Origin of the sequence: Nonomuraea antimicrobica (assembly GCF_039536965.1) — a bacterium.
In the GTDB taxonomy this organism is placed as follows: domain Bacteria; phylum Actinomycetota; class Actinomycetes; order Streptosporangiales; family Streptosporangiaceae; genus Nonomuraea; species Nonomuraea antimicrobica.
Map to the genome: position 1 here is coordinate 68356 of NZ_BAAAZP010000099.1, position 90557 is coordinate 158912.

Genomic DNA, 90557 nt, shown 5'->3' on the forward strand with positions numbered 1-90557 from the left:
GAAGGCCGCGGCCTCCATGGCCAGGTCTTCCGCCCGGCTCAGGTGGCGGCCGAGCGACTCGTCGGTGTGCCGCCACTCGACGATCTCGCCGGTGGGCAGGTGGTGCAGCTCGACCGTACGGCAGGGGGTGCGCATCATGGTCGAGGCCGAGACGGCGTAGACGGCCAGGGCCAGTGAGGAACGGGCGTCGTCCTGGGTGAGCGGGCGGCGGCCGGTCTTGTAGTCGACCACGACCAGCTCGTCGCCGCGCCGGTCGAGCCGGTCGATGCGGCCGGACACGGCGATGACCTTGGTACGCGTGGCGACCGTGCGCTCGACGCCGACCGGGTCGTCGGACGGATCGAGGGTCGAGACATAGCCCGACACGAGGTCACGGGCGCGGCCCAGCCACTGCCCCGACTGGTCGGCGTCCCTGAACCCCTCGGTGATCCACCCGTTCGTCAGCAGGATGGCCGCCGTCAGCGGGGTGCGGCGTTCGTACGGCTCCCGCCACCACCCCGCCAGCGCGTTGTGCACGCTCGCGCCCACGCTGTTGTGCGCCCAGGCGGGCCCCTTGGCGGGCTGCGGCCGGTCGAGGTAGGTGAACCGGTAGCGGCGACGGCAGTCGAGCCAGGTGTTCAACCGCGACGGCGTGCACGGATAGAGCCGCCGCGGCATCCCTTCCAGCGGGAGCTGGCCCGGCACCGCGCTCATCCGGCCTCGCCCCGTGCGCGGGCGACCCGCCGGGCGCGCGGGACCGGCTGGACATGCGGGACCGGCCGGGCCGTCAGGTGCCGCCGGCGCCGCCTCACTCGTCGTCCGGGCCGAGCTTGATCCCGGAGATCCTGGTGCCGTCGGTCAGCGGGGTGTTGTCGTCGTCGCCGTCGGTGTCGACACGGGTCAGCGAACCGGACACCCAGGCGTCGAAGTGCGGCTCCAGGTCGCCGACCGTGACCTCGTCACCGTGCGCGGCCAGCACCCGCGTGTCGCCGGGGAGCGTGAACAGCCGCCCGCCGATGGAGGTGAGCTGGTCGGCCAGGGCCGGGTATTCGCCGGCCAGCTTGCCGGGGCCGTCGGCCTGCAGGGCCTTGCCGGTGAACACAGCCGAGAGCGCCTCGCAGTAGAGCGAGACGCCGCCGGGCGTGACCCCGGGGGTCTCCATGACATCGAGCTGGACCTCGGCCACCTCGAAGATGCCGTCGTCCTCCATGTCGATGTCGGGCCAGGTCTCCCGCCAGGTCTCCCGCCACAGGGGCTTGTCCTTCGGGTGCAGGGCCACCACGGCCTCGTCGCGGCTGGCCACCTCGATGGCCGCGGCGACGTGGTCGGGCAGGCCCGCCGTGCAGATGACGGCCAGCACCTCCCGCTCGCCCACCTGCTCCAGGATCTTTTCGGCGTCACGCGCCGGGTCGACGACGATGACTTCCTCGTCGTCGCCCACGATCCACGTGTTGTTCTCGACCTTCTGCTCGGTGCCGTCGATGGTCACGACACCCTCGGTCACCACTCGCTCGATACGCGCTGTCACGTCTCCGAACTCTAGCCCGTCCGCAGGACAGAGCGAATCGCGTTCGCCCGTCCTAATCCTCGAGTCTGGGGGAGAACGCCCCGAACGGTACATCCAGGTCATGATCACGGACGTCCAGCAGCGACAACTCGGCCAGCGCGATCACGCAGCCCGCGTCGGCCGGCCAGGCGATCGCCCACAGCCAGTTGCCCATCGCCTCGCCCGCGTAGACCGCCCGGTCGTCCTGGCCGTCCACGCACCACAGCGCGGTGGGGTGGCCGAGCACCGCGATCTTGGCGTTCGGCGGGCCCGCGTCGAAACCCTCGCCGGGGTCGGGGCCGTCGAGCCCCGCGAAGGCCGCGCCCAGCCCGATTCCCGGCTCCTCGGCGATGATGACCAGATCTGCCGGCCCCTCCATCAGCGACGGCCCCGTCAGCGCCACCAGGCTGGCGCGGGCGCCCGTACGCTGGTCGCCCACCTCGCCGAAGCCGGTCACCAGCCAGCCGGCGGGCAGCGGCCACGGCAGCCACACGGGCACGACGGAGTTCTTGCGTATCGCCTCCAGCGCGGTGCCGGTCGGCGGCCACGGAGGCTGGTACGGCAGGACGTCACCGTGCGCAGCACATCGAAACGCGCTTGACCAGGCGCTCGGCCCGTGCAGCGGGCCAAAACACCGCGGGCAGGTTGGAGCCGCTCTCACAACTACCCACGGTGCTTTCTCCGGGACTGCCCCGTCAAGGCCGGTGCTCGTTATCCCGTCGTAATCTTGGTCATGTGCGCGTAAATTGTGTGGGCGCGATCATTTTCGACGCCGCTGACCGGCTCCTGCTCGTCAAACGCGGACGTCCACCAGGGATGGGGCTGTGGTCCATCCCCGGCGGACGCCTGGAGCCCGGCGAGACGGACGAGGCCGGGGTGCGCCGCGAGGTGCTGGAGGAGACCGGGCTGCGCGTGGCGGTGGGACGCCTGGCCGGCACGGTGGACCGGCCGGGGCCGGGCGGGGTCACGTACGTGATCCGCGACTACCTCGCCACCGTGACGGACGGGGTGCCCGCGCCCGGCGACGACGCCGCCGACGTGCGCTGGTGCGGCCGGGCCGAACTGGCCCGGCTGCCGCTGTCCGACGGCCTGCTGGCGGCGCTGGCCGAATGGGAGCTGCTCCCGCCGGGCTGATCCCGCCGGTCACCTGCTGGACGTCAGGCTGGAGGTCCACAGGATCAGATGATCGGCGTTGTACGTCGTGGACCGGCCGAGCGCCACCACCTCCGCCCCCGCCACGGCCACGGCCGACAACCACTGCGTCCCCTGGCCCGCCAGGCGGTCCTTGGTGAGCTCCATGCGGTTCCACGACAACCCGTCCTGCGAGGTCCAGGCCGCGCTGTCGCCCTCGCCCGGCTCGCCGTGCCAACCGACCGCGACCAGCCCCTCGCCGGCCGCCGCCAGGTCGTACACCGCCGCCGCCCGGTCCGCCGGCAGCCAGGCCGTCTCCCAGGACTCGCCCTCGTCGTCGGAGACGGCCGCGAACGCGCGCCGCGCCCCGTCCGCCAGCGCCGTGCCGATGGCCACGAGCTTGCCCTGGTAGGAGGTGATCCGGCGGAGCCCGGCCGCGGTGGCGCCGGGAGGTGTCACGGGCTCGCGGGCGCTCCAGTTCACGCCGTCCTCGGAGTGCCACACCACGGTCTTCTCCCGGTCGGCGTCGCCCGCGCCGCCCACGGCCACGTAACCGTCACCGGCGGCGATCGCGTCGTGGACGCGTACGCCTGAGCCGCCCTGGGGCAGCCGCTCCGACCTGGTGTACTTGCGCGTGTCGGGGGTGAACCACAGGGCGGCGCCGGCCGTGCCCGCCTGGTCACGCCACTCGCCGGCCACCACATAGCCCTCCTTGCCCGCCGTCACCACGTGGGCCCGCAGGTACGGACGGTCCGCGGGGCGGGTCAGGTCGCCCGTGGCGTTCACGCGTTTCCAGGTCTCGCCGTCCTGGGAGGTGACGAGGAGGGGGTCGGTGACGGAGACGTTCGTCTCGGTGCCGCCGACGGCCAGCCAGCCGCGGGCGCCGTGGGCCACGTCCTCCAGGGACTGCTTGCCGGGGCCGCCCAGGCTCATGGACTTCCAGCTCTGCCAGTTCTTGATCGTCCACAGGCCGGCGTCGCCGGAGGCCGAGCCGACGGCCACGTACCGGCCGCCGGAGGCCGCCAGCGCGTTCGTCTCGCGGGCCATCCTGGTCAGGCCCTCGACCTCGCCGAGTTGCACGCGCGAGGCGTCGCCGCGCGGGGGCGCGGCCATGAGCACGAGCTGGTTGTCGACGTCGGAGGCCGCCTGGTCGCCACCGGCGAACAGGGTGCCGCTCGCGGAGATCGTGAACCCGCGCAGCGTCGCGCCGGTCAGGTCGCCGAGGTCGGCCCGCTTGTCCCAGCCGCGCCCGTCGGTGCTGGTCAGCACGGAGTATTTGCCGAAGCCGGCCTGCGTGATCGCGGCGATGCCCGAGGAGTAGGAGATCAGCGACTCGACGCCGCGGCTCCCGGCGTCGAGTCCGCCGATCGAGCCGCACTGCGACCACTGCGCGCCAGTCGGCGAGCAGTAGACGCGTACGTCCCCTTCCGGCGTGCGCTGCCGCGCCGGCACCAGCACGAACTGCTTGGGCAGCACGGCCACCGTCCCGGCCCGCGGGTCGATCGCCTCGGGGAGCTGGAAGCCGGTCGCCCGCCAGGCACGGCCGCCGTTGGCCGAACGCAGCACCCGCGATCCCTCGCCGATCGCGGGTACTCCGATGGCCACGACCGTGTCGCCCTTCGCGACCACGGCCCTGAGCTCCCGTACTTCCAGTCCCCTGGTCTCCACGCGCTGCCAGGTCCGGCCGTCGGCCGAATGCCAGGCCGCCGGGCCGGTGCCGCCGTCGGCCCCCGTCGTACGGCCGACCGCGACGAACCCCGAGCCCGTCCGAGCGATGTCCTCGATGTGGTCACCGGCACGGAACGCGGCCAGCCCCGACTCCGGCACGACCGTCCAGGTGAACCCGTCGGTGCTGGTCCACAGGCCGCGCTCGCCGGACACCTCGTCGCCGCCGCTGGCCAGCCACCGGCCGTCGCCGCCGACCACGCGCCGGACGGTGGGCGTGGACGCGCCGTTGACCTGGCCGAGCCGCCAGTTCTCGCCCCCGTCGGGCGAGAACAGGAAGAGCGGGCGCGGGGTCGGGCTCGTCGTGTCGCTCCCGACCGCCACCACCGCCTTGCCCACCGACGTCATGTCGTTGAGCTTCTGGTCGACGCCCTCGCCGGCCGCGGGGACGGTGAACAACTCGTCCCCGGAACGGCCGGTGCCCGCCGCCAGGCTCAGGCCGGGCGTCTCCGCGGCGTTCCACTGCCAGACGAGCACGCCGGTGGCCACCAGGAGGGCCGCCGCCACGGTCAGCACCATCGGGGCGGGCCTGCTGCCCCCGCGCACGGGGCTGGACCTGCGTACGGCGGCGGGGGCCGGACCCCTGTGGTGGCGTCCGCCCGAGCCCTGCGGACCCGGCGGACCGGTGGCGACCAGCAGGTCGGGCCTGGTGGGGCGGCCCGCAGGGGGACGTCCGACGCGGCGCACCTCTGGCTCGCCGTCCAGGTCGTCCTCGTCGCCGGGCTCGGTCTCGCTGTCAGGGAGGGGATAGACCAGCCGGTACGGCGGCAGCCGCCGCTCCTCGTCACCGTCGGACGGCTCGGGAGCGCGGGGCTCGGGGACCTGGGGCTCCGCCTCCTCGGGGTCCAGGGGTTCGGGCGCCTGAGGCTCGGGGGGCCGGGGCTCGGGGACCTGCTCGGCGACCTGTTCCGGGGCCCATGGGGCGGCGGCCTGCTCAGGGGCCTGCTCCCTGGCCTGCTCCCTGGCCTGCTCACCGGCCTGTTCACTGGTCTGGGGTGCGGCGTCGAGCGGGCCTCCGGCGACGAGCTTGTCGGGCCGGTTGACCACGCGGCGGGGCCGCCGTCGCGGTTCGGCCTCGGGCTCGGCTGTCGGCGAGCTGTACGGCCTGCGCCCCTTGGGCGGTTCCTGCGGCGTGTCGTCCAGGATGGGGGCGGCGAACGGCGGCATGCCCCACGGAGAGCTCAGCGGTAACCCCCTGGCCCGGTCGTCGGTGGGGCCAGGTGGCGAATGGCTGATCCTGGGCTCTTCGACGGGGGCCCTGGGGTCGGTGGGGGGATGGTGTCCTGACGTGCCCTCGGCACGCGGGTCGTCGTCTTCCGGCGGTCGCCGTGGCGGTTCGCTGGGGCCGGAGGCCACGCGCCGTACCTCCTAGTCGAGCTCGTCCTACAGGTAGATCTCGCGGGGAGATCTCGGCCGCGTTCGCGGAGCGTTCCAGGAAGGTCCGGGCAGAGCCCTCGCCGTCCCTGACAGCATCCAGACCAGCATGATTGAGCCGGAATAGCGAGACCTCTCTAGCGAGATTCCCCGCACCTCCTGCCTGATTTATTGCGAAGTGGTGCTAATTGACTGCTTTTTAGCTAGATACATCACACCAAACGCATACACCCCGAGCTGCACCACGGTTCCCGTCAACGCCTGCCACGGCACCGGCACCTTCCCCTGATCCAGCGCGTCCTGCAGGTTCCCCGCGGCGGCGCTGATCCCGAAGGCCACCACGTTGTTGACGACGTGCAGCGCGATCGCCGCCTCCAGCCCTCCGGTACGCACCGACAGCCACGCCATCACCGCCCCGAACGCGAACACGTCGAGCAGCCCCGCCCACGAGTACCCGTGCAGCGACGCGAACAACGCAGACCCGATGACGATGCCCCAGATCGGACTGCGTACGTGCGCCCCGAGGGCCTGCATGAACCAGCCGCGGAAGACGTACTCCTCGGCCGCCGCCTGGAACGGCACCAGCAGCAGGATCACCACGATCAGGGGCAGGAACGCCTGCCACCCGGCCCAGCCGAGCATCTGCGCGTCCAGCCCGGCGGACGTCAGTGCCAGCCACTGGGCGCCCTGCCCGAGTGCCAGCGCCAGCACGGCCAGCAGGGCGCAGGGCGCCAGCCACGACCAGCGCAGCCGCCCGGCCACCGACGAGAGCGTCCCCGGCCTGCGCCGCTGGAGCAGCGCCGCCGTGCCGAGCACGAGCAGGAGCACGGGCGCGATGGACAACAACGTCATGGCCAGGCCGAAAGGCGTGCCCAACGGCAGCCCGGTGAAGCGGTCGACCGGCCACGGGAGGCCGAAGATCTCCGCCAGGGTGACGGACCCGAACACGACCACGATGCCGATCGCCACGAACCCGACGGCGATGACGAGCGTGCCGACGATCGACCGCCACACCCGGGCGGCGGCGTTCCTGGCGAGGTGGTCGAAACGGGCCCCATGCGGAGCGGGCAGGAACCAGGACGGCGGCTGCGGCGGATACGGGTACCCGGGCGGCGAAGCACCGTACGGAAATTGAGGTCCTGGATTCTCCTGCATCTCTCCATTCTGTCCATCCGATGCGCAATAGTTCACAGACGGCCCGCCGTTTGAGGCGGATGCTCGGTGTCGAAGGCATTTCGCCGGCATTCGACCCTGGGAGCAGTCCATGTCAACGCTGGGACCTTTCCTCACCCTCGCGGCGGGCGCGGTGCTCGCCGTGGGGCTGGGCGTGGCCAGCATCACCGCGACACCGCCGGCCGGGAACACGGCCGCCGACACCCCCACAGAGGCGCCCGCCGCCGGGCAGACCGCCGCTGAGCCGAGTTCCCCCACCCCCTCCCCGTCCGCTACATCACCGGAGGAGATCGTCAAGGCCGACTACGGCGGCCGGGTGAAGGGCAGCGGCGCCCTGATCGCCGTCTCCGTCAGGAACGGCAAGGCCGTCGGCTACTTCTGCGACGGCCGCAGCGAGGTCTGGTTCAAGGGCTCAGGAACGGCCGGCGAGCTGCGGCTCACGGGCGCGGCCGACACGGGCTCGAAGATCACGGCCGAGCTGGACGACGGCCGGGCCGAGGGCTCGGTCTCCATCGGCGGCAGGAAGTGGAGGTTCGTCGCGCCCACGGTGGTCAAGCCGTCGGGCCTGTACCGGGCCACCGCCGTCGTCAGAGGCGCCAGGCTCCGCGCCGGGTGGATCGTGATCAGGAACCAGGACGGCGGTTACGACCAGGTCGGCGCCGCCTTCGCCGGGGAGGAGCAGTTCGGCGTCCCGCGGCTCGACAGCGGGCGGCCCACCGCCCCCGTCACCGTCGCCGGCACCACCGTCCAGCCCAAGGACGTGGACGGCTTCATCGAGGAGATGCGATGACCGCCGTGCCCCGGCGGCCCGCCCGCGGCCTGTCCCCGTTGCTCGTGCCGCTGCTGGTCGGCGGCCTCGTGATGCTCGCGCTCGGCGTGTACGGACGGGCGCACACCCCGACCGGGTTCGCCGTCGGCGTGGCCGGGTTCTCGGCGGCGCTGCCCATGAAGGCGTGGCTGACGACGGGCGCGTTCGTTCTCGCGATCGTGCAGGTGCTCTCGGCCCTGTCGATGTGGGGCCGGCTCGGGATCGCCGTCCCGCCCGCCGTGCACCGCTGGTCGGGACGGTTGGCGTTCCTGCTCACGATCCCGGTCGCTTTCCACTGCCTGTACGCCCTGGGCCTGCAGTACGACGTGCCCCGCGTGCTCGTCCACTCCCTGCTCGGCTGCTTCTTCTACGGGGTGTTCACCGCCAAGCTGCTGGCCCTGCCCAGGCGCGACGCGCCCGGCTGGACGCTGCCGGTGCTCGGCGGGCTGGCGTTCACGGTGCTCGTCGGGCTCTGGCTGACCTCGTCGTTCTGGTTCTTCACCGCCGTCGGCTTCAGGGTGTGAAGCTCTGTGGGACTCAGGGGGTGAAGCTCTGTGGGGCTCAGGGTGTGAAGCTCTTCGTACGGCTCAGCCCGGCCGCCCGCCCCTTGGCCGCCACGACGAGCGCCATCTTGCGGGACGCCTCGTCGATCATCTCGTCGCCCAGCATGACCGCGCCGCGCTTCTCCACGGTGGTGTAGTAGTCGTACGCCTCCAGGATCAGCTCGGCGTGGTCATAGTCCTCCTGCGACGGGGAGAACACCTCGTTGGCCGCGTCCACCTGCGCCGGGTGCAGCACCCATTTGCCGTCGAACCCCAGCGCCGCGGCCCGCCGGGCGACCCTGCGAAAGCCCTCGACGTCCTTGATCTGCAGGTAGGGCCCGTCGATGACCTGTAGGTCGTGCATCCTGGCCGCCATCAGCAGGCGCATGAGAATGTAGTGGTAGGCGTCGCCCTCGACGTAGCCGGGCGGCTGCTCGCCGACGACGAGCGTACGCATGTTGATGGAGGCCATGAAGTCGGCGGGGCCGAACACCAGCGTCTCCAGCCGCCCGGACGACCCGGCGATGGCGTCGGCGTTGACCAGGCCGCGGGCGTTCTCGATCTGCGCCTCGATGCCGATGCGGCCCACCTCGTAGCCCATGGTCTTCTCGATCTGGGTGAGCAGCGTGTCGAGCCAGACGACCTCGGTCGGGTCCTGCACCTTGGGCAGCATGAGGCAGTCGAGGAACTCCCCGGCCCCCTCCACGATCTCGATCACGTCCCGGTACGTCCACTGCGTGGTCAGGTCGTTCACCCTGACCACGCGGGTCTTGCCGGACCAGTCGCCCTCGCGCAGGGCGGCCACGATGTTCGCCCGCGCCTCCTCCTTGGCCAGCGGCGCGACGGAGTCCTCGAGGTCGAGGAAGACCTCGTCCACGGGCAGGGTCTGGGCCTTCTCCAGGAAGCGGGGGTTGCTGCCGGGCACGGCGAGCACCGAACGTCGTGAGCGCATGCGCACACGCTACTCGGACACCGGCCGGCGAGATCGCGCCCCTCCGTCCCGGCGCTCCCGGCCGCCGTACGGCGCCGCGTACAGTCGGATCTGTGAGCGACGACACCGCGACCAGCGCTGCCACCAACGTCATGGCCATCGAGGAGGGCGCCAAGAAGTCCGGCGTCCTCTGGCTCACCCTCGACCGTCCCCGCCTGGCCTGGCACGCCTGGCACGACGGCGCGATCTACCTGGTGACGGGCGGCGAGGAGCAGCGACTGCCGGGGCTCGACGCCCTCGACCGGGTCCGCGTCACGCTGCGCAGCAAGGACAACGGCGCCAGGCTGGTGGAGTTCGAGGCGGCGGTCTCGGCGGTCGACCAGGCCGCGGCGGCCGACGTGGTGGCGGTGCTGGCCAAAGAGCGGCTCAACGCCCGCGACAGCGAGCACCTGCCCGAGCGCTGGGCCCGCGAGTCGACCGTCTGGCGGCTCACCCCCGAGCGCTGACGGTCCCCGCCCCCGGATCCGGCACGACTTCCAGACCCGGCTCCAGACCTGGCTCCTGATCCGGCCCCAGGTCCGATGCCGCCTCGGGTCGCGTGCCCGCGGCGGCGGTCGTCCTGCCCTCGGTGACGGTCCTGCTCGCGGTGGCGGTCTGGGCGAGCAGCGCACCCAAGAGCACGATCAGCCCGCCCACGACCTGGAAGACCCCGAGCTGCTCACCGAGCAGCGCCCAGGCCACGATCGCGCCGCCGATGACCTCCAGGGACGCCACGGTGGCGCCCACCGCGGCCGACAGCCGCCGCACGGCGTTGACCCCCAGGATGTACGCCACCACGGTCGCGACCAGCACCATCCACAGGTAGGCGGCCAGCACCGGCAGCCCCGGCCCGTCCCCCGGCGTCGCGGACACCGTGAACGCCTCCCACGGGATGTCCCACGGCCGGGCCAGCGGCACCAGCACCACGGCCGCCCCCGTCATGCCCCAGGCGATCAGGCCCAGCGGGTCGATCTCGTCGCCGAAACTGTCGTTCATCAGGAAATATCCGGCGCAGCACGCCCCGGCCAGCAGGCCGAGCAGCAGGCCGAGCGCGTCCAGGCGCAGCCCCTGCCACGCCTCCACCACGATCCCCAGGCCCACGACGGCCACGACCGCGCCGACGTACGCGGCCCGCGCGAGCCGTATGCGGCGGACGACCCGTACCCAGGCCACCACCATCACCGGCGCCATGAACTCCAGCAGCAGCGCGATCCCCACCGGCAGCCGGGTGATGGCCGCGAAGTACAGCGCCTGTACGCCCGCCACCGCCATGATCGCGTACAGTCCGACGAACGGCAGCCGCGACCTCGGGATGCGCAGCGCCCGCGGCCTGACCACGGCCAGCACCGCCACCAGCAGCAGCCCCGCGCCGGCCATCCGCGTCCACACCGCCTCGATCGGCGCCAGCCCGGCGGCGATGAGATATTTCGCCATGGGCCCGGAGAACGCGAAACAACACGACGACACGAAGGCCAGCGCGAGCCCCGCATGCCTCATTCGCACACCACCTGACGCGTAATGACTGTTAAGCGGGTTTGATACTGACATGTACGGCGTCCCAGGCGCAATGGGACGGCGCTGTTAGCCTGACCAGGTGAAGATCTTCGTGGCCCGGCTGCAGGGGACCCCGGTCTTCGACCCGGCGGGCGACCAGATCGGCCGCATCCGCGACGTGGTGGTCGGGCTGCGCCTCGGGCACCGGCCCAACGTGCACGGCTTCGTGGTGGAGGTGCAGCCGCGCCGCCGCGTGTTCCTGCCCATCACCCGCGTACGCCGCATCGAGGCGGGCGCCGTGATCTTCACCGGACGGATCAACATGCGCAGGTTCGAGCAGCGCACCACCGAGACCCTGGCCATCGGCGAGATCCTCGACCTGACCGTGCGCTTCGACGACCAGCCCATGACCGTCTACGACGTGGCCATGGAGGAGACCAGGCCGTCCACCTGGGAGATCACCAGCGTCGCCCTCTACAAGGGCAGGCGGCGCGAGCCCCGGATCGTCGACTGGGGCGAGGTGTCGGGGTTCGACACGCTGCAGAAGGATCAGGGCGCGGCCGGGCTGATCGCCGCGTTCGAGTCGTTGCGGGCCGCCGACATGGCCAGCGCGCTGCACGACCTGCCGAGCAAGCGGCGCATCGAGATCGCCCGCGCACTGAACGACACCCGGCTGGCCGACGTGCTGGAGGAGCTGCCGCCCGACGACCAGATCGGCATCCTGGGCACGCTCGAACCCGAGCGGGCCGCCGACGTCCTGGAGGAGATGGGTCCCGACGACGCCGCCGACCTGCTGCACGACCTGCCGGAGGAGCAGGCGTCCGAGTTGCTGGCGCTGATGGAGCCGGGCGAGGCGGCGCCGGTGCGGCGGCTGCTGACGTACCCGGAGGACAGCGCGGGCGGCGTCATGACCAGCGAGCCGGTGATCCTGCCGCCCAGCGCCACGGTGGCCGAGGCGCTGGCGCACATCAGGCAGCAGGACCTCACGCCGTCCGTGGCCGCGCAGGTCTACGTGAGCAGGCCGCCGACCGAGACGCCGACGGGCACGTACCTGGGGGTCTCGCACTTCCAGCGGCTGCTGCGCGAGCCGCCGTCCACGCAGCTCGGCACCGTGCTCGACCCCTCGATCGATCCCATCAGGCCGCAGTTCACGCTGCTCCAGGTGGCCTACTACCTGGCCAACTACAACCTCGTCGCGGCCCCGGTGGTCGACGAGCTGGGCCGGCTGGTCGGCGCGGTGACCGTGGACGACGTACTGGATCACATGTTGCCCGAGGACTGGCGGGAAAGGGCCGACTACCGTGACGAGTGAACGACTCGACCAGCCCCGCGAGCTGCGCCGCTCGCTGCGCCCCCACTACGACCCAGAGGCATTCGGCCGCCTTTCCGAGCAGATCGCCCGGTTCCTGGGCACGGCGCGCTTCCTCGTGTACATGACCGTTTTCGTGGCGGTCTGGGTGATCTGGAACGCGGTGGCGCCGGAGAGCCTGCGGTTCGACCCCTACCCGTTCATCTTCCTCACGCTGATGCTGTCGCTGCAGGCCAGCTATGCCGCGCCGCTGATCCTGCTGGCCCAGAACCGCCAGGGCGACCGCGACCGCATCCAGTACGAGCAGGACCGCGAGACCGCCGAGCGCAACCAGGCCGAGATCGAGTATCTGACCCGGGAGATCGCCGGCCTGCGACTGGCGCTGAACGAGGTGACCACCCGCGACTACCTGCGCACCGAACTGACCCGGCTGGTGGAGGAGCTCAAGGGCGACGCAGAGGCGCCGCGCTGAGGGCTCGTGCCGCGGGCTCGCGCTGAGAGATCGCGCTGAGAGATCGCGCTGAGGCTACGCGTGCTGCGAGGCCGCTTCGGGGTCGAGACTGGCCAGCATCGTCCGCGCCTGCGCGATCTCCGCCGCGCCCAGCAGGTCGAGGAACTGGGTCCTGATGCCGCGCAGGTAGGTCGGCGTCGCCTCGGCCAGCCTGGCCGCGCCGCTGTCGCTCAGCACCGCGTACAGGCCGCGGGCGTCGTCGGCACATGCCTCCCTGGTCACCAGGCCGTCGCGCTGGAGCCGGTCGATGAGCCTGGTCAGGCCACTGCGGGAGAGCAGCACGCGGTCGGCGAGGTCGTTCATGCGCAGCCGCCGCCCGGACGCCTCCGCCAGTCGCGCGAGCACCTCGTACGAGGCCAGCGGCAGATCGTGGGCGTCGAGCAACTCCCCTTCGAGATGGCGGGTGATGCGCACCTGGGCACGCTGCAACGTCCGCCACAGCGCCAGTTCGCCGGCGGTCAGCCCCTCGTCGCGCAGAAGCGTCACGGAGTAACCTTAAGACGTTGTTGCACAGACATCTAACAGCGCGGATTAACCCGGCGGAGGCTCTCGTTCATACCATGGAGGGGCATCCTCACCCGGCGTCCAGCGCCTGCCACGCATATACCGACGAAGGAGGGACGGCACTCCCTCGTGCCGAGACTTCGATGGCACCAACCCAGGAACTCGTGACGGCAGCACTCTCCACCGTCATCGACCCCGAGATCCGTCGCCCGATCACGGACCTCGACATGGTCAAGAGCATCGAGATCGCTCCCGACGGCGCGGTGCGCGTCGGTGTCTACCTGACCGTGGCCGGCTGTCCGATGAAGGACACCATCACCCGCGACGTCACCAACGCCGTCGCCAAGGTCGATGGGGTCACGGGCGTCCAGATCGAGCTCGACGTCATGAGCACCGAGCAGCGCAAGACCCTCCAGACCAAGCTGAGGGGCGACCGCGGGCCGGAGAAGGAGATCCCGTTCAACCAGCCGGGCTCGCTCACCCGCGTGCTCGCGGTGGCCAGCGGCAAGGGCGGCGTCGGCAAGTCGTCCGTCACGGTCAACCTGGCCGCCGCCATGACCGCGAACGGGCTCAAGGTCGGCATCGTCGACGCCGACATCTACGGCCACAGCGTCCCGCGCATGCTGGGCGCGTCCGAGCGGCCCACCAAGGTCGAAGACATGATCATGCCGCCGGTGGCCCACGACATCAAGGTCATCTCGGTCGGCATGTTCAAGCCGCCGGGCAACTCCGCGGTGGTCTGGCGCGGGCCCATGCTCGACCGGGCGCTGCACCAGTTCCTGGCCGACGTCTACTGGGGCGACCTCGACGTGCTCCTGCTCGACCTGCCCCCGGGCACCGGCGACATCGCCATCTCGGTGGCCCAGCGGCTGCCGACGGCGGAGATCCTCGTCGTGACGACCCCGCAGATGGCCGCCGCCGAGGTGGCCGAGCGGGCCGGGTCGATCGCGGCGCAGACCCACCAGCAGATCGCCGGCGTCATCGAGAACATGGCGTGGTTGCCCTGCCCCCACTGCGACGAGCGCATCGCGGTCTTCGGCGAGGGCGGCGGCCAGACCGTGGCCGACGCGCTGAGCCGGACGCTGGGGGCGCGGGTGCCGCTGCTCGGCCAGGTGCCGATCGACCTGCGGCTGCGTGAGGGCGGCGACGAAGGCAAGCCGCTGGTGCTGACCGACCCCGACTCGCCGGCCGCCGAGGAGCTGCGCAAGATCGCGGGCGGGCTGAGCAAGCGCTCCTCCAGCCTGAAGGGCCTCCATCTCGGCCTGTCGCCGCGCGGCTGACCGCGCTGCCGCTTCCCGCCTCGCCGGGCCCGCTCAGACCCCTGGGCGGGCCCGTCTCGCGTCGTGGGGGCTCGTCAGGTGGCTTCGGAGTCGTACGGGGGGATCTCGCCGAAGCCCAGCTCGTCGACCGGCTCGGACGTGTAGGGGGCCATGGTGGCCGGCTCCAGGTCGCGCGACTTGTTGTTGTTCCAGTCGTCCTCGAGGTCGTCGAGGAGGTGCTTGCGGACGAAGTTGCGCGGGTTGAGGTCTGCCGGGTCGAAGTCGCGGAACTCCGGGCCCAGACCGGCGCGCAGGTCGTCGCGCGCGTTGTTCGCCATCCGGCGCAGGTTGCGCAGCGTCTTGCCCGCCTGCGCGGCGGCCTGCGGCAGTTTTTCCGGACCGAAGACGAGCAGCGCGATCACGATCAGCGCTCCGACCTCCAGCCATCCGAGTCCGAACACCGTGAGCTCCTACCGCAGTCCAATCTCTCCGAGGACAACCCCGGCCTATCCACAGACTAAGGGCTCCCGTAGGTAGGTCGGGCGTCCCCCCTCACCCAGTTCCCCGCCATGACACCGCGGAGCGCGGAGAACGGCACCCCGGCACCATGAACGGCACTCCCCACCGGCACGGGAGGGCTCTCCCGAAGGCCGCAGACGCACCTGCACGGTCGCCCACACTCCTACAGAGCCGCGCGTACCCGGAGCCGCACGCGCAGACAAGGTCGCGCGCAGACAGCGCCGTAGGCACCCACAACGCCGCACGCCCGCGCAGGCGGCGCATGCGGCCTCAGGCGGGCGTGTGTGACCACGGAGGGCCGTGCGGTCCCTGGGGGCCCTGGGAGTCGCGAAGGTGCCGCAGGAGGCCGGTGGGGACTCCTGCGGCACCGCGATGCGACACAAGGGCCGGGTCGGCCACTCAGGACCGAGCCGGCCACTCAGGGCCGGGACGGCCGCTCAGGACCGGGCCGGGCGCTCAGGGCCAGGTCGGGCGCTCGGGGCCAGGTCGGACGCTCAGGACCGAGGCCGGGCGAGGTCGGGAGGGGTGGGGTCGGGGGTCAGGAGGGTGACGGGGTGGGTTCGTCTTCGGCGACGACCGTGAGGGTCGCCGTGCGCTCCTCACCGGCGCGCTGGAACTTGATATTGATCTTGGAGCCGGGCGTCTTGCTGCGGATGAGGGCGATCAGCTCGTTCCCGTCCTGCAGGGCCAGCCCGTCGATCTCGAGGATCACGTCGCCCGCCCGCAGCCCCGCCTTGTCGGCGGGCCCGCCCTTGGTGACCGCGGGCTGGCCACCGACCGACTCCGAGGCGATGCGTACGCCCTCACCCCGGTAGTCCTTGTCCAGCACGATGCCGATCTTGGGCCGCTTGGCCCGGCCGGTCGTGATCAGTTCCTCGGCCACCCGCCGCGTCTGGTTGACCGGGATCGCGAAGCCCAGGCCGATGCTGCCGCCCTGGCTGCTCATCGAACGCCCCAGCGTCGCGATCGCCGAGTTCACCCCGACGACCTCGCCCCTGCCGTTGACCAGCGGCCCACCCGAGTTGCCCGGGTTGATGGCGGCGTCGGTCTGGATGGCGCTGATGTACGCGGGTTCCTCGCTGCTGGTGCCGGTGTCGTCACCGGCGATGACCGGACGGTTGAGCGAGCTGACGATGCCGGTCGTCACCGTGCCGGTCAGGCCCAGCGGGGAGCCGATGGCGATGACCGGGTCGCCGACGACCACCTGGTCGGAGTTGCCGAGCGTGATCTCCGGCGTCCCGAACGTCTCCTCCGGCTTGACCACGGCCAAGTCGGAGCCCGGGTCACGGCCGACGATGCGGCCCGTGGTGGTCTTGCGGTTGTTGAACACGATCTGGATCTCGCCGCCCTGCGCGGCCAGCGCGACGACGTGGTTGTTGGTGACCACGTAGCCGTTCTTGATCAGGAAGCCGGAGCCGGACGCGCCCTCGGTGTTGGTGCCGTTGCCGACCTCCAGAGAGACCACGCTGGGCAGCACCCGGGCCGCCACGCCCGCCACCGAGTCGGGCGCGCGGTTGGTGGCGCCGGTCGGCAGCGGGCCGAGGCTGAAGGAGGGGTCGTTGCTCTCGTCCGGCCTGGTCAGCAGGTACGTGCCGACGCTCCCGAGCACCGAGGCGACCAGCGCGATGACCACGGCCGCGGCGATGAGGACACCAGCGCCGGGCCCACGGCGGGCGGCATGGGCTCCCTGCCCGCCCGGCGGTGGCGGCGCCCAGCCCGGCCCCATACCGAGGGGCTGGCGCGGCGGTGGCGGGGCTGCCCCAGTGCCGCCGTACCCGTCGGTTCCGACGCCGTACCCGTCGGTGCCGGCGCCGTACCCGTCGGTGCTGGCGCCGTACCCGTAGGCGCCGACGCCGTACGACGGCCCTTCGCCAGACGAGCCGAACGGCGGGCCCTCGTAGGAGCGGGCACCCCCGTCAGGAGGACCGAAGAAGGGGCTGTCGTAGGAGCGGGTGGTGTTGTCGGGGGGCCCGAAGGAAGGGGCCGAGGCGGCGTCAGGCGAGCCGTAGGAGGGGGCGGAGGCGCTGTCTGGGGGCCCGAAGGAGGGGGCCGAGGTGCCGTAGGTGGGGGTGACGGGCTGCGGGCCGGTCTGCGAGCCGTACGGCGAGCCTGTCTGAGGGCCGATCTGGGGGCCGGATTGAGGGCCGGTCTGGGTGGTGTCCGGGCCCGAGGAGTCGTATGGCGGCCCGTGCGGCGGCGAGGCGTCGTAGGGGCGCGGCTCGTACGGGCGCGGCTCGTACGGCGGCGAGCCCGAGACCCCGGAGCGGCCCGACGGGTCGCCCCACGGTGTGCCGAACGAGACGGGCGGCTCGGGCCACCCGCCGTGTTGATCCGTTCTGGGCTGATCAGGTCTGGGCTGATCAGCATGGGGCTGACCTGGTCTGGGCTGGTCCGGCCGGTGCTGTTCCGGTCTGTTGTCCGCGGGCAGGAACTCCGGCCGCCCATGTGGCTCGGGGGAGTCCGACGGCGTGCGTCCTTCGGTGGGGCGCGTCTCGTCGGTCATCTAAGTCTCACCACTCCTTGGCTCGGCCGCCGCAATCCTCGCTCTTGCGGCATACGAGGGTTATAAAGCTTCAATCAGGACTTGCCCATGACAATTCCCGAACCCAGATCGTATGCCCCGCGCACCTCCGACTACGCCAACCGAGTCTTCCCCGGCATATCGGTCAAGGTGTGGCGGTTGACGGCGTGTTCGTACGAGCCTGCTGCTGGAAGAGCTCGACCGGCGGGGCCGGACTCTCCTGACCGATCCCCGTGGCGGCGAAGAAGGTGCCGAGCGCCACGGCCGCGGAGACCACCCCGACCGCCACGTACGCCGAGCGCCTCCTACCACCGCGACCAGGGCCAGTGGCCCCACCGATGGCGTCCCTGCGCGGGCGGTTGTCCAGCGGAGTGATGCTGTGCGGCCCAGGTATGGGCACCCCGCCGAACGTGCGGGACGGGAAAGGGCGCTCCCTCGGCGGCAACGGCCCGCCCGGCTCCGCCATCCGGAGCAGGGACATCGTCAGGTCGGCCGGCAGCGCCGGCGACTCGAGCGAGCGCAGGCGCGACTTCAGCGCCCGCACCGACTCGACCTCGCGCCTGCAGTCAGCGCAGAAAGTCAGATGCGCGAGCGCACGCTCGCGCTCGGTGTGGTTCAGCTCTCCGTCGACGAGCGCGGAGACGCGTTCTCCCAGATGAGCCATGTCAGACTTCCTCCCCACGGATCACGGTCGGGGGGAGTTGAGAATTACGGGGGGCCCGGTGATCGAGCGCCTCCCGCAACTGCGCCCGGCCACGGTGAATACGGCTTCGGACCGTACCCAGCTTGACGCCGAGCGTGGCCGCGATCTCCTCGTAAGACAGGCCCTCGATGTCACACAGCACGATCGCGGCCCGGAACTCGGGTGCGAGCGCGTCGAGGGCGGCTTGGATGTCGGGCTCCAGATGGGCGTCGTCGAACGCCTGCGCCGGGGACGGCTCGCGACCGCGCAGGCGCTCGGCGGCGTCGTCGGCCAGCCCCTCGAACCTGATGCGCTGCTTGCGCCGCGCCATGTCGAGGAACAGGTTGGTCGTGATCCGGTGCAGCCAGCCCTCGAAGGTGCCGGGGGTGTAGCTCGACAGCGACCTGAAAACCCGGACGAAGACCTCTTGGGTCAGGTCTTCCGCATCGTGGACGTTGCCGGTCAGCCGGTATGCCAGCCGATACACGCGTGCGGAGTGGGTCCGCACCACTTCCTCCCAGGTGGGAGGTGTCCAGTCAGACGACACGGGAGTATCGGTCTGGTGGTCGCTTTCGTCCACCAGAACTCCTCTCTCTGGGACCACCGCTACCGCCATAGTGCCTGGTTTCGTCCCTTCGTGCGCACTGCCTGCCCTCCGGACCGGCAAAGCCCGTTTAAACCTGCAACGCCGTGGGACCCTCCTGAGTTCCCGTCATGGCGTGTCTCCCCTAGGCTGCGATCGGTGCCAATCTCGCGGACCAATCGCACGAAAGTGGGGGGAGGAGGCCGATGACCACTCCGGTGGAGGCCACTCTGGCCTATGCGGAGCAGTTCCATCACGAGGATGAGATCCTGCACGCGGCGCGGCAGCGCGGGCTGGAGATGGGTGCCGTACCCCTCCTTCCCGGCGGCGGTGCGGCTCTGTGTTTCCTGGCCACCGTCGTCAACGCCAAGGCCGTGGTCGAGATCGGCACGGGCTGCGGCGTCTCGGGGCTGTGGCTGCTGCGCGGCATGCGTTCCGACGGCACGCTGACGAGCGTCGACGTCGAGCCCGAGCACCAGAGGCTGGCCAGACAGGCGTTCGCGGAGGCCGGGTTCTCCGGCGGGCGGGTGCGGCTCATCTCGGGCCGGGCGCTCGACGTGCTGCCGCGGCTGTCCGACGGCGGCTACGACATGGTGTTCGCCGACGGCGCCAAGCATGAATACGCCGACTATCTGGCCGAGGCCGTCCGCCTGCTGCGCGTGGGCGGCATCGTGGCCTTCGACAACATGCTCTGGCACAACCGCGTGGCCGACCCCGCGCAACGCGACACCGACACGGTGGCGCTGCGCGAGGTGGGCAAGCTGGTGCAGTCGGACGAACGGCTGCGCTCGGTGCTCATGCCGCTGGGCGACGGCCTGCTCGCCGCCGTCAAGATCAGCTCTTAGTGAGCCACTCCAGCAGCACGCGTACGCCGAAGCCCGTGGCGCCCTTACTCAGGGTGCCCTCGTCGAGGGTGCTGCGCCCGACCCCGGCGATGTCGAGGTGCGCCCACGGCCGCTTGCCCGCGAACTCCCGCAGGAACAACGCCGCCGTGATCGACCCCGCCCCGAACGTGGACCCGGCCTCGACATTGGCCAGGTCGGCGATCGGCGACTCCAGCGCGGGCGCGTAGTCGTCGATCAGCGGCATCCGCCACAGCCGGTCGCCGGCGGACTCACCCGCCTCGACGAGCTGCCCGGCCAGCGCGTCGTCGGAGGAGTAGACGGCGCCGACGCTGCGGCCGAGCGCGACCGTGATCGCCCCGGTGAGCGTGGCGACGTCGACGACCGCGTCGGGGTCGAGGACGGCGTCGGCGTAGGCCAGCGCGTCGGCCAGCACGAGCCGCCCCTCGGCGTCGGTGTTGAGCACCTCGACCGTGCGCCCGCCGTAGTGCCTGATGACGTCGCTGGGCCGCTGGGCCGTGCCCGAGGGCATGTTCTCGGCGGAGGCCACCAGCCCGGTCACGCGTACGGGGGCCTTCAGCGCGGCCAGCGCCCCCAGCACGGCGATCACGACCGCGCCGCCCGCCATGTCGGTCTTCTGGAACTTCATGTTGTCGGTCGGCTTGAGCGACAACCCGCCCGAGTCGAACGTGATGCCCTTGCCCACCAGCACCACGTGCCGCTCGACCGGCTCGGCGGGCGTGTAGGAGAGCTTGATGAGCCTGGGCGGGCTGGCCGAGCCCTGCCCGACGGCGAGGATGCCGCCGAAGCCGTCGGCCTGCAGCCGCTCCTCGTCCCAGACCTCGACCGGCACGCCGACCTCGGCGGCCCGCTCGGCCAGCCAGGCCGGGTCCTTGACCGAGGAGGGCGTGTTGGACAGGTCGCGGGCGAGCGCCACCGCCTGCGCCACGGTCTGCGCCCGTCGCACCCGCTCCGCGTCGCCCCCGGCGAAGGCCAGGGACCGCACCGGCTTCCGCCCCGCATCGCCGATCCTGAACGTGTACGCCGCCAGCAGCGCCGCCTCGGCGAACGCCTCCAGGTCGCCCTCGGGCGGCACCACGGTCAGCGTCTCCTGGCCCTTGGCCCTCCGGGTGAGCGCGGCCCCGGCCGTGCGCAGCGCGCGGGGCGAGCCGTCGCCCACCCCGTACAGCAGGACCCGGCCCACCCCGCCGGCCCGTGCCACCGCGACCTCGACGATCTCCCCGGCCGCGCCCTTGGCCTCGTAGTGTGCCAGCAGGTCGGACACCGGCAGGTGCAGCTCGACCGCGGGGTTGAGGTCGGAGCCGTAGGGGACGGCCAGCAGCGTGGCATCGTCGGGAACCTCGGCGACCACCGACGCAGTGGTCTCAATGGGCACGGGACATCTCCTCAAACATCAGCGACCCTGGCGCCGGACTTACGCCAGGGTCGTGGAACCAAGCTCGTCTCGGGAACGCTCAGCCGACGACGTTCTTCAACGCCTCGCCGAGCGCCTTTGCCTCGTCGGCGGAGATCTCCACGACGAGCCGGCCGCCACCCTCGAGGGGAACCCGCATGACAATGCCGCGCCCTTCCTTGGTGACCTCCAGCGGACCATCGCCGGTCCGCGGCTTCATCGCCGCCATGCGTGCATCCCTTCCTGCCTTGGGCTCCCGCGGCCCGCGATTTCCGACCTCCCGAGGGGGTGGTCGGCGCATTCACGTCTTCTGTGATGTCCTATTCTCCCGCATCGAGAGCCCTCATGGGTAACGATCTCCTCCCAGAATGCGTTGTAGCGGCGTGCGATGACGTCCAAACTGGACTCCGTGCACGCTCGCGCCGCTCTGTTCGATCTCTACGGAGACCACCTGCGTTCGCGGGGTGGCCAGGCGTCCGTCGCCGCGCTCGTCCGGCTGATGAAACCCCTGGAAATCGCCGCTCCGGCAGTCCGTACGGCGGTGTCCCGCATGGTGCGGCAGGGATGGCTGCATCCGCTGAGGCTGCCCCAGGGAGCCGGCTACGGACTGACCGCGAAATGCGTCAGGCGGCTGGACGAGGCGGCCTTGAGAATTTACCGAGCCGGGACGCTGACCTGGCACGGCCGCTGGCACCTGATCGTCTTCGAGCCCGTCAGAGATCGGCCGCGCCGCGAGCGGCTGCGGGCCGACCTGACGTTCCTCGGCTACGCGTCGCTGTCGGAGAGCACCTGGATCGGCCCCCGCTCGTCCATCGAGCTGGACAACCTGCTCGAAAGCGAGGAGGTGCGGGCCGACCGGTTCGACGCGGCGCTGGAGGGCGACCCGCGCGAGCTGGTCGCCAGGGCCTGGGATCTGGCCGCCATCGGCGAGGCGTACGCGCTCTGGCACGCCGAGGCTGTCACGCTGATCAGCACGCTGCCCGAGGGGGCCCCGCCCGACCAGGTGTTCGCCACGCGGAGCCGGCTCGTGCACGGCTGGCGCAACTTCCTGTTCCGCGACCCCGGCCTGCCGCCCGAGCTGCTGCCGGCGGGCTGGCCGGGCGAGCAGGCCAGAGCCTATTTCGAGCAGGAGGCCGCCCGGTTGCTCCCCGCAGCCGCGGCATTTGTCGACAGGGAGTTGATTTGATTCGCTATGACGTGGCCGACGCCGTCGCCACCATCACGCTCGACCGTCCCGACGCGATGAACTCGCTGACCGCCGAGGTCAAGGAGGCCCTGCTCGGCGCGCTGCGCCGGGCGGCGAGCGACCGCGCGGTCAGGGCGGTGCTGCTCACCGGCTCGGGCCGGGCCTTCAGCGCGGGCCAGGACCTGCGCGAGCACGCCGACAACCTGGAGGCGGGCCGCGGGCTGGCCAACACCGTGCGCGAGCACTACAACCCCATCGTGGAGCTGATCTCCACCATGGCCAAGCCGGTGGTTGCCGCGGTCAACGGCGTGGCCGCGGGCGCGGGAGCGTCGCTGGCCTTCGCCTGCGACCTGCGGGTGGCCTCGGAGCGGGCCAAGTTCGCGCTGGCGTTCGCGGGCATCGGCCTGGCGCCCGACTCCGGCGCGTCGTGGACGCTGCAGCGGCTGGTGGGCCGGGGCCGCGCCGCCGAGCTGATGCTGCTCGGCGAGCCGCTCGACGCGGCCCGCGCGCTGGAGCTGGGCCTGGTCACCCGCGTGGTGCCCGCCGACGACCTGCTGAAGACCGCCCACGAGCTGACCGTACGCCTGGCGCAGGGCCCCACCCTGGCCTACGCCGCCACGAAGCGGGCGCTGGCCTACGCCGCGACCCACTCGCTGCCCGACGCGCTGGCCCTGGAGGCCGACCTTCAGGACGAATGCGCCGCAACCCAAGACCACCAGAACGCGACCCGAGCCTTCCTCGCGAAAGAACCTCCGACATTCAACGCGGAGTAACCGATCCACCACGCGCGGATGCGCAAAGCTAGCGCCATGCGCTCATCCGACGCGACGCGTCCCCCCGCCCCGCACGACTTCGAGTCCCTGCGTGCGACGGCCCTCACCCTCCTGACCGGCGGCGAACTCGACGCCTCCGATCCGGTCTGCGCCCGGCCGCTGGCCACGCTGAGCGAGCGGGCCGGCGGTCGGCTGGCCCAGATGGTCCCCGGGCTGATCTGGCCGGATCTCCCGCTCGAAGGGCGCCCCGGCCACGTCACGAGCAGCTACGGCCGCCTGCGGATGATCGCCACCGCCTGGGCCACGCCGGGCACGGCCCAGCACGGTGACGACGCCGTGGCGGCGAAGGTGATCGACGCGCTCGACCTGCTCCACGAGCGGCACTACAACGAGCGGCTGAACGAGAGCGGCAACTGGTGGTTCTGGGAGATCGGCACGCCCGCCGAGCTGTCCCGCGCGTGCGTGCTGCTCGGCGACCGGCTCGACGTGGGCAGGCTGAAGGCGTACCTGGCGGCGATCGACCGGTTCTGCCCCGACGCCGACCGTCGCGCGTGGCGGCCCGAGGCCAGCGAGAGCGGGGCCAACCGGGCCGACAAGGCCGCCATCCTGGCCTTCCGCGGTGTGGCCGGGCGTGACGCCGACAAGCTCGTCCTGGCGCGTGACGGGCTGTCCGACGTACGCGACGGCGGGCGCAACAGCGTGTTCGGCTACGCCGAGTCGGGCGACGGTTTCTACCGCGACGGCTCGTTCATCCAGCACGGCACCGTCGCCTACACGGGCTCCTACGGCCTGTCCCTGCTCATCGCGGTGGCCGAGACCCTGGCGCTGCTGCACGGCTCGCCGTGGGAGATCACCGACCCGGGGCGGCGGGTGGTGCTGGACGCGGTCGAGCGCTCGTTCGCACCGTTCGTCCACGACGGGCTGCTGATGGACACCGTCAGGGGGCGGGCGGTCAGCCGGCAGGAGTTCTCCGACGGCGTGGCCGGGCACGGCCTGACCGGGGCGGTGCTGCTGCTGGCGCAGAGCGCGCCCGAGCCGTACCGGAGCAGGTTCAGAGAGCTGGCCAAGGGGTGGATCGAGCGCGGCGCGGCCCGGCCCTACCTGGAGCACGCGGACGTGCCGGAGACCCGGCGGGCGGTCGAGGTGCTGGACGACAAGACCGTCGAGGCGGCCCTCGGGCCCGTCGGGCACTTCGTGTTCCCCTCGATGGACCGGGTGGTGCACCGGCGGCCCGGCTGGTCGGTGGCGATCAGCATGTCGTCGCAGCGGGTCTCGGCGTACGAGGCGATCAACGGGGAGAACCGGCACGGCTGGTACACCGGTGACGGCATGACCTACGTCTACTCCGGCGACCCCGACCACTACGGACACGACTTCTGGCCGACGGTCGATCCGTACCGGCTGCCCGGCACCACCGTGGACACCCGCAGACGCGAGGATCTCGACTTCTCCGCCTACCGTCCGGCCAACGCGTGGGCGGGCGGGGTCGCGCTCGAAGGCCGCTACGGCGTGGCCGCAATGGAGCTGCGGGGCGACGGGGTGAGCCTGCGGGCCCGCAAGTCGTGGATGTGCCTCGACAACGCCGTGGTGGCGCTGGGCAGCGGCATCACGAGCCACGACGGCCGGACGGTCGAGACCGTGGTGGACAACCGGGCCACGGAGGCGCAGCCGTACGTGGGAGACGGGTGGGCGCACCTGCCCGGGGTGGGCGGCTACGTGTTCGAGGGGATCAGGATGCTCACGGACACGCGTACGGGCCGCTGGCGGGACATCAACACCGGGGACGACACCCAGGCCGCCTTCGAGCCCGTCTCGCGGCGTTACGTGACGTTCTGGCTCGACCACGGCACCGACCCCGCCGAGGACGCCTACACCTATGTGCTGCTGCCTGGCGCCTCGCGGGCGGGGACCCGGTCGTTCCGGGGGCGGCGTCCCGTACGGGTGCTGTCCAACACCGACCGGCTGCAGGCCGTGGAGGTGCGCCGGCTGTTCGGGGCCACGTTCTGGGCGGCGGGCAGCGCCGGGATCGTCAGCGCGGACGCGCCGTGCGTGGTCATGCTGCGCCGGGCCAGCGAGCGGGTCGTCCTGGCCGTGGCCGACCCGAGCAGGACCGTGGACGTCGTACGACTCACCCTCGACCGGGCCGCGCGCGGGGTGCGCAACGCCGACGACACGGTCTCGGTGCAGCTCGGCAAGAGGCCCGTCGTCACCGTCGCGCTCGGCGGGTCGCTGGGCCGCAGCCACAGCGTCGAGCTCACCGCGTACGAGCCGGACAACCCTCGATATGATCGTTGACCAGGCCGATCGCCTGCATCAGCGCGTAGACCGTGGTCGGGCCGACGAATCGGAAGCCGTGCTTCTTCAGCTCCTTGGCCAGCGCCTTCGAGCCGGGGGTCGTGGCGGGCACGTCGGCCATGGTCCTCGGCGCGGGCGCGTCGGGGTCGGCGTACCGCCACACCAGCTCTGAGAGGCCGCCGGGCAGGTCGAGCGCGGCCCTGGCGTTGGCCACGGCCGCCTCGATCTTGGCCCGGTTGCGGACGATGCCCGCGTCGCCGAGCAGCCGCTCGACGTCCTGCTCCGTGTACGCGGCCACCTTGGGGATGGAGAAGCCGTCGAAGGCGGCGCGGAAGTTCTCCCGCTTGCGCAGGATCGTCAGCCACGACAGACCCGACTGGAACGCCTCCAGCGACACGCGTTCGAAGACCTCGTCGTCGCCCTTGAGCGGGCGGCCCCACTCCTCGTCGTGGTAGGCGAGGTACATCGGGTCGGCCAGGCCCGCCCAGGCACACCGGGTCGGTTCGGTCGTGCGCGGCTCGGGCGGGGGCAGCACGGTCGGGATCGGGGCAGTCGGGGTGGGCTCGGTCACCGGCGCTCATCACCGTCCTTGCCCAGCGAGGCGCGCGCGCCCTCGTCGTCGGCCTCGCCCGTCCGGCGCGACTCACCGGTCTCGTGTGACTTGCCGGTCTCGTGCGGCCGATCCTCGGACGTGAACTCGTCCTCGGGTTTCGCCTCGGCGTCCTCGGGTTTCGCCTCGGTGGACGGCTCGCCGTCGCCCGGCTTCTCCTGGTCTTCCTCCGCCTTTTCCGCTGCTTCCGCTGCATCCTCCGCGGCGGGTGCGTCGTCGGCCGGGGAGACGCGCCACTCCGGCTCCTCCGGCACGCGCTGGAGCCCGGCGCCGTCACCCCAGGACACCGAGGCCCCGCTCGCCGACACCGGATCGCCGGACTCGGGCAGCTCGCGCGGCGCGGTCGGGGCCTGCGGCTCGTGCTCGGTGCGCGGCCCGGCCCCGGGCGCGGCGTAGACCTCCTGGCGCGCGTGCAGGCGGCTCGACAGCAGCTCGGAGACCCGCTGCTCCAGCACCGCGATGCGGGTGTCGCGGGCACTGATCGCACCGGCCGCGCGCCGCAGCGTCTCGTCGACGCTCTGCGTGTGGTAGCCCACCAGGCTGACCGGCAGTTGGAGCGCCATGAAGTCGACCGCCGTGAGCTGGGCCGCCTCTGGCAGGTCGAGCGGGGGCACGTCGGGCGGGAACTCGGTCAGCTCTCCGCCCCTGCCCAGGGAGACCAGGACCACGCAGGCCAGGATGGCGATGGCGGCGATGGCGAGTATGACCAGCACATTGGCATCGTACTCACACGGTGGACCTCATTTAGCGGTCCACCGCAAGTCGTGCATTTCGCGCTTACCCCCACACGACGCCCCTCGCGCAGGTCAGCCGGCGGCCTCGCCCAGCTCGGCCACGCTGGGGCGGACCGGCTGCGCCCGAGCTTCGAGATGGGCGAACGCCTCGTCCACGGTCGTGGTCCAGGAGATCGCGTCGAAGACGTCGGGACGGGTGAAGCCCTCGTCGTACATTCCCTCGACCAGCTTCTTCAGCGGCTCGTACAGGCCGAAGGGGTCGAGCAGCACCAGAGGGCGATCGTGGATGCCGAGCACTCGGGCCGTCCAGATCTCGAACAGCTCCTCCAGCGTGCCGATGCCGCCGGGCAGCACGAGGAACGCGTCGGAGCGGGCGTCCATGACGGCCTTGCGCTCGCGCATGCCGGCCGTGACGATCAGCTCGTCGGACTCCTCGTCGGCCACCTCCATGTCCACGAGCACCTGCGGGATCACGCCCACCGTACGACCGCCCGCGGCCCGCGCGGCCGAGGTGACGGCGCCCATGCACGAGACGGAGCCGCCGCCGCTCACCAGGGTGTGACCCCGCTTGGCCAGCTCGGCGCCCACGTGCTCGGCCAGCTCGATGTACTTGTGGTCGATGGTGAGGCTGGAGGCGCAGAAGACGCAGATGTTCACGTCGGACAAGCCTATTGGGGCTCGGCGGTCTGGACGGCGGCGGCCTCCAGCTCCTGCTGCTGGCGCCCCTTGGAGCGGGCCAGGTCGGCGTCGACGATGATGCGCACGGCCTCGTCGACGTCGTCGGTGATGGTGATCAGGTCGAGGTCCTGCGACGCGATCTTCCCGGTGCCCAGCAGCGTGCCCTTGATCCACTCCGTCAGCCCGCCCCAGAACTCCGAGCCCATCAGCACCACGGGGAAGGAGGTGACCTTGTGGGTCTGCACCAGCGTGAGCGCCTCGAACAGCTCGTCGAGCGTGCCGAAGCCGCCGGGCAGGGCGATGAAGCCGCAGGAGTACTTGACGAACATCGTCTTGCGCACGAAGAAGTAGCGGAACTCGATGCCGAGGTCCACGTACTCGTTCATGCTCTGCTCGAACGGCAGCTCGATGCCGAGCCCGACCGACACCGCGCCGTCGACCTCGGTCGCGCCCTTGTTGGCCGACTCCATGACGCCGGGCCCGCCGCCCGTGATCACGGCGTAGCCGGACTCGGCCAGCTTCCTGCCGAGCGCCTCGCCCATCGTGTAGTCGGAGGAGCCCGGCTTGGTGCGGGCCGAGCCGAAGACGGTGACCGCCGGCGGCAGCTCGGCGAGCTGGCCGAAGCCCTCCACGAACTCCGCCTGGATGCGCAGCACCCGCCACGGGTCCATGTGCACCCAGTCGGAGGGCCCCTGACGGGCCAGGAGGCGCTGGTCGTGGGTGGAGCTGGGGACGAGGTTGCCGCGGACGAACGCCTGGCCCTGGCGGCGTTCCCGACGATTTTGTGCCATGGGGATCACGCTAGTCCTTCTCATTAGCGACCGGGCCCGCGTCCGCGGCCCTGCTCGAAAGGGGCCCGTAGGGGATCCAGACTGCCCGCTGGGAGCGAAACCGCAGGTAGCGAGGACGGAACACCGGTCTTAAAAATCTTGGAAGAAGCAGGGAACCGAATTTCGACCCCCTCACGTCTAACCGACGAGGGTGCTGCTCGGGACTGAAAGTGGTCTTCCCCGCCAAATGGCCGGCGAGGAAGGCCACTTTCATATTGTGAGCCACTCCAGCATGGCCCGCTCACTCTCGACGATCTTCGAGCGCGACACGTACTCGCCCTGCTGGTGCGCGAGGTTCGGATCTCCCGGGCCGTAGTTGACGGCGGGGACGCCCAGCTCGGCGAAGCGGGCGACGTCGGTCCAGCCTAGTTTGGCGCGCGGGGTGCCGCCGACGGCCGCGGCGAAGGCCGCCGCCACCGGATGCGTCAGCCCCGGCCTGGCCGCCGGCGCGAGGTCCACGAAGCCGACCGCGAATCCGTCGAACACCTCGCGTACGTGCTCCTGCGCCGCCTCGACCGACAGATCGGGCGCGAAACGGTAGTTGACGGTCACCACGCACTCGTCGGGGATCACGTTGCCCGCCACGCCGCCCCGGACGCCGACCGCGTTCAGCCCTTCGTGGTATTCGAGCCCGTCGACCACCGGCCGGCGCGCCTCGTAGACGTTCAGCCGGGCCAGCACCGGCTCGATCCCGTGAATGGCGTTGACCCCGAACCACGACCTGGCGCTGTGCGCCCGCTTGCCGGTCACCGTGACCTCGGCGCGCAGCGTGCCCTGACAGCCGCCCTCGATCACGCCGTCGGTGGGCTCCATGAGCACCGCGAAGTCGGCCGCCAGCCAGCCGGGGTGGTCGCGGGCGACCCTGGTGAGGCCGTTGCGCTCGGCCTCGACCTCCTCGCAGTCGTAGAAGACGTACGTGACGTCTCTGCCGGGGGCGGGCACGGTGGCCGCCAGTTTGAGCGCGACCGCGACGCCGGCCTTCATGTCGGAGGTGCCGCAGCCGTACAGCAGGTCGCCCTCGACACGGCTGGGCAGGTTGGCGGCCACGGGGACGGTGTCGAGGTGCCCGGCGATCAGCACGCGCTCGGAGCGCCCCTGCTCGGTGCGGGCCACGACCGTCTCGCCCGACCGGGCCACCCGCAGGTGGGGCAGCGCCGTCAGCGCCCGCTCTACCTCGTCGGCCAGCGCCTTCTCCGCGCCGCTCACCGACTCGATGTCCACGATCGCGGCGGTCAGGTCGCGTACGTCCTGGGTCAGGTCGAGCATCAGGTGTTCACTCCGTGTTCGCGCAGCACGTCGTTGAGCGCCGCCTTGTCGTGTCGCCGCCCCGGCTCCAGCCGCTTGATCACCAGCACGCACGGCAGGCCGAACGTGCCGCCGGGGAACTCCTTCTGCCTGGTGCCGCTGACGGCCACGCACCAGGCGGGGACCCTGCCGCGGTCGAGTTCTTCGCCGGTCTCGGCGTCGATCACCGGGATCGACGCCGACAGGATCGTGCCCGCCCCGACGACCGCGCCCTCGCCGACCCGGGCGCCCTCGACGATCATGGCCCGGCTGCCGATCAGCGCGTCGTCCTCGATGACGACCGGTACGGCGGTGGGCGGCTCCAGCACCCCGCCGATGCCCACCCCGCCCGACAGGTGCACGTTCTTCCCGATCTGTGCGCAGGAACCGACCGTCGCCCAGGTGTCGACCATCGTGCCGGAGTCCACGTACGCGCCGATGTTCGTGAACGACGGCATCAGCACCACGCCGGGCGCCAGGTAGGAGCCCCAGCGCGCGATCGCCCCCGGCACCACCCGCACGCCCTCGAACGTGCTCTTCAGCGGATGCCTGTCGTGGTGGTGGAAGTCGCCCACCTGTGAGCGGGCCATGCCGAGCACCTTGAAGCTGAGCATGATGGCCCGCTTGGCGCGCTCGTCGACGACGACCTCGTCGCCCACCAGCCGCGCGGCTCGGGCCTCGCCCCTGTCGAGCAGATCGACCGCGCCGACCACGAGGTGACGTGCCTCCACGTCGGCCGGCGACAGCTCCGCGCGGCGCTCCCACAGCTCGTCCACCACGGTGGGTATCGGTGACGAGGTGCTCACGTGACTCATGGCCACGGAGCCTATCCGGCCCGGGTAGGTTCTTCAGGGTGCGCCTGCGCTTCTCACGTGGAGTCATCGCCATCGCGATCATCGTCGTCGTGCTCGCCGTGGGCGTCTCCTTCGGCCTTTACCAACTGCTGAAAAGGACGCCGCGGCTGGCCGGGGAGCCCGAGCCCTACTGCGTCGTCAACACGCCGGAGGGCGTGATCAACCTCATCCCCGAGCAGGCCCAGATCTCGGCCACCATCGCCGCCGTCGCGGCCCGCCGCAAGCTGCCCGAGCGGGCCGTGGTGATCGCGTACGCGACCGCGTTGCAGGAGTCGAAGATCCAGAACCTCGACTACGGCGACCGCGACTCCGTGGGCGTCTTCCAGCAGCGCGAGTCGCAGGGCTGGGGCACCAAGAAGCAGCTCATGGACCCCGTCTACGCCACCAACAAGTTCTTCGCCGCGCTGGTCAAGGTCAAGAACTACCGGAAGATCCCGCTGGCCGAGGCGGCGCAGGAGGTGCAGCGGTCGGCGGGCGGGTACGCGTACGCGCCGCACGAGACGCAGGCCAAGATCCTCGCGGCCGCCTTCACCGGGCGGGTGCCGCAGGCCGTCCAGTGCTGGTACCCCTCGGACAAGACCCCGGCGCCGCAGCCCCGCACCGCCGAGGCCCGCAAGCAGCTCGCGCGGGCGCTGGGCAGCGCGGCCATCACGACGAAGCGGCGGGGGTGGCTGGTGGCCGCCTGGTCGGTGGCCCACGCCGAGAAGTACGCCCTCACGCGGGTGGGCTACAGCGGGGCCACCTGGAGCAACGATCCGGAGGCCGACGGCTGGCAGGCGGGCGGCCAGGCCGGCGACCGCCAGGTCGAGCTCTCCTGACACGACGCCACGGCTGTCGGGCCGCGCCTTCAGGAGACGGGCTTCAGAAGGCGGGCGTCAGGCGGCGCGGCTTCAGGAGGCGCGGCGGACGATGGTGATGGAGCCGGGCGGCAGGGGCTGGGCGTAGGCGGCTGTCCATGAGCGGCCCTGGATGCGTTCGAAGGAGAGCAGGCGGCCGTCGGAGGCGCTGTAGTCGGCGAAGTCCAGCAGCCCCCGCTCGGGCAGGCCCGTGTCGCCCTCGCTGCGGAAGGCGGCGGTGCCCCGTTCGACGGGGAAGAACTCCATGCCCTCCATGATCAACATGCTCTTGGCCGGAACCATGCCCTCGGTGGGCACGTCCGTCCAGAGCCGGACCTCCAGGTGCGGCGGATCACCGGCCAGCACCTCGATCGAGAGCCACTGGTGCCGCCGCGAGCCGTCGCGCAGCAGGAACTCCGTCCACTGCCGCCCCTGCCACGAGACGTGCGTGGCGCCGAGCACGCGTGCGGGTGACCCGTGCACCTCGATCCGGTCGCCGACCTGGATCGTGCGCGGGTCGGCGTAGTCGGTGCCGACATCGCCGGGGACGCTCACCGGTGCCGCCAGCGGGGGCTCGACGGGAGCGACCTCAGCGGGCGGCGCGCTCGCGCGGCCCTTCCTGTCTTGCCGCATGGTGGCCCAGAAGGCCCCCAGCAGCAGCAGGACGGTGGCGATGCTCAGCCCGAGTACGACCATGGAGGTCATGCTCATCGATCAGCTCGCTCCACTCGCGGTCTGCCTCGGCAAAAGCACTTGTCAATTTGTCCGCGCCAAGCCGGTACGCCCGGCCACGTCGGGGGGATCCTACTGGAGCCGGAGCACCGCCGCACCGATCCGCTCGTCCGTGGCCGTGACGGCGACGCGGATGTGCTGCCCACCTGCCGATCCGTAGAATTCGCCGGGCGCGACCAAAATGCCGATTTCGGAGAGCTTGCTTACCTGATCCCAGGCGCTCTGCCCGTTGGAGGCCCAGAAGTACAGGCCGGCCGTCGAGTGGTCGATGCTCCACCCGGCCTTCTCCAGGGCGGGGCGCAGCGCGGCGCGGCGGGCGGCGTACCGCTCGCGCTGCCGGTCGGCGTGCTCGTCGTCGGAGAACGCGGCGGTCATCGCCGCCTGTACGGGCTGGGGCATGAGCATGCCCGCGTGCTTGCGGGTCTCCAGCAGCCGCTTGACCAGGACGGGATCTCCCGTCACGAACCCGGCGCGGTATCCGGCCAGGTTGGAGCGCTTGGAGAGCGAGTGGACGGCGAGCAGCCCCTCATGGGAGCCGCCGCAGACGTCGGGGTGCAGGATCGAGACCGGCCGCTCCTCCCAGCCGAGCTCGATATAGCACTCGTCGGAGGCCACCACCGCGCCGCGTTCGCGCGCCCAGGCCACAATCTTGCGCAGGTGTTCGGCGGGCAGCACGCGGCCCGTGGGGTTGCCCGGGGAGTTGACCCAGATGAGGTCGACGGGCTCGGGACCGAGCGCGAGCGTGCTGTCGGAGGCCGTGCCCGCCGCGCCGGCCAGCCGGGCGCCCACGTCGTACGTGGGGTAGGCCAGTTCGGGGAAGACCACGTGCCGCGCGCCCAGATAGGTGGGCAGCCAGGCGACGAACTCCTTGGAGCCGAGCAGCGGGAGCACCTGCTCCTGGTCGACCGTGACGCCGTGCCGCCGCCGCAGCCACCCGGCCGCGGCCTCGCGCAGCGGCCTGGTGCCATGGGTGAAGGGATAGCCGGGGCTGTCGGCCGCGCGTACGAGCGCGTCCTGGACGATCTGCGGCACGGGGTCGACGGGCGTGCCGATCGAGAGGTCGACGATCCCGTCGGGATGCGCGAGCGCACGCTCCTTGTACGGCTCCAGCCGATCCCAGGGGAAGTCAGGTAGCTTGTTCACGATTCTCCAGGGTGTTCGGCAGGGTGCGGGCGCACCGGGACACGGGAGCGCAGCGCGAACGGGGCGCATCCACCCGGATGCCCCCGCGCACGACGTGGACGAGACCCGTCAGTGGTCCTCTCCCTGCGGCGGCAGGGCGGCCACCACCGGGTGGTCCTTCTCTATCTTGCCGACCTTCGAGGCGCCCCCTGGCGAGCCGAGGTCTTCGAAGAAGTCCACGTTCGCCTTGTAGAAGTCCTTCCACTGCTCGGGAAGGTCGTCCTCGTAGAAGATCGCCTCGACGGGGCACACAGGCTCGCACGCGCCGCAGTCCACACACTCGTCGGGGTGGATGTAAAGCATGCGCTCGCCCTCGTAGATGCAATCGACGGGGCACTCCTCGATGCACGCCTTGTCCAGGACGTCCACGCAAGGCTGCGCGATGACGTAGGTCACCTCGAGCTCCTTCTTCTCCGCACCATGACATGACTCTGACCGCGGTTTGCTACGCCCTAGTATTGCCGTGCTTGCCTACTGGCCGAAACGGAGGGTGGCAAACTCGTGGCCGCACGCCTCGTCATCGCCATCACAAGTCAGGACATAGGCGCACGGATCACTACCCGTAGGCGTGTCCCTGGCGGATTTCGCGATGTGGTGGGTGTGCTCGTGTCGTGGGCGGACGGCGTACTCGAAGTCCGCAAAAAGGATGGCACGGTGGTGGAAATTCCCGAAGAGACGCTGGTGGCCGCCAAGGTCGTTCCGGCCGCGCCTCCTCGACCTGGGCGAATGTAACGGTAAGTATTCACTGTGTGACTGTACGTACCTGCGCCGCCGCAGCAGCCATCCTCGCCAGCGCCGGATGCGGCGCGTCGTCCACCGACTCCAGCAACCCGCAGGCCAAGAACCTGCCGCCGGTGAACGTCCAGGGCGCCTCGATGAAGGCCGGTTTCGGCACCATGGAGCGCCTCGTCGACGCCGCCAAGCGCGAGGGCGAGCTCAACGTGATCGCCCTGCCCCGCGACTGGGTCAACTACGGCGAGATCATCGACACCTTCGCCGACAAGTACGACCTCAAGATCAACGAGCTGGAGCCCGGAGCGAGCAGCCGCCGGGAACTCGACGTCGCCGCGCAACTCAAGCCCGACGTCTTCGACCTGACCATGGACCAGGCCGTCTACGGGGCAGACCGCTTCGCCCCGTACAAGGTGCAGGGCTGGCAGGACCTGCCCGACCACGTCAAGGACCCGGCGGGCGCCTGGTACGCCGCCTACGGCGGCTACATGTCCATCGGGTACGACCCGCGCGAGGTCAAACCGCCCGCCTCCGTCGCCGACCTGCTCAATCCCGGCTACCGCGTCGCGCTCGACGGCGACCCGCTGCGCTCGGACTCGGCGTTCGGCGGCGTCATGGCGGCCTCCATGCACGCGGGAGTGCCGAAGCCTGAGCAGGGCGTGGCCCTGTTCGCCAAGCTCAAGCAGGCCGGGCGGCTCACCGTGCCGGCCAAGGCCAACGTGGTCGTGGCCTGGGACCACCTCAACGCCACCCGCAGCGCGAACCACTCCGACGCCTGGAAGGTGACGATCCCCCGCGACTCGGCGCTCGGCAGCTTCCACGTGCAGGCGATCAACAAGGCCGCCCCGCACCCGGCCGCGGCCCGGCTGTGGCAGGAGTTCCTGTTCTCCGACGAGGGCCAGAACCTGCTCCAGAAGGGGTTCGCCCGGCCGGCCCGCGGCGAGGCGATGCTCATGAAGGGCACGCTCGACGCCGAGCAGGCGGCGAAACTTCCGAAGGCGCCCGGTCCGCCGGTTCTGATGACGATTCCGCAGGCAGATGCGGCAAAGGCGTACTTGAAGAGCGAATGGATGAAGAGTGTGGGCTGAGCTAGATGTGACTTGATATGTCGTAGGGACGTTCAGGCTCTAAAGTGAACAGACAGCACGGCCACGGGGGCCCGATGTCTGATCGAATGTGAGCTGATCGTCTTGCGATATGACACGCCGAGTTTGGAGCGGTGGGACAGTCGCGCCTACGACAGCAGCTTCGGCTACGTCTCCACACAGGGCGCGCCACTGGTCGACCTGCTCGACCCGCGGCCGGGCGAGCGCGTCCTCGACCTCGGGTGCGGCACCGGGGTGCTGACCGCCCAGATCGCCTTCCACGGCGCGGACGTCCTCGGCATCGACGGCTCCGCCGCGATGATCGAGAAGGCGCTCGCCCAGTACCCGGGCGTCAACTTCATCATCGGCGACGGACACGACTTCACGGTGGTGGACCCGTACGACGCGGTCTTCTCCAACGCCGCGCTGCACTGGATGAGCCGCGACCCCGGCGCCGTGATCGCCAGCGTCCACGAGGCCCTCACGCCTGGCGGACGCTTCGTCGCGGAGATGGGCGGCGCGGGCAACTGCGCCGAGCTGACCGCCGCGATGCTGACCGCCTGGCGCGAGTACGGCCTGCGCGAGCCCGACCTGCCCTGGTACTTCCCGACGCCCGCCGAGTACGCCCGCCGCCTCGAGCAGGAGGGGTTCGTGGTCAGGCTGCTCGAATACTTCGACCGGCCGACGCCCCTTGACGAGTGCCCCGGCGGGGCCGCCGACTGGGTGCGCATGTTCGCCGCGCCGGTGCTCGAAGGGCTCCCGCCGGACATCGTCGAACCCCTGCTCAGGCGCGTCAACGAGCTGGCCGCGCCGGCGCTTCGCAGGGAGACTGTCTGGATGGCGGACTACGTGCGTCTACGCTTTGCCGCTGTTCGGCGTTGATGCGTCGTGCATGATGCGTAGGGCTATTTTGCCGGACTATGGTCTGTTCCGTGGGCGGCGAGATTATGGCTGCACCGCTGCGGCGGCGTGAGGGGCTGGTGAACGGAACGGGATGAACTTCTGCCTGAGCGACCTCGTACCACCGTTGAGGTGGAGCGACACGTCGACGATCACGCTACTCACCGGGCAGCCGGACCTGCCGGATGCGTGGTGGCGCAGTTTGCCCATGCCGCGGGTGCTGGCAGCGATCGGGCCCGAGTCACTGGGCGAGCTGCTGACGGAGATCGCCTTAGAGCACTGGCCCGCGGCGGCGGTGGGCGACGTCCTGCCGGCGCTGCACGTCCTGGACCCGGACGACGCCGACGAGCCCGCGGTCGCGATCGCGCTCGACCGGGCCGGATCGTGGGCCGGGCTGCTGGCGCTGACCAGCCGTGAGCTGATGGACCAGCCGTTCATCCAGGCTCGGCCGGTGCTCGGCACGCTGTTCTCGGCCGTCCTCGTCCGTCTCGACCGCCAGGGCGCGCAGAAGCCCGTCGTACGGGAGCCCGCCGCCGACGTCCAGGAAGGGCGCGCCGCCGCGGAGACCGGCGAGGAGCGCGAGGTCATCGCGGCCGGGGACGCTCCCGTGGTCGCGCCTGCCCCGGCTGACGAGGCCGCCGCGCATCGGGAGAGCGCCCCTCCGGTCGACGACCGCGGGGCGTCCGGTGAGGCCGCCGAGCTTGCCGAACTCGTCGAGGACGCCTCCGAGGCCGTCGCCGAGGCCGCCGAGGTCGCTGCCGAGGTCCGCGAGGGTGCGCCGGAGACCGCCGAGCGGGTCGCGGACGCCGACGCCGACGCCGGGCAGGTGCCCGAGGAGCGCGGCGAGACGCCAGAGTCGGAGCCCCAGCCCGTGCCTGAACCTCAGCCTGTGCTGGAACCTCAGCCCGTGCGTGAACCTCAGCCCGTGCCTGAAGCCCGGTCCGCGCTGCAGCACGAGTCCGCCGCCTCCGGCCCCGAGCAGGCGCGAGAGCCCGAGCACCCTCAAGAACCTGAGCATCCCCAGGAGCCGGAGCGGGCCCAGGAACCCGGCCAGGTTCCTGAGCCCGAGCACGTTCCTGAGCCGGAGGGCGTTCCCGAGGCTGAGGGTGTCGTGGAGGCTGAGGGAGTCGCGGACGGCGGCGAGGGTGAGCCTGCCCCCGAGCACGGCCCCCGGCCCGCCGACGAACCCACTGACGAACCCGCCGATGAGCCCGCGCCCGAGCCCGTCGCGGCGTCGGTCGACGAGTCCGCCTCCGAGGAGGACTCCGAGCCCGCTCCCCAGCCGTCGGCTCAGGAGCAGCCGCTCCCCGCGCTCATCGAGGCCGCGTTCGCCGGGCTCGACGACAAGAGCTGGGCCGTGGCGCAGAACCGGGTGTTCACCGACGAGCCCTCGGCGGTCGACCAGCTCGCCAAGCTGTTCGCCGTCCCCCCGGCCGAGATCGCGGCGACCGAGCACGCGTTGCGCTCCCGCCTGGACCAGTGGCTGGCCAGCGACGAGGCGGCCCCGTACCGGGCGCACCTGGACGAGCTGGTCAGGACGCTCGGCTCGGCCGCTCCCAAGGAGCAGCTCATCGGCGCGGCCGACTGGCACCAGGTGGAGATCCGCGCGCTGGAGGTCCCGGCCTGGCAGTTCGTGCTGACGACCCTGGCACCGCCGTCGCCGTCCTCAGGGCCCGCGATCTCGCCGCAGCCGGAGGCGCCGCCGCCGCCCCTGCCGAAGCGCAAGCCGCACCAGGAGCAGCCTCTCGCGGAGGCGGCGCAGCAGTCGGCGTTCGGCCCCGTCCAACTGCCGCCGCCCCCGGCGCCGGTGCCGCAGTTCCAGGCGTTCACGCCGACCGTCTCGCCCGAGGTGAACGGCGAGGAGCCCGAGGAGGCGGAGCAGGACAAGCCGTACCAGCCGCTGAAGGACGTCTCCCAGACCAAGCGCTGCTTCAGGCAGCCCGACGGCCGGTGGTGGCTGCGCATCGACGTGACGGCCGAGCAGCTCGCCGGGTCCGAGTGCGCGCTGCCGACGGGGTTCGCGACGTACCTGGGCCTGTCGCCGGGCGAGACCAGGACGGTCAGGAGCGCCGCGGGCGAGCTGAGCATGACCTGGCACGGCCGTCCGGTGCTCGAGTCGATCGAGCGCCTCCTCGTGGACGTGGGGGCCAGGGAGGGCGGCCACCTGTTCCTGACACTGTCGGACGAGGGCGTGCTGCGGGCCAGGCACCTCCCGGTCGCCGCGCAGGGAGCGGAGCAGATCACCAAGGCCCTGCGCCTGGTCGGGTACACGGCTCCGGGAGGCACCCGCGACCAGGCGGCCAGGGTGATCGCCACCAGGATCGGGATGCCGAGCCCCGTGGCCCTGCCGGACCTGCTCAACAGGCTCCGCGAACGCGGTGACCGCGATCTGCTCGAACTATTGGACTGAGCGCCGGTGCCGCGGCTCGCGATCGGCCCCGAGTTCCCGGGGGAGCTCAACGCACTGGCCCAGCCGGTGCGCAGGGACGCCGTGGTCGCGCTGCGCCGGTTCCTGCTGAACGTGGCCGGCGCCCCGCATCCCGAACGGGTCAGGGGCGCCAGGGACCCGCGGGTGGCGACCCTGCGCCTGGCCGACGGGCACCGCGGGGTGGTGGTGCGGCAGCGGGACGTGTACTGGCTGCGAAGGGTGCTGCCCGATCCCGAGGCGTGGTCGTACGCCCGCCGCCACCGCTACGGCGTCAACTCCGTGATCGGCGTGGTCGAGGAGTGGGACGCCGAGGCCCTGGAACGGGTGGAGCCCGCGTTGCGCAGGTCGGCCAGGGCGACGCGGCTGTTCGACGCGATCTGCGACGGCGACCTGCTCGGCCTGGGCCTGGACGTCCAGGCACTGCCGCTGTTCCGGCTGGTCACGACCGAGGCGGACGTGGCCGCGCTGGAACCGCTGCTGCCGCCCACCCAGTACGTCCCGCTGGCGGTGCTGGCCCGCGGCGGCTCGCTGTCGGAGGCGTGGCGGGAACTGGACGCCTGGCGGGCCTCCGACGGGGAGAGCGGTCCGATCGACCCCGAGAACCTGTACGCGGCGCTGCGGCGCAGCCCCGACCGTGCCGTGTTCGTGCCGGACAAGGTGACGCTGGACCGGGTGCTGAACGCGCCGGTCTGGTGCACGTTCCTGCACCCGCCGCAGCACCGGCTGGCCAGGGCCACGAGGTACGAGCACCCGGTGCTGGTCGTGGGCGGCGCGGGCACCGGCAAGACCGTGCTGGCCCTGCACAGGGCCGCCCACCTGGCGACCCGGGGCGCCGGGCCGGTGCTGCTGGTGACGTTCTCGCAGAGCCTGGTCGAGGAACTGTCGGCGAAGCTGGACCTGCTGATCGAGGACGGGGTGGCGCGCAAGCGGGTCGAGGTGGACAACGCCGAGCGCCTGGCCGTCCGGATCGTGGCCGGCGCGGAGGGCCGCCGTCCCGCGCTGGTGGGCCCGGGGGCGCGCTCGCTGGCCGAGCTGACGGACGACGCGCTCAGGCTGTTGTCGCTGGCGACCGGCGGCCTGCTCGACGACGTGGATCCGGGGCACAAGCCGTACCGTCACATGGTCGTGGACGAGGCGCAGGACGTCAGCCCGGCGCAGTGGCGGCTGCTGCGCGCGACGGTGCCGCGGGCGCGGGACGACCTGTTCATCGTCGGCGACCCGCACCAGCGCGTCACCGACACGCGGGTGACGCTCAGGTCGGTCGGCATTCCCGCCGCGCAGTACACGCTGAACCTGTCCCATCGGCTGCCGCAGGAGATGCTGTCGTTCGCCGTACGGCTGCGCGGCGGCGGCCCCTCCCTCGGCCTGGTCAAGGGCGTGACCGAGATGTACGACTTCACCGCGACGCACAACGGCCGACGCCCGATCGTCAAGGCGTACGACTCGCCGGAGGCGGAGCTGGCCGGGCTGCGCGGCACCGTGGACGCCTGGCTGGCCGACGGCGTCCCGCCGGGCGAGATCGCGGTCGGGGCCCGCAACCAGCGGCTGGTCCGCGACGCCAAGCGGGTGCTCGACGGCCTGGACGTGCGGGCGTCGACCTTTCAGCACCTCAAGGGGCACGAGTTCGAGCGGGTCGCGCTGATCGGCGTGGCCGAGGGCGTGGTGCCCGCGCCGCCGCCGGAGGATCAGCCCGGGGATCCCCCCGAAGATCCGTCCGAAGATCCGTACGCCAGGGCTCGTGCGCTGCAGCGCGAACGGAGCATACTGTTCGTCGCCTGCACCCGTGCCCGATCGATGCTCTATATCTCCCATTCCGGAAGAGGGAGCCCGTTTCTTCCCCTCTGATCACATAGTCTGAACTGCGGATATCTTCCCATTGCCGGTTGGACCTCAATGAACCTCAGCCTGAGTGACCTCGCGCCACCCCTGCGCTGGACCTCCCCTGGTCAGATCGCGCCGATCGTGGAGGAGCCCCAGTTGCCCGAGGCCTGGTGGCAAGCGATCCCCCTCGACCGCGCGTGTGCCGTCGTCGGCACGCAGACCGTGGCGGGCCGCCTGGCCGACCTGGCCGTGGCCTGCTGGGGGCACCTGATGCTCGGCGACATCCTGCCGCTGCTGCGCTTCTCCGACCCCGCCGAGGCCGAGCGCTCGCCGGAGACGCTGGGCAAGGACGTGGTGCAGAAGCTGTTCACCGGCGTGTTCGAACGGCTCCTTGAGCCCACGCCCGAGGCCATGCCCGCGCCGTCCAGGCCGGACAAGCCGCTGCCCGACCTGATCGACGAGCTGTTCGCGGCGCTGGACGACCGGCAGCGCGCCATCGCCCGCGACCGCCTCTACGCCACGCAGCGGGCCACGCTGGACGAGCTGGCGCAGCGCTTCTCCGTGACGCGGGAGCGCATCCGGCAGATCGAGCGCGACCTGCGCGAACAGGTGGAGGCGTGGCTCGGCAAGCCCGGCGCCGCCGCACTGGTGGCGCACGTGTCGTGGCTGCGCGGCCGGCTGGGCTCCGCCGTGCCGGCCGACGACCTGCAGACCGCCGTGCCGTGGCACCAGGCCGAGCTACGGTCGCTGGGGATCCCCGTCTGGCGGTTCGTGCGTACGCTGCTGACCGGGTACGAGCAGTCAGACGGCTGGCTCGTGGCGGGCGGGGCCGACGACCTGAGGGAGAAGACCCGCCAGCTCTTCACCGACGGCCCGCACCCGCTCGGCGAGGCCGTGACCATGGTGGCGCAGCTCGGCGTGCGCGAGGACGTGGCCGAGCGGTGGATCCTGGCCGTGCCCCAACTGCGCGTGCTGGGCCAGCACGTGGTGCCCTGGCCGCGCAGCGTCAACGAGAAGGCCGAGGCGGTGCTGGCCGTGGCCGGCGCCCCGCTGTCGCCCGAGGAGATCCAGGAGCGCATCGGCGAGGACTACAGCCTGGTCGGCATCCGCAACCAGCTCACCGCCGACGACCGCTTCCGCCGGGTCGACCGCAACAAGTACGGCCTGACCAGGTGGGGCGGCGACGAGTACCTCGGGATCAGGGAGATGATCGCCAGGGAGATCGAGCGGGCCGGCGGCGAGGCGTCGGTGAGCACCATCGTGGCGAACCTGACCTCCCGCTACGAGGTGAGCGAGAGCTCGGTGCGCGCCTACTCGGGCGGGCCCGGGTTCGAGCGGACGCAGCGGGGCTGGATCAGGGTGGCGGGCACGTCGCCGAGCGGGGAGGTGGAGCCGTACCAGCCGCGCAAGGACGTCTCGGAGACCCGGCGCAGCTTCCGCTCCCGCGACGGCCGCTGGTGGCACCGCGTGGACGTCAACGCCGAGCACCTGCGCGGCTCCGGCTCGCCGCTGCCGACGGGGTTCGCGGCGTACCTGGGGATGGCGCCGGGCGGGCAGCTCACCGCCTCCGCGCCGTCCGGCGACGTGGTGATCAGTTGGCACAACCAGCCCACCATGGGGTCGATCCGCAACGTGCTGGCCGAGTACAAGGCGAACGAGGGCGACCACATCTTCCTGACCGTGTCCGACGGCGGCGAGTTGCTGACCCGCCACCTGCCGGCCGCGCCGGTCGCGATGCCGCCGGTGAACCGGGCGCTCTACCTGCTCGGCTACACCGCCCCCGTCGGCTCGGAGATAGAGGGCCTGCGGCTGATCGGGGCCAGGATCGGCGTATCCGACATAGCCACCCGCGAGGAGATCCTCGGCAGGCTGCGCGAGCGCGGCGACCGCGACATCCTCGGTTTCCTGGGCGGATGACGCCGGGCTAAGCTCGGCAGATGGTGCGGATCCACGACACGCGGGCCCGGCAGGTCGAGGAGCTCGCCGCCGGACGGGCCGTGCGGATGTCCACGTGCGGGCCCGCGGTCCATCGCCGCGCGCACGTGGGCGACCTGCGCGACCACCTGTTGCCCGACCTGATCAGGCGGGTGCTGGAGAGCCGGCGGACGCGGGTCGTGGTCTGCCGGAACATCACCGACGTCGGCCGCCCTTCCGGCGCGGGCGAGATCCCGCCGAAGCTCGCGCGCCTTCACGAAGACGCGTTCAGCAGCGACGCCGCCGCGCTCAACCTGCGCCCGCCGGAGCACACGCCCCGGGCCAGTGAGACCGTCGACCTGACGATCGAGCTGATCGCCAAGCTGGTCGAGCGGGGGCACGCGTACGCGGTGCCCGACGGGCCGGTGTACTTCGACGCGCGCACGTTCCCGTCGTACGGCGAGATCTCCGGCGACCCCCACCCTGGCGAGGCGGCAGAGCCCGGCAGGCGCGGCCAGGCCGACTGGGCCCTGTGGCGGCCCGGCGCGGGCGAGCTGACCTGGGAGTCTCCGTGGGGGCGCGGCTCCCCCGGGTGGCACGCGCAGTGCTCGGCCATGTCGCTGCGCTTCCTCGGCCCGCGCTTCGAGCTGCACACCGGCGGGGTCGGCCTGCGCTTCCCGCACCACGAGGCCGAGCGGGCCCAGTCCGACGCGGTGGCCGGGCACGAGGTGGCGCGCCACTGGGTGCACGGTGAGCAGGTGCTGTTCGACGAGCGCGACTCGGGCGGCGTGGTGCCGCCGCTGTCCGACGTGGTGTCGGCCGGGCTCGACCCGCTGGCCGTGCGCCTGGCGTTCCTGGAGCACCGCTACCGGCAGCGGATGGACCTGACGTGGGACACCTTGCGGGCCGCCGACCGCACGCTGTGGCGGTGGCGTTCCCGGGTGGCCGAATGGGCCGAGTCGGTCAGCGCGCCGCTGTCGCAGGCCCACGTCGACCGGGTGGAGTCCGCCTTCGACGACGACCTCGACACCCCGGCGGCGCTGGCGATCCTGCGGGAGCTGGAGGACGACGGGTCGGTGGCGCCGGGGGCCAAGTTCGAGACGTTCCTGCACGTGGACCAGGTGCTGGCGCTCGACCTGTCCATCGAGATCGGGAAGGCGCGGGTGCTGCCTCCCGGGGCGTCGGAGCTGCTGGAGGCGCGGGCCCGGGCGCGGTCGGCCGAAGACTGGGCGGAGTCCGAGCGGTTGCGGGGCGAGCTGGCCGAGTTGGGGGTGCGGGTGTCCGACACCCCGGGCGGTCAGAGCTGGGCCTGACCCCGAGCGGGCGGGCGTCCGGAGGAGTGATCGTGAACTGCCAGACTTGATGTCCTGTTCGGCATGAAGGAGGTGGCGGTGAGGCCCTATGCGTGGATGCCGTGGCCGTTGCGGTGGTTCGCTCGGGTGTTGACCGTTCTTCTCGCACTGGTGCTGGTGCTGGCTGGGGTCCTCGTCTACACGGTGCGGCAGTCGTTCCCGCAGATGGACGGTTCGGTGCGGCTCCCCGGTTTGACCGGAAGTGTGGAGATTTATCGCGATAAATCAGGAATTCCGCACATCTACGCTGACAGCTCCGCGGACCTGTTCATGGCGCAGGGCTTCGTCCACGCCCAGGACCGCTTCTACGAGATGGACTTCCGCCGCCACATGACCGCCGGGCGCCTCTCGGAACTCTTCGGCGCCTCCACGCTCGACACCGACAAGGCCCTGCGGACCATGGGCTGGCGCAGGGTGGCCGAACAGGAGCTGCCCGAGCTGTCCCAGCAGACACAGGGCTACCTGGCCGCGTACGCCAAGGGCGTCAACGCCTGGCTCGACGCCAACCCGAACGCGTCCGACCGCAGCCTCGAATACTCCGTGCTGAAGCTCCAGGGCGGCGGCGGCCGGCCGGAGAAGTGGACCCCCATCGACTCCCTGGCCTGGCTGAAGGCCATGGCGTGGGACCTGCGCTCCAACGTCGAGGACGAGATCGACCGCGCACTCGCGCTGACCAAGCTGCCCAAGGAACGGGTCGATCAGCTCTACCCCGGCTACCCGTACGACCGGCACCTGCCGATCGTCAACGAGGGCACCGTCGGCCAGGGCGGTTTCGACCAGCGGGCCGAGCCGCGGACGCGCACCGGCCAGGCGCTCACCCAGGCCGCCAAGACGCTGGAGGCGGTGCCGAGCACGATGAGCACCGCCGACCGCGACGGCGTCGGGTCGAACTCGTGGGTGGTCTCCGGCGAGTACACCGCCAGCGGCAAGCCGCTGCTCGCCAACGACCCGCACCTGTCGGCGCAGATGCCGTCGGTCTGGTACCAGGCGGGGCTGCACTGCCGCGAGCTCACCCAGGAGTGCCCGTACGACGTGACCGGGTACACCTTCTCCGGCGTGCCCGGCGTGGTCATCGGGCACACGGACCGGATCTCGTGGGGCTTCACGAACCTGGCGCCCGACGTGGCCGACCTCTTCCTGGAGCAGGTGGACGACGACACGTACTTGTACAAGGGCGTGCGGATGCCGCTGGTGACCCGCAGGGAGCAGATCAAGGTCGCCGGGCGCGACCCGGTCACCATCACCGTCAAGAGCACCATCCACGGCCCGCTGATCAACGACGTGATCACGGACGCGCGGGCGAGCGGCGAGGCCAACGCCGTGGCGCTGCAGTGGACGGCGCTGACCCCCGGGCACACGGCCGACGCGATCTTCGCGTTGAACCGGGCGCGCGACTGGGGGGAGTTCAAGGCGGCCGCGGCGCTGTTCGAGGTGCCGTCCCAGAACCTCGTCTACGCCGACACGACCGGCAAGATCGCCTACCAGGCGCCGGGACGCGTACCCGTGCGGAAGAAGGGCGACGGCACCTGGCCCGTCCCCGGCTGGACCGGCGAGTACGACTGGAACACCGCCCCCATCCCGTACGACCGCCTCCCCTCGGTCGAGGACCCGGCCGACGGCTTCATCGTCACGGCCAACAACTCCGTCATCGACCCCAACCGCTACCAGCCCCTGCTGACCAAGGACTGGTCGTACGGCTACCGCTCCGAACGCATCAGAACCCTCATCCAAGAGGCGATCAAGAAGGGGCCCATCGACGCGCAGACCATGGCGCGCATCCAGCAGGACTCCTCCGACGGCTTCGCGGACACGCTGGTGCCGGCCCTGATGCGGGTCGACCTGGCGGGCCCCGCCGTGCAGGCCAGGGAGCTGCTCAAGTCGTGGGACCGTTCCCAGAGCCTCGACTCGGCCGCCGCGGCGTACTACAACGCGGTCTGGCGTCAGGTGCTCGTGCTGACGTTCAACGACGACCTCCCCGCGTCCGCCCGGCCCACCGGGGGCGACCGCTGGTACGAGGTGGTCAGGCGCCTGCTGGAGGCCCCCGATGACCCCTTCTGGGACGACACGACGACCGGCAACCGCAAGGAGACCCGCGACGACGTGCTCCGCCAGGCGATGGCGTCGGCGTACCAGGAGCTCGCCGACCGGCTCGGCGACGACGTCAAGGCGTGGCGCTGGGGCGATCTGCACCAGTTGGAGCTGGTCAACGAGTCGCTCGGTACCTCGGGCATCGCGCCGGTGGAGGCGCTGTTCAACCGCGGCCCGTTCGGCGTGACCGGGGGCAAGGACGCGGTGAACGCGACGAGTTGGAACGTTCAGAGGGGCTACGAGGTCACGGCCGTGCCGTCGATGCGGATGATCGTGGACCTGTCGGACCTGGACAAGTCCCGGTGGATCAACCTGACGGGAGCTTCGGGGCACGCGTTCCACGACAACTACTGGGACCAGGCGGAGGCGTGGGCGAGGGGCGACCTGTTGCCGATGTACTCCTCTCCCGCGGCGGTGCGCAAGGCCGCGACCCACACGCTCAAGCTGTCCCCCTGACGCGCAGGGCGCCTCGCGGTGGGCGTGTCGCCCAACAGGACGACCGACGGGCCGGGGTTTGACAGATCATCGTCAACCCCGCCTGCGAGCCCTCCGCCGCCACCACACCGCGTTGCGCGGGTACCCACCGTCGTCCAGCCCCGCCAGCCGCTCGAACACGTTGCACGAAGCCTGATCGCCACAGACGATCACCGAGGCCAGCATGGCCACGAGATAGAGCGGCACCATGGGCAGACCGGCGCACCAGGCCCACTGCGTGGCATGCCTGGCCTCGTGCCGCACAAGCTGTTCGCTGAGCGCGTTCCTCCTGGTCAGGACCACATTTCCGACCGTGAACGCGGCGGCCGCGGGGAAGCGGTGACGGTAGCCGAAGGCCAGGACGAGCCCGTCGGGGCCGGGCTGCCTGGACGCGCCGCCGGCGACCGCGATCAGCAGACCGAGCGGCGTAGAAAGATTGAAGTAGTTCGCCGCACGCCGGAACCGAAAGCGCGTGTCCATGCGTCTCAGTCTTGACCAATCTTGACAAGTCGGAATAATGATCCCCGTCCTGAAATCTCCCACAGAGCAGGATTATGAGATTCTCCATCCTGGGCGCGCTGCTCGGCACCGTCGCACTGGCAGGAGCCGGCGGAGTCGCGATCACCCAGACGTCAGCGACCGGTCCCCTACAACTCACTGACACCTCTCTCAATGCCCGAATGGCGTTAGCCGGCGACCCCTCGACGTCGCTGCCCGGCACGCCGCCGCCCACCCCGACCGCCACCGTGTCACCGACCCCGACCTCGACTCCCACCTCGACGGCGAGTCCCACGAACGGGGAGTACACCGCGGAGACGAAGGTGGTCAAGCGAAGAGGCGTCTCCTACCTGAACGTCTCGGTCGACTACGAGGGTGCGGCCCTCTTCAACGTCGAGCAGACGGTGTGCAAGAAGGCATCGTGCAAGACGGCGAGCATCGACCTCACCGTCATCAACGGTGACAGGAGCGCCACGGCCCGGCTGGGCTCGGGCACGTACAAGAAGCGCGGGCAGGCCGCCGTCAAGATGGCGCCGCTGCCGACCGTCACCGTACGCGAGACGGTCACGGTGACCGAGCCGGGCCCCACGGTCACCGTCACCGAGCCGGGGCCGACGGTCACGGAGACGTTCACCTGTCAGCCGTACGTCGAGCCGACGGACGCCGTTCCGCCGAGCGAGGAGCCCACGGGCACCGTCTCGCCGACGGAGACGACGTCACCGACCGGGAGCGTGACCCCGACCGTCACGGACACACCGACGCCGACACCGACGGACACCGAGACGGCGACGCCCACGCCGACGGACACCGCGACCGAGACCCCGACCCCCACCCCCACCGTGACTCCGACGGAAACCCCGACCCCCACCGTGTCGCCCACTGGGTCGCCCACTGACTCACCTACTGGGTCGCCCACGGTGAGCCCGACGGAGACGTCGACCGAGCCCCCGACCGAGATCCCGACCTGTCCGCCGCCGTCCGCGCCTCCGACGGAGCTTCCCACGGAGAGCCCAGTGCCGACCGACACGAGCGCCCCGACTGAGACCGGCGTCCCGACCGAGACCGCGACGGCCACACCGACGGAATCGGCCTCGGCCACCGCCCAGTGAGGCCGCCCAGAACGGCCGCGACGTAAGGCCGCGACCACCCACATGATCGAGCCAGGCGCCACGCGCCTGGCCCGACTCATGCCACCCCACCGCCCGCCGCCTTCGTCACGGCCAGACGCCGCGCCGCGCCGGGACTCGACAGAGCCAAGGCTCAACAGGCAGCCAGGACTTGACAAGCAGGTGACAAGCCGACCTCAGAGGGACTTGTAGGCGCCCTCGTGGTAGATGAGCGGCGCCGCCTCCGACGGCATGTCCAGCGCGCTCACCCCGCCCACCACGATCGAATGGTCGCCGCCGTCGTGCACCGCCGTCGTCTCGCACTCCACGGTCGCGATCGCCCCCTCGAACAACGCCACCCCCGTCTCCCCCCGGTAGTGCGCCCAGCGGGTGAACTGCCCGTTCATGGGCCGTCCACGGTGGGCGAAGAAGCGCGAGGCGTCCTCCATCGAGGCCGGTAACACCGAGACCCCCCACGTCCCGGCCTCCAGGACGGCGTCATGGAAGCGGGACACCTTCTCGGCACAGAACAGCACGAGCAGCGGTTCGAGGGAGACGGAGGTGAAGGAGTTGATCGTCATCGCGTGGTCGACGTCGCCCACCCTGGTCGTCACGATCGCGACTCCGGTGGCGAAGCGGCCGACGACCTTACGGTAGGTTCCAGGGTCCACGTGCCGCTCGATGGAATGCACCTAGCTACTTTATGACGCTAAGTCGGATTTTTCGGAGGGTACCCCCGCAAGAGCCATGAACCCCCTGATGACGAGGGCGAAAGCAGATAGGCCACGACCAGGCCCAGCAGTCCCCCGTACAGGTAGACGTAGCCCGGGGCGCCGGAGGCGATCACCAGGTCCCCCGAGCCCAGCTCCAGAGTGAACGGCATCGTCACCAGCAGCCACCCCAGAGCCGTCGCCATGACCCCGAGCCGCGCGCGCATCAGCTTGCCCGCCCCCAGGCACACCCCGAACAGCGCCAGCACCCACACGACCGCCGCGCCCGGTATCGGGCCGACGGGCCACTCGGGGTGCGTGAAGCCGCCCACGACCGCCATGACGACCCCCAGCACGAACAACATGCCGTACGCGGCCCCGCCCAGCGCCGATTCGGCCTGGTTGCGATGTTCCATGTCGAACGAGGTTAATGGATGCCGGAGAAGAGATCGTTCTCGCGGTTGTGCGGCTCGCCCAGTCCCCCGGCCTCGATGGGCGGACCGGGCACCGCGGGGCCGGGCACCCCGACGGCCAGGATGTAGTGCTCGACGCCGAGCACCTCTTGGCCGATGTTGTTCGACAGCGCGAACCAGGGGGGCTCCACGGTGATCTGGGTGGCGTGCGCGCGCATGGCCTCCACCTTGTTGCCGATCCAGGGGCGCGCGTCGATCTCTGTGGTGATGTCCGCGTCGGTGCTGCCGAACGGCATGTCCTCGACGTCCTCGACGTAGAACCCGCTGCCGGCCTCGCGCAGCACCTCGACCCCGCGGCGCATGACGGACCTGGCGACGGCCGTGTGGTAGAGCTTCGCGATCTGCCAGGGCTCGCCCTCGCCGAAGCCCGGTTTCGCGGCCAGCTCGAACGCTCTGCGCGAAACGCGGTGGGCCTGGATGTGGTCGGGGTGACCGTAGAAGCCGTTGTCGTCGTACGTGACGAGCACCTGCGGGCGTACCTCGCGGATGACCTTGACCAGCTCGCCCGCGGCCTCGTCGAGGTCGGCGCCCCAGAACGCCCTCGGGTGGTCGTTGGCGGCCACGCCCATCATGCCCGAGTCGCGCCAGCGGCCGGGCTCGCCGAGGAAGCGGTGGTCCTCGACGCCGAGCGCCTGGCAGGCGGCGGCCAGCTCGCCCACCCGGTACGGGCCGAGCGCGTCGTCCTGATCGGCGGCCAGATGCGCGAGATCGTTGGGGACGACCTCCCCCTCCTCGCCGAGCGTGCAGGTCACCAGCGTGACGTGGGCGCCCTCGGCGACGTATTTCGCCATGGTGGCGCCGGTGCCGATCGACTCGTCGTCCGGGTGGGCGTGCACGAGCAGGAGCCGTCGATCAGTCATGCCACGAGCGTAGCAATGGCAGGATTGAGGCCATGAGCGAGAGTTTCCCGCGTCTGTCCGCCAGGACCCGCCGTTTCACGCTGGGCGTGCCCAGAGGCTTCACGATCTCCCCCGACGGCGGCCGGGTGGTGTTCCTGCGGACGAAGACGGGCACCGACCCGGTGACCTGTCTGTGGGAGCTCGACACCGACACCCACGTGGAGCGCCTGGTCATCGACCCGCGCGCGCTCCACGGCGACGACGACGACGTGCCGCAGGAAGAGCGGGCCAGGCGCGAGCGCAGCCGGGAGGCGGCGGGCGGCGTGGTGGCGTACGCGACCGACGCCGACCTGACCAAGGCGTGTTTCGCGCTGTCCGGCGGGCTCTACGTGGCCGAGCTGGCGAGCGGGCAGTGGCGCAGGCTCGACACCCCGGGGGCGGTCATCGACCCCCGCCTGTCCCCTGACGGGCGGCATGTCGCCTATGTCACCGGGGGCGCCCTGCGCGTGCAAGACCTGGGCACGGGCCGCGACCGCGCGCTGGCCGAGCCCGAGTCGGAGACGGTGACGTACGGGCTGGCCGAGTTCATCGCCGCCGAGGAGATGGACCGGATGCGCGGCCACTGGTGGTCGCCGTCGAGCGACGCGCTCCTGGTCGAGCGCGCCGACGAGGCCCCCGTACAGGTCTGGCACATCGCCGACCCGGCCAACCCCGAGCGTCCCGCGACGGCCCAGCGCTATCCGGCCGCGGGCACGGCCAACGCGGTGACCGAGCTGTTCGTGCTGGGGCTCGACGGGTCGCGGGTGGCGGTGCCGTACGAGGAGGAATACCTCGCCACGGCGGCCTGGGACTCCCACGCGCTGTCCATCGTGACGCTGACCCGCGACCAGCGGACGATGCGGCTGTCCGAGATCGATCCGGCGACCGGCGCCGCCACCCTGGTGCGCGAGGACACCGACCCCGCCTGGGTCGACATCGTCGGCGGCGTGCCCGCGCACCTCGACGACGGCTCGCTGGTGTGGGTGGCCAACTCCGAGGGCGGGCACCGGCTGTTCGTGGGCGACCGCGCCGTCACGCCGCCGACGTTGCAGGTGCGGGCCGTGCTCGACGTCGATCACGACAGCGTGCTGTTCAGCGCGAGCGGCGATCCGACGGAGATACAGCTATGGACGTGGGACGGGCATTCGCTGCTGCCGGTCTCGACCCGTTCCGGGGTGTTCTCGGGGCGGATGTCGGGCGGCGTCGGCGTGCTGACCGAGCAGAGCATCGACGCCGAAGGCGTCTCCACCACGGTCGTACGCCGTGACGGCATGGCGGTCCCGATCCCGTCCTTCGCCGAGCGTCCCGGCCTTGAGCTGCGCGTGTCGCTGGGCCGCTCCGGCCGCCGCGAGCTGGCCACCGCCGTGGTGCTGCCCACGTGGCACGAGCCGGGGTCGCGCAAGCTGCCGGTGCTGATGGACCCGTACGGCGGGCCGCACGCGCAGCGGGTGCTCAACCGGCGGGGGGCGTTCCTGGAGAGCCAGTGGTTCGCCGAGCAGGGCTTCGCCGTCATCGTGGCCGACGGGCGCGGCACCCCGGGGCGGGGCACAGAGTTCGAACGCGCCGTGCTCAACGACCTGGCGACCCCGGCGCTCGAAGACCAGATCGACGCCCTGCACGGGGTGGCCGAGCAGTACGCCGACGACCTCGACCTGACACGGGTGGCCATCCGCGGCTGGTCGTTCGGCGGTTACCTGGCCGCGCTCGCGGTGCTGCGGCGTCCCGACGTGTTCCACGCCGCGGTGGCGGGCGCGCCGGTGACCGACTGGCGCCTGTACGACACCTGCTACACCGAGCGCTACCTGGGCGATCCCGAGAAGCAGCCCGAGGTCTACGAGAATTCCTCGCTGTTCGCGGACGCGGCCAAGCTGGAGCGCCCGCTGCTGCTGATCCACGGCCTGGCGGACGACAACGTGGTGGCCGCCCACACGCTGCGCCTCTCCTCCGCCCTGCTCGCCGCCGGACGTCCGCACAACGTGCTGCCGCTGTCGGGGGTGACGCACATGACGCCGCAGGAGGTGGTGGCGGAGAACCTGCTCCTGCTGCAGGTGGACTTCCTGAAGAAGTCCCTGGGCTGACCCGCCGTACGGCTTCTGGCAGCCGTACGGCTGGCGGCCGTACGTCTGTCGGCCGCGCGAGGGTCGGCGCTGGCCGTACGGCCGTCGGCCGCGCGCGGGCGCTCCGAACCACGCTCAGGGCGCCGTGCACAGGGCCCTGAGCACTGGCCCTGAGCACTGGCCCTGAGCACTGGCCCTGAGCACTGGGCCTTGAGCACGGGGCCCTCCAGCCAAAGATCCGACATTCTTGGCCCGGTTCCTCACACCGAAGCGCCACCATCCGAGCCATGTGCACGAGACCCTCCAACCCAGGGTCTGACAAACCTGGGTCCGACTCCCCACCCCCAAAGACCAAACCTCGGTCCGACGCGATCCGACCACCCGCTCCGGCATCGTCAACGCCATGCGGAAACCCCTGCCCCTCACCCCGAGCCAACCCCCCACCCCAAGCCGACCCCTCACCCCGAATCAGCCCCCCACCCCGAGCCGACCCCTCGCCCTGAGCCAGCCCCTGACTGTGCGCCAGCCTCTCGCACTCAGGCTGCCCCTCACCCTGGGCCGCCCCCTCGCTCTCCGGCTGTCCCTCGTCCTGGGCCTGCTCCTCACCACGGCCCTTCAGCCCTCGGCACCGGCGGCCGCCCAAAGCGCCGCCGCCCCACCGCCGTCCAGCCTCACCTGGCAGCCCTGCCCCGGCGACAAGATCGGCATGGCCTGCGCCGACCTCCAGGTCCCGGCCGACTGGCGCAAACCCGACGGCCGCAAGATCACCCTCAAGGTGGGCCGGCTCAAAGCCACCGGCACCTCGGAAGGCGCGGTCCTGGTCGCCTACGGTGGCCCGGGCGGCCCCGGCATCGCCATGACCCAGTCCCTGTCCGGCTGGTGGTCGAAGCTGCGCCAACGCATGGACATCGTCACGTGGGACACCCGCGGCTACGGCAGCGACCAGTTCCAGGGCCTCAGCACGGGTCTGCCCTGCACCTGGACCCGCGTCCCCATCGCCGACTTCCCGCGCGACATGGCTGACTTCGGCCGCCTGTCCGACACCAACCGCGGCTACGCCGAAGCCTGCCGCCTCAAGGATCCCGAGCTGTTCGCCAACATGAGCTCCGCCGACCACGCCCGAGACATGGAAGCGATCAGAACGGCCCTGGGCGACGCAGCACTCAACTACTACGGCGCCTCCTACGCGGGCTTCTACGGCCAGGCGTACGCGCGGCTCTATCCCGGCCGCGTCCGCACGATGGTGCTCGACGGCACGGCCAATCACAGCGCCGCCGACTGGTCAGGCGAGTCAGAGGCGATGGCGCGTACCAACGAAGAGTCCATCCGCCGCTTCTTCACCTGGTGCGCCTCCAACGGCTGCGCAGACGTACCCGGTCTCTGGCGCAAACTGATCGCCCGCGCAGACCGCACGCCCATCCCCACCAAGACGGAAAACGTCGCCTACCAGGCCGGCGACCTCCAGTCCTTCGCCCTGGGCATGGCCCGCCAGGGTGCCCCGGTCTGGCCCAAGCTGGCCGAGGCCATCCGCAAGGCGAGCAAGGGCGACGCCTCCGACTTCGTACCGGCCCGTGGTGCCCGCTACCCCGACCAGGCCACCCCTGTCACGGAGTGCACCGACTGGCCCCGCTTCGCCAACCTCAAGGAGATGACCGCCGCGCTCACCAGGCTCCGCAAGATCGCCCCCAACGTCGGTGCCGCCAACACCCTCGCCTCGGCGACGCTCAACTGCATCGGCTGGCCCGTACCGGTGACCAACCCTCCGTCCGCCCTCCCCAAGGGCCTGCCGCCCCTGCTCGGAGCGGGCGCGTGGGGTGAGTCGGACGCGGTCGAGCGCGTGCTGTCCCAGGTCCCGGGCAGCGCCGTCATCCGCCACAACGGCCCGGGCCACACCCTCTACGGCAGCAACCCGTGCGCCCGCGACCACATCAACGCCTACTTCACCGCCGCCACCCTCCCACCCAGGAAAACCCAGTGCTGACCTCGCCCTCACCCTCACCCTCACTCCGGGCGACACCCTCACCTTCACCTTGGCCCTGGGCAGCCCCCTCACCCTCACCCCGGCCCTCGCCCCCGCCCTCGCTCTCGCTCTCGCTCTCGACGCCAACCAAGCCGAGATCAGAGTCGAGCCCACACCAGGGCCAAGCTCCAGCATCAGAGCCAGTCCCCAACATCACAGCCAAGCCGACGTCAGGAGTGAGTCGTGGACGTGGTCGTGGTCGGGGTGCCGTGCCAGCTTCGCCAGAGCGCCGCGTACGAGCCCCCCTCCTCGACCAGTTCCTCATGCGCCCCCAACTCGCTGATCCGCCCGTCCTCCACCACGGCCACCCGGTCCGCGTCGTGGGCCGTGTAGAGCCGGTGCGCGATCGCGATCACCGTTCGTCCTTCCAGGACGGCGGCCAGCGACCGTTCCAGGTGCCGGGCGGCCCGTGGGTCGATGAGGGAGGTGGCCTCGTCCAGCACCAGGGTGTGGGGGTCAGCGAGGACCAGCCGGGCGAGCGCGAGTTGCTGCGCCTGGGCGGGCGAGATCACCTGCCCGCCCGAGCCGACCTCGGTCTCCAGTCCCGAGGGCAGCGCCTGCACCCAACCCAGCGCGTCCACCGCCTCCAGGGCTCTGCGAACGGCCGGGTCGGAGGCGTCGGGGCGGGCGATCAGCAGGTTGTCGCGGAGCGTGCCCTTGAACACGTGATGTTCCTGGGTGACGAGCGCGACGTGCCCGCGCAGGTCGTTCAGGGGCAGGTCGACCAACGGCACCCCGCCCACGGTGACCGACCCCGTACGCGGCCCGTGGATGCCTGCCAGCAGCCGCCCCAGCGTCGACTTCCCCGCCCCGGAGGGCCCGACCATGGCCAGCCGTTCGCCGGGCCGGAGGGTCAGCGACACACCGTGCAGCACGTCGCGTCCCTCCCGGTAGGCGTAGCGGACGTCGGACGCCTCCAGCAGCTCACCCGACGGCCGCGCGGATCCGCTCACCCGATCGTCCGGTACGTTGGCCACGCCCAGCAGCCGGGCCATCGAAGCGCCGCCTACCTGCAGCTCGTCGATCCACATGAGGAAGCGGTCAAGCGGGTCGATGAGCTGTTGCGCGTACAGCGTGGCGGTGGACACCTGGGCCAACGTCACCCACTCGTTGGTGTAGAACAGCCCGCCGACCAGCAGCGCCGCCACCACCGGAATCACGTAGCCCAGCTCGACGGCGGGATACCAGGTGGTACGAAGCCCCAGCGTGTAGCGCTCGGCCCCGAACGACCGTGCGATGTCCCGATCGGTACGGTCCCGCCGCCGGTCCTGCAACCCCAGCGCCTCCACGGCCCGGGCGCCCTCGACGGTCTCGGCCAGCCCTTCTGTCATGTCGGCGTAGGCGGCATTCTCGCGGAGGTAGCCGTCGCGCGCACGCCGCAGGTACCAGCGGGTGGAGATGTAGATCACCGGCCCGGCGGCCAGCATCGGCACCATGAGCAGCGGGCTGACCAGCAGCAGCGCGCCGATGGTGATCACGAAGGTGACCATGGCGATCAACGTCTCGGGCACGGCGTGCCGTACGGTGCGAGACAGCGCGTCCACGTCGCGGGACGTACGAGTGATGAGGTCACCCGACCCGGCCCGCTCGATGGTGGACAGGGGCAGGCCGAGCACCCGGTCCACGAAGTCCTCGCGCAGCTCGGCGAGCACCTTCTCGCCCAGTTTGGCCGAGGCCAGCACGGCATACCGCATCAGGACACCCTGCAGCAGCAGGAACGCCCCGATCGCGGCGGCCACGACGACGACGTTGACCTCAACGCCGTACTGGATGTTCTGCACCAGTTCGCCGAGCTGCCACGGCACGACCAGCCCTGCGACGGCGGCCAGGCCGTGCAGGAGAAGGGCGAGCGCAAGCCGACGCGGATACTTCAGCGTCAGACGGCGGGCATAGGCACGCACTTGTTTGCGGTCGGCGACCGGCAGGATCTCACGGGCCATCGGTTTCAGACTCCTCCGCCAAAGTGTCGGGGCCTGAGAACGAGCCCTCCCCCAACCAAACTGCCGCCGTCCCTCGAACGGACGCCAACCGCCCCCAGACTGTCGACGAAAGCCCCACCGCCCCATCCCACCTGGACACTGCCGAGCTTGGAAGGCCCAGCCACCAGACTCCGCAGGGGCACTGAGTCTCGTAAGGGCACCGAACTCCGCAGGAGCGCCAGGCTCCGTGAGGGCACCGAACTCGGCGGGGGTGTCGGGCTCTGCAGGAGCGCCAGGCTCTGTGGGGGTGTCGGCGTGAGCCGGAGGAGCCAGACTCTGTGGGGACACCGAACTCGGCGGGAGTATCGGGCTCCGTGGGAGCGCCAGGCACCGTGGGGGTGTCGGTATGAGCCCGAGAGCCGGACTCCATGGAGCGCCAAGCGCCGTAGGGGTATCGGCGTGAGCCGGAGAGCCGGACTCCGCGGGAGCGCCAGACTCCGCAGGGGTGTCGGCGTCAGCCGACGAGCCCGACTCCACGGAAGCACCAGACTTCGCAGGAGTGTCGGCATGAGCCGGAGAGTCGGATGATGCTGATGCCCCGGCTGCTGGATGTCGCGGGTCATGGGTCAGCCCTCCCCGCGCGTCACGGTTGCCGCGTATTCGGGGGATTCGTCAAGGAGCTGCCGGTGTGTCCCCTCGGCGAGCACACGCCCGTCCTCGACGTAGATCACGTGCTGGGCGCGATCCAGCACCAGCGGGCTGGTCGTACAGATCAGGGTGGTACGCCCCGCGCGGGCCGTGGCCAGCCGAGCGGCGATGCGGGCCTCGCTGTGGGCGTCGACGGCGCTGGTCGGCTCGACCAGGATGAGCACCTCCGGGTCGGTCAGCAGCGCCCTGGCCAGCCGCAGCCGCTGCTGCTGTCCGCCGGAGAACTCCCGCCCCGCCTCCGCCACCGTCGCGTCGAGCCCGTCGGGCAGTGCCTCGACGATGTCGGTGGCGCAGGCCGCCTGCAGCGCCTCGCCGATCTGCTCGCCGGTGGCCGTGCCCCGGACGTCGAGTTCGTCGCGGAGTCGGCCGTTGAACAGCCGGGCTCCGTTGTCGGCGACCAGAATGCGCGAGCGCGCCTCCTCAAGCGGCAGCGTACGCAGCTCCACCGCCCCGAACGTGACGTCACCGTCGGCGTAGCGACCGAGGCGGTCGGCGATGGCGATGGCGGCCTCGGGCGTGTCGGCGGCGACGGCGGTGAGCGCGCCGGGTTGGAGCGTGACACCGCTGTACGAGTCGCGCAAGACGCCGCCCTCGCTGCTCGCGTTGCCTCCGGTGATCTCGGGTTCGATGGACAGGATCCGGATCACCCGCCCGGCCGCCACGTGCCCCTTGGTGAGCTTGTCGGCGGCCTCGGTGAGCGTGCGCATAGGCCCGATGAGGAACACCGCGTACAGGTAGAACGCGACGAGTTGCCCTGTGGGGATCTCCCCCGCGACGGCGAACGAGGCGCCGATCCCGGTGACGATCGCGATGAGCAGACCCGGCAGCACGATCTGCGCGCCTTCGAGCACCGACTCGACGCCCGCGACGCGCACCCCGGCCAGGCGAACGCGCTGCGACTCCGTACGGTAGCGCCCGGCGAAGACCTGCTCACCGCCGATGCCGCGCAGCACCCGCAGCCCTGCCACGATGTCGGCGGATCGAGTGGACAGGTCACCGGTCAGCTCGCGATGCGCGTGCTGGCGCTTGTGCAACGGCTTCAGCAGCGGCCCGACGGCGACCGCCATGAGCGGCACCCCGAACAACACCAGCAGCCCGAGCGGCAGCGAGGTCGAGATGAGGATCACGGTCACGGTGACGATGGCCACGATGGAGCCGGTGCCGCGCAGCAGGATGTCCATGGAGCTGCCGATGTGGGCGATGTCGGAGTTGCCCACGCTGACGACCTCACCGGTCGAGAGCCGCTTGGGCAGCGTGGCCCCGAGCCTGGCGGCCTGCCTGGAGGTGAGCTGTACGGTGCGATAGGCGGCGGCCAGCCAGTTGTAGACGGCCATCCGGTGCCGCATGATCCCGGTGAACGCCTGTATCAGCCCGAGGCCGAGCAGGATCGCCGACCACAGCAGCAGCGCCTTGGTGTCCTTGGCGGTGACGGCCTCGATGCCCTGCCCGAGCACCGCCGGCATCAACGCCTGCACCAGCCACCACGCGATCGCGAAGCCGATGCCCACAAGCAGGGATGGCGCCTGCCGCCGCGCGTTCCACCACAGAAAACGCAACGGGCTGCGGATGTCGGGCACGCCGGGATCGGCCTCAGGAAGGGAGCGCATAACCTGTCAACCTTGACAAGGCACCCCCGGGCCCGGCAAACCATTTTCGCCGCCGCGCGACCACTCACCCCCACGAACGCGAACACCATCCACAAGCACCGCACACCCACACCCACACCCACACGAACGGCCGGCCCACACCCACGCAACCGCCCCCAACCACACCCACACGAACGCCCCGCCCACACCCACGCAACCGCCCCCAGCCACACCGCACGGACGCCCGCCACCCAGACCACGTGACCATCTCACACCCACCCCAAGTGACCACCCGACGCCCACACCACGTGAACGCCCCCCCACCCACACCACGTGAACGCCCCCACGCGACCGCTCCGGACCTTGACGACGTCCATGACCTCCCCCGCCGCCGTGACCTCCCTGCCGCCCTCGGATCCCCGACGCCCACCGAAACCGCCCGCGCGCTCCAAGCCGTGGCACCCTCCGGAACCTCTCCACCCCTCAAAAACCTGACGCCCTCCGGAATCCGGACGCACCTCAGTACCTGGGCGCCGCACCTCAATACCTGAGCGCACCTCAATACCTGAGCGCCCTCAGCACTTCTGCGCGCGACAGCACCTGAACGTCCCTCAATACGCGAACGTCCCTCAATACGTGGACGCACCGCAGCACGCAAACGTCTCTCAGCACGCGAACATCCTTCAGCGCGTGGACGGCACCGCAGCACGCGAACGTCCCCTAGCACGCGAACGTCCCTCGACACGCGAACGTCCCTCAGCGCGTGGACGGCACCGCAGCACGCGAACGTCCCCCAGCACGTGGACGCACCGCAGCACCTGGACGTCCCTTGGGATCCGCAGGCCCCTCAGGGCCGTGGCACACCCCGGACTCCGGACGTCCCCGTGCACCTTCGCGCCCCCGGCGCCTTTGCGAAGGCCAGAACGTTTACGCAGCACAGACATGCACCCTACGTAACTAAAGAGACACCATATGTGATGAAGTGAGGGTATGACCGCCGAGGACCTCCTGCTCAAAACCGGCCGCTTCCTGCGCCGGTCGGCCGACAGATCCACGAGCGGCGACCTCCACACCCTCTACCTGAAGGGCGGCACGGAAGGCGACGTCTACTACCGTGACAGGTGGAGCCACGACAAGGTGGTCAGGTCCACGCATGGGGTGAACTGCACGGGTTCGTGCTCGTGGAAGGTGTACGTCAAGGACGGCATCATCACGTGGGAGAGCCAGGAGACCGACTACCCGAGCGTGGGCCCCGACCGCCCCGAGTACGAGCCGCGCGGCTGCCCGCGCGGCGCCGCCTTCTCCTGGTACACCTACTCGCCGACCCGGATCCGCTATCCGTACGCCAGGGCTGTGCTGGTCGAGATGTACGTCGAGGCGAAGCGCCGCCTGGACGACGACCCGGTGGCCGCCTGGGCAGACATCACGACAAATCCGGAAAAGCGGGAAATCTACCAGCGCGCCCGAGGCCACGGCGGTCTCGTCCGCGTCGCGTGGGACCTGGCCACCGAGATGATCGCCGCCGCCCACGTCCACACCATCAAGACCTACGGCCCCGACCGGATCGCCGGGTTCTCCCCGGTCCCGGCCATGTCCATGGTCTCCCACGCCGTCGGGGCCAGGTTCGTCTCCCTCATCGGCGGCACCATGCTCTCCTTCTACGACTGGTACGCCGACCTCCCTGTCGCCTCCCCCCAGGTGTTCGGCGACCAGACCGACGTGCCGGAGTCGGCGGACTGGTGGGACGCGGCGTACCTGATGCTGTGGGGCTCCAACGTGCCCGTCACGCGCACCCCCGACGCCCACTGGATGGCCGAGGCCCGCTACCGCGGCCAGAAGGTCGTGGTGGTCTCCCCCGACTACAACGACGCGGCGAAGTTCGCCGACGAGTTCCTCGCGGTCCGGCCCGGCACCGACGGCGCCCTCGCCATGGCCATGGGGCACGTGCTGCTGAAGGAGTTCTTCGTCGAGCGGGAGACGCCGTACTTCGCCGACTACGTCAAGCGCTTCACCGACCTGCCGTTCCTGGTCACGCTGGAGGAGCGCGACGACGCGTACGTGCCCGGCCGCTTCCTGACGGCCGCCGACCTGGGCTCGCGGGAGGAGGCGGCCGGGTGGAAGACCGTGTTCATGGCGGAGTCGGGCGAGCCGGTGGTGCCGAACGGCTCGGTCGGCTTCCGCTGGACCGACTCCGGCGCGGGCCGCTGGAACCTGCGCCTCGACGCACCTCCGAAACTGACCCTGTACGGGGGCGAGACGGCGCAGGTGCTGCTCCCCCGCTTCGACGGCGGCCACTCGGCCCGGCGCGGCGTCCCCGTCCAGCGGGTCGCCGGTCACACGGTCACGACGGTCTACGACCTCCTCCTCGCCCAGTACGGTGTCCACCGGCCCCACCTCCCCGGCACCTGGCCGAGCGGCTACGACGACGCCGCGGAGCCGTACACACCGGCCTGGCAGGAGCCCATCACCGGCGTTTCGGCCGATCGGGCGGTGAAGATCGTCAGAGAGTTCGCCAAGACGGCGGAGGCCACCCGCGGGCGCTGCATGATCATCCTGGGGGCGGGCACGGCGCAGTGGTTCCACGGCGACACGATCTACCGCGCCTTCCTGTCGCTGCTGATCCTGACCGGCTGCCAGGGTCGCAACGGCGGCGGCTGGGCCCATTACGTGGGCCAGGAGAAGTGCCGCCCGCTGGCCGGGTGGGCCCTGCTGGCGGGCGCGCTCGACTGGTCGCGCCCGCCGCGCCAGGTGCCCGGCACCACGTTCTGGTACCTGCACACCGACCAGTGGCGCTACGACAACTTCGACGCCGGCGAGCTGACCAGCCCGCTCGCCCCTGACACGTTCCGCGGCAGGCACACCGCCGACCTGGTGACGGAGTCCGTACGCAACGGCTGGACGCCCATGTCACCGGCCTTCGACCGCAACCCCCTCGACCTGGGCGACGCCGACGACCCCATCGCCCACACCCGCTCCGAGCTGGAGGCGGGCCGGCTCAAGCACGCCGCGGAGAACCCCGACGACCCCCGCAACTGGCCCCGCGTGCTCACCCTCTGGCGCTCGAACCTGTTCGGCTCCTCCGCCAAGGGCAACGAGTACTTCCTGCACCACCTCCTGGGCGCCGACTCCAACCTGCCGAACCCCGACCCGCGCGCCCCGAAGGGCAAGCTGGACCTCCTCGTCACCCTCGACTTCCGGATGACCAGCTCCACGGTCTTCTCCGACGTCGTCCTGCCCGCCGCCACCTGGTACGAGAAGCACGACCTGTCCAGCACGGACATGCACCCGTTCGTGCACGCCTTCAACCCGGCCATCAACCCGCCGTGGGAGACGATGACCGACTTCGCCGCCTTCCACGCGATCGCCCGCGCCTTCAGCGCCCTGGCGAAGGAGCACCTGGGCGTGCGCAGGGACGTGGTGGCGCTCGCGCACCAGCACGACACGCCGGGCGAGCTGGCCGGCACCGGCCATCCGGAGCTGACGGTGGTGGAGCGCGACTACGGCGCGGTCGCGGAGAAGCTCGCCGCCCTCGGCCCGCTCACGGAGCGACTGGGCATCCCCGTCAAAGGCGTGACGTTCCGGCCGGACCAGGAGGTGACCTGGCTGGGCGAGCGCTGCGGCCTGGTGCCGCGCGGCGCCGCCAAGGGCCGTCCTGAGCTGGGCACCGAGGCCAAGGCGTGCGAGGCGATCCTGGCGCTGTCGGGCGTGAGCAACGGCCGCCTGGCCGCGCAGGGCTTCCGTCAGCTCGCCCAGCGCACGGGCGAGAGCTTCGACGGTCTGGCCGACCCGCACCACCGCATCCTGTTCAGCGACACCCAGGCCAGGCCGACCCAGGTGGCCGCCAGCCCGGAGTGGTCGGGCAAGGAGGCGCCCGACCGCCGCTACTCGCCGTTCACGATCAACGTGGAGCAGGGCAAGCCGTGGCACACGCTGACCGGGCGCATGCACTTCTTCCTCGACCACGAGTGGATGCACGAGTACGGCGAGGCCCTGCCGATCTACCGGCCCCCGCTGGACCTGGCCGCCCTGTACGGCGAGCGCGGCACCCTGCGTTACCTGACCCCGCACAGCAAGTGGTCGATCCACTCCGAGTACCAGGACAACCTCCTCATGCTCTCGCTCTCCCGGGGCGGCCCCACGGTCTGGATGTCCACCGAGGACGCCCGCGAGCTGGGCATCTCCGACAACGACTGGGTCGAGGCGGTCAACCGCAACGGCGTGGTCGTGGCCAGGGCGGTCGTCAGCCTCCGCATGCCGAAGGGCACGGTGTACGTGCACCACGCGCAAGACCGTCTCATCGACGTGCCCAAGTCGGAGGTGACCGGCCGCCGGGGCGGCATCCACAACGCACTGACCCGGGTGCTGATCAAGCCCACGCACCTGATCGGCGGCCACGCCCAGCTCTCGTACGGCTTCAACTACCTGGGCCCGACCGGCAACCAGCGCGACGAGATCACCACCATCCGGAGAAGGTCGCAGGAGGTGCGGTACTGATGAAGGTCATGGCCCAGATCGCCATGGTGATGAACCTCGACAAGTGCATCGGATGCCACACCTGCTCGGTCACCTGCAAGCAGACCTGGACCAACCGCCCCGGCGTCGAGTACGTCTGGTTCAACAACGTCGAGACCCGCCCCGGCCAGGGCTATCCCCGGCGCTACGAGGACCAGGAGCGCTGGCGGGGCGGCTGGGAGCTGACGGGCGGGGGCAGGCTCAGGCCGCGGGCCGGGGGACGCCTGCGCAGGCTGCTGAGCATCTTCGCCAACCCGCTCATGCCCTCCATCGACGACTACTACCAGCCCTGGACCTACGACTACGAGAACCTCACCACCGCCCCGCTCTCCGGCGACGTCCCGGTCGCGCCGCCCAGATCCGTGATCAGCAACGAGCCGATGAAGATCGACTGGAGCGCCAACTGGGACGACAACCTGGGCGGCGACCCCAGCCCCGACCCGGTGCTGGCGAAGGTGTCGGACGACGTCAAGCTGTCCTTCGAGCAGGCGTACATGTTCTACCTGCCGCGCATCTGCGAGCACTGCCTCAACCCGTCGTGCGTGGCCGCCTGCCCGTCCGGCGCCCTGTACAAGCGGGCCGAGGACGGCATCGTGCTGGTCGACCAGGACCGGTGCCGCGGGTGGCGGATGTGCGTGACGGGGTGCCCGTACAAGAAGGTGTACTTCAACCACAAGACCGGCAAGGCCGAGAAGTGCACGTTCTGCTACCCGCGGGTCGAGGTGGGGCTGCCGACGGTCTGCTCGGAGACGTGCGTGGGCCGCCTGCGCTACCTCGGCGTCCTGCTGTACGACGCCGACCGCGTCACCGAGGCCGCCTCCGTGCCGGACGAGCGCGACCTGTACGAGGCCCAGCTCGACCTCTTCGTCGACCCGCACAGCCTGGCCGCCGAGACCGCCGGGCTGCCCGCCGAGTGGCTGGAGGCCGCCCGCAGGTCCCCCGTCTACGACCTGATCAAGAGGTACCGGCTGGCGCTGCCCCTGCACCCGGAGTACCGCACGCTGCCCATGGTCTGGTACGTCCCGCCGCTGTCCCCGGTGGTGGACGCCCTGTCCACGACCGGCCACGACGGCGAGGACGCGGGCAACCTGTTCGCCGCCATCGACTCGCTGCGCATCCCCGTCGACTACCTGGCCGAGCTGTTCACCGCCGGCGACCCGGCGCCCGTGACCGCCGCGTTGCGCCGCCTGGCCGCGATGCGGTCGTTCATGCGGGCGGTCAACCTCGGCGAGCGGCCCGTCCCGCCGGAGACCGGCCCGCCGGAGGACGAGCTGCGCGCCATGTACCGGCTGCTGGCCCTGGCCAAGTACGACGAGCGCTACGTGATCCCGACCGCGTACGGCAACGTGCCCGGCGTCGTGGAGGAGGGCGGGTGCAGCCTCGACTACGACGGCGGGCCGGGCATGCAGGGCCCGTTCGGCGAGGGGTCAGGCCGGCCGGTACCGGTCTCGATCGAGAGCTTCCACGGCCTGAAGGAACGCCAGACCGGCGACGAGGTCACCCACGACCGGGTGAACCTCCTCAACTGGGACGGCCGCGGCACCCCCATCGGCCTGTTCCCCACGAAGAAGGGCAGATCATGAACAAGCCCGTCGTCTGGCAGGCCGCCGCCCACCTGCTCGCCTACCCCGACGAACGGTTCTGGCGCCGCCTGCCGCTCATCCGCGAGGCCGCCGAACCGCACTTCGGCACGTTCCTTGAGCTGGCGAGCGCACTCGGGCCCGCCGAGCTGGCACCGCACTACGTGGAGACGTTCGACCTGCAGCGGCGCTGCTGCCTGTACCTGACCTACTACGCCGACGGCGACACCCGCCGCCGCGGCGAGTCGCTGGCCAGGCTGAAGCTCCGCTACCGGGCGGCCGGCTGGGACCTGCTCGACGACGAACTGCCCGACTTCCTCCCGGTGATGCTGGAGTTCGCCGCGCTCGACCCGTCGGGCGCCGCGCTGATCGAGGAGCACCGGGTGGGCCTGGAGCTGCTGCTGACGGCCCTGGCCGAGCGCGACTCGCCGTACCGGCACGTGATCGGGACGGTGTGCGCGACGCTGCGGCCGATCACCGCCGCCGAGCGCGACAGGGCCGCCCGGCTGGCCGCCGGCGGGCCCCCGGCCGAGAGCGTGGGAGGCTACCGGTGATCTGGATCGAGAGCACGCTCTGGACGGTGACGCCGTACCTCACTCTGCTGATCTTCGTCGGCGGGCTGATCTGGCGCTACCGGTACGACAAGTTCGGCTGGACCACCCGCTCCTCCCAGCTCTACGAGAGCCCGCTGCTGCGCGCGGCCAGCCCGATGTTCCACTACGGCCTGTTGTTCGTGATCATCGGGCACGTGACCGGGCTGCTCGTCCCCATCCGCTGGACCCACGCCATCGGCATCTCGAACGCCGCCTACCACGCCAACGCGCTCGTCTGGGGCGGGCTGGCGGGGCTGGTCACGCTCGTGGCGCTGGGGCTGCTGATCTACCGCCGCCGCGTCAACGGGCCGGTGTTCCTGGCGACCACGCGCAATGACAAGGTGATGTACGCGGTGCTGGCCGCGGCGATCATCGCGGGCGTGGTGACGACGGTGGCGGGGTTCCTGCCCAGCGAGGTCAGCTACCGGACGACGGTCGCGCCCTGGTTCCGCGGCATCTTCGTGCTCCGGCCGGACACCGACGCGATGGCGCACGCGAGCGTGCTTTACAAGGTGCACACGATCACCGGGATGCTGCTGATCGCACTTTTCCCGTTCAGCCGCTTGGTGCATGCGCTTTCCGCACCGTTGGGCTATTTGTTCCGTCCTTACATCGTGTATCGGAGCCGGGCGGATGGCGCGCCAGGGGGTCCGGCAGGGGCCCGCGTACGCCAGAATCGACCCTTGTGAAGCACGGGTACACCAACAGCACGTTCGGCGACGGCGCCCTGGTCGTGAAGTGCTACCAGGGTCCCGAGGCGGCGTTCAGGCTGAGCACGGAGAGCAGATACCTGCGCCGGCTGCGTGGCCGCCTGCCGGTCCCCCGCGTCCACCAGATCACCGCCACGAGCCTGACCACCCGCTTCGTCGACGGCTCCCACGGCCAGGACCTCCTCGACGACGGGCGGGCGGTGGAGGTGCTGGCCGAGTGCGGGCGCATGCTGGCCCGCATCCACCGGCTGGGCATCGTGCACGGCGACTACGGCCCGCAGAACATGCTGTTCCACCCGGCCACGTTCGAGACGACCGCGATCCTCGACTGGGAGTGGGCCCACCCGGGGCGGCCGGTCGAGGACCTCGCCTGGCTGGAGTGGACCGTACGCAGCCACCACCCCGAGCACGTGCCGCTGCTGCCGCACTTCTTCGCCGCGTACGGCGAGCCCGTGCCCGGCTGGGCCGAGCGGCAGGCCGCCATGGTGGCCCGCTGCCGCGCCCTGCTCGACTTCTGCGCCCGCTGGGAGCCGGGCGGCGCGGGCGAGAAGCTCTGGCGCGAACGCCTCGACACCACCTCCGCCTGGACGGAGTGACCCGCACGCGGGCCGGACGCCCTTGACGAGTTCTGCCGGTGGCCTTTGCCTGAGCCGGGGCATGACTGGCCAGGTGATCCTCGTCCTCGGTGCCACCGGTTCCACCGGCCGTCGGGTGGCCGAGCTGCTGCGGGCCGGTGGCCGTCCCGTGCGCGCGGCCTCCAGGAGCGGCCGGACCAGGTTCGACTGGTCCGACCCCGCCACCTGGGAGGCGGCCGTGTCCGGCGCGAAGGCCCTCTACCTCATGGCGCCCGACGGGACGCCGGTCGATCCCGCGTTCGTGTCGCTGGCCGTGCGCGGCGGCGTCGAGCGCATCGTGCTGCTGTCGAGCGGGGCCATCGAGGCGATGGGCGACGAGCGCCTGCAGGCGGCCGAGTGCACGGTCCGCGGCAGCGGGGCCGCGTGGACGATCCTGCGGCCGAGCTGGTTCGACCAGAACTTCGACGAGGGCTTCTTCCAACCGGCCATCATGGCGGGCGAGCTGCTGGTGCCGGTCGGCGACGTGGGCCAGGGGTTCGTGGACGCCGGTGACATCGCGGCCGTCGCCGCCGCGGCCCTGACCTCGGACGGTCTCGAAGGGCGCTCGTACGAGCTGACGGGGCCGCGTTCGCTGCCGTTCGGCGAGGCCGTGGAGATCATCGGCCGGAGGATCGGGCGCGAGGTGCGTTACCTGGGCGGCGACGAGGACTACATCGCGGCCAACGGCTTCTCCGACGAGTCGATCCGGGCGGCCAAGGCGTTCGCCGCCCTGCGCGCGCTGGGCGACCAGCCGGTCTCGGAGGCGGTGCGCCGGGTGACGGGCCGCCCGCCGAAGTCGTTCGAGACGTACGTCGAGGAGGCCGCGGCCAGCGGCGCCTGGCGCTCGGAGAACCACCGCACCAGAAGATCATGACAGGGCCGGACGCAGCCGCCGCACCAGCGCGACCGCCTCGTCCAGCAGCCCCACTTCCCGTTCGCTGAGCGCGGGGTCGGCCGCCCGGCGGGCCCTGGCCTGGTCGAGCGGCTCGCCCAGGTCGAGATCGGTGCCGAGCGCCCCGAGCAGCGCGGCGAGCACCGACCCGGCCCCCTCCCCGAAGCCGAACTCCGGGTCCACGGCCGCCTGCGCGAGGATCACCGCCGAGAGGGCGCAGTCGAGCGCGGGCGGCCCCTCCCCCGCGTTGCTCCAGTCGATCACCATCGGTCCATCCGGCGTCAGCATCACGTTGTCCGGATGCAGGTCGAGGTGGAGGATCCGGTCGCGCGGATCGCCGGACTCCCTGGCCGGGATCGTGTGCAGCCGCCGCAGCAGCCGCGCGAGGACCTCGCCCGCCTCCTCGGGCGCGATCTCGCCGTCGACCAGGGCCCGGACCATGGTCGGCCCCGGCAGCCGCCGCATCACCAGGTCGGTGGCGGTGCTCTCCCCCGGGTAGACCTCGGGGACGGGATAGCCGTGCCCGGCCACGTACGCCATGACCGCCGTCTCCCGCCGGGCGTCGATCGCGACCCGGTAGCGGCGCAGCACGCGGCCGTCGCCGATCGCGTAGACGTCGGCGCTGCGCCCGGCCCCCAGCAACTCGCTCATGGCCCCCAGCCTAGGGCGCGGTGATCTGCTGGAGCTGGGCCAGCTCGGCCGCATGGGTACGGGACATCGCGCCCGCCAGCTCCCGCACCTCGGCCGCCCCGCCCGAGCCGCGCTCCCCGTTGGCGATCAGCACGAGCTGTTCCAGGTAGGACCGCGTCAGCTCCGTGAACCGCCGGTCGAAGGCGTCGTCCCGCAGCCCGGTCACCTGCTCCAGGTCCTGCGCCGTGGGCATGCCCGGCATGTCGTGCCCGGCGTGCGGGTTCTCCCCGCCGCCCCCGGCCCGTACGAGCAGGGTGCGCAGCCGTTCGCGTCCCGCCTCGTGCGCCTCGCCCAGCCGACCCGCCAGCTCGGCCAGCGACCGGCTGCCCGCCCGCTCGGACGCCAGCTCCAGCAGCGGCTGCGTACGCGTGTGCAGCGCCTCGGCGAGCTGCAGCCAGGCCACGTCGGTCGTGTTGAAAGGCGTGCCGGTCACCTGTGGGGAGGGCACGGGCTCCCGCGCGGCCGAGCACCCGATCGGGGCCAGGACCAGCGCCAACACCAGCACCAGACGCCGCAGCACGGTCACGACCTCCCAGGCGGGAGTCCGGGCGGGCGAACCCGCCCGGACACAGAAACAGGAACGGAACAGCAGACGGCTACGACGGACGTCCGTCGGCGCCGCACTTGATGATCGGACGGATGCAGTCACGCACCCGGCGCTCCATCTCCGCCGCCGGCCAGGCGTTGAAGAAGTCACCGTGCATCGTGAACCCGCCGCCCGACGCCAGCCGGAAGTGCGCGGGGTCACCGCTCACCGGATAGCGGATCACCTGCCGCAGCTTCGGCACCGGTACGGGATGCGTGCTGGGGCACTCGCCCGCCACCGGATAGGCCATGTGACTCTTGTGGTCGGCCGAGTCCAGATCGCGCCCGTTCCAGCACTGCGGGAAGTCCAGGTACGACTCCAGCATCGTCCCCGGCGGACAGTTGACGAAGTCCTTCGACGCCCCCACGTGCCCCGCGTGCAGGCACGACCATCGGGAGATCGTGGTGCTGTCCGGCCCGGTCGCCTTGGCGTTGCCCGCCACGATCCGCAGCCCCAGCGGCAGCGGCTGGGTCCTGGCGATGACGTCGTCACGGACGCCCTCGCCGAGGTAGTAGAACGTGACGATGGCCGGTTCCACGGGAGCGTCGTCCCGGTAGAGGGTCGGCACCCAGTACGACGACTTGTCCACGGCGGGGTTGCAGTTGGTGGCGCCGTTCAGCAGGTCGGAGAGCTGGGTGTGGGCGTTGGTGACACGGCTGCCGAAGAAGCTGTGCATGTGCGAGGCACCCGCCAGACCGGGGAAGACGATCGGGTCGTCGGGCAGCCGGTGGCTGAACGGGCAGTCGGCGAGGAACTCCGCGACCCGTACGGGCTCGGCCGTCGCCGGGCGCGGGGCCACGACGAACGTCGCGAGCAACACGGATAACAGGGCGAGCAGTCGTGAGATGAGCATGGCGGCTCCCTTCGTTCCTTTGGTGATCATTGGTAGACGCGTACGTAGTCGACGAGCATCCGGGACGGGAACGGCGTGGCGGCGTTCGGCGGCCCCGGCCAGTCACCGCCGACGGCGAGGTTGAGGATGATGTAGAACGGGTGGTCGAAGATCCACGGGCCCCGGGTCTGCTCGACCTGGTCCTTGCTGATGGTGAACACCGTCCGCCCGTCGAGCGTGTAGACGATGCCCTTGCTGTCCCAGTTGGCGGCCCAGACGTGGAAGTCGTCGGAGAAGTCGGCCCCGCTCGGCAGCGTGTAGGGCGACCCGACGCCCCCTCCGCCGTTGTAGGCGGGCGCGTGGACGGTCGAGTAGGACGTCTTCACGTCCTTGCCGAGGACCTCCATGATGTCGATCTCGCCGTTGTACGGCCACGGCCGCCCGGTCAGGAAGTCCGCGCCCATCATCCAGAACGCCGGCCACAGCCCGTTGCCCTTGGGCACCTTGATCCGGGCCTCGACCCGGCCGTAGGTGAAGTGGAACTTCGTGCCGGTGTTCATCCTGGCCGAGGTGTACTGGCAGGTGGTGCTGCCGGTCAGCGGGTCGGTCGGGCAGGCGGAGCCCGGTGTGGCCTGCTTGCGGGCCTCCATGACCAGGTGTCCCTGGCCGTCCATGGAGGCGTTGTCGTGGTTGGTGTAGTACTCCAGCTCGTTGTTCGGCCCCGTGCCCGGGTCCGCGCGCCACTTGGCGGCGTCGGGCTTGCTGCCTGACGGGCTGTTGAACTCGTCGCTCCACACCAGGGCCGGCGGGTTGGCGGGGTCCTTGGGCGGGGCCGGGGGGTCGGTGGGGTTGCCGCCGGTGCCGTACACCTGGAACTCCCACAGGCTGTAGCCGTAGGCGCCGGCGCGCTGGGTGCCGTACATGCGGACGTATCTGCCCGTGCCGGTCACGTTCAGCGTCTGCTTGAACCCGGTGCCGGTGGTCGTGGTGTAGACGGTCGTCCAGGCGCTCGCGTCGTTCGACACCTGGATCTGGAACGACCTGGCGTAGGCCGGGTCCCACTGCAGGACGACCTTGCTGATCTGCGCGGTCGCGCCCAGGTCCACGTAGATCCAGCCGGGGTCCACCCAGCCGGTGGTGGAGCTGGTGGCCCATCGGCTGGCCGGGTCGAGGTCGAACGCCCTGGCCGGGGTGCACTCCCAGCAGTTCACGTCGTGCTGGGAGGTGGAGGCCACGCCGGGCTTGTTGTACGACAGCAGCCGCTCGCCGGGGTCGGGGCCGGTGGAGCCCGTGGTCCCGTAGACCTTGAACTCCCAGAGGCTGTAGCCCCACTGGGTGGCCCGCGCGGTGCCGTGGACGCGTACGTAGCGGCCGCTGCCGGAGACGGTCAGAGTCTGGGCGCCGCCGGCGGCGGTGGTCGTCGAGTGGAGGGTGGTCCAGGCGCCGCCGTCGGCTGATACCTGCACCTGGAAGGCGGTGGCGTACGCGGCCTCCCAGCTCAGCTCGACCTGGCTGATGGACGCGGTGGCGCCCAGGTCGACCTGGATCCACTGGGGGTCGGCGAAGGCGCTGGACCAGCGGGTGCCCGCGTCGCCGTCCACGGCGGCGGAGGCGGGGAAGACGATGCTCTCGGTGGAGGAGGCGGTGACCGGCTTGCCCTGGGAGAGGAGGGGGTCGGCGGCGCCGGCGGGCAGCGCCGACATCAGCGACAGGGTGATCATGAGGGCGATGAGCGTCGCCAGGCGGCGCACGCCTGGGCTGCGGGGTGGACTCACGACGTCTCCGTCAAACTGGGGGGATGGTTCGAGGGAGCGCTCCCTGAATGGGAGGGTGCTCGCGTCTCTAATCCCTGTCAAGGTCCGCGTTAACCCCTTAGAAACCTCTCCGACGCATGAGAGAGCGCTCTCTCACTCGACTCCGCGAACCTGATGACACCCCGCGACCAGCCACGATCCACACCCCACTCGCGGACCGCCCGAGGACCCATCCCCGCCCTGAGAAACACACGAAAAAGGCACGTCTTGACTCGCCCCGCCCCGCACCCGCACCCTTGCGAGGGAGCGCTCTCTCGCCGGAAGGAGTGAGGTGGCACCCAAGAGCGAGGCGAACCGCCCGACCCTCGAAGCCGTGGCCGCCCGTGCCGGCGTCTCCAAGTCCAGCGTCTCCCGGGTGATCAACGGCGCCTCGACCGTGGCCCCGTCGATCCGCGAGGTGGTGCTGCGGGCGGTCAGGGAGCTGGGCTACGTCCCCCACGCCGCCGCCCGCCACCTGGCCACCCGCCGTACCGACGCCGTCGCCCTCGTCGTCTCCGACCCGCCCAAGGGCCTCGTCTCCGACGACCCGATGTTCTCGGCCGTGGTCCGCCAGGCCAGCAGGAAACTGGAGGCGGCCGGGAAGCAGGTGGTGCTCATGCTGGCGGGCTCGGAGGAGAGCCGGGCCCGCGTGTCCCAGTACGTCGCGGCCGGCCACGTCGACGGCGTCATGCTCGTCTCCATGCACGGCGCCGACTCCCTGCCCGCCACGCTGGCCCGCAAGGGCCTCCCTGTCGTCTCGCTGGGCCGTACGAACCCGGCCGTCCCCCACGCCGAGAACGACAACCCCGGCGGCGCCGCCCTGGCCGTCCACCACCTGCTCGGGCAGGGCAGGCGCCGGATCGCCACGATCACGGGCCCGCTGGACATGATCGCCTCACAGGAACGCCTCACCGCATACACCGACGTTATGCGCGACACCGGCCACCGCTCGATCGTCGCCCTCGGCGACTTCACCCGCGTCTCCGGCGCCGACGCCATGCGCCAGCTCCTCCAGGACGACCCCCGCCTCGACGCCGTCTTCGCCGCCAACGACCTCATGGCCATCGGCGCCCTGCGCACCCTGCGCGAATCGGGCCGCAGGGTGCCGGACGACGTCGCGGTGATCGGCTTCGACGACATCGAGGCCGCCCGCTACACCAGCCCGGCCCTGACCACGATCCACAGCCCGATGACCGACTGGGCCACCGCCACCGTGGACCTCCTCCTGGGCCTGTTCGACGGCGGCCCGGACGCCCCCGTCCTCCTCCCGGCCAACCTGGTCGTCCGCGAGTCGGCCTGACGGCCGCCTCCTGCGGCTGCTCCCCCGCGTGGACGCCCGGACCGGCGCCGCGCTACGGCAGAACCCCATATTCGATAAAATGAGTGGGAATTCCTCGCCTGGTGTCGCCACACTGATCACGAACCAGTGAGGAGATTTCTTTCATGCCGAACCAGCCCGCACCGAACCTGCTGTCGTGGGCCAGCGAGATCGACGAAGGCGCGATCCTGCAGGCCGCACGCACCGCCCGCCTGCCGTTCGTCTCCGGCCACGTCGCTCTCATGCCCGACGCGCACGTCGGCATCGGTGCGACGGTCGGCTCGGTCATCCCCACCGAAAACGCGATCATCCCCGCCGCCGTCGGCGTGGACATCGGTTGCGGCATGGTGGCCACGGAGACGACGCTCACGGCGGCGGACCTGCCCGACACGCTCGCCGCCCTGATGCCGATGGTGGAGCACCGCATCCCCGCCGGTGTCGGCAAGGGCCACGACGACCCGTCGATCGACCGTACGCTCAGTGACCTCGGTCTTCCCCACACCGACCTCAACCCGAAGCAGAGCAGGAAGGTGGCCGAGCAGTTCGGCACCCTCGGCTCCGGCAACCACTTCGTCGAGGTCTGCCTCGACGAGCGTGACCACGTCTGGACGGTCCTGCACTCGGGTTCGCGCGGCATCGGCAACCAACTCGCCCAGATGCACATCACGGGCGCGAAGAAGCTGATGAGGAAGCAGGCCGTCGGCCTGGAGGACCCGGACCTGGCGTACCTGGTCCAGAGCACGCCGGAGTTCACCGCGTACATCGAGGACATGCTGTGGGCCCAGCACTACGCCATGGCTTCGCGGGCACGGATGGACAAGGTCCTGATCAACGCGCTGTTCAGGGTCGTCGGCCAGGGGCAGCGGGTCCGCACCATCAACTGTCACCACAACTTCACCCAGCAGGAGACCCACTACGGCAAGTCCCTCTGGATCACCCGCAAGGGGGCCATCAAGGCCGACACCGGCGACGAAGGCGTGATCCCTGGCTCGATGGGCACCCGCTCGTACATCGTGCGGGGTCGCGGGAACCCGGAGTCGTACCACTCCTGCTCGCACGGTGCGGGCCGCCGTATGTCGCGTACCAAGGCGAAGCGGGAGCTGTCCGTGGCGTCCCTGTCCGCGGCGATGAGCGGTCGCACCTGGAACGCGGACCGGGCCGCGGCCCTGGTGGACGAGCATCCTGACGCGTACAAGCCGATCGACCAGGTGATGGCGGACCAGAAGGATCTCGTCGAGGTCCAGCACACGCTCCGCCAGATCTTCAACTACAAGGGTTGAGGCACAGGTGCGTCCCGCCTCGGGAGGGCGGGACACACCTCGGTCCGGCCGGATCGGTCGCTAGATCGGTCCGGCCGTGGAGCCGATCACCGCGAGTGTGACCTCGTGCAGCTTCTCCGCCGCCCCCGGGTCGAAGGACGGCAGGTCAAGGCCGATGGGCCGGTGCCGCATGAACGCGGTGAGCGGCTCGGCCGGCGGGTCGTCGATGCGGGCGACGATGGGCTTGATGCCCTCCTCCACCGGCACCCCGTACCGTTTCAGCGCCTCGACGTGCATCGCCGTCGCCGCGTCGTACTCACCGGCCACACTGGTCGACACCCCACCCGGATGGATCAGCACATACCGGGTACGGTCGCCGTGCCGCGCCGCGAAGGCCACGCCCAGCAGGTCGTTCGCCTTCCCGGCCTGGAACTGCGCCCTCATGCCGTCGTAGCGGTGCTCCAGCATGAGGTCGTCCCAGTGGATCCGCCCGTCCGGCTGGCCAGGCCCCGACACGTTCACGATCGTCCGTGGCCCGTTCAGCCCATGACTGAGCAGAAAGCGGCTCAGGTAGTCGAGCGCGAACGTGCCCTCCAGCCCTTCCTTCGTCACGAACCGATGCGTACGGAAGTAGCGCGCGCACAACACCAGCGCGTCCACCACCGGGAAGCGGGTGTTGACCTCGTCGATCACCCGCCGGTTCTCGCTGATCAGGGACAGGTCGGCCTGGATGAACGTCGTTCCTGGCAACGCCTTGGCCGGGTCGCGTCCCACGACGGCGACCGTGTCACCGCGCTCCAGGTAGGTCCGGGCGAGCGCCCTGCCCATCCCGTCGGTCCCGCCGCTGATCACCAGTGTTCTCGTCATACGAGTCCCCTCTCCTGCATGGATTTCGATGGTCACGCGAACTCCTGCTCGCGTACTGGCGGCTCCGGGGCGCGGGTCCTTCCCGGCAGGAGCGGGACGAGGGCCAGGACGAGCAGGTTGGAGCCGACACTCAGCCAGAACACCCCGCGCAGCCCGCTCATCGCGTCGGCCGAGGTCTGGACGACGAGCGCCACGAGGGCCACCCCGAGCGCCGCGCCGAGCTGGTTCAGCATGTAGAGCACCGAACTGCCCTGGGCCACCATGGGCCCGGGGAGCGTACGGTAGAGCGAGCCCATCGTCGGGGCGCTGAAGCAGCCGCTGCCCAGCCCGAACGTGAGCGCCGCCAGGGCCGGCCACACCTCAGGCGTGCCGGGCCCGATCCGGGTCAGGGCGAACACGCTGGCGACCGCCACGACCGCGCCCGCGGCGGCCAGGCCGCGCGCGCCGAGCCGGTCGGAGAGGCGTCCGGCCAGCGGCATGGCGATGGCGCCGCCGAGGCCGAGCGGGGCCATGAGCAGCCCGGCCGCCAGCACGCCGTGACCGTGCGCCTGCTGGTAGTACAGGGGCAGCGCGAACAGCCCGGCGAACAGCCCCATCCCGCCGAGCCCCATGATCGTGACGCTCGCGCTGAATCCCCGGTTGCGGAACAACCGCAGATCGATCAGCGGCGACGGCGTACGGGCGTGGACGGCGTACCCGACGAGCAGCGCGACCCCCAGGGCCAGCGGCAGCACCACCTGCCACGCGCCGAACGTCCCCTGCTCGCCGGTCTGCGACAGCGCCAGCACGACGGCCGCGAAGCCCGGCCCGAGCAGCGCCAGCCCGACCACGTCCAGCCGCGAGGGACGCTCCTCGACCGGCTCGTCGGCGGGGATCACCCGTAGCGCGAGCACCAGCGCGACGACACCGACGGCCACGCTGATCAGGAACATCGCCCGCCAGCTCATGGCGCCGAGGATCGCGCCGCCCGCGATCGGCCCGAGCACCGGCCCCAGCGACAGCACCACGCCCATCAGCCCCATCACCCGCCCGGCCCGGCGCGGCCCGGCGGCGCGGGCGAGCAGGATCAGCACGAGCGGGTCGAGCAGCCCCGCCCCGAGCCCCTGCACCACCCGGAACGCGATCAGGCTGCCCACGTCCCAGGCCAGCCCGGCGGCCAGCGACCCGGCCAGGAACAGCACCAGACCGGCCACCCACAGGCGCTTGCCGCCGTACCGGTCGACGGCCCAGGTGGTGAACGGGATGGTGGCGGTCACGGCCAGCAGGAAGCCGGTGGCGGTCCAGCCGATCGTGCTCAGCGACGTGTCGAAGAGCTCGGCCAGCGTGTCGGTGGCGACGGCCGCCATGGTGCTGTTGAGGATGCCCAGCAGCCCGCCGAGCAGGACCACGACGATCGTGCCCACCAGCCGCCGGTCCAAGCGGTCATCCGCATCTGAACTCATGGGTTCAACTTAATTATCCAACGCGTTCGCCGCAACCTCATCGTCCATACGATTGAACCCGTGGGTACAATCACAGGTATGACCACCACCAGGGGACGGATCGACAAGCGGCAGGCCATCCTGGAAGGCGCGTTCACCGTTTTCGCGCGGGAGGGCTACGCGCAGTCGTGCGTGCAGGACATCGCCCGGGAGGCGGGCGTGGCCAAGCCGACGGTCTACAACCACATGACCGACAAGGCCACCCTCTTCCGGCACGCCATCGAGGCCGCCGCGCAGGCCGTGCTCGACGAGCGCGTCGCCGCCCTGGAGCCGCTCGCCGCCCCCGGCGACGACCTGTCCGTGACGCTGGAGGAGGTCGCCGGGGCCCTGCTCCGCCTGCACACCGACGGGCGTTCGTGCGCGCTGCGGCGGCTGCTCTACTCGGAGGTCACCCACTTCCCCGACATCCTCGACATCGTCAGGGAGAGCGGCCCCGACCGGCTCACCAAGGCCCTGGCCGACCGGCTGGCCCGGCTCGCGCTCGCCGGCCGCGTCCACACCACCGATCCCGATCTGGCGGCCGAGCAGTTCCTCGGCCTCCTGCTCGGCCCCCTGGAGGCGCGCACACAGATGGGCACCCGCTCGCTGGACGACTCCGACCTGCGGGAGCTGGCCCGCGCCGCCACGCGGACGTTCGTACGGGCCTGGGCCGAGCAGCCCGCACGGTAACCAACACGCATGGCGAATTGTGGAGACAATACCTCTTGTCGATGATAGGCAAGGGATATAGTCTGCCGCGTGTGGTGGAACGAGACGACTACGCGACCATCCGCGATCGGATCATCAGGCTCTCCCACCTCCACGGCCTGCGCTGCGACTGGGCGGAGACGACCAGGCGGCAACGCTTCCTCCTGCTGTGGGACACCGAGGGCCGGGTCGTGGCCCGCGCGATCGTCCCGCTCTACCCCAAGGAGACCCCCCACCTGGTCGACTCTCTCGAACGAGGGCTGGCACACGTGTTCGGCGACGACTGGCTTTCGGCGACGACCGGCTGACCGTCCCCGCCGTACGACCGGCAGAAAGACTGACTGGAGCACCCCGATGACCGCAGACCGCGTCGACGTCCACGTCACCATGGCCGGCAACCTCTGGCTGGCGCAGGTGGACGGCGTGGCCGGCGGCATGTCCGCCCGTACGCTGAAGGAGCTGCACGGGGACGTCGCCGAGGGGCTCCCGTTCCTGTTCGCCGATCGCGGCCGGCCGCCGTCGCCGGTCTTCCACTACACGCTGCCCGGCCTGTCCGAGCAGGACCTCGACGACTTCGCCGCCCTCCAGCGCCAGGCCGCCGCCATCGCCGAGGACTACACGCGCACGCTGAAGAAGCGGGTCAAGCACATGCACGAGCTGGGGCTGTCCGACGGCGACATCGGCGAGCTGCTGGGGCTGACCAAGCAGCGCATCCAGCAGATCCGCACGAACGCCAACGACAAGGCCCGCCAGAGCGGGTGACGGCCCCTCCCGGCGGGCCACCGTTCGGATCAGTCGCCGGAGTACAGGCGGCGCAGATCCACCAACTCCACGTCGCGACGCCCGCGCGCCACCTCCACCAGCTCGCCGGTGAACCCCGCGCGCGAAGAAGACAGAATGATAGTTACAACTATGATAGTTGTAACTATCATTCTGCGCAGGTGAGCGCGCCTCTGTAGTTACAGCGGCGTAGTCACACGACCGTGGTTACCGGGCACAAGGGCGGCGGGGCTGCCTACTTGGCGCTTGCCTTGAGGTAGTCGCCGTTCATCTGCGCGATCGAGTCCAGCGGGATCCCCTTCGGGCAGACCGCCGTGCACTCGCCCGTGTTCGTGCAGCCGCCGAAGCCCTCCGCGTCCATCTGGTCCACCATCGCCTTGGCGCGCGACAGCCGCTCGGGCTGCCCCTGCGGCAGGAGGCTCAGGTGGGTGATCTTGGCGGCGGTGAAGAGGGAGGCCGAGCCGTTCGGGCAGGCGGCCACGCAGGCGCCGCAACCGATGCAGGTGGCCGCGTCGAAGGCCGCGTCGGCGTCCTCCTTGCGCACCGGGACGCTGTGGGCGTCCGGGGCGGAGCCGGCCGGGACCGAGACGAAGCCGCCCGCCTGGATGATGCGGTCGAACGCGCTGCGGTCCACGACCAGGTCCTTGACGACCGGGAACGGGGCCGCGCGCCACGGCTCGATGGTGATCTCGGCGCCGTCCTCGAAGTGGCGCATGTGGAGCTGGCAGGTGGTCGTGGCGCGCTGCTCGCCGTGGGCGACGCCGTTGATGACCATGCCGCACATGCCGCAGATGCCCTCGCGGCAGTCGTGGTCGAAGGCGATCGGGTCGTCGCCCTCCAGGATGAGCCGCTCGTTGAGCACGTCCAGCATCTCCAGGAACGACATGTCCGGGGAGACGTCCTCCACCCGGTACGTCACCATGCGTCCCGCGTCCGAGGGGCCGCTCTGCCGCCAAACGCGCAGGGTCAGGTTCACTTGTAGCTCCGCTGGGTCATCTTCACGTACTCGTACTCGAGCGCTTCCTTGTGCAGGACGGGCCCGTCCTCGGCGTGCTCCCAGGCCGACACGTGCGCGAAGTGCTCGTCGTCGCGCAGGGCCTCGCCGTCGGCGTCCTGCGACTCGGCGCGGAAGTGGCCGCCGCAGGACTCCGTACGGACCAGGGCGTCCAGGCACATCAGCTCGGCCAGGTCGAAGAAGTCGGCGACGCGACCGGCCTTCTCCAGCACTTGGTTCAGCTCCTCCGCGGCGCCGCTCACCTTGACGTTCTGCCAGAACTCCGCGCGCAGCTCGGGGATGCGCTCCAGCGCCTTGCGCAGCGACTCCTCGGTGCGCTCCATGCCGCAGTAGTCCCACATGAGCTTGCCCAGCTCGCGGTGGAAGGAGTCGGGCGTGCGGGTGCCGTTCACGGCCAGCAGCCGGTCGATCCTGGTGCGGACCTTGATCTCGGCCTCGGCCACGGCCTCCTCGTCCACCTCTCCGAACGGGCCGGCGGCCAGGTAGTCGCCGAGGGTGGTCGGCAGCACGAAGTACCCGTCGGCCAGGCCCTGCATGAGCGCCGACGCGCCGAGGCGGTTGGCGCCGTGGTCGGAGAAGTTGGCCTCCCCGATGACGAACAGGCCGGGGATCGTGGACTGCAGGTCGTAGTCGACCCACAGCCCGCCCATCGTGTAGTGGACGGCCGGGTAGATGCGCATCGGCACGTCGTACGGGTTCTCACCGGTGATGCGCTCGTACATCTCGAAGAGGTTGCCGTACTTCTTCTCGACGGCGTCGCGGCCGAGGCGGTTGATGGCGTCCCGGAAGTCGAGGTACACGCCGAGCCCGCCGGGGCCGACGCCGCGGCCCTCGTCGCAGACGTTCTTGGCGGCGCGCGAGGCGATGTCGCGCGGCACCAGGTTGCCGAAGGCCGGGTAGATGCGCTCCAGGTAGTAGTCGCGCTCCTCCTCCGGGATGTCCCCGGGGGCGCGCTCGTCGTCCTTGCGCAGCGGCACCCACACGCGGCCGTCGTTGCGCAGCGACTCGGACATGAGCGTGAGCTTCGACTGGTACTCGCCCGACACGGGGATGCAGGTCGGGTGGATCTGCGTGTAGCAGGGGTTGGCGAAGTACGCCCCCCGCTCGTGCGCCCGCCAGATGGCGGTGGTGTTGCAGCCCTTGGCGTTCGTGGACAGGAAGAACACGTTCCCGTAGCCGCCGGTGGCCAGCACCACGGCGTCGGCCAGGTGGCGCTCGATCTCGCCGGTCACCATGTCGCGCACGATGATGCCGCGCGCCCGCCCGTCGGCGACGATCAGGTCGAGCATCTCGTGCCGGGTGTGCATCGTGACCGTCCCGGCCGCGATCTGCCGCTCCAGCGCCTGGTACGCCCCCAGCAGGAGCTGCTGCCCCGTCTGGCCGCGGGCGTAGAACGTACGGGAGACCTGGGCCCCGCCGAAGGAGCGGGTGTCGAGCAGGCCGCCGTACTCGCGGGCGAACGGCACGCCCTGCGCCACGGCCTGGTCGATGATGTTCACCGAGACCTGGGCCAGGCGGTAGACGTTCGACTCACGGGCGCGGAAGTCGCCGCCCTTCACGGTGTCGTAGAAGAGGCGGTAGATGCTGTCGCCGTCGCCGCGGTAGTTCTTGGCGGCGTTGATGCCGCCCTGCGCGGCGATGGAGTGGGCGCGGCGCGGCGAGTCCTGGTAGCAGAACGACGTCACGTTGTAGCCCAGCTCGCCCAGCGTGGCCGCGGCCGAGCCGCCCGCCAGGCCGGTGCCGACCACGATCACGTGGAGCTTGCGCTTGTTGGCCGGGTTGACCAGCTTGGCACCGAACTTGCGCTTCTCCCACCGCTCCTGGACGGGTCCCTCGGGAGCCTTGGTGTCGCGCAGCTCAGGGCCTTCGGTGTACTTCACTTCACAACTCCGAACGTGATCGCGAGGGGCGGAGCCAGGAATCCGATCACCAGGACCGCGGAGAGCAGCCCGGCCGTCACGCGAAGGACCCGGTAGCGGTTGCGGTTGGCCCAGCCCAGCGTCTGGATGGCGCTCCAGACGCCGTGGCGCAGGTGCAGCCCGACCATGACGACGGCCACGACGTAGATCAGCGTCACCCACCACCGGGACGGGTCGAAGCCTTCGACCATCCGGTCGGCGGGGGCGGAGTTGAAGCCCTCGGGGTTCACGACGCCGAAGGTCAGGTCGAGGAGGTGCCAGATCACGAAGAGCGCGATCGTGACGCCGCCCCACCGCATGATGTGCGTGGTGTAACCGCTCGCCTGCGACTTCTTGGCGACGTACTTGACCGGCCTGGCCTTGCCCGCGCGGCGGGACAGCGAGATCGCGGCCCACATGTGCAGGACGACGGCCGCGACGAGGCCGATCTCCAGGATCGTCAGGACCGAGCGGTAGGGCGCGATCGGCTCCAGGAGCGTACGCAGCGCGTGGGCGTACTCGTTGAAGGACTCGCGGCCAAAGAAGATCTTCAGGTTGCCCAGCATGTGCAGGACGAGGAAGAGCACCATCACGGCGCCCGTGACGGCCATGACGACTTTCTTGCCGTTCGACGAGGTCAGGAACCCACCTGGCCTCTTGCGGGCTGGAGACTTCTTGGGGGTGCTATCGGTGACGGGCGCTGTGGCGGCGCCCCGCTCTATCGTGGCAGTCACGTCTTCACACGCTAGGTACCCAGCGATGATCCGTCCAAGTCATGACAGGAGTGGTTTCGATAGCTTGCGGCTATGATGTGGGTCGGTAGGGGTTTATCGGGACCTTACGCGGTGGCGGTGCGAGGAATATCACATGCAGTTCCAGCAGCTCGCGTACTTCGTCGCGGTGGCGGAGTCCCGCCACTTCACGCAGGCGGCCGAGCGGATGCGGGTCGCGCAGCCGTCGCTCAGCAAGCAGATCAAGGCGCTGGAGGAGGACCTCGGCGCGCGGCTGTTCTCGCGGGCGCGCGGCAACGTCACGCTCACGGCCGCCGGTGAGGCGCTGCTCCCGCTGGCCCGCCGCATCCTGGCCGACGCCGACACCGCCAGGCAGGAGGTGGCCCAGCTCGCCGGGCTGCGCCGCGGGCGGGTGCGCCTGGGGGCCACGCCCTCGCTCTGCTCGGGCCTGCTGGCCGACGTGCTGGCCCGTTTCCACCGCTCGTACCCGGGGATCGAGCTGCTGGTGGAGGAGGGCGGGTCGCGCGACCTGATCAGGGCGCTGGCCCGGGGGCAGCTCGATCTGTCGCTGATCATCATGCCGTTGCAGAGCGACGACCCCTCGCTGGTGACCGAGGAGGTCCTGCGCGAGAACCTCGTCGTCGTCTCCCCCTCCCACACCCAGGTCAAGGGCCCCTACCTGCGCATCGAAGACCTGCGGGGCCGGCCGATGGTGATGTTCAGGCGCGGCTACGACCTGCGGGAGGCGACGCTGGCGGCCTGCCGGCAGGCCGGGTTCGAGCCGCGCTTCGCGGTGCAGGGCGGGGAGATGGACGCGGTGCTGCGGTTCGTGGAGGCGGGGCTGGGGGTGGCCGTGGTGCCGTCGATGGTGCTCGACGGCCGGCCGGGGCTGCTGGGCACACCGCTCGCGCCGCCCGGCCTCAGCCGTACGATCGCGCTGGCCCACCGCAAGGACGTCGACCCGCCCAGGGCCGCGCAGGCGTTCAGGGAGACGCTGTTGTCCTTCGTCGTCGAGGCCGGGCACGAGGGCACGCTTCCACAAGGGGTGGAACTCATCGCAGAATGAGCGAAAGCTCCGACTCCCCGATGAGGTGTCTTGACGGCAAATCTCTCGGAAACGCTGACGCTGCTGCTCGTGGAGGACGACGACGGCGACGCCTTCCTCGTCGAAGAGCTGCTCAAGCAGGCCATGGCGCCGCCCAGGATCTTCCGGGCGCGGAGCCTGCACGAGGCCAGGTCGAAGCTGACCCCCGAGATCCAGTGCGTGCTCGTGGACCTGTCCCTGCCCGACGCCGCCCGGCTGGAGGCGCTGGACGAGGTGCTGGCGCTGGCGCCGCACACGGCCGTGCTGGTGCTCACCGGGCTCAGGGACATGCACATGGGCGTCTCCGCCGTGCAGTCGGGGGCGCAGGACTACCTGGTCAAAGGCGACGTGGACGCGCGGCTGCTGGCCAGGTCCATCAGGTACGCGATGGAGCGCAAGCGCGCCGACGTGGCCCAGCTCAAGCTCGTCCAGGCCGAGCTGACGGCCAAGGAGAACGCCCGGCTGGAGCGCGCCCTGTTACCCGGCCCGCTGCTGCGTACGGCCTCGATCGAGCACGTGACCCGCTACCTGCCGGGCAGCGGCGGCACGCTGGCCGGCGACTTCTTCGACACCGTGCAGACCCCCGACGGCTCGGTGCACCTCGTGATCGGCGACGTGTGCGGCCACGGCCCCGACGAGGCCGCACTCGGCGTCGCGCTGCGCATCGGCTGGCGCACGCTGGTGCTGGCCGGCCAGACCGGCGACACGCTGCTGCGTACGCTCGACAGCCTGCTGCGGGCCGAGCGCAAGGATCCGGAGATCTTCACCACGCTGTGCCTGGCCACGATCACGCCCGACCTGACCCACGCCACGATGCGCCTGGTCGGCCACCCGCCGCCCGTACTGGTGCGCGGGAGCCGCGTCGACGTGGTGCCAGGCTCGCCGTCGGGCCCGCCGCTCGGGATCTTCCCCGACGCGGAGTGGTCGGTGCTGGACGTGCCGCTGGGCGAGGAGTGGTCGATGATGCTCTACACCGACGGTCTCATCGAGGCGACCGTGGGCGATCCGCACGAGTTCCTCGGCGTGGACGGCCTGGTCGCCCTGGTGCGCGCGCACGGCGCCATCGACCTCGACCGGCTCATCGGGCACGTCGGGGCGCTCAGCGACGACCTGGCCGTGGTCATGGTACGCAGGAGGAGAGCATGAGCATCCATCCGCTTCCCCCGCCGAAGGAGCCGACCGGGCTGGGCCGGCTGCCCGTCGCCCGCTGGTTCCTGCTGATCGGGGTGGTGGCCGGCGTCACCTTCGCCGCCGGGGTCGTGGTCGTCATGGCGATGATCGGCCAGGCCGCCGCCCTGGCCCCGACCTCCGAGGAGGCCGCGCAGATCAGCCGGCTGACCCAGGCGCTGGTCGTGCTGTTCGCGCTGCTGATGGCCTGCGGGGCCGGGCTGGCCGTCATCGTGCGCTACGCCGTGCTCAAGCCCGTCGAGCAGCTCGCCGGGCAGGTGCGCGCGGTCGCCGCCGGAGACTTCGACCGCGAGCTGCACGTGGACCGCCCGGCCGAGCTGGCCGAGCTGTCCAGCCACATCGACTCCATGCGCGCCCGGATCCTGTCGGCCTGGCGCACGGCCACCGACCAGGCCGAGGAACTGCGCAGGTCGAACGGGGAGCTGGAGCAGTTCGCGTACGTGGCCAGCCACGACCTCCAGGAGCCGCTGCGCAAGGTCGCCAGCTTCACCCAGATGCTGGAGCAGCGCTACGGCTCCGAGCTCGACGGGCGGGCCAGGCAGTACATCCACTACGCGGTCGACGGCGCCAAGCGCATGCAGTTGCTCATCAACGACCTGCTCGACTTCTCCAGGGTCGGCCGGATCACCGGCGAGCGGGCCGTCACCGACTCGGGCGCGGCGCTGGACCGGGCGCTGGAGAACCTCTCGGCCACGATCGAGGACACCGGGGCCACCGTCACCCGCGACGAGCTGCCCCGGGTCGACGGCAACGCCCTGCAGCTCACCCAGCTCTTCCAGAACCTGGTCGAGAACGCGCTGAAGTTCCGCTCCGAGGAGCCCCCGCGCGTCCACGTCGGGGCCCGGCGGGAGGGCGGCATGTGGGAGTTCAGTTGCTCCGACAACGGCATCGGGGTGGAGCCCAAGTACGCCGACCGCATCTTCCTGATCTTCCAGCGGCTCCACCCCCGCGACGTCTACCCGGGGACCGGCATCGGACTGGCCCTGTGCCGGAAGATCGTCGAGTATCACGGCGGGCAGCTATGGCTCGACGGGCAACCTGCGGGCAACACTGCGCGCACCACTGGGCGCACCACTGGGCGCACCACTGGGCGCACCACTGGGGGCCATGGCGCCACGTTCCGGTGGACCCTACCGGCGGCGGGAGACGCACGATGAACGGATGGCGCCCGATCGAGGTGCTCCTGGTGGAGGACGACCAGGGGGATATCCTGCTCACGAAGGAGGCGTTCGACTTCAACAAGGTCCGCAACCGGCTCAGCGTGGTCAACGACGGCGAGCAGGCGATGGCGTTCCTGCGTCGCGAGGGGGGCTACTCCGACGCGCCGCGCCCCGACCTGATTTTGCTCGACCTCAACCTGCCCAGGATGAGCGGCATGGAGGTGCTGCAGGAGGTGAAGGCCGACGCGGTGCTGCGCACGATCCCCGTGGTGATCCTGACGACCTCCGAGGCGGAGGAGGACATTCTGCACAGCTACCGGCTGCACGCCAACGCCTATGTTGCGAAGCCGGTGGATTTTGAGCAATTTATCCGGGTTGTCCGTCAAATAGATGATTTTTTTGTGACCGTGGTGAAGTTACCCGCCCAGGGGTACAGCCTCTGACGCACGTACGTGACAGGAATCACAGCCGGTCATCGAAAAAGTGAGTGACCCCGCTCACAAATGTCGATCCTGTCGTCGTAACGTATCCCCCACCAATGCGCGCCCGAGCGGGATCCCCGCAGTGTGAGCGCGCCCAGCGAAACGAACCACGGACCCCCTGCGCGACGGGTCCGCGGGAGGTGGAGAGGTCCGCGATGACCCAAATGACGCCCGACGCTCCGGTCCGACGGCAGCGTGCGCAGGTCAAGGTGCGCACGTTGCGCACGGACAGATGGTGGCTGGTCCCGCTCTTTACGTTCCTGGGGCTCAGCTCCTTCCTGGTCTACGGTGTATGGGCGATCATCGACACGAGCATCTTCGTTGATCCCTACATCGCCCCGTTCGCCTCACCCTGTCTGGCCGAGGCGACGTGTCCTGAAGGGGCGCGGCTGTTCGGCTGGGCGCCGATCGGCGACTGGTACACCTTGTCGCCCGGGCTGCTGATCCTGGCCCTGCCCGGCGGTTTCCGGCTGACCTGCTATTACTACCGCAAGTCGTACTACCGCTCGTTCTGGCTGTCACCGCCGGCGTGCGCCGTGCAGGAGCCGCACGGCAAGTACACCGGTGAGCGGCGCTTCCCGCTGATCATCCAGAACGTCCACCGGTACTTCTTCTACGCGGCCATCGTCATCGGCATCGTCCTGGCCTATGACGCCATCCTGGCGCTCGTGCACAAGCCGCTGGGGCTGGGAAGCTGGATCCTGATCGCCAACGCCGTCCTCATCAACGCCTACACGCTGTCGTGCCACTCCTGCAGGCACATCACCGCGGGCAGGCTCAACCACTTCTCCCGTCACCCGCTGCGCTACCGGGCCTGGACGTTCGTCTCCAAGCTCAACGCCAAGCACCAACCCCTCGCGTGGGCCTCGATGTTCTCCGTCATGGGCGCCGACCTGTACGTCCGCCTGGTGGCCAAGGGCATCATCGCCTTCCCGTACGCGTAAGGACAGCCTTCAGTGGAAAACACGCACAACACAGAGCGACACGAGTACGACGTCGTGGTCATCGGCGCGGGCGGCGCCGGCCTGCGCGCCGCGATCGAGGCCCGCCAACAGGGCAAGAGGACGGCCATCGTCTGCAAGTCGCTGTTCGGCAAGGCGCACACGGTCATGGCCGAGGGCGGCGCGGCCGCCGCGATGGGCAACGTCAACCCCGACGACAACTGGATGGTGCACTTCCGCGACACCATGCGGGGCGGCAAGTTCCTCAACAACTGGCGCATGGCCGAGCTGCACGCCAAGGAGGCTCCCGACCGGGTCTGGGAGCTCGAGGCGTGGGGCGCCCTGTTCGACCGCACCAAAGACGGCAAGATCAGCCAGCGGAACTTCGGCGGGCACGAGTACCCACGGCTCGCACACGTGGGCGACCGTACCGGGCTGGAGCTCATCCGCACGCTGCAGCAGCGGGTTGTCGCGCTCCAGCAGGAGGACTACGAGACCTACGGCGACTACGAGGCCTACATCAAGGTCTTCGCCGAGTGCACGATCACGCGCCTGCTCAAGGACGGCGACGCGATCTCCGGGGCGTTCGGCTACTGGCGCGAGTCGGGGAGCTTCGTGCTCTTCGACGCCCCCGCCGTGGTCCTCGCCACCGGCGGCATCGGCAAGTCGTACGTCGTCACGTCCAACTCCTGGGAGTACACCGGCGACGGCCACGCCCTGGCCCTGCTCGCCGGCGCGAACCTGATCAACATGGAGTTCATCCAGTTCCACCCCACCGGGATGGTCTGGCCGCCGTCCGTGCGCGGCATCCTCGTCACCGAGTCCGTACGGGGCGACGGCGGCGTGCTGCGCAACTCCGAGGGCCGGCGCTTCATGTTCGACTACATCCCCGACGTCTTCAAGGACAAGTACGCCACCACCGAGGAAGAGGGCGACCGCTGGTACACCGACCAGGCCAACAACCGGCGCCCGCCGGAGCTGCTGCCCCGTGACGAAGTGGCCCGCGCGATCAACGCCGAGGTGAAGGCCGGTCGCGGATCGCCCCAGGGCGGCGTCTTCCTCGACGTCTCCACCCGGCTGCCGGCCGAGGAGATCAAGAAGCGGCTGCCGTCGATGCACCACCAGTTCAAGGAGCTGGCCGACGTCGACATCACCGCCGAGCCCATGCAGGTGGGCCCGACCTGCCACTACATCATGGGCGGCGTCGAGGTCGACGCCGACAGCGGCGCGGCGGCCGTACCGGGGCTGTTCGCGGCCGGCGAGGTGTCGGGCGGCATGCACGGGTCCAACCGGCTGGGCGGCAACTCGCTGTCCGACCTGCTGGTGTTCGGCCGCCGGGCGGGCGCGGGCGCGGCGTCGTACGTGGACGGCCTGGCCGAGCGGCCCAAGGTCGCGCCCGAGCAGGTGGAGGCGGCCAGGGAGGAGGCGCTGGCGCCCCTGGGCCGCGGCGGCGACAACCCGTACGAGGTCCACCACGAGCTCCAGCGCACGATGAACGACCTGGTCGGCATCATCCGCAAGGCCGAGGAGGTCTCCGAGGCCCTGGGGGTCGTGGAGAAGCTCAGGGAGCGCGTGCGCATGGTCGGGGCGGCCGGCTCACGCATCTACAACCCGGGCTGGCACCTCGCGATCGACCTGCGCAACATGGTGCTGGTGTCGGAGTGCGTGGCACGGGCCGCGCTCATGCGCGAGGAGAGCCGGGGCGGGCACACCCGCGACGACTTCCCGGGGATGAACCCGGAGTGGCGCCGCGAGCTGCTCGTCTGCTCCACCGAGGACGGCTCCACGGTCAAGGTCGAGGTCCAGCGGCAGACCCCCATGCGCGACGACCTCATCACCCTGTTCGACCGGGACGAGCTGAAGAAGTACCTCACCGACGAAGAGATGACCGAGTTCGACGGGATAGCGAAGCAGTCATGAGCTACAAGGCAAAATTCAAGGTCTGGCGCGGTGAGGGCGGCGAGGGCAGGCTCGAGGACTTCACCGTCGAGGTGAACGAGGGCGAGGTCGTCCTCGACATCATCCACCGCCTCCAGGCCACGCAGGCGCCCGACCTGGCCGTCCGGTGGAACTGCAAGGCGGGCAAGTGCGGCTCGTGCAGCGTGGAGATCAACGGCAAGCCGCGACTCGGCTGCATGACCCGGATGTCCACCTTCGAGGAGGACGAGACCATCACGGTCACGCCGATGCGCACCTTCCCGGTCATCAAGGACCTCGTGACCGACGTCACGTACAACTACCAGAAGGCCAGGGAGGTGCCCTCCTTCACGCCGCCGAGCGGCGTACGGCCCGGCGAGTACCGGATGAAGCAGGTCGACGTCGAGCGCTCGCAGGAGTTCCGCAAGTGCATCGAGTGCTTCATGTGCAACAACGTCTGCCACGTGATCCGCGACCACGAGGAGAACAAGACCAACTTCTCCGGTCCGCGCTTCCTCATGCGGATCGCCGAGTTGGACATGCACCCGTACGACGTGGCCGACCGGCAGGAGGCGGCCCAGCAGCAGCACGGCCTCGGCTACTGCAACATCACCAAGTGCTGCACCGAGGTCTGCCCCGAGCACATCAAGATCACTGACAACGCGCTGATCCCGATGAAGGAGCGCGTGGTGGACCGCAAGTACGACCCGCTGGTGTGGCTGGGCAACAAGATCTTCAGGCGCGGCGCTGACAACAAGTAGGCGGCGCGGCGAAAGGGGCTGGAATCTCCGGGATTCCAGCCCCTTCGCCGTTCAGCTCACTTCTTCTTCCTGCCGAAGAGCCTGCGCTTGGGGTCGGGCAGCTCCTTGGTGTGCCCTGCCTCGTCTGCCGACTCAGCTTGTCCTGTCGGCTCTGCGGGCCCTTGAACGCCACTCGCCGCCTCCAGGCCCTGCGGCTGCCCGTCCTGCTCGGACAAGGGCGGCAGCGGCTGGACGGCCGTCACGTCCCCGTCGGCCGGCAGGTACGGCGGCGGGTCGTAGCTCATCGCCGGGTCGAACAACGAGCCGGGCTGCTGGTGCTGCCACGGCTCCGAGTCGCCCTGCTCGGCGGCGGAGACCGGGCCCAGCGGCTGGTCACGGTCGGGGTCGTACGGGCTCGCCCCGCCCGGTGGGATGTCCGAGGGCGGCGGCGCGGGCGGGACCAGCGGCTCGAACGGGTCACGCTCGCGGGACCTCGGCGGCTCGCTGTAGGAGTCGAACTCGTCCGGGTGCAGCACCACGGGCTCCGGCGGGGCGTTCGCCGGGCCGGGCGGCTCCATGTAGCCCTGCGACGGGTACGGGTGGTTCGGGTCGAGGTAGCCGTACTGGGGCGGGGCCGGCGGGTAGGTCTGCACCGGCACGAAGCTGATGATGGGCGCGTACGCCGTGCCACCCGGGTATCCGGGGGCCGCGAAGCCCGCCGTCGCGTAGCCAGGACCCGCCGGGTAGCCGCCGGCCGGGGGCACGTCGGGCCGGGGCATCTGCGGGCCGGCCCTGCGTACGGCCGCCGCGTGGGCCATCCGGCGCAGCCGTCCCTCGAAGATGAGCACGGCGAAGAGCACGAGCAGCACCAGCACCAGCGCCGGGATGCTGAGGTTCTGCGTCAGCGTGCGCTGGTCGAACTCCGGCGCGGCGTTACGCAGCTCGAGCGGCACCTCCTCGGTGGAGGCGGCCTGCGTCTGGCTCGGGAGCGGGCTGGAGGCCGCCCCCGTCGTCGGGGCGATCGCCGGCATCTCGACGGACGCCTCGGGCGTGGGCGTGGTGGAGATGACCGGGGGAACCTCGGCGCTCGGGATCGGCGCCGGGTTCTGCGGGGTGGTCTCCGGGATGGGAGCCGGAGGGGAGGAGGTGGTCTTCTTCGGGGTCGGGGTCTTGCTCGCCTTGGTGGGAGTCGCGGTGACGGTCTTGGTGACCGTCGTCTCCGGCGCCTCGTCTCCGGCGTCGTCCGTGGGGGGTGGCGAGCCTAAGGTGGTGGTGACCGTGACGGTCGTCTCGGGCGTGAGTTCACACTGCTCGCCGACGTCACAGGGCTCGACCGGCGAGCGGAACGCCGCCGCGGAAGCGCTGGCACTCTGCACGACGAATGGTGTAGCCCCGGCGCCGGCCAAGCCGACCGCCAGGACGATCGCGGACACGGCTGTCGCTCGTGTGCGTGCCACCGGTACCCTCCGCGCAGTCCCGGAACCATGGTCAAAGGAATACTAGCCGGGTAAAAGTAACAGTAAAGACGAAACTACAACACCTTTCGCCGGTTTCGGCCCCGTTGTACCGTGACAACCGCCCAGAGAGCCGCCATCAACAGTCCGATACCCCCGGCGGCCATGGGCAACCCCAGCGGGCCGTCGATCGGGCTGGTCCATCCGGCGGGGCGCACGGGCTTGGCCGCCGCGGCGATGTCCCACGGCAACGGCGCCTCACCTTCGGCGGCACCGGCCTGGAACGAGATGGCGGGCGCGGGCTGCCCGGACGCGCCGGGCACCGCCGGCGGCGCGGCCCCGGAGAACTGCGACATCCCACCGACCCCGGCCGGCGGCGCCCCAGCGGCACCTGCACCGGTATCGGCCTGTGGTGCCGCGCCTGCTATGGGGGGCAGCGGCATGACCTCCGGCAACTCCAGCGCGGCCGCGGAACCGTCGGACAGCGCCCCTGCATCGGCGGCCGGCGCCCCCCTGCCGGTGGACCGTGCCTCCGAACCCGTGGACCGGGCCTCCGAAGTGAACCGCCCCTCTGCGCCTGTGGACCGCATCTCTGCCCCGGCACCGGCGGCCTCCGTTTTCGCGGCGGCTCCGCCCTTCGTGCCGGTGGCCCCGGCGGGCTGCCCGCCGGTGGCGTGCTCCGCGGGGCCCAGGCGCCGGGCGTGGCCGGTGAACGTGGTCGTCTCGGGGATGCCCGGCTCCCGCACCCGCAGGGCGGCCGTCCGGCTCATGGTCGTCAGCCCGCCGCCCTCGGCGCCCCGCAGCCGGGCCACCGCCGCGACCACCACCTCCTTGGCCCCTTCAGGAGCCCTGAGTGTGACGTCCACGGCCCGCGAGCCGGTGACCTTCCCCAGGGCGCACACCCGCGCTCCTGGCATGCCGGTGCCCATCAGGGCCGAGTCTCCGCGCATCGCCAGCGCCCGCGAGGCGAGTGTCCCCGCCGCGACCACCCCTGACGCTCCGGTCACCGGAATCCCCGTTCCGGCGAGCGCGGAAGCCGCCTGGGAGGCTCCCCCTTCGGCGGCCGCCACGCCGGGAACCGCCGCCGCACGGTCCGCCCCGCCGATCGCCGCGCCGGCCGCGCC

The 90557-nt window shown here is 71.0% G+C and carries 79 protein-coding genes and 2 pseudogenes; 41 read left to right on the top strand and 40 right to left on the bottom strand.

All coding sequences use genetic code 11. From position 1 onward, the window contains the following. From ABD844_RS27175 to ABD844_RS27185, 3 genes and pseudogenes are all read right to left on the bottom strand, one after another. Window positions 1–693 (bottom strand): annotated as a pseudogene (locus tag ABD844_RS27175) (RecB family exonuclease); the annotation flags it as partial. Between the two features lie 94 nt (window positions 694–787). Beyond that, window positions 788–1507: an MBL fold metallo-hydrolase gene (locus ABD844_RS27180; RefSeq protein WP_344883832.1), complete on the bottom strand. Its 720-nt coding sequence runs from the start codon at window positions 1505–1507 to the stop codon at window positions 788–790. Between the two features lie 52 nt (window positions 1508–1559). Then, window positions 1560–2186 (bottom strand): DUF6758 family protein, encoded by a 627-nt coding sequence (locus tag ABD844_RS27185; RefSeq protein ID WP_344883835.1) that lies wholly within the window; start codon window positions 2184–2186, stop codon window positions 1560–1562. Between the two features lie 89 nt (window positions 2187–2275). Between ABD844_RS27185 and ABD844_RS27190 the strand changes: the two genes are divergently transcribed. Further along, the gene (locus ABD844_RS27190; RefSeq protein ID WP_344883837.1) at window positions 2276–2659 is read left to right on the top strand and encodes an NUDIX hydrolase; all 384 of its coding nucleotides are present in this window, start codon (window positions 2276–2278) and stop codon (window positions 2657–2659) included. Between the two features lie 9 nt (window positions 2660–2668). Here the strand turns inward: ABD844_RS27190 and ABD844_RS27195 are convergent, their stop codons facing one another. Then, window positions 2669–5737: a WD40/YVTN/BNR-like repeat-containing protein gene (locus ABD844_RS27195; RefSeq protein ID WP_344883839.1), complete on the bottom strand. Its 3069-nt coding sequence runs from the start codon at window positions 5735–5737 to the stop codon at window positions 2669–2671. A 186-nt stretch (window positions 5738–5923) separates the two neighbouring features. Then, window positions 5924–6910 carry a CPBP family intramembrane glutamic endopeptidase gene (locus ABD844_RS27200; protein ID WP_344883842.1) on the bottom strand — a complete coding sequence of 329 codons (987 nt, stop codon included), beginning with the start codon at window positions 6908–6910 and terminating at the stop codon, window positions 5924–5926. Between the two features lie 109 nt (window positions 6911–7019). On the opposite strand from ABD844_RS27200, the gene ABD844_RS27205 reads away from it, so the two are divergent. Further along, window positions 7020–7718: a hypothetical protein gene (locus tag ABD844_RS27205; RefSeq protein WP_344883845.1), complete on the top strand. Its 699-nt coding sequence runs from the start codon at window positions 7020–7022 to the stop codon at window positions 7716–7718. Then, on the top strand, window positions 7715–8260 hold the full coding sequence (locus ABD844_RS27210) for a DUF6529 family protein (RefSeq protein ID WP_344883848.1): 546 nt from the start codon (window positions 7715–7717) through the stop codon (window positions 8258–8260). Before ABD844_RS27205 ends, ABD844_RS27210 begins: the two co-directional genes overlap by 4 nt. A 37-nt stretch (window positions 8261–8297) precedes the next feature. Here the strand turns inward: ABD844_RS27210 and ABD844_RS27215 are convergent, their stop codons facing one another. Beyond that, window positions 8298–9230, bottom strand: a complete 933-nt coding sequence (locus ABD844_RS27215; protein ID WP_344883851.1) for an HpcH/HpaI aldolase/citrate lyase family protein — start codon at window positions 9228–9230, stop codon at window positions 8298–8300. Window positions 9231–9322: 92 nt separating this feature from the next. On the opposite strand from ABD844_RS27215, the gene ABD844_RS27220 reads away from it, so the two are divergent. Beyond that, window positions 9323–9715 carry a hypothetical protein gene (locus ABD844_RS27220; RefSeq protein ID WP_344883854.1) on the top strand — a complete coding sequence of 131 codons (393 nt, stop codon included), beginning with the start codon at window positions 9323–9325 and terminating at the stop codon, window positions 9713–9715. Here ABD844_RS27220 and ABD844_RS27225 read toward each other — a convergent pair. Continuing rightward, on the bottom strand, window positions 9699–10745 hold the full coding sequence (locus tag ABD844_RS27225; protein WP_344883857.1) for an EamA family transporter: 1047 nt from the start codon (window positions 10743–10745) through the stop codon (window positions 9699–9701). The genes ABD844_RS27220 and ABD844_RS27225 overlap by 17 nt on opposite strands. 97 nt (window positions 10746–10842) lie before the next feature. Here ABD844_RS27225 and ABD844_RS27230 point away from each other — a divergent pair, with 97 nt between their 5' ends. Next, the gene (locus tag ABD844_RS27230; RefSeq protein ID WP_344883860.1) at window positions 10843–12054 is read left to right on the top strand and encodes a magnesium transporter MgtE N-terminal domain-containing protein; all 1212 of its coding nucleotides are present in this window, start codon (window positions 10843–10845) and stop codon (window positions 12052–12054) included. Next, entirely contained in the window at window positions 12044–12523 is a 480-nt protein-coding gene (locus tag ABD844_RS27235; RefSeq protein ID WP_344883863.1) for a DUF1003 domain-containing protein, read from the top strand. Before ABD844_RS27230 ends, ABD844_RS27235 begins: the two co-directional genes overlap by 11 nt. A 54-nt stretch (window positions 12524–12577) precedes the next feature. Here the strand turns inward: ABD844_RS27235 and ABD844_RS27240 are convergent, their stop codons facing one another. Beyond that, complete coding sequence (locus tag ABD844_RS27240) at window positions 12578–13048, bottom strand: MarR family winged helix-turn-helix transcriptional regulator (protein WP_344883866.1); 471 nt, start codon at window positions 13046–13048, stop codon at window positions 12578–12580. Between the two features lie 161 nt (window positions 13049–13209). On the opposite strand from ABD844_RS27240, the gene ABD844_RS27245 reads away from it, so the two are divergent. Beyond that, window positions 13210–14346 carry an Mrp/NBP35 family ATP-binding protein gene (locus ABD844_RS27245; protein WP_344883869.1) on the top strand — a complete coding sequence of 379 codons (1137 nt, stop codon included), beginning with the start codon at window positions 13210–13212 and terminating at the stop codon, window positions 14344–14346. Window positions 14347–14420: 74 nt separating this feature from the next. Here ABD844_RS27245 and ABD844_RS27250 read toward each other — a convergent pair whose 3' ends face one another. The 4 genes from ABD844_RS27250 to sigE form a co-directional block, all read right to left on the bottom strand. Further along, the gene (locus ABD844_RS27250) at window positions 14421–14786 is read right to left on the bottom strand and encodes a sec-independent translocase (protein ID WP_344883872.1); all 366 of its coding nucleotides are present in this window, start codon (window positions 14784–14786) and stop codon (window positions 14421–14423) included. A 596-nt stretch (window positions 14787–15382) separates the two neighbouring features. Continuing rightward, on the bottom strand, window positions 15383–17347 hold the full coding sequence (locus ABD844_RS27255; protein ID WP_344883875.1) for a trypsin-like peptidase domain-containing protein: 1965 nt from the start codon (window positions 17345–17347) through the stop codon (window positions 15383–15385). A 163-nt stretch (window positions 17348–17510) separates the two neighbouring features. Further along, a complete protein-coding gene (locus ABD844_RS27260) occupies window positions 17511–18029 on the bottom strand; it encodes an anti-sigma factor family protein (protein WP_344883878.1) in 519 nt (172 codons plus the stop codon). 1 nt (window position 18030) lies between these two features. Next, entirely contained in the window at window positions 18031–18663 is a 633-nt protein-coding gene (gene sigE, locus ABD844_RS27265) for an RNA polymerase sigma factor SigE (RefSeq protein WP_148440425.1), read from the bottom strand. Window positions 18664–18836: 173 nt separating this feature from the next. Between sigE and ABD844_RS27270 the strand changes: the two genes are divergently transcribed. Beyond that, window positions 18837–19475 (top strand): O-methyltransferase, encoded by a 639-nt coding sequence (locus tag ABD844_RS27270; protein WP_344883882.1) that lies wholly within the window; start codon window positions 18837–18839, stop codon window positions 19473–19475. Here the strand turns inward: ABD844_RS27270 and ABD844_RS27275 are convergent. Continuing rightward, the gene (locus ABD844_RS27275) at window positions 19465–20868 is read right to left on the bottom strand and encodes a leucyl aminopeptidase (protein ID WP_344883885.1); all 1404 of its coding nucleotides are present in this window, start codon (window positions 20866–20868) and stop codon (window positions 19465–19467) included. The two genes, ABD844_RS27270 and ABD844_RS27275, sit on opposite strands and share 11 nt — an antisense overlap. A gap of 79 nt (window positions 20869–20947) precedes the next feature. Continuing rightward, window positions 20948–21115 (bottom strand): DUF3117 domain-containing protein, encoded by a 168-nt coding sequence (locus tag ABD844_RS27280; protein ID WP_020545024.1) that lies wholly within the window; start codon window positions 21113–21115, stop codon window positions 20948–20950. Window positions 21116–21274: 159 nt separating this feature from the next. Between ABD844_RS27280 and ABD844_RS27285 the strand changes: the two genes are divergently transcribed. Genes ABD844_RS27285 through ABD844_RS27295 form a run of 3 tightly spaced genes read left to right on the top strand, consistent with a single transcriptional unit; the run spans window position 21275 to window position 25140 of the window. After that, window positions 21275–22072: a PaaX family transcriptional regulator gene (locus tag ABD844_RS27285; RefSeq protein ID WP_344883888.1), complete on the top strand. Its 798-nt coding sequence runs from the start codon at window positions 21275–21277 to the stop codon at window positions 22070–22072. After that, on the top strand, window positions 22069–22845 hold the full coding sequence (locus tag ABD844_RS27290; protein WP_344883892.1) for an enoyl-CoA hydratase-related protein: 777 nt from the start codon (window positions 22069–22071) through the stop codon (window positions 22843–22845). The genes ABD844_RS27285 and ABD844_RS27290 overlap by 4 nt, the downstream gene beginning before the upstream one ends. A gap of 36 nt (window positions 22846–22881) precedes the next feature. Continuing rightward, window positions 22882–25140, top strand: a complete 2259-nt coding sequence (locus tag ABD844_RS27295; protein WP_344883895.1) for a polysaccharide lyase 8 family protein — start codon at window positions 22882–22884, stop codon at window positions 25138–25140. Here the strand turns inward: ABD844_RS27295 and ABD844_RS27300 are convergent. The 6 genes from ABD844_RS27300 to ABD844_RS27325 all read right to left on the bottom strand — a co-directional run bounded on the left by ABD844_RS27300 (window position 25100) and on the right by ABD844_RS27325 (window position 30091). Further along, window positions 25100–25606, bottom strand: a complete 507-nt coding sequence (locus ABD844_RS27300) for a DNA-3-methyladenine glycosylase I (RefSeq protein WP_344884063.1) — start codon at window positions 25604–25606, stop codon at window positions 25100–25102. The genes ABD844_RS27295 and ABD844_RS27300 overlap by 41 nt on opposite strands. A gap of 101 nt (window positions 25607–25707) precedes the next feature. Beyond that, window positions 25708–26463 (bottom strand): hypothetical protein, encoded by a 756-nt coding sequence (locus ABD844_RS27305; protein ID WP_344883898.1) that lies wholly within the window; start codon window positions 26461–26463, stop codon window positions 25708–25710. Window positions 26464–26556: 93 nt separating this feature from the next. Next, complete coding sequence (locus tag ABD844_RS27310) at window positions 26557–27141, bottom strand: LOG family protein (protein ID WP_344883901.1); 585 nt, start codon at window positions 27139–27141, stop codon at window positions 26557–26559. An 11-nt stretch (window positions 27142–27152) separates the two neighbouring features. Beyond that, window positions 27153–27953: an LOG family protein gene (locus tag ABD844_RS27315; RefSeq protein WP_344883904.1), complete on the bottom strand. Its 801-nt coding sequence runs from the start codon at window positions 27951–27953 to the stop codon at window positions 27153–27155. Between the two features lie 249 nt (window positions 27954–28202). Then, window positions 28203–29258, bottom strand: a complete 1056-nt coding sequence (gene dapE, locus ABD844_RS27320; protein ID WP_344883907.1) for a succinyl-diaminopimelate desuccinylase — start codon at window positions 29256–29258, stop codon at window positions 28203–28205. Next, window positions 29258–30091, bottom strand: a complete 834-nt coding sequence (locus tag ABD844_RS27325) for a 2,3,4,5-tetrahydropyridine-2,6-dicarboxylate N-succinyltransferase (RefSeq protein ID WP_344883909.1) — start codon at window positions 30089–30091, stop codon at window positions 29258–29260. Before ABD844_RS27325 ends, dapE begins: the two co-directional genes overlap by 1 nt. Window positions 30092–30129: 38 nt before the next feature. On the opposite strand from ABD844_RS27325, the gene ABD844_RS27330 reads away from it, so the two are divergent. Further along, complete coding sequence (locus ABD844_RS27330; RefSeq protein ID WP_344883913.1) at window positions 30130–30948, top strand: hypothetical protein; 819 nt, start codon at window positions 30130–30132, stop codon at window positions 30946–30948. Between the two features lie 72 nt (window positions 30949–31020). Here the strand turns inward: ABD844_RS27330 and ABD844_RS27335 are convergent, their stop codons facing one another. The 3 genes from ABD844_RS27335 to fdxA form a co-directional block, all read right to left on the bottom strand. Beyond that, a complete protein-coding gene (locus ABD844_RS27335) occupies window positions 31021–31677 on the bottom strand; it encodes a DUF4178 domain-containing protein (RefSeq protein ID WP_344883916.1) in 657 nt (218 codons plus the stop codon). A gap of 93 nt (window positions 31678–31770) precedes the next feature. After that, the gene (gene dapC, locus ABD844_RS27340) at window positions 31771–32841 is read right to left on the bottom strand and encodes a succinyldiaminopimelate transaminase (RefSeq protein ID WP_344883919.1); all 1071 of its coding nucleotides are present in this window, start codon (window positions 32839–32841) and stop codon (window positions 31771–31773) included. Window positions 32842–32949: 108 nt separating this feature from the next. Continuing rightward, entirely contained in the window at window positions 32950–33276 is a 327-nt protein-coding gene (gene fdxA / locus ABD844_RS27345) for a ferredoxin (RefSeq protein WP_106240826.1), read from the bottom strand. Window positions 33277–33381: 105 nt separating this feature from the next. Here fdxA and ABD844_RS27350 point away from each other — a divergent pair, with 105 nt between their 5' ends. The 8 genes from ABD844_RS27350 (at window position 33382) to ABD844_RS27385 (ending at window position 45656) form a co-directional block, all read left to right on the top strand. After that, the gene (locus ABD844_RS27350; protein ID WP_344883922.1) at window positions 33382–33612 is read left to right on the top strand and encodes a putative acetyltransferase; all 231 of its coding nucleotides are present in this window, start codon (window positions 33382–33384) and stop codon (window positions 33610–33612) included. Window positions 33613–33629: 17 nt separating this feature from the next. Then, window positions 33630–34700, top strand: coding sequence for an ABC transporter substrate-binding protein (locus ABD844_RS27355; RefSeq protein WP_344883925.1), 1071 nt, complete (start codon window positions 33630–33632; stop codon window positions 34698–34700). Window positions 34701–34802: 102 nt separating this feature from the next. Further along, window positions 34803–35579 carry a class I SAM-dependent methyltransferase gene (locus ABD844_RS27360; RefSeq protein WP_344883928.1) on the top strand — a complete coding sequence of 259 codons (777 nt, stop codon included), beginning with the start codon at window positions 34803–34805 and terminating at the stop codon, window positions 35577–35579. Between the two features lie 112 nt (window positions 35580–35691). Then, window positions 35692–38007, top strand: a complete 2316-nt coding sequence (locus ABD844_RS27365; protein WP_344883931.1) for a hypothetical protein — start codon at window positions 35692–35694, stop codon at window positions 38005–38007. Between the two features lie 6 nt (window positions 38008–38013). Continuing rightward, entirely contained in the window at window positions 38014–39870 is a 1857-nt protein-coding gene (locus ABD844_RS27370) for a UvrD-helicase domain-containing protein (protein ID WP_344883934.1), read from the top strand. A gap of 48 nt (window positions 39871–39918) precedes the next feature. Next, a complete protein-coding gene (locus ABD844_RS27375) occupies window positions 39919–41763 on the top strand; it encodes a sigma factor-like helix-turn-helix DNA-binding protein (protein ID WP_344883937.1) in 1845 nt (614 codons plus the stop codon). Between the two features lie 20 nt (window positions 41764–41783). Next, entirely contained in the window at window positions 41784–43073 is a 1290-nt protein-coding gene (locus ABD844_RS27380; RefSeq protein ID WP_344883940.1) for a CysS/YqeB C-terminal domain-containing protein, read from the top strand. 96 nt (window positions 43074–43169) lie between these two features. Next, on the top strand, window positions 43170–45656 hold the full coding sequence (locus ABD844_RS27385; RefSeq protein ID WP_344884066.1) for a penicillin acylase family protein: 2487 nt from the start codon (window positions 43170–43172) through the stop codon (window positions 45654–45656). Window positions 45657–45728: 72 nt separating this feature from the next. On the opposite strand, the gene ABD844_RS27390 is transcribed toward ABD844_RS27385, so the two are convergent. Beyond that, window positions 45729–46154, bottom strand: coding sequence for a hypothetical protein (locus ABD844_RS27390; RefSeq protein WP_344883943.1), 426 nt, complete (start codon window positions 46152–46154; stop codon window positions 45729–45731). 200 nt (window positions 46155–46354) lie between these two features. On the opposite strand from ABD844_RS27390, the gene ABD844_RS27395 reads away from it, so the two are divergent. Beyond that, window positions 46355–47281 carry a hypothetical protein gene (locus ABD844_RS27395; protein WP_344883946.1) on the top strand — a complete coding sequence of 309 codons (927 nt, stop codon included), beginning with the start codon at window positions 46355–46357 and terminating at the stop codon, window positions 47279–47281. A 194-nt stretch (window positions 47282–47475) separates the two neighbouring features. Here the strand turns inward: ABD844_RS27395 and ABD844_RS27400 are convergent, their stop codons facing one another. The 3 genes from ABD844_RS27400 to mshB are packed head-to-tail and all read right to left on the bottom strand — an operon-like array spanning window position 47476 to window position 49321. After that, window positions 47476–47970: a flavin reductase family protein gene (locus ABD844_RS27400; RefSeq protein WP_344883949.1), complete on the bottom strand. Its 495-nt coding sequence runs from the start codon at window positions 47968–47970 to the stop codon at window positions 47476–47478. 17 nt (window positions 47971–47987) lie between these two features. Beyond that, window positions 47988–48404 (bottom strand): DUF6113 family protein, encoded by a 417-nt coding sequence (locus ABD844_RS27405; protein WP_344883952.1) that lies wholly within the window; start codon window positions 48402–48404, stop codon window positions 47988–47990. An 11-nt stretch (window positions 48405–48415) separates the two neighbouring features. Then, entirely contained in the window at window positions 48416–49321 is a 906-nt protein-coding gene (gene mshB / locus ABD844_RS27410) for an N-acetyl-1-D-myo-inositol-2-amino-2-deoxy-alpha-D-glucopyranoside deacetylase (protein WP_344883956.1), read from the bottom strand. A gap of 32 nt (window positions 49322–49353) precedes the next feature. On the opposite strand from mshB, the gene ABD844_RS27415 reads away from it, so the two are divergent. Further along, entirely contained in the window at window positions 49354–51417 is a 2064-nt protein-coding gene (locus ABD844_RS27415) for a S9 family peptidase (RefSeq protein ID WP_344883959.1), read from the top strand. 496 nt (window positions 51418–51913) lie between these two features. After that, entirely contained in the window at window positions 51914–53377 is a 1464-nt protein-coding gene (locus ABD844_RS27420; RefSeq protein ID WP_344883962.1) for an alpha/beta fold hydrolase, read from the top strand. 209 nt (window positions 53378–53586) lie between these two features. Here the strand turns inward: ABD844_RS27420 and ABD844_RS27425 are convergent, their stop codons facing one another. Continuing rightward, window positions 53587–55356 carry an ABC transporter ATP-binding protein gene (locus ABD844_RS27425; RefSeq protein ID WP_344883965.1) on the bottom strand — a complete coding sequence of 590 codons (1770 nt, stop codon included), beginning with the start codon at window positions 55354–55356 and terminating at the stop codon, window positions 53587–53589. A 605-nt stretch (window positions 55357–55961) separates the two neighbouring features. After that, window positions 55962–57650, bottom strand: a complete 1689-nt coding sequence (locus ABD844_RS27430) for an ABC transporter ATP-binding protein (RefSeq protein ID WP_344883968.1) — start codon at window positions 57648–57650, stop codon at window positions 55962–55964. A gap of 969 nt (window positions 57651–58619) precedes the next feature. On the opposite strand from ABD844_RS27430, the gene ABD844_RS27435 reads away from it, so the two are divergent. The 6 genes from ABD844_RS27435 (at window position 58620) to ABD844_RS27460 (ending at window position 66512) form a co-directional block, all read left to right on the top strand. Continuing rightward, window positions 58620–62123, top strand: coding sequence for a nitrate reductase subunit alpha (locus ABD844_RS27435; RefSeq protein ID WP_344883971.1), 3504 nt, complete (start codon window positions 58620–58622; stop codon window positions 62121–62123). Next, window positions 62123–63724: a nitrate reductase subunit beta gene (gene narH, locus ABD844_RS27440; RefSeq protein WP_344883974.1), complete on the top strand. Its 1602-nt coding sequence runs from the start codon at window positions 62123–62125 to the stop codon at window positions 63722–63724. Before ABD844_RS27435 ends, narH begins: the two co-directional genes overlap by 1 nt. Further along, entirely contained in the window at window positions 63721–64275 is a 555-nt protein-coding gene (gene narJ, locus ABD844_RS27445; RefSeq protein WP_344883977.1) for a nitrate reductase molybdenum cofactor assembly chaperone, read from the top strand. The genes narH and narJ overlap by 4 nt, the downstream gene beginning before the upstream one ends. Next, window positions 64272–65003 carry a respiratory nitrate reductase subunit gamma gene (narI, locus tag ABD844_RS27450; RefSeq protein ID WP_344883980.1) on the top strand — a complete coding sequence of 244 codons (732 nt, stop codon included), beginning with the start codon at window positions 64272–64274 and terminating at the stop codon, window positions 65001–65003. Before narJ ends, narI begins: the two co-directional genes overlap by 4 nt. Further along, window positions 65000–65620: a phosphotransferase gene (locus tag ABD844_RS27455; RefSeq protein WP_344883983.1), complete on the top strand. Its 621-nt coding sequence runs from the start codon at window positions 65000–65002 to the stop codon at window positions 65618–65620. Before narI ends, ABD844_RS27455 begins: the two co-directional genes overlap by 4 nt. Window positions 65621–65681: 61 nt before the next feature. Next, on the top strand, window positions 65682–66512 hold the full coding sequence (locus ABD844_RS27460) for an SDR family oxidoreductase (protein WP_344883986.1): 831 nt from the start codon (window positions 65682–65684) through the stop codon (window positions 66510–66512). Here ABD844_RS27460 and ABD844_RS27465 read toward each other — a convergent pair. The 4 genes from ABD844_RS27465 to ABD844_RS27480 all read right to left on the bottom strand — a co-directional run bounded on the left by ABD844_RS27465 (window position 66507) and on the right by ABD844_RS27480 (window position 70413). Next, window positions 66507–67181: a phosphotransferase gene (locus ABD844_RS27465; RefSeq protein WP_344883989.1), complete on the bottom strand. Its 675-nt coding sequence runs from the start codon at window positions 67179–67181 to the stop codon at window positions 66507–66509. The two genes, ABD844_RS27460 and ABD844_RS27465, sit on opposite strands and share 6 nt — an antisense overlap. A gap of 10 nt (window positions 67182–67191) precedes the next feature. Beyond that, the gene (locus tag ABD844_RS27470; RefSeq protein ID WP_344883992.1) at window positions 67192–67746 is read right to left on the bottom strand and encodes a DUF305 domain-containing protein; all 555 of its coding nucleotides are present in this window, start codon (window positions 67744–67746) and stop codon (window positions 67192–67194) included. Window positions 67747–67816: 70 nt separating this feature from the next. After that, window positions 67817–68659 (bottom strand): DUF1996 domain-containing protein, encoded by an 843-nt coding sequence (locus ABD844_RS27475; RefSeq protein WP_344883995.1) that lies wholly within the window; start codon window positions 68657–68659, stop codon window positions 67817–67819. A gap of 26 nt (window positions 68660–68685) precedes the next feature. Next, window positions 68686–70413 carry a galactose-binding domain-containing protein gene (locus ABD844_RS27480; RefSeq protein ID WP_344883997.1) on the bottom strand — a complete coding sequence of 576 codons (1728 nt, stop codon included), beginning with the start codon at window positions 70411–70413 and terminating at the stop codon, window positions 68686–68688. A 310-nt stretch (window positions 70414–70723) separates the two neighbouring features. Here ABD844_RS27480 and ABD844_RS27485 point away from each other — a divergent pair, with 310 nt between their 5' ends. Continuing rightward, entirely contained in the window at window positions 70724–71731 is a 1008-nt protein-coding gene (locus ABD844_RS27485; protein ID WP_344884000.1) for a LacI family DNA-binding transcriptional regulator, read from the top strand. Between the two features lie 143 nt (window positions 71732–71874). After that, entirely contained in the window at window positions 71875–73029 is a 1155-nt protein-coding gene (locus ABD844_RS27490) for an RtcB family protein (protein ID WP_344884003.1), read from the top strand. 60 nt (window positions 73030–73089) lie between these two features. Here ABD844_RS27490 and ABD844_RS27495 read toward each other — a convergent pair whose 3' ends face one another. Both ABD844_RS27495 and ABD844_RS27500 read right to left on the bottom strand, forming a co-directional pair. Next, complete coding sequence (locus ABD844_RS27495) at window positions 73090–73875, bottom strand: SDR family NAD(P)-dependent oxidoreductase (protein WP_344884006.1); 786 nt, start codon at window positions 73873–73875, stop codon at window positions 73090–73092. Window positions 73876–73907: 32 nt separating this feature from the next. After that, window positions 73908–75317, bottom strand: coding sequence for a DHA2 family efflux MFS transporter permease subunit (locus tag ABD844_RS27500; RefSeq protein ID WP_344884009.1), 1410 nt, complete (start codon window positions 75315–75317; stop codon window positions 73908–73910). A 78-nt stretch (window positions 75318–75395) separates the two neighbouring features. Between ABD844_RS27500 and ABD844_RS27505 the strand changes: the two genes are divergently transcribed. The 3 genes from ABD844_RS27505 (at window position 75396) to ABD844_RS27515 (ending at window position 76805) form a co-directional block, all read left to right on the top strand. Beyond that, on the top strand, window positions 75396–76025 hold the full coding sequence (locus ABD844_RS27505; protein ID WP_344884012.1) for a TetR/AcrR family transcriptional regulator: 630 nt from the start codon (window positions 75396–75398) through the stop codon (window positions 76023–76025). 71 nt (window positions 76026–76096) lie between these two features. Next, entirely contained in the window at window positions 76097–76351 is a 255-nt protein-coding gene (locus tag ABD844_RS27510) for a hypothetical protein (RefSeq protein WP_344884015.1), read from the top strand. 46 nt (window positions 76352–76397) lie between these two features. Next, window positions 76398–76805 carry a hypothetical protein gene (locus ABD844_RS27515; RefSeq protein WP_344884018.1) on the top strand — a complete coding sequence of 136 codons (408 nt, stop codon included), beginning with the start codon at window positions 76398–76400 and terminating at the stop codon, window positions 76803–76805. Between the two features lie 253 nt (window positions 76806–77058). On the opposite strand, the gene ABD844_RS27520 is transcribed toward ABD844_RS27515, so the two are convergent. Genes ABD844_RS27520 through ABD844_RS27530 form a run of 3 tightly spaced genes read right to left on the bottom strand, consistent with a single transcriptional unit; the run spans window position 77059 to window position 80470 of the window. Then, window positions 77059–77799, bottom strand: a complete 741-nt coding sequence (locus ABD844_RS27520; RefSeq protein WP_344884021.1) for a succinate dehydrogenase/fumarate reductase iron-sulfur subunit — start codon at window positions 77797–77799, stop codon at window positions 77059–77061. Beyond that, a complete protein-coding gene (locus ABD844_RS27525) occupies window positions 77796–79718 on the bottom strand; it encodes a fumarate reductase/succinate dehydrogenase flavoprotein subunit (protein WP_344884024.1) in 1923 nt (640 codons plus the stop codon). Before ABD844_RS27525 ends, ABD844_RS27520 begins: the two co-directional genes overlap by 4 nt. Further along, window positions 79715–80470, bottom strand: coding sequence for a succinate dehydrogenase cytochrome b subunit (locus ABD844_RS27530; RefSeq protein ID WP_344884026.1), 756 nt, complete (start codon window positions 80468–80470; stop codon window positions 79715–79717). The genes ABD844_RS27525 and ABD844_RS27530 overlap by 4 nt, the downstream gene beginning before the upstream one ends. Window positions 80471–80603: 133 nt before the next feature. On the opposite strand from ABD844_RS27530, the gene ABD844_RS27535 reads away from it, so the two are divergent. From ABD844_RS27535 to ABD844_RS27565, 7 genes are all read left to right on the top strand, one after another. Further along, a complete protein-coding gene (locus tag ABD844_RS27535) occupies window positions 80604–81533 on the top strand; it encodes a LysR family transcriptional regulator (RefSeq protein ID WP_344884028.1) in 930 nt (309 codons plus the stop codon). A 30-nt stretch (window positions 81534–81563) separates the two neighbouring features. Next, window positions 81564–82697 (top strand): PP2C family protein-serine/threonine phosphatase, encoded by a 1134-nt coding sequence (locus tag ABD844_RS27540; RefSeq protein ID WP_344884031.1) that lies wholly within the window; start codon window positions 81564–81566, stop codon window positions 82695–82697. Further along, the gene (locus ABD844_RS27545; protein WP_344884034.1) at window positions 82694–83896 is read left to right on the top strand and encodes a sensor histidine kinase; all 1203 of its coding nucleotides are present in this window, start codon (window positions 82694–82696) and stop codon (window positions 83894–83896) included. Before ABD844_RS27540 ends, ABD844_RS27545 begins: the two co-directional genes overlap by 4 nt. Beyond that, window positions 83893–84342: a response regulator gene (locus tag ABD844_RS27550; RefSeq protein ID WP_344884038.1), complete on the top strand. Its 450-nt coding sequence runs from the start codon at window positions 83893–83895 to the stop codon at window positions 84340–84342. Before ABD844_RS27545 ends, ABD844_RS27550 begins: the two co-directional genes overlap by 4 nt. A gap of 194 nt (window positions 84343–84536) precedes the next feature. Next, window positions 84537–85325 (top strand): hypothetical protein, encoded by a 789-nt coding sequence (locus tag ABD844_RS27555; RefSeq protein WP_344884042.1) that lies wholly within the window; start codon window positions 84537–84539, stop codon window positions 85323–85325. A gap of 12 nt (window positions 85326–85337) precedes the next feature. After that, window positions 85338–87242, top strand: a complete 1905-nt coding sequence (locus ABD844_RS27560; RefSeq protein ID WP_344884045.1) for a fumarate reductase/succinate dehydrogenase flavoprotein subunit — start codon at window positions 85338–85340, stop codon at window positions 87240–87242. Beyond that, window positions 87239–88000: a succinate dehydrogenase/fumarate reductase iron-sulfur subunit gene (locus ABD844_RS27565; protein WP_344884048.1), complete on the top strand. Its 762-nt coding sequence runs from the start codon at window positions 87239–87241 to the stop codon at window positions 87998–88000. The genes ABD844_RS27560 and ABD844_RS27565 overlap by 4 nt, the downstream gene beginning before the upstream one ends. A 56-nt stretch (window positions 88001–88056) precedes the next feature. Here the strand turns inward: ABD844_RS27565 and ABD844_RS27570 are convergent, their stop codons facing one another. Both ABD844_RS27570 and ABD844_RS27575 read right to left on the bottom strand, forming a co-directional pair. After that, the gene (locus ABD844_RS27570) at window positions 88057–89355 is read right to left on the bottom strand and encodes a hypothetical protein (RefSeq protein ID WP_344884051.1); all 1299 of its coding nucleotides are present in this window, start codon (window positions 89353–89355) and stop codon (window positions 88057–88059) included. Window positions 89356–89510: 155 nt separating this feature from the next. Then, window positions 89511–90557: pseudogene (locus ABD844_RS27575) on the bottom strand (hypothetical protein); the annotation flags it as partial.

Bases quoted from the DNA above. Each gene is read 5' to 3' on its own strand.
- ABD844_RS27200 (WP_344883842.1), bottom strand. From the start codon at position 6,910: ATGCAGGAGAATCCAGGACCTCAATTTCCGTACGGTGCTTCGCCGCCC.
- ABD844_RS27205 (WP_344883845.1), top strand. From the start codon at position 7,020: ATGTCAACGCTGGGACCTTTCCTCACCCTCGCGGCGGGCGCGGTGCTC.
- ABD844_RS27210 (WP_344883848.1), top strand. From the start codon at position 7,715: ATGACCGCCGTGCCCCGGCGGCCCGCCCGCGGCCTGTCCCCGTTGCTC.
- ABD844_RS27215 (WP_344883851.1), bottom strand. From the start codon at position 9,230: ATGCGCTCACGACGTTCGGTGCTCGCCGTGCCCGGCAGCAACCCCCGC.
- ABD844_RS27225 (WP_344883857.1), bottom strand. From the start codon at position 10,745: ATGAGGCATGCGGGGCTCGCGCTGGCCTTCGTGTCGTCGTGTTGTTTC.
- ABD844_RS27245 (WP_344883869.1), top strand. From the start codon at position 13,210: ATGGCACCAACCCAGGAACTCGTGACGGCAGCACTCTCCACCGTCATC.
- ABD844_RS27255 (WP_344883875.1), bottom strand. From the start codon at position 17,347: ATGACCGACGAGACGCGCCCCACCGAAGGACGCACGCCGTCGGACTCC.
- ABD844_RS27260 (WP_344883878.1), bottom strand. From the start codon at position 18,029: ATGGCTCATCTGGGAGAACGCGTCTCCGCGCTCGTCGACGGAGAGCTG.
- sigE (WP_148440425.1), bottom strand. From the start codon at position 18,663: ATGGCGGTAGCGGTGGTCCCAGAGAGAGGAGTTCTGGTGGACGAAAGC.
- ABD844_RS27270 (WP_344883882.1), top strand. From the start codon at position 18,837: ATGACCACTCCGGTGGAGGCCACTCTGGCCTATGCGGAGCAGTTCCAT.
- ABD844_RS27280 (WP_020545024.1), bottom strand. From the start codon at position 21,115: ATGGCGGCGATGAAGCCGCGGACCGGCGATGGTCCGCTGGAGGTCACC.
- ABD844_RS27285 (WP_344883888.1), top strand. From the start codon at position 21,275: ATGACGTCCAAACTGGACTCCGTGCACGCTCGCGCCGCTCTGTTCGAT.
- ABD844_RS27295 (WP_344883895.1), top strand. From the start codon at position 22,882: ATGCGCTCATCCGACGCGACGCGTCCCCCCGCCCCGCACGACTTCGAG.
- ABD844_RS27300 (WP_344884063.1), bottom strand. From the start codon at position 25,606: ATGTACCTCGCCTACCACGACGAGGAGTGGGGCCGCCCGCTCAAGGGC.
- ABD844_RS27315 (WP_344883904.1), bottom strand. From the start codon at position 27,953: ATGGCACAAAATCGTCGGGAACGCCGCCAGGGCCAGGCGTTCGTCCGC.
- dapE (WP_344883907.1), bottom strand. From the start codon at position 29,258: ATGCTCGACCTGACCCAGGACGTACGCGACCTGACCGCCGCGATCGTG.
- ABD844_RS27325 (WP_344883909.1), bottom strand. From the start codon at position 30,091: ATGAGTCACGTGAGCACCTCGTCACCGATACCCACCGTGGTGGACGAG.
- ABD844_RS27335 (WP_344883916.1), bottom strand. From the start codon at position 31,677: ATGAGCATGACCTCCATGGTCGTACTCGGGCTGAGCATCGCCACCGTC.
- ABD844_RS27365 (WP_344883931.1), top strand. From the start codon at position 35,692: ATGAACTTCTGCCTGAGCGACCTCGTACCACCGTTGAGGTGGAGCGAC.
- ABD844_RS27375 (WP_344883937.1), top strand. From the start codon at position 39,919: ATGAACCTCAGCCTGAGTGACCTCGCGCCACCCCTGCGCTGGACCTCC.
- ABD844_RS27380 (WP_344883940.1), top strand. From the start codon at position 41,784: ATGGTGCGGATCCACGACACGCGGGCCCGGCAGGTCGAGGAGCTCGCC.
- ABD844_RS27385 (WP_344884066.1), top strand. From the start codon at position 43,170: ATGCCGTGGCCGTTGCGGTGGTTCGCTCGGGTGTTGACCGTTCTTCTC.
- ABD844_RS27390 (WP_344883943.1), bottom strand. From the start codon at position 46,154: ATGGACACGCGCTTTCGGTTCCGGCGTGCGGCGAACTACTTCAATCTT.
- ABD844_RS27395 (WP_344883946.1), top strand. From the start codon at position 46,355: ATGGCGTTAGCCGGCGACCCCTCGACGTCGCTGCCCGGCACGCCGCCG.
- ABD844_RS27405 (WP_344883952.1), bottom strand. From the start codon at position 48,404: ATGGAACATCGCAACCAGGCCGAATCGGCGCTGGGCGGGGCCGCGTAC.
- mshB (WP_344883956.1), bottom strand. From the start codon at position 49,321: ATGACTGATCGACGGCTCCTGCTCGTGCACGCCCACCCGGACGACGAG.
- ABD844_RS27415 (WP_344883959.1), top strand. From the start codon at position 49,354: ATGAGCGAGAGTTTCCCGCGTCTGTCCGCCAGGACCCGCCGTTTCACG.
- ABD844_RS27425 (WP_344883965.1), bottom strand. From the start codon at position 55,356: ATGGCCCGTGAGATCCTGCCGGTCGCCGACCGCAAACAAGTGCGTGCC.
- ABD844_RS27430 (WP_344883968.1), bottom strand. From the start codon at position 57,650: ATGCGCTCCCTTCCTGAGGCCGATCCCGGCGTGCCCGACATCCGCAGC.
- ABD844_RS27435 (WP_344883971.1), top strand. From the start codon at position 58,620: ATGACCGCCGAGGACCTCCTGCTCAAAACCGGCCGCTTCCTGCGCCGG.
- narH (WP_344883974.1), top strand. From the start codon at position 62,123: ATGAAGGTCATGGCCCAGATCGCCATGGTGATGAACCTCGACAAGTGC.
- narJ (WP_344883977.1), top strand. From the start codon at position 63,721: ATGAACAAGCCCGTCGTCTGGCAGGCCGCCGCCCACCTGCTCGCCTAC.
- ABD844_RS27460 (WP_344883986.1), top strand. From the start codon at position 65,682: ATGACTGGCCAGGTGATCCTCGTCCTCGGTGCCACCGGTTCCACCGGC.
- ABD844_RS27465 (WP_344883989.1), bottom strand. From the start codon at position 67,181: ATGAGCGAGTTGCTGGGGGCCGGGCGCAGCGCCGACGTCTACGCGATC.
- ABD844_RS27475 (WP_344883995.1), bottom strand. From the start codon at position 68,659: ATGCTCATCTCACGACTGCTCGCCCTGTTATCCGTGTTGCTCGCGACG.
- ABD844_RS27490 (WP_344884003.1), top strand. From the start codon at position 71,875: ATGCCGAACCAGCCCGCACCGAACCTGCTGTCGTGGGCCAGCGAGATC.
- ABD844_RS27495 (WP_344884006.1), bottom strand. From the start codon at position 73,875: ATGACGAGAACACTGGTGATCAGCGGCGGGACCGACGGGATGGGCAGG.
- ABD844_RS27500 (WP_344884009.1), bottom strand. From the start codon at position 75,317: ATGAGTTCAGATGCGGATGACCGCTTGGACCGGCGGCTGGTGGGCACG.
- ABD844_RS27505 (WP_344884012.1), top strand. From the start codon at position 75,396: ATGACCACCACCAGGGGACGGATCGACAAGCGGCAGGCCATCCTGGAA.
- ABD844_RS27515 (WP_344884018.1), top strand. From the start codon at position 76,398: ATGACCGCAGACCGCGTCGACGTCCACGTCACCATGGCCGGCAACCTC.
- ABD844_RS27535 (WP_344884028.1), top strand. From the start codon at position 80,604: ATGCAGTTCCAGCAGCTCGCGTACTTCGTCGCGGTGGCGGAGTCCCGC.
- ABD844_RS27545 (WP_344884034.1), top strand. From the start codon at position 82,694: ATGAGCATCCATCCGCTTCCCCCGCCGAAGGAGCCGACCGGGCTGGGC.
- ABD844_RS27550 (WP_344884038.1), top strand. From the start codon at position 83,893: ATGAACGGATGGCGCCCGATCGAGGTGCTCCTGGTGGAGGACGACCAG.
- ABD844_RS27555 (WP_344884042.1), top strand. From the start codon at position 84,537: ATGACCCAAATGACGCCCGACGCTCCGGTCCGACGGCAGCGTGCGCAG.
- ABD844_RS27565 (WP_344884048.1), top strand. From the start codon at position 87,239: ATGAGCTACAAGGCAAAATTCAAGGTCTGGCGCGGTGAGGGCGGCGAG.